At 45.2% G+C, this 115343-nt stretch carries 119 protein-coding genes (2 of these 119 cut by a window edge); 47 read left to right on the top strand and 72 right to left on the bottom strand.

Translation table 11 applies throughout. The features are described 5' to 3' along the window. From ICN29_RS02380 to ICN29_RS02395, 4 genes are all read left to right on the top strand, one after another. Positions 1–1070: the 3' portion of a Coenzyme F420 hydrogenase/dehydrogenase, beta subunit C-terminal domain gene (locus ICN29_RS02380; RefSeq protein WP_216129355.1), read on the top strand. It extends 127 nt beyond the left edge of the window; 1070 of the gene's 1197 nt are visible here — the last part of the coding sequence; its start codon lies beyond the left edge, outside the window; the stop codon is at positions 1068–1070. 25 nt (positions 1071–1095) lie between these two features. Next, on the top strand, positions 1096–1680 hold the full coding sequence (locus tag ICN29_RS02385) for an NnrU family protein (protein ID WP_216129357.1): 585 nt from the start codon (positions 1096–1098) through the stop codon (positions 1678–1680). A gap of 8 nt (positions 1681–1688) precedes the next feature. After that, positions 1689–2060: a hypothetical protein gene (locus ICN29_RS02390; RefSeq protein ID WP_216129359.1), complete on the top strand. Its 372-nt coding sequence runs from the start codon at positions 1689–1691 to the stop codon at positions 2058–2060. Between the two features lie 103 nt (positions 2061–2163). Further along, the gene (locus ICN29_RS02395) at positions 2164–2643 is read left to right on the top strand and encodes a lipocalin family protein (RefSeq protein ID WP_369411620.1); all 480 of its coding nucleotides are present in this window, start codon (positions 2164–2166) and stop codon (positions 2641–2643) included. Positions 2644–2820: 177 nt separating this feature from the next. On the opposite strand, the gene ICN29_RS02400 is transcribed toward ICN29_RS02395, so the two are convergent. Genes ICN29_RS02400 through bchF form a run of 11 tightly spaced genes read right to left on the bottom strand, consistent with a single transcriptional unit; the run spans position 2821 to position 13052 of the window. Further along, positions 2821–4023, bottom strand: a complete 1203-nt coding sequence (locus ICN29_RS02400; protein WP_255538027.1) for a geranylgeranyl diphosphate reductase — start codon at positions 4021–4023, stop codon at positions 2821–2823. A 50-nt stretch (positions 4024–4073) separates the two neighbouring features. Continuing rightward, on the bottom strand, positions 4074–5426 hold the full coding sequence (locus ICN29_RS02405; protein WP_216129363.1) for a BCD family MFS transporter: 1353 nt from the start codon (positions 5424–5426) through the stop codon (positions 4074–4076). A gap of 7 nt (positions 5427–5433) precedes the next feature. Next, positions 5434–6321 (bottom strand): chlorophyll synthase ChlG, encoded by an 888-nt coding sequence (gene chlG / locus ICN29_RS02410; protein WP_216129365.1) that lies wholly within the window; start codon positions 6319–6321, stop codon positions 5434–5436. A gap of 11 nt (positions 6322–6332) precedes the next feature. Then, positions 6333–7085 (bottom strand): putative photosynthetic complex assembly protein PuhE, encoded by a 753-nt coding sequence (gene puhE, locus ICN29_RS02415; RefSeq protein ID WP_216129367.1) that lies wholly within the window; start codon positions 7083–7085, stop codon positions 6333–6335. 4 nt (positions 7086–7089) lie between these two features. Then, the gene (acsF, locus tag ICN29_RS02420; RefSeq protein ID WP_255538028.1) at positions 7090–8184 is read right to left on the bottom strand and encodes a magnesium-protoporphyrin IX monomethyl ester (oxidative) cyclase; all 1095 of its coding nucleotides are present in this window, start codon (positions 8182–8184) and stop codon (positions 7090–7092) included. 19 nt (positions 8185–8203) lie between these two features. Next, positions 8204–8668 carry a photosynthetic complex assembly protein PuhC gene (puhC, locus tag ICN29_RS02425; RefSeq protein WP_255538029.1) on the bottom strand — a complete coding sequence of 155 codons (465 nt, stop codon included), beginning with the start codon at positions 8666–8668 and terminating at the stop codon, positions 8204–8206. Beyond that, positions 8665–9330 (bottom strand): photosynthetic complex putative assembly protein PuhB, encoded by a 666-nt coding sequence (gene puhB, locus ICN29_RS02430; RefSeq protein ID WP_216129369.1) that lies wholly within the window; start codon positions 9328–9330, stop codon positions 8665–8667. The genes puhC and puhB overlap by 4 nt, the downstream gene beginning before the upstream one ends. 31 nt (positions 9331–9361) lie before the next feature. Further along, positions 9362–10132: a photosynthetic reaction center subunit H gene (gene puhA, locus ICN29_RS02435; RefSeq protein ID WP_216129372.1), complete on the bottom strand. Its 771-nt coding sequence runs from the start codon at positions 10130–10132 to the stop codon at positions 9362–9364. Between the two features lie 56 nt (positions 10133–10188). Continuing rightward, on the bottom strand, positions 10189–11637 hold the full coding sequence (locus tag ICN29_RS02440) for a BCD family MFS transporter (protein WP_304609953.1): 1449 nt from the start codon (positions 11635–11637) through the stop codon (positions 10189–10191). 2 nt (positions 11638–11639) lie between these two features. After that, on the bottom strand, positions 11640–12365 hold the full coding sequence (gene bchM, locus ICN29_RS02445; RefSeq protein WP_216129374.1) for a magnesium protoporphyrin IX methyltransferase: 726 nt from the start codon (positions 12363–12365) through the stop codon (positions 11640–11642). Positions 12366–12383: 18 nt separating this feature from the next. Beyond that, a complete protein-coding gene (gene bchF, locus ICN29_RS02455; protein ID WP_255538030.1) occupies positions 12384–13052 on the bottom strand; it encodes a 2-vinyl bacteriochlorophyllide hydratase in 669 nt (222 codons plus the stop codon). A 232-nt stretch (positions 13053–13284) separates the two neighbouring features. Here bchF and ICN29_RS10780 point away from each other — a divergent pair, with 232 nt between their 5' ends. Genes ICN29_RS10780 through ICN29_RS02480 form a run of 5 tightly spaced genes read left to right on the top strand, consistent with a single transcriptional unit; the run spans position 13285 to position 18722 of the window. After that, the gene (locus ICN29_RS10780; protein WP_216129377.1) at positions 13285–14181 is read left to right on the top strand and encodes a cobalamin B12-binding domain-containing protein; all 897 of its coding nucleotides are present in this window, start codon (positions 13285–13287) and stop codon (positions 14179–14181) included. Between the two features lies 1 nt (position 14182). Then, positions 14183–15595 (top strand): transcriptional regulator PpsR, encoded by a 1413-nt coding sequence (gene ppsR, locus ICN29_RS02465; RefSeq protein WP_216129379.1) that lies wholly within the window; start codon positions 14183–14185, stop codon positions 15593–15595. A 10-nt stretch (positions 15596–15605) separates the two neighbouring features. After that, on the top strand, positions 15606–16292 hold the full coding sequence (locus ICN29_RS02470; protein ID WP_216129382.1) for a spheroidene monooxygenase: 687 nt from the start codon (positions 15606–15608) through the stop codon (positions 16290–16292). Further along, positions 16285–17850: a 1-hydroxycarotenoid 3,4-desaturase CrtD gene (gene crtD, locus ICN29_RS02475; protein ID WP_255538031.1), complete on the top strand. Its 1566-nt coding sequence runs from the start codon at positions 16285–16287 to the stop codon at positions 17848–17850. Before ICN29_RS02470 ends, crtD begins: the two co-directional genes overlap by 8 nt. Before the next feature lie 29 nt (positions 17851–17879). Continuing rightward, on the top strand, positions 17880–18722 hold the full coding sequence (locus ICN29_RS02480; RefSeq protein WP_500797029.1) for a carotenoid 1,2-hydratase family protein: 843 nt from the start codon (positions 17880–17882) through the stop codon (positions 18720–18722). A gap of 12 nt (positions 18723–18734) precedes the next feature. On the opposite strand, the gene ICN29_RS02485 is transcribed toward ICN29_RS02480, so the two are convergent. From ICN29_RS02485 to ICN29_RS02555, 15 genes are all read right to left on the bottom strand, one after another. Continuing rightward, positions 18735–19769 carry a phytoene/squalene synthase family protein gene (locus tag ICN29_RS02485; RefSeq protein ID WP_216129386.1) on the bottom strand — a complete coding sequence of 345 codons (1035 nt, stop codon included), beginning with the start codon at positions 19767–19769 and terminating at the stop codon, positions 18735–18737. Next, positions 19766–21283 (bottom strand): phytoene desaturase, encoded by a 1518-nt coding sequence (locus ICN29_RS02490; RefSeq protein WP_216129388.1) that lies wholly within the window; start codon positions 21281–21283, stop codon positions 19766–19768. The genes ICN29_RS02485 and ICN29_RS02490 overlap by 4 nt, the downstream gene beginning before the upstream one ends. Positions 21284–21360: 77 nt before the next feature. Continuing rightward, positions 21361–22431: a photosynthetic reaction center cytochrome PufC gene (gene pufC / locus ICN29_RS02495; protein ID WP_216129390.1), complete on the bottom strand. Its 1071-nt coding sequence runs from the start codon at positions 22429–22431 to the stop codon at positions 21361–21363. Then, positions 22428–23450: a photosynthetic reaction center subunit M gene (gene pufM, locus ICN29_RS02500; protein WP_216129392.1), complete on the bottom strand. Its 1023-nt coding sequence runs from the start codon at positions 23448–23450 to the stop codon at positions 22428–22430. Before pufM ends, pufC begins: the two co-directional genes overlap by 4 nt. An 18-nt stretch (positions 23451–23468) precedes the next feature. Further along, entirely contained in the window at positions 23469–24287 is an 819-nt protein-coding gene (pufL, locus tag ICN29_RS02505) for a photosynthetic reaction center subunit L (RefSeq protein ID WP_255538033.1), read from the bottom strand. A gap of 95 nt (positions 24288–24382) precedes the next feature. After that, entirely contained in the window at positions 24383–24589 is a 207-nt protein-coding gene (gene pufA, locus ICN29_RS02510; RefSeq protein ID WP_216129396.1) for a light-harvesting antenna LH1, alpha subunit, read from the bottom strand. 9 nt (positions 24590–24598) lie between these two features. Continuing rightward, positions 24599–24823, bottom strand: coding sequence for a hypothetical protein (locus ICN29_RS02515; protein WP_255538034.1), 225 nt, complete (start codon positions 24821–24823; stop codon positions 24599–24601). 27 nt (positions 24824–24850) lie between these two features. After that, a complete protein-coding gene (pufB, locus tag ICN29_RS02520) occupies positions 24851–25003 on the bottom strand; it encodes a light-harvesting antenna LH1, beta subunit (RefSeq protein ID WP_216129397.1) in 153 nt (50 codons plus the stop codon). A 142-nt stretch (positions 25004–25145) separates the two neighbouring features. Further along, positions 25146–26603 (bottom strand): chlorophyllide a reductase subunit Z, encoded by a 1458-nt coding sequence (gene bchZ, locus ICN29_RS02525; protein WP_216129399.1) that lies wholly within the window; start codon positions 26601–26603, stop codon positions 25146–25148. Continuing rightward, on the bottom strand, positions 26603–28141 hold the full coding sequence (bchY, locus tag ICN29_RS02530; protein WP_255538035.1) for a chlorophyllide a reductase subunit Y: 1539 nt from the start codon (positions 28139–28141) through the stop codon (positions 26603–26605). Before bchY ends, bchZ begins: the two co-directional genes overlap by 1 nt. Before the next feature lie 24 nt (positions 28142–28165). Further along, positions 28166–29173 (bottom strand): chlorophyllide a reductase iron protein subunit X, encoded by a 1008-nt coding sequence (locus tag ICN29_RS02535; protein WP_216129401.1) that lies wholly within the window; start codon positions 29171–29173, stop codon positions 28166–28168. Next, a complete protein-coding gene (bchC, locus tag ICN29_RS02540; RefSeq protein ID WP_216129403.1) occupies positions 29170–30117 on the bottom strand; it encodes a chlorophyll synthesis pathway protein BchC in 948 nt (315 codons plus the stop codon). Before bchC ends, ICN29_RS02535 begins: the two co-directional genes overlap by 4 nt. A 152-nt stretch (positions 30118–30269) precedes the next feature. Beyond that, positions 30270–31397: a methyltransferase gene (locus ICN29_RS02545; RefSeq protein ID WP_216129405.1), complete on the bottom strand. Its 1128-nt coding sequence runs from the start codon at positions 31395–31397 to the stop codon at positions 30270–30272. Positions 31398–31436: 39 nt separating this feature from the next. Beyond that, entirely contained in the window at positions 31437–32339 is a 903-nt protein-coding gene (locus ICN29_RS02550; protein WP_255538036.1) for a polyprenyl synthetase family protein, read from the bottom strand. Between the two features lie 57 nt (positions 32340–32396). Then, positions 32397–36215: a magnesium chelatase subunit H gene (locus ICN29_RS02555; protein WP_216129409.1), complete on the bottom strand. Its 3819-nt coding sequence runs from the start codon at positions 36213–36215 to the stop codon at positions 32397–32399. 259 nt (positions 36216–36474) lie between these two features. Between ICN29_RS02555 and bchI the strand changes: the two genes are divergently transcribed. Both bchI and ICN29_RS02565 read left to right on the top strand, forming a co-directional pair. Continuing rightward, a complete protein-coding gene (gene bchI / locus ICN29_RS02560; protein ID WP_216129411.1) occupies positions 36475–37521 on the top strand; it encodes a magnesium chelatase ATPase subunit I in 1047 nt (348 codons plus the stop codon). Positions 37522–37573: 52 nt separating this feature from the next. Next, the gene (locus tag ICN29_RS02565; RefSeq protein WP_216129413.1) at positions 37574–39490 is read left to right on the top strand and encodes a magnesium chelatase subunit D; all 1917 of its coding nucleotides are present in this window, start codon (positions 37574–37576) and stop codon (positions 39488–39490) included. A 5-nt stretch (positions 39491–39495) separates the two neighbouring features. On the opposite strand, the gene bchO is transcribed toward ICN29_RS02565, so the two are convergent. Both bchO and ICN29_RS02575 read right to left on the bottom strand, forming a co-directional pair. Further along, the gene (gene bchO / locus ICN29_RS02570) at positions 39496–40350 is read right to left on the bottom strand and encodes an alpha/beta fold hydrolase BchO (RefSeq protein WP_216129415.1); all 855 of its coding nucleotides are present in this window, start codon (positions 40348–40350) and stop codon (positions 39496–39498) included. Between the two features lie 3 nt (positions 40351–40353). Further along, a complete protein-coding gene (locus tag ICN29_RS02575; protein ID WP_216129417.1) occupies positions 40354–41280 on the bottom strand; it encodes an alpha/beta fold hydrolase in 927 nt (308 codons plus the stop codon). Positions 41281–41354: 74 nt separating this feature from the next. Here ICN29_RS02575 and ICN29_RS02580 point away from each other — a divergent pair, with 74 nt between their 5' ends. Then, complete coding sequence (locus ICN29_RS02580) at positions 41355–42338, top strand: protochlorophyllide reductase (RefSeq protein ID WP_216129419.1); 984 nt, start codon at positions 41355–41357, stop codon at positions 42336–42338. Positions 42339–42358: 20 nt separating this feature from the next. On the opposite strand, the gene bchL is transcribed toward ICN29_RS02580, so the two are convergent. The 5 genes from bchL to ICN29_RS02605 all read right to left on the bottom strand — a co-directional run bounded on the left by bchL (position 42359) and on the right by ICN29_RS02605 (position 47794). Further along, complete coding sequence (gene bchL, locus ICN29_RS02585; protein ID WP_216129421.1) at positions 42359–43264, bottom strand: ferredoxin:protochlorophyllide reductase (ATP-dependent) iron-sulfur ATP-binding protein; 906 nt, start codon at positions 43262–43264, stop codon at positions 42359–42361. A gap of 39 nt (positions 43265–43303) precedes the next feature. After that, the gene (gene bchB / locus ICN29_RS02590) at positions 43304–44890 is read right to left on the bottom strand and encodes a ferredoxin:protochlorophyllide reductase (ATP-dependent) subunit B (protein ID WP_216129423.1); all 1587 of its coding nucleotides are present in this window, start codon (positions 44888–44890) and stop codon (positions 43304–43306) included. Continuing rightward, the gene (locus ICN29_RS02595) at positions 44887–46185 is read right to left on the bottom strand and encodes a ferredoxin:protochlorophyllide reductase (ATP-dependent) subunit N (protein WP_216129425.1); all 1299 of its coding nucleotides are present in this window, start codon (positions 46183–46185) and stop codon (positions 44887–44889) included. The genes bchB and ICN29_RS02595 overlap by 4 nt, the downstream gene beginning before the upstream one ends. A gap of 244 nt (positions 46186–46429) precedes the next feature. Further along, positions 46430–46633: a hypothetical protein gene (locus ICN29_RS02600; protein WP_216129427.1), complete on the bottom strand. Its 204-nt coding sequence runs from the start codon at positions 46631–46633 to the stop codon at positions 46430–46432. A gap of 135 nt (positions 46634–46768) precedes the next feature. Then, positions 46769–47794, bottom strand: coding sequence for an NAD-dependent epimerase/dehydratase family protein (locus tag ICN29_RS02605; protein ID WP_216129429.1), 1026 nt, complete (start codon positions 47792–47794; stop codon positions 46769–46771). 279 nt (positions 47795–48073) lie between these two features. Between ICN29_RS02605 and ICN29_RS02610 the strand changes: the two genes are divergently transcribed. The 3 genes from ICN29_RS02610 (at position 48074) to ICN29_RS02620 (ending at position 51438) form a co-directional block, all read left to right on the top strand. After that, complete coding sequence (locus ICN29_RS02610) at positions 48074–49846, top strand: ABC transporter transmembrane domain-containing protein (RefSeq protein WP_216129431.1); 1773 nt, start codon at positions 48074–48076, stop codon at positions 49844–49846. Positions 49847–50148: 302 nt separating this feature from the next. After that, positions 50149–50724, top strand: a complete 576-nt coding sequence (locus ICN29_RS02615; RefSeq protein WP_216129433.1) for a MarR family transcriptional regulator — start codon at positions 50149–50151, stop codon at positions 50722–50724. A gap of 411 nt (positions 50725–51135) precedes the next feature. Beyond that, positions 51136–51438 (top strand): HigA family addiction module antitoxin, encoded by a 303-nt coding sequence (locus ICN29_RS02620; protein ID WP_216861465.1) that lies wholly within the window; start codon positions 51136–51138, stop codon positions 51436–51438. Between the two features lie 19 nt (positions 51439–51457). Here the strand turns inward: ICN29_RS02620 and araD are convergent, their stop codons facing one another. After that, entirely contained in the window at positions 51458–53197 is a 1740-nt protein-coding gene (araD, locus tag ICN29_RS02625; RefSeq protein WP_216129435.1) for an L-arabinonate dehydratase, read from the bottom strand. Between the two features lie 142 nt (positions 53198–53339). On the opposite strand from araD, the gene ICN29_RS02630 reads away from it, so the two are divergent. Beyond that, a complete protein-coding gene (locus ICN29_RS02630) occupies positions 53340–54359 on the top strand; it encodes a Bug family tripartite tricarboxylate transporter substrate binding protein (RefSeq protein WP_216129437.1) in 1020 nt (339 codons plus the stop codon). 17 nt (positions 54360–54376) lie between these two features. Here the strand turns inward: ICN29_RS02630 and ICN29_RS02635 are convergent, their stop codons facing one another. From ICN29_RS02635 to ICN29_RS02655, 5 genes are read right to left on the bottom strand one after another with little or no spacing between them, the layout of a single operon-like run. After that, positions 54377–55342, bottom strand: a complete 966-nt coding sequence (locus ICN29_RS02635) for a Bug family tripartite tricarboxylate transporter substrate binding protein (protein WP_216129439.1) — start codon at positions 55340–55342, stop codon at positions 54377–54379. 40 nt (positions 55343–55382) lie between these two features. Further along, positions 55383–56354, bottom strand: a complete 972-nt coding sequence (locus tag ICN29_RS02640) for a Bug family tripartite tricarboxylate transporter substrate binding protein (RefSeq protein WP_216129441.1) — start codon at positions 56352–56354, stop codon at positions 55383–55385. Position 56355: 1 nt separating this feature from the next. Continuing rightward, on the bottom strand, positions 56356–57081 hold the full coding sequence (locus ICN29_RS02645) for a maleate cis-trans isomerase family protein (protein ID WP_216129443.1): 726 nt from the start codon (positions 57079–57081) through the stop codon (positions 56356–56358). A gap of 3 nt (positions 57082–57084) precedes the next feature. After that, positions 57085–58050: a Bug family tripartite tricarboxylate transporter substrate binding protein gene (locus ICN29_RS02650; RefSeq protein WP_255538038.1), complete on the bottom strand. Its 966-nt coding sequence runs from the start codon at positions 58048–58050 to the stop codon at positions 57085–57087. A 29-nt stretch (positions 58051–58079) separates the two neighbouring features. Beyond that, complete coding sequence (locus ICN29_RS02655) at positions 58080–58940, bottom strand: isocitrate lyase/PEP mutase family protein (RefSeq protein ID WP_216131942.1); 861 nt, start codon at positions 58938–58940, stop codon at positions 58080–58082. Between the two features lie 51 nt (positions 58941–58991). On the opposite strand from ICN29_RS02655, the gene ICN29_RS02660 reads away from it, so the two are divergent. Then, positions 58992–59819: an amidohydrolase family protein gene (locus ICN29_RS02660; protein ID WP_216129445.1), complete on the top strand. Its 828-nt coding sequence runs from the start codon at positions 58992–58994 to the stop codon at positions 59817–59819. A gap of 25 nt (positions 59820–59844) precedes the next feature. After that, a complete protein-coding gene (locus tag ICN29_RS02665; RefSeq protein ID WP_216129447.1) occupies positions 59845–60819 on the top strand; it encodes a tripartite tricarboxylate transporter substrate binding protein in 975 nt (324 codons plus the stop codon). Here the strand turns inward: ICN29_RS02665 and ICN29_RS02670 are convergent. The 4 genes from ICN29_RS02670 to ICN29_RS02685 form a co-directional block, all read right to left on the bottom strand. Beyond that, positions 60802–61146 carry a YkgJ family cysteine cluster protein gene (locus ICN29_RS02670; protein WP_216129448.1) on the bottom strand — a complete coding sequence of 115 codons (345 nt, stop codon included), beginning with the start codon at positions 61144–61146 and terminating at the stop codon, positions 60802–60804. The genes ICN29_RS02665 and ICN29_RS02670 overlap by 18 nt on opposite strands. A 149-nt stretch (positions 61147–61295) precedes the next feature. Then, on the bottom strand, positions 61296–61439 hold the full coding sequence (locus ICN29_RS02675) for a hypothetical protein (RefSeq protein ID WP_216129451.1): 144 nt from the start codon (positions 61437–61439) through the stop codon (positions 61296–61298). 128 nt (positions 61440–61567) lie between these two features. Next, positions 61568–62860: a Y-family DNA polymerase gene (locus ICN29_RS02680; RefSeq protein ID WP_216129453.1), complete on the bottom strand. Its 1293-nt coding sequence runs from the start codon at positions 62858–62860 to the stop codon at positions 61568–61570. Further along, on the bottom strand, positions 62857–63354 hold the full coding sequence (locus ICN29_RS02685) for a LexA family protein (protein WP_216129455.1): 498 nt from the start codon (positions 63352–63354) through the stop codon (positions 62857–62859). The genes ICN29_RS02680 and ICN29_RS02685 overlap by 4 nt, the downstream gene beginning before the upstream one ends. Before the next feature lie 153 nt (positions 63355–63507). Here ICN29_RS02685 and ICN29_RS02690 point away from each other — a divergent pair, with 153 nt between their 5' ends. Both ICN29_RS02690 and ICN29_RS02695 read left to right on the top strand, forming a co-directional pair. Next, complete coding sequence (locus ICN29_RS02690; protein WP_216129457.1) at positions 63508–64575, top strand: tartrate dehydrogenase; 1068 nt, start codon at positions 63508–63510, stop codon at positions 64573–64575. After that, on the top strand, positions 64572–65534 hold the full coding sequence (locus ICN29_RS02695) for a Bug family tripartite tricarboxylate transporter substrate binding protein (RefSeq protein ID WP_216129460.1): 963 nt from the start codon (positions 64572–64574) through the stop codon (positions 65532–65534). Before ICN29_RS02690 ends, ICN29_RS02695 begins: the two co-directional genes overlap by 4 nt. A gap of 239 nt (positions 65535–65773) precedes the next feature. Here ICN29_RS02695 and ICN29_RS02700 read toward each other — a convergent pair whose 3' ends face one another. From ICN29_RS02700 to ICN29_RS02710, 3 genes are all read right to left on the bottom strand, one after another. Then, entirely contained in the window at positions 65774–66589 is an 816-nt protein-coding gene (locus ICN29_RS02700) for a tetratricopeptide repeat protein (RefSeq protein ID WP_216129462.1), read from the bottom strand. Positions 66590–66700: 111 nt separating this feature from the next. Continuing rightward, positions 66701–70219, bottom strand: a complete 3519-nt coding sequence (locus tag ICN29_RS02705) for a UvrD-helicase domain-containing protein (protein ID WP_369411621.1) — start codon at positions 70217–70219, stop codon at positions 66701–66703. After that, positions 70216–73221 carry a PD-(D/E)XK nuclease family protein gene (locus ICN29_RS02710; protein ID WP_216129466.1) on the bottom strand — a complete coding sequence of 1002 codons (3006 nt, stop codon included), beginning with the start codon at positions 73219–73221 and terminating at the stop codon, positions 70216–70218. Before ICN29_RS02710 ends, ICN29_RS02705 begins: the two co-directional genes overlap by 4 nt. Positions 73222–73356: 135 nt before the next feature. Between ICN29_RS02710 and trxA the strand changes: the two genes are divergently transcribed. From trxA to ICN29_RS02735, 5 genes are all read left to right on the top strand, one after another. Then, a complete protein-coding gene (gene trxA, locus ICN29_RS02715; protein ID WP_216129469.1) occupies positions 73357–73683 on the top strand; it encodes a thioredoxin TrxA in 327 nt (108 codons plus the stop codon). A gap of 276 nt (positions 73684–73959) precedes the next feature. After that, on the top strand, positions 73960–75222 hold the full coding sequence (gene rho, locus ICN29_RS02720; RefSeq protein ID WP_088524673.1) for a transcription termination factor Rho: 1263 nt from the start codon (positions 73960–73962) through the stop codon (positions 75220–75222). A 166-nt stretch (positions 75223–75388) separates the two neighbouring features. Beyond that, on the top strand, positions 75389–75739 hold the full coding sequence (locus ICN29_RS02725) for a type B 50S ribosomal protein L31 (RefSeq protein WP_216129471.1): 351 nt from the start codon (positions 75389–75391) through the stop codon (positions 75737–75739). Positions 75740–75839: 100 nt separating this feature from the next. Beyond that, complete coding sequence (locus tag ICN29_RS02730; RefSeq protein WP_216129473.1) at positions 75840–77558, top strand: ArnT family glycosyltransferase; 1719 nt, start codon at positions 75840–75842, stop codon at positions 77556–77558. Between the two features lie 3 nt (positions 77559–77561). Continuing rightward, complete coding sequence (locus tag ICN29_RS02735; RefSeq protein WP_216129475.1) at positions 77562–78953, top strand: MATE family efflux transporter; 1392 nt, start codon at positions 77562–77564, stop codon at positions 78951–78953. A 23-nt stretch (positions 78954–78976) separates the two neighbouring features. Here the strand turns inward: ICN29_RS02735 and ICN29_RS02740 are convergent, their stop codons facing one another. The 7 genes from ICN29_RS02740 to ICN29_RS02770 form a co-directional block, all read right to left on the bottom strand. After that, complete coding sequence (locus ICN29_RS02740) at positions 78977–79438, bottom strand: glycine zipper family protein (protein ID WP_216129477.1); 462 nt, start codon at positions 79436–79438, stop codon at positions 78977–78979. Positions 79439–79467: 29 nt separating this feature from the next. After that, positions 79468–79899: a hypothetical protein gene (locus ICN29_RS02745; RefSeq protein ID WP_216129479.1), complete on the bottom strand. Its 432-nt coding sequence runs from the start codon at positions 79897–79899 to the stop codon at positions 79468–79470. A gap of 112 nt (positions 79900–80011) precedes the next feature. Next, complete coding sequence (locus ICN29_RS02750; RefSeq protein WP_255538041.1) at positions 80012–80983, bottom strand: tripartite tricarboxylate transporter substrate binding protein; 972 nt, start codon at positions 80981–80983, stop codon at positions 80012–80014. Positions 80984–81012: 29 nt separating this feature from the next. Continuing rightward, positions 81013–81576 carry a disulfide bond formation protein B gene (locus tag ICN29_RS02755; protein WP_216129483.1) on the bottom strand — a complete coding sequence of 188 codons (564 nt, stop codon included), beginning with the start codon at positions 81574–81576 and terminating at the stop codon, positions 81013–81015. Further along, complete coding sequence (locus ICN29_RS02760; protein WP_216129485.1) at positions 81573–81731, bottom strand: DUF5993 family protein; 159 nt, start codon at positions 81729–81731, stop codon at positions 81573–81575. The genes ICN29_RS02755 and ICN29_RS02760 overlap by 4 nt, the downstream gene beginning before the upstream one ends. A gap of 58 nt (positions 81732–81789) precedes the next feature. After that, positions 81790–82482 (bottom strand): fumarylacetoacetate hydrolase family protein, encoded by a 693-nt coding sequence (locus ICN29_RS02765; RefSeq protein ID WP_216129486.1) that lies wholly within the window; start codon positions 82480–82482, stop codon positions 81790–81792. Positions 82483–82516: 34 nt separating this feature from the next. Then, the gene (locus ICN29_RS02770) at positions 82517–82798 is read right to left on the bottom strand and encodes a SemiSWEET family sugar transporter (protein WP_216129488.1); all 282 of its coding nucleotides are present in this window, start codon (positions 82796–82798) and stop codon (positions 82517–82519) included. Positions 82799–82904: 106 nt separating this feature from the next. Between ICN29_RS02770 and ICN29_RS02775 the strand changes: the two genes are divergently transcribed. From ICN29_RS02775 to ICN29_RS02795, 5 genes are all read left to right on the top strand, one after another. Beyond that, entirely contained in the window at positions 82905–83903 is a 999-nt protein-coding gene (locus ICN29_RS02775) for a Bug family tripartite tricarboxylate transporter substrate binding protein (protein WP_216129490.1), read from the top strand. Positions 83904–84076: 173 nt separating this feature from the next. Next, a complete protein-coding gene (locus ICN29_RS02780) occupies positions 84077–84562 on the top strand; it encodes a DUF6644 family protein (protein ID WP_216129492.1) in 486 nt (161 codons plus the stop codon). Positions 84563–84578: 16 nt separating this feature from the next. Next, positions 84579–85085, top strand: a complete 507-nt coding sequence (locus ICN29_RS02785) for a DUF6644 family protein (RefSeq protein ID WP_216129495.1) — start codon at positions 84579–84581, stop codon at positions 85083–85085. A gap of 9 nt (positions 85086–85094) precedes the next feature. Beyond that, a complete protein-coding gene (locus ICN29_RS02790; protein WP_216129497.1) occupies positions 85095–85922 on the top strand; it encodes a hypothetical protein in 828 nt (275 codons plus the stop codon). Positions 85923–85955: 33 nt separating this feature from the next. Next, positions 85956–86387, top strand: coding sequence for a DUF6152 family protein (locus ICN29_RS02795; RefSeq protein WP_216129499.1), 432 nt, complete (start codon positions 85956–85958; stop codon positions 86385–86387). A 6-nt stretch (positions 86388–86393) separates the two neighbouring features. Here ICN29_RS02795 and ICN29_RS02800 read toward each other — a convergent pair whose 3' ends face one another. The 3 genes from ICN29_RS02800 to ICN29_RS02810 are packed head-to-tail and all read right to left on the bottom strand — an operon-like array spanning position 86394 to position 88594. After that, positions 86394–86789, bottom strand: coding sequence for a c-type cytochrome (locus tag ICN29_RS02800; RefSeq protein ID WP_216129501.1), 396 nt, complete (start codon positions 86787–86789; stop codon positions 86394–86396). 21 nt (positions 86790–86810) lie between these two features. Continuing rightward, the gene (locus ICN29_RS02805; RefSeq protein ID WP_216129503.1) at positions 86811–87608 is read right to left on the bottom strand and encodes a class II aldolase/adducin family protein; all 798 of its coding nucleotides are present in this window, start codon (positions 87606–87608) and stop codon (positions 86811–86813) included. Next, positions 87608–88594, bottom strand: a complete 987-nt coding sequence (locus ICN29_RS02810) for a Bug family tripartite tricarboxylate transporter substrate binding protein (RefSeq protein ID WP_216129506.1) — start codon at positions 88592–88594, stop codon at positions 87608–87610. Before ICN29_RS02810 ends, ICN29_RS02805 begins: the two co-directional genes overlap by 1 nt. Positions 88595–88706: 112 nt before the next feature. Between ICN29_RS02810 and ICN29_RS02815 the strand changes: the two genes are divergently transcribed. Continuing rightward, on the top strand, positions 88707–89594 hold the full coding sequence (locus tag ICN29_RS02815; protein WP_216129508.1) for a fumarylacetoacetate hydrolase family protein: 888 nt from the start codon (positions 88707–88709) through the stop codon (positions 89592–89594). A gap of 71 nt (positions 89595–89665) precedes the next feature. On the opposite strand, the gene ICN29_RS02820 is transcribed toward ICN29_RS02815, so the two are convergent. The 3 genes from ICN29_RS02820 to ICN29_RS02830 form a co-directional block, all read right to left on the bottom strand. Further along, positions 89666–90709, bottom strand: a complete 1044-nt coding sequence (locus ICN29_RS02820; protein WP_216129510.1) for a fumarylacetoacetate hydrolase family protein — start codon at positions 90707–90709, stop codon at positions 89666–89668. Positions 90710–90806: 97 nt separating this feature from the next. Then, positions 90807–92720 carry a ferrous iron transport protein B gene (feoB, locus tag ICN29_RS02825; protein WP_216129512.1) on the bottom strand — a complete coding sequence of 638 codons (1914 nt, stop codon included), beginning with the start codon at positions 92718–92720 and terminating at the stop codon, positions 90807–90809. After that, entirely contained in the window at positions 92713–92955 is a 243-nt protein-coding gene (locus ICN29_RS02830; RefSeq protein WP_216129514.1) for a FeoA family protein, read from the bottom strand. The genes feoB and ICN29_RS02830 overlap by 8 nt, the downstream gene beginning before the upstream one ends. Positions 92956–93046: 91 nt before the next feature. Here ICN29_RS02830 and ICN29_RS02835 point away from each other — a divergent pair, with 91 nt between their 5' ends. Beyond that, positions 93047–93388: a cupredoxin domain-containing protein gene (locus ICN29_RS02835; RefSeq protein ID WP_216129516.1), complete on the top strand. Its 342-nt coding sequence runs from the start codon at positions 93047–93049 to the stop codon at positions 93386–93388. After that, positions 93385–94149 (top strand): hypothetical protein, encoded by a 765-nt coding sequence (locus tag ICN29_RS02840; protein WP_216129518.1) that lies wholly within the window; start codon positions 93385–93387, stop codon positions 94147–94149. Before ICN29_RS02835 ends, ICN29_RS02840 begins: the two co-directional genes overlap by 4 nt. Positions 94150–94178: 29 nt before the next feature. On the opposite strand, the gene modA is transcribed toward ICN29_RS02840, so the two are convergent. Then, positions 94179–94925: a molybdate ABC transporter substrate-binding protein gene (gene modA / locus ICN29_RS02845; RefSeq protein WP_216129521.1), complete on the bottom strand. Its 747-nt coding sequence runs from the start codon at positions 94923–94925 to the stop codon at positions 94179–94181. A 118-nt stretch (positions 94926–95043) separates the two neighbouring features. On the opposite strand from modA, the gene ICN29_RS02850 reads away from it, so the two are divergent. Beyond that, the gene (locus tag ICN29_RS02850) at positions 95044–95868 is read left to right on the top strand and encodes an ABC transporter substrate-binding protein (RefSeq protein WP_216129523.1); all 825 of its coding nucleotides are present in this window, start codon (positions 95044–95046) and stop codon (positions 95866–95868) included. Positions 95869–95939: 71 nt separating this feature from the next. Here ICN29_RS02850 and ICN29_RS02855 read toward each other — a convergent pair whose 3' ends face one another. Continuing rightward, positions 95940–96521: a hypothetical protein gene (locus ICN29_RS02855; RefSeq protein WP_255538042.1), complete on the bottom strand. Its 582-nt coding sequence runs from the start codon at positions 96519–96521 to the stop codon at positions 95940–95942. Between the two features lie 108 nt (positions 96522–96629). Here ICN29_RS02855 and ICN29_RS02860 point away from each other — a divergent pair, with 108 nt between their 5' ends. The 4 genes from ICN29_RS02860 (at position 96630) to selD (ending at position 100017) form a co-directional block, all read left to right on the top strand. After that, positions 96630–97097, top strand: coding sequence for a GNAT family N-acetyltransferase (locus ICN29_RS02860; RefSeq protein ID WP_216129525.1), 468 nt, complete (start codon positions 96630–96632; stop codon positions 97095–97097). A gap of 13 nt (positions 97098–97110) precedes the next feature. Then, the gene (locus ICN29_RS02865) at positions 97111–97545 is read left to right on the top strand and encodes a YbgC/FadM family acyl-CoA thioesterase (protein WP_216129527.1); all 435 of its coding nucleotides are present in this window, start codon (positions 97111–97113) and stop codon (positions 97543–97545) included. Positions 97546–97651: 106 nt separating this feature from the next. After that, a complete protein-coding gene (locus ICN29_RS02870) occupies positions 97652–98929 on the top strand; it encodes a DEAD/DEAH box helicase (RefSeq protein ID WP_216129529.1) in 1278 nt (425 codons plus the stop codon). Between the two features lie 26 nt (positions 98930–98955). Further along, a complete protein-coding gene (gene selD, locus ICN29_RS02875) occupies positions 98956–100017 on the top strand; it encodes a selenide, water dikinase SelD (protein WP_216129531.1) in 1062 nt (353 codons plus the stop codon). Here selD and ICN29_RS02880 read toward each other — a convergent pair. Both ICN29_RS02880 and ICN29_RS02885 read right to left on the bottom strand, forming a co-directional pair. After that, positions 100003–100272 carry a cupin gene (locus ICN29_RS02880; RefSeq protein ID WP_216129534.1) on the bottom strand — a complete coding sequence of 90 codons (270 nt, stop codon included), beginning with the start codon at positions 100270–100272 and terminating at the stop codon, positions 100003–100005. The genes selD and ICN29_RS02880 overlap by 15 nt on opposite strands. Positions 100273–100345: 73 nt before the next feature. Continuing rightward, positions 100346–100534 (bottom strand): Hc1-related histone H1-like protein, encoded by a 189-nt coding sequence (locus ICN29_RS02885; RefSeq protein WP_087909716.1) that lies wholly within the window; start codon positions 100532–100534, stop codon positions 100346–100348. Positions 100535–100693: 159 nt separating this feature from the next. Between ICN29_RS02885 and ICN29_RS02890 the strand changes: the two genes are divergently transcribed. Next, complete coding sequence (locus tag ICN29_RS02890; protein WP_216129536.1) at positions 100694–101668, top strand: Bug family tripartite tricarboxylate transporter substrate binding protein; 975 nt, start codon at positions 100694–100696, stop codon at positions 101666–101668. Positions 101669–101680: 12 nt separating this feature from the next. After that, positions 101681–103267, top strand: coding sequence for a rhodanese-related sulfurtransferase (locus tag ICN29_RS02895; RefSeq protein WP_216129538.1), 1587 nt, complete (start codon positions 101681–101683; stop codon positions 103265–103267). A gap of 25 nt (positions 103268–103292) precedes the next feature. Here ICN29_RS02895 and ICN29_RS02900 read toward each other — a convergent pair whose 3' ends face one another. After that, positions 103293–104342: a fumarylacetoacetate hydrolase family protein gene (locus tag ICN29_RS02900; RefSeq protein ID WP_216129540.1), complete on the bottom strand. Its 1050-nt coding sequence runs from the start codon at positions 104340–104342 to the stop codon at positions 103293–103295. 126 nt (positions 104343–104468) lie between these two features. Between ICN29_RS02900 and ICN29_RS02905 the strand changes: the two genes are divergently transcribed. Further along, complete coding sequence (locus ICN29_RS02905; RefSeq protein ID WP_216129542.1) at positions 104469–104759, top strand: hypothetical protein; 291 nt, start codon at positions 104469–104471, stop codon at positions 104757–104759. Positions 104760–104763: 4 nt separating this feature from the next. Then, on the top strand, positions 104764–104985 hold the full coding sequence (locus ICN29_RS02910; RefSeq protein ID WP_216129544.1) for a TIGR02450 family Trp-rich protein: 222 nt from the start codon (positions 104764–104766) through the stop codon (positions 104983–104985). Positions 104986–105032: 47 nt separating this feature from the next. Here the strand turns inward: ICN29_RS02910 and ICN29_RS02915 are convergent, their stop codons facing one another. Both ICN29_RS02915 and ICN29_RS02920 read right to left on the bottom strand, forming a co-directional pair. After that, positions 105033–105560, bottom strand: coding sequence for a phasin family protein (locus ICN29_RS02915; RefSeq protein ID WP_216129546.1), 528 nt, complete (start codon positions 105558–105560; stop codon positions 105033–105035). Positions 105561–105695: 135 nt separating this feature from the next. Next, entirely contained in the window at positions 105696–106670 is a 975-nt protein-coding gene (locus ICN29_RS02920) for a Bug family tripartite tricarboxylate transporter substrate binding protein (protein WP_216129548.1), read from the bottom strand. Positions 106671–106735: 65 nt separating this feature from the next. Between ICN29_RS02920 and ICN29_RS02925 the strand changes: the two genes are divergently transcribed. Further along, positions 106736–107494 carry a TerC family protein gene (locus tag ICN29_RS02925; RefSeq protein ID WP_216129550.1) on the top strand — a complete coding sequence of 253 codons (759 nt, stop codon included), beginning with the start codon at positions 106736–106738 and terminating at the stop codon, positions 107492–107494. A 1-nt stretch (position 107495) separates the two neighbouring features. Here ICN29_RS02925 and ICN29_RS02930 read toward each other — a convergent pair whose 3' ends face one another. From ICN29_RS02930 to ICN29_RS02940, 3 genes are read right to left on the bottom strand one after another with little or no spacing between them, the layout of a single operon-like run. Then, positions 107496–108713, bottom strand: a complete 1218-nt coding sequence (locus tag ICN29_RS02930) for a BaiN/RdsA family NAD(P)/FAD-dependent oxidoreductase (RefSeq protein ID WP_216129552.1) — start codon at positions 108711–108713, stop codon at positions 107496–107498. 3 nt (positions 108714–108716) lie between these two features. After that, complete coding sequence (locus tag ICN29_RS02935) at positions 108717–109229, bottom strand: hypothetical protein (RefSeq protein ID WP_216129554.1); 513 nt, start codon at positions 109227–109229, stop codon at positions 108717–108719. Between the two features lie 55 nt (positions 109230–109284). After that, on the bottom strand, positions 109285–110142 hold the full coding sequence (locus tag ICN29_RS02940) for an LOG family protein (protein ID WP_216129556.1): 858 nt from the start codon (positions 110140–110142) through the stop codon (positions 109285–109287). Positions 110143–110339: 197 nt separating this feature from the next. Between ICN29_RS02940 and ICN29_RS02945 the strand changes: the two genes are divergently transcribed. The 3 genes from ICN29_RS02945 to ICN29_RS02955 all read left to right on the top strand — a co-directional run bounded on the left by ICN29_RS02945 (position 110340) and on the right by ICN29_RS02955 (position 112401). Continuing rightward, positions 110340–110543 carry a hypothetical protein gene (locus ICN29_RS02945; protein WP_216129558.1) on the top strand — a complete coding sequence of 68 codons (204 nt, stop codon included), beginning with the start codon at positions 110340–110342 and terminating at the stop codon, positions 110541–110543. 126 nt (positions 110544–110669) lie between these two features. Then, the gene (locus tag ICN29_RS02950; protein WP_216131948.1) at positions 110670–111407 is read left to right on the top strand and encodes an ABC transporter substrate-binding protein; all 738 of its coding nucleotides are present in this window, start codon (positions 110670–110672) and stop codon (positions 111405–111407) included. A gap of 16 nt (positions 111408–111423) precedes the next feature. Beyond that, complete coding sequence (locus tag ICN29_RS02955; protein WP_216129560.1) at positions 111424–112401, top strand: DMT family transporter; 978 nt, start codon at positions 111424–111426, stop codon at positions 112399–112401. Between the two features lie 15 nt (positions 112402–112416). On the opposite strand, the gene ICN29_RS02960 is transcribed toward ICN29_RS02955, so the two are convergent. Beyond that, entirely contained in the window at positions 112417–112677 is a 261-nt protein-coding gene (locus ICN29_RS02960) for a protein tyrosine phosphatase (protein WP_216129562.1), read from the bottom strand. A gap of 81 nt (positions 112678–112758) precedes the next feature. On the opposite strand from ICN29_RS02960, the gene ICN29_RS02965 reads away from it, so the two are divergent. Then, on the top strand, positions 112759–113388 hold the full coding sequence (locus tag ICN29_RS02965; protein ID WP_216129564.1) for an FABP family protein: 630 nt from the start codon (positions 112759–112761) through the stop codon (positions 113386–113388). Positions 113389–113438: 50 nt separating this feature from the next. Here ICN29_RS02965 and ICN29_RS02970 read toward each other — a convergent pair whose 3' ends face one another. Next, positions 113439–114587: an aminotransferase class V-fold PLP-dependent enzyme gene (locus tag ICN29_RS02970; RefSeq protein ID WP_216129566.1), complete on the bottom strand. Its 1149-nt coding sequence runs from the start codon at positions 114585–114587 to the stop codon at positions 113439–113441. 143 nt (positions 114588–114730) lie between these two features. Next, positions 114731–115343: the 3' portion of a tricarballylate utilization 4Fe-4S protein TcuB gene (gene tcuB / locus ICN29_RS02975; RefSeq protein WP_216129568.1), read on the bottom strand. It continues 533 nt past the right edge of the window; only the last 613 of its 1146 coding nucleotides appear in the window; the start codon falls outside the window, past its right edge; the stop codon is at positions 114731–114733.

Here is a 115343-nt window from a genome sequence, read left to right on the forward strand (position 1 = left end):
AGGTACACGGTAGAGCAAGAGATGTAACCCGTCCTGATGAATTGCATTTTGGTCCCTTTATCAAAATGCTCAGAGCAGGACTTAAAAATCCAAGCACCGGTGCACAGTGGACTGGAATTACGACTCGGATTGGCGAGCGTCTCTTAGAAACTGGTGCAGTAGATGCTATTTTGACCATGACTGAGGATCCTAACGATCGCTGGAAGCCATTGCCGATCATTATTGATAAAGCGTCTGATATGGCCAAGTGTCGTGGCATGAGAATGGGCTATGCACCGCTTCTTTCCCTTCTAGAGCCTGCGATTGCCAAAGGCTATAAAAAGATGGCTGTCATTGGCATCCCTTGCCAGGTATATGCCTTAAGGGCTCTAGAGAAAGAGCTGGGCCTAGAAAAGCTTTACGTCATTGGTACACCCTGCTCTGATAACACTACGACCGAGAATTTTCATCACTTTCTATCGCTCGTTAGCTCAGAGCCTGATGAGATTAACTATCTAGAATTTAGAGCCGATTACCACGTTGAAGTGCGCTTTAAGAATGGCAAAAAGAAGGAGATTCCATTTCTGCAATTACCGCTCTCGACTTTGCCAAATGATTTCTTTCCCTTAACCTGCCGCACCTGTGTTGATTACACCAATGTGCTTTCGGACATTACGGTTGGTTATATGGGTGGACAAGGTGAGCAATGGCTCATCGTACGGAATGAGCGTGGTGAAGAGTTGTTAAATCTTTTAGGTGATGAAGTACGCACCTCAGCACCGGGAACCGCTGGTAAGCGTCACTCTGCTGTGGTTGGCTTCATGAAAAACGTTGAGCGCGCTGCTGGTGGTCTCCCTTTGAGAAAAATGCCGAACTGGTTAAGGCCGATTGTGGGCTGGTTAATGCCAAGAGTTGGGCCTCGTGGTCTTGAATTTGCTCGCACACGCGTTGAGATGAAAGCGATTGAAACAGTACTTCACCTACGCAGAGAGCAGCCTGCCAAAATGGCCTCGATGGTTCCCAAGCACATCTGGCCCCTCGTAGAGCCCTATGGCATCAAGCCTAGCGAACAAGAGATTCATAAACCCTAAACCTATTTTTCCTTTGGAGTATTCCATGGCTTTATTTCTGATTGGTCTCATTATTTTTCTTGCTAGCCATTCTTGCCGCATCTTTGCTGAGTCATGGCGCAATCACATGATTGATCGTATCGGTGAAGTGAAGTGGAAAGGTTTGTACACCATCATTTCCTTAATTGGATTTGTCATCATGGTGATTGGTTATGGCCAAGCAAGACAAAATACAATTGTTTTATGGCAACCCAATGCTGCTCTCATCTACATTGCCCTAGCCTTAAATCTGATAGCCTTTATCTTCCTAGCAGGAAGCTCGCCATCGAATAATGCAATTCGCCTCAAACTCAAGCATCCAATGATTTTGGGTGTCAAAGTATGGGCACTAGCGCATCTCATCTCCAATGGCACCCTAGTAGATCTCATTCTCTTTGGCGGGTTTTTAATCTGGGCTGTGTTGGATTTTCGTTCAGCCAGAAAGCGCCCTGTTCATATTCCCGAGCAAGCTCAAGTGAGCACCAAAGCTACAGTGATTGCGATTGCTTCTGGAGTCATTCTCTGGGTAGTCTTTATATTTGGATTACACCAATACCTCATTGGAGTTTCTCCTCTCGCCCAGCTGTCTTGAGCCCTCCTTTGAAATCATCCGGTATGCGCACTCAGGAGCTCTTAATCAGCATCCTCTTGTCGCTAGCTTTATGGGGTTGTGATTCTCAAGCCCCCAAAGTGGAAGCGATTGATAGTCAAAGCAAAGTACTGACATGCTCTCTCAATGGCAGCCCTACTCAGATAGGAATTACTAAAGGATCTCTTGATGCAAACCTACTCTATGAGGGCAAGGAGTTGAAGGTGAACTTGCTAGAGGTAAAAGATTTCTATCAGATATTGATGCGCTTTGACCCGCAAATTGGGCAACTCAAAATCAATAAGATGGGTAATGAATTGACTCAAGTCAAAAGTGGCAATGAACAAGTGAGTACTTGTGTGGCAGAATTAAAAAAATCATAGGGTAAATATCATGAGAAAAAATTACTACATTTTTGGCTTGCTTCTTTTTTGTTGCTCACAAAATTGGGCTATAGCTCAGGGGGCTCAAGCAGAACCAAAGCCGGTGGCGCCGATTAAAACGATTGCTTCATTAGATGTTGCTCGCTATCAGGGCACTTGGTATGAGATTGCTAAGTTTCCGAATTGGTTTCAGAGAAAATGTATTGCTGATACCAATGCTACCTACAAGATCAAAGAAGATGGCAATGTCAGCGTGACTAATCGCTGCTCATTTGAGGGTGGTGAAAAAGGTGAGGCAATTGGTACGGCAAGGCAGATTGGTGACTCCACTTCCCCTACCCTAGAAGTTCGCTTTGCACCGGCTTGGCTGGCTTTTCTGCCCATGGTGTGGGGAGATTATTGGGTGATCGATATCGACCCTGAATATCAGCTGGCGGCCGTGAGCGACCCCGGGAGAAAATATCTCTGGATACTCTCTCGTACCAAGAAAGTGGATCCCAGTAAATACCAGGCGCTGCTTGGTCGCCTAGTGAATGACAACGGCTTCAGCCTTGAGCAGCTGAGCCTGACACCACAAAATTAAACTGAGAACAGGAATTTAATAAAGGTAATCCCGATAATCAAGCCTGAAAATGCAATGATCCCAATCAGGTACATTTTGCCGGTTTTATTTTTTAAGCTTGTTGCGCTGTTATCTCTCATGATTCCACTTCCCTTCAGTTTTGGGATTAATTTAAAACTACTGCTGATTGACTACTTCTTAAACTTTCGCAAAACCCAATAAATGGGCAGTATCTTTTAAGAAGATCTTCAAGTGCGCCATAGGGTCACGGCGAACAAGCTTCTTATTCATATACGATTCAAATGTTAAACGCTGAACGTCTTTATCTTCACACATTTTGACAAAGCGCTCGCGACGTTTATCGTTGCTGTACCAAAAACGCTGCATGATTCCAAGCACCAAAAATACAGTGCCATGCTCTTTCATAAATTTTTTCCGGGCTTTTGCCAAGACTTTTCCGTTACCAGTCACCAGCAGGTCTTCTACCGCTTCTGCAGCCACACGGCCACCATACATGCCGTAATAGATACCCTCACCAGAAGCAGGAGCTACCACTCCAGCAGCATCTCCAGCCAAGATCACATCTCTGCCGTTATCCCATTTCTTTAATGGCTTCATTGGTAGCGGTGCGCCTTCATGCCTGAGCATTTCAGCATTCTCTAGGCCAGTTTGTTTTTTGAGAGTCTCTACTGCACTTCTTAAAGAAAAACCTTTGTCAGCCGTACCTGTACCAATACTCATGGTTGTACCGTGAGGAAAAATCCAGCCATAAAAATCTGGTGATAAAGCGCCTTGATAAAACACATCGCAGCGTGAGCCATCAAAACCCTCTGGTGGGTTTTCAGGAACTTTAACGATCTCGTGATAAGCGAAGACATACTCCACATCTTTAGCACCTGGAATTGCTTGGCGTCCTACACCAGATTTAGCCCCATCAGCACCAATCACTGCCCTAGCGCGAACGGACATGGTTTCATCGGGAGCGCCATGCTTGCCACGCACGACATAGTGCACAACTGAGACTCCATCTGGGTCTCTAGTCAGTTTCTCAAAGACGCCGGTTCTTCTTTCGGCACCATCATTGGCGGCACGGACACGCAAAAATTCATCAAACTTATCGCGATCAACCATTCCTACAAAGCCGCCCTCAATATGCATATCTACAGCCTTATCTGACGGCGCAATCATTCTGGCGCAATTGGCCTTGGCTACTAAAAGCTCATCGGGGATTTCAAAATCTTTAATTAAGCGAGGAGGTATAGCGCCACCGCAAGGCTTAATGCGGCCCATACGATCTAATAAGAGGACTTTTCGACCTTTCTTTGCAAGATCACTTGCAGCTGTGGCTCCAGTAGGACCACCGCCAACCACAACGACTTCAAAAGTTTCTAGGGCACTCATGTTCATCTCCATCATACTCAGTTAATTGATTTAGTTAATTGATTGATTTACTACACACCCACTAAATGACTCGAAATATTGCTTGTTTGTTTTTGCATTCTGGTCTGATAAGACAAGTACGCAGCCACAACAAATAAAACACCTTCTAATAAAAAGACAAAAGCATAGGCTGAAGCGGGATCACCCAAAATGATTCTGGCAATATCGCTTAAACCAGTTCCAATAATTCCACCTAAACCAAAAGCCATCGCTTGCGATGCGCCCCATATCCCCATACGAACACCCTCACGCCGTGCGCTGCCGATACTCGCAAATTGCATCATCGAACCGATGGCAGCAATCGAAAATGCGCCATTAAAGATGCCCAATAAGAAAACGGCCACCTGAAAGAAAATGACATTGGCAATCGGGCCAGATAAAACCAGACCTAACATCGCTAAGGCTGAAGCGAGGCACCCACCAATCGTCCAAGTACTCAATGACGTTAAAGTCTGAGATTTAGCCTGGCTCGTAATAAAGGCTAAAAAGAGCATTCCAATGAGTACGCCACCATTTTGCAAGCCAGATAATGTCGTTGTCTCTGCAGGTGAGAACCCAAAGGCAACTGCAGCAAAAGGTTCTAAGATCAAATCTTGTGAGCTATAAGCGAGCATGGATACAAAGACAAACCAAGTAAACGAACGCACCCTACTTTCTTTCCAGACCTCAGCAAAGGCTTCACGAAAACTCGCTTTACTTGGATTCTCTGACTCCGCTTCATCTACGCCCGGTATTAACTGGACAGTTTTAGCAACGGGTGACTCCATTCCCCAGATTGCCAAGAATGTGACTATCACGGCAATCACCGATACGGTCGATGAAACTATTAATAGACGCTCAAATGAAAATGGTGTGAGGAACTTGCCACTGACGCTAGCTGTAAAAGCAAACCCAAAAATCATCATCAACCAAACGCAAGTGGCAGCGGCAGCCTTCTTTTTAGGCTCGACTCTTTTTGCTAGAAGTACGAGCAATGCAGTGCCACTTGAACTCACACCAATACCGATCATTAAAAAGGCAAGGGTTGCCAGTGCAATGCCCAAAACAACGGAACTGCTTAAAAGAATAGTCGAGGCAGCAGCTAATACGCCGCCACTAGCTAATACCAATATTCCTCCACGAATCCATGGGCTGGCTCTGCGTGTTTGATCGGAACCAAAACCCATTCTTGGTCGTATTAACTGAATAAAATAATGGATTGTCACCAATGCACCAGGCAAAATTGCAGGAAGAGCTAACTCAATCACCATCACCCGATTTAAGAGTGAGGTCGTTAACACCACAATCGATCCCAAAGATGCCTGGACCAAACCTAGTCTGGCAATTTGGGGCCAAGTGAGATAAGTAGTTTCAGGAGTGCTCATAGTTCAATTAATTTACCGAGAAACGTCCTGCCACTGCAAATGCACTGACCATCATTCCTGCAACAAACAATGGCACCCCAAAACCACTCAGAAATAATGCGCGCTTGACTGGATCTTGTAAAAAATAATGCATCATTTTGATTTGTCCGCCGATAAGCAGCAAGATCACGAATGCTTGCCAATAAGCACCCCATACTAATAAGAGTCCAATAACGCCAAACTGTGGCGCTAACATCATGAGGCATGCATTCTCGGCCGCACCAGCGATACCAAGTTGAACTGGTAGTGAAAGCACGCCCATCTTACGGTCGCCTTCAATTGCCTTGAAATCATTTAAGGTCATGATGCCGTGCGCACCAATGCTATACAGAATGGCGAGAAGAATCGATGGAGTGGAAGGTAGCAAGTCACCCATCATCACTGCTGAACCTGTAAACCAGGCCAAGCCTTCATAAGAAATTCCGCAAGCAGCATTACCGTACCAGCCGTTTTGTTTAAAGCGGAGTGGCGGCATGCTGTAAAGCCAAGCTAGTAAGAGCCCTAACAAAGTCGCTGCAAATGCCCAAGGACTAATCAGCCAGCCCAATAAGAGTGATAGGCCAGTCCAAATACAGGCAACATACAGACCCCAAGTACCAGGCATGCGGCCAGAAGGGATTGGACGCTGTGGTTCATTGATGGCATCCACCTCGCGATCAAACCAATCATTGACCGCCTGACTAGCAGCGCACACCATGGGACCAGCAAGAATCACACCAGCAATTAATAAATGCCAACGTCCCTCAAAGGAAACGCCAGTAGCAATCACGCCACAGGCAAAAGCCCACATTGGCGGAAACCAAGTAATGGGCTTGAGTAATTCTAGAATAGCGGATGGCGCGGGGAAACGGCGCACAGTCAATGTATTTATGATCGCATCCCCCACTTCCAAAGACGCTCGCTTGAGAAAGGCACCACCATCAAAATATGCTCTAAGACTGCTAGCGACAAAATAGCGCCAGTCAATGACATGGAGGCAACCTGAAAGTCACTTGAACTAGGATGGACTGCAGAAAGCCACAAAGGAATTGCGCAAAGAACACCGCCGATCACTGATAGCGGGAGCAAAGGGTTCATCGGCTTACACGTGAAATAGGTAAATATGTACTTGAGATGATTTGGCAAGAAACGTTCATTGAGATTTGCAACACCCAAAAATACGTTGAGCTTAGCGCTCTGACGCATCAACCAGAGGATGATAAAAGTCCAGAAGCCCGTTTGGTTAGAACCACCCCAAGTCATTACTGTCACAGCCAATGCCAAGACAACTAAAGCAATTTCATGATGCTGAATTGTCTGGAACGCAAAATACATCTTTTGTAAGCCCCGACAGTTTTCTGGGCATGGCTCTCGACGAGGGCCAGTCACATAACCAAATAAGAAACCGATTTCTTGCCAACCCCAAACTAGTATTGCGCAAGTAAAGCCACAATAAGCGCCCGCTACCGTACTTAAATTAGCGCTGGTTTTTAATCCCACCAAAGCCAAGGCCAAAACCATACCGCTTACCCAAAAGGTATTTTTATAGGTCGAAGGATTGCGCTGGTTTAGTAAGAGAATGATCCCAGTGCTAAACCACCATATAAAAATCGCGTAGAGGATAGGCCAAACAATGCTCATCAAATTACCAGGTAGGAACCATACGAACGTTAGCAGGCAAGGTGTTGTCTTGGACCGGAATAAAGTACAGCTTTACGAACACTAAACCAGCTCTGGCACCCAAAACAGCAGACTTCACTTTATTGATCAGACCACCCTCTTTTTTATAGGCATCCATTTTCTCAAACAGTGCTCTCATCTCTTCAAGATAGCGATAGAAACGAGGATCATCTAGATTCACAGAAATTGGGAACACCTGCTTAATAATTTCGTTAGTGATGAACAATACTTTCTTATCGTAATCCGTTGGAGAAATCTGCATCGCCTTGTAGAGCTCAATACGGGTATGGTCACGAACATACATCGTGGCATATACCGCAAGAATGAAGAAGCGAATCCATAGCTTATTAACGCCTTGGAGTAACTTTGGATTAGCGCGCATGATCAGTGCAAATGATTCACCATGGCGGAACTCGTCATTACACCAGCGCTCAAACCATAAGAAGATCGGATGAAAACGTGTTTCAGGGCGACTTTCAAGTTCCCGGAAAATAGTGATGTAACGGGCATAGCCGATTTTCTCGGAGAGATAAGTAGCGTAAAAAATGAACTTCGGCTTGAAGTAAGTGTATTTCTTAGCTTTCGCTAAAAAGCCTAGATCAATACCAATATTGAAGTCCTTGAGCCACTGGTTAATAAAGCCAGCATGCCGACTTTCATCTCTGGCCATATAACCAAAGAGATTACGCATATCTGGGTTACTAACCTTACGCTTAATCTCGGCATACAAAATGCAACCAGAGAACTCAGAGGTAATCGAGCTGATTAAGAATTCAACAAACTCATCGTATAAGGCGGGATGGAGATTGGAATAATCCTTATCCATGTCCGCAGGACGCTGGAAGTGATCCGCATTATTGTCACCCTCATACTCTGCCATCAATGCATCCCACTCTGGCCGCAAGGAATCAATGTTAATGCGATCCATCTCTTTAAAATCGGTCGTATAAAAGCGCGGGCTTAATACCGCATCTTCCAACGCCATCTTGGTGGACTCATTAACTGATCCCTTTGCAGGGATCTGACTTTGCAACATGCTTTCTGCGCTATCTAAATTCATTTCCAACTCCAATAAATATTTATGACTTATTCACTGCTACAACATTTGACGCATTAAATAACCTAAAAAATGTTCCCGCATTGGTAGGACCAAAAGACTCTAAATCCACCAGGCGGCCCGTTGCGGTATCCGATAAAGTTAGGCGGCCATCGGCGCGATAAATTAACTCAAATGGTGGCCCGCTATCCAAGCCTCTACGTTTTCTTTCTTGCGCAAGGCCACGTAAAGTACCTCTTACAAAACCCGCCTCACCTTGAACAGCCTCAATTTGCTTGCCAGACTTGTAATCGATTACTGCAATTGAGCCATCAGGACGATCCTCAAAACGTAGCTGTAATACTTTTACTGGGGATGCATCGGGCTCACGTACGGTACTCAGGTCACGACTATTAATAAACACTAGCAGCAAAACAATGATGATCACATCAGCGATCAGCATCTTCCCAACAGGAGATAAAAAATCTTTCCCTTGAGTGACGCTCATGCTGTTTGCGCTCCCGCATGATTATCCAAGGCAGAAACTCTTGGATCTACTTTTACCGCAAAGCCACTGGCCTCGCTCCATGCCTGGGTAAGTAAACTCGCAACCTGCTGCGCTTCTGGAACACAGCGCATCATCGGCTCTGGTTTTGCCAAGCGCCATGGGCGTGCATGAGGCCACAAATGAGAGAAGGCAATCTTATCTTCAGTGGCAATTTGCATTGGAATATCACCAGTGCCATCTTTATATAGCTTCAGATCTGCGCTCTTCAGTGATTTATAGGGCAGATTAAAGGTCACTGTAAGAACAATGCCCACCCTCATCACAATACGACGATTTGTTAAGGTATACATAGTGGTGGTGGCTGACCAGTAGGCCAATAGACCTACCAGCAGCAAACCAATGAGCGCTAAAAAAACAGCAAGAGCAACACTACTCCAACCTGCAGCTAACCCGCCTTCACTCCCCGCTACTGAAAAGACCTGCAACACCACAATCACCGCAAAATAGACTGCGAGCCACTGCAGACGAAATACATGCTTAGCCATGGCTATCCAATTTGGAGCGCCTTGCCAAAGAATTTTTTCGCCAGCAGGTAATGGTTCGGGCAACCCTAAGGCTGCCTCGAACTCATGTTCTGCTGATTCATATGGTTTTTGATTCACAAAATACTTTCTACTTTCAATTTATAGCGATTTAAATGAGGGGCTCTTGACGCTCAGGGGTTGCATACAAAGTACCGCCACCGTAGTAAGCCATGATCTTTTCTTCCTCTAGCAGGGTAATTTGATCCTGGCTCTTTAAGCCTGGTACCAAAGCGAATTGATTGCCAAGAATCGATTCCACCTTGATAGAGTTTTTACCAATTCTAGAAAAATTCATTGGCAGCAACACTCTTCTGCCGCCAAACTCTGGCAAGGTTTCAATTTCAAAATAGCGAATCACGACTTCAGCCTGGTCAATCCAGAGTTCTTTAACGGTGCCAGCTACTACACCATCATCACCGACTACCTGCATGCCAACAGGAGTTTTATCTTGCTTGGCAACACTAAATTGACCCAGTAAGCGGCCTGGCAGAATGCGCTTTTGGCCTTCCGATGTCATATCAGGAATATCGGCGCGCTTCGTATATGCGCCTGGCCCCACTCCATCTAACATGGGATTGCCTGTTGGCACTAAAGGGGCTCCATTGAGATAGCTTGAGGGTCTTGCAGCAACTGATTCAAGCGGCTCATCTTTAGGAACAGTCACATCACCCCAAAACTCGGTATGGAAAGTCTTTGGCATCGGCATGCCAGCTATTCCCGCCGCTCGCCTAGTCTCACCGCGAACGTCATACTCTAGCGGAAAGCCTTCACGCTTACTTTCTACAGTAAGGTAATAAACGAGGGCCGCAAAAAATACCCAAAATGCATATAGAACCAATTGTGCAACATCTACATACTCTGTAATTGCTCCGGTTGCCATCTTGCTCTCCCTTTTAACAATAACGCTTATTGAGAAAAAACATACTTTGCTACTACTTAACTTGGTAATTCATCTAAACCAAACTTCTTTGAAACATTCATTACGGCATGCTTATTCATCACCACTAAAGGCCCAATGGCGATCAATGTAGCGAACAGTAAATAAAATTCAATGTGATACACAAAGCTATAACCTGTAGCAGTGGAAATGAGGCCGTCTCCTAAAACACCACTAGTCGCTAGACTAGAAATGACATCCCGTATCACTCCTCCAGCTGCAATCGCAATACCAGATGCAGTAGCATGCACCGCACCCCAAGCACCAAGGACTAAACCATTCATCCCGCCTGACTCAAAACTCATTGCGGCAGTTAAAGTGCTAACCGCAAATAATCCGCCGCCAAAACCAATCAAAAATGCACCGCAACGAAATAGCAAAGGTGAAAGTAATGGTTCGGAAAAAATTACGCAGCTAAATGCCAGAATTCCAAACAAGGCGCCAATGGAAGCAAGACGATAGGGATCAATCGTGCGATTTAAGTAACGTGCAGCTACACCAAATGCAAGTAGCGCACCTAATGAAGTAAGACTGGTTAACACTGTCGTAGCGCTAACTGATAAGCCCAGCACTTCAGCGCCATAAGGCTCCAAAATAATGTCTTGCATGCTAAATGCGGCAGTGCCTAAACCTAAGGCTAGTAAGAAGCGCATTACTTTGCCCTGCTGAGAAAAGGTGGCCCAAGTTTCTTTAAAGCTTGGTGTTGGAATGGAGTGCGCGGTTAAATGAGGTTGGCGAGGTTCTTGTTTCCAGGCGGCAATTAAATTTAGTATCAAAGTGGTTGCTGCGACACCCTGCACTACCCGTATCAACAGAATGGGTGTGATATCAATCAGCAAATAGCCAAAGATGGCGCTACTGACTGCCATACCAACTAAGAGCATCATGTACATCATCGCAACTACTCTCGGTCTAGCTTCTGGCTGGGCAAGGTCTGATGCTAGAGCGAGGCCAGCAGTTTGAGTCGTCTGCATGCCAGCGCCGACCAATAAGAAGGCAAGTCCAGTTGCTCCTTGCGCAAACCAAGCAGGCCAGGTGGTATCGCCAGACAACAGGATCAGTGCAAAGGGCATGATGGCAAAGCCACCGAATTGCAACCAAGAGCCAATCCAGATATAGGGTACCCTGCGCCATCCCAAAAATGACTTATGACTATCACTCTTAAAGCCAACTAGCGCTCTAAAAGGAGCAAACAACAGCGGCAAGGCAACCATAATAGAAACTAAAGCGGCGCTCACTTGCAACTCAATAATCATCACTCGGTTAAGCGTGCCAATCAGCATCACCATTGCCATGCCAACAGAGACCTGAAATAGTGACAGCCTTAAGAGACGACTTAATGGCAAATCTTTGGTGGCGATATCGGCAAAAGGTAAGAACCTTGGACTCACTCTCTTCCAATTTTCAAATAACTCTTTGCCACGCCAGGTCAGAGTAAACATTTTCATGGTTATCGCGCTTTACTCTGATCAGATGGCTTTTTGCTTAAACGCATAGCCTGTGAAAAATAAAATGCGCGTTGCACTTTTTGCGTACTCACTGGTGCCCAATCTACCAAACCATCATGCTTACTAAAGGTCCTTGTGAGGGAGTCAATCGAAATCGGCTGAATAAATGGTGATCGATCGCTTCTCGGAAATACGCTACCGATGGTCAATAAGGTACTCAGTGCTGCATTGTTGGGAGCAAAGGTAAAGGCAATATTGGCTCGGGTACGAGCAGCAAGCTTTGCCATCGCATCAGCAATATCCAAATGGTGATAGTGAATCATCGAATCCATGCAAACTACATGATCAAACTCACCTAGAGAAGGATCTAACATATCGCCAGAGCGAAACTCAATGGAGCCAGAGCCAACATCTTGACCAATTCTCTCGCGAGCCAAATCAACTAAGGTCGGTGATAAATCAATCGCGACGACATGAGCGCCCCGCTTTGCTAAATCGGCTGCTAAGACTCCGGTTCCACAGCCAGCATCCAAAACGCGCTGGCCGGTCAAATCACTCGGTAAATAACTGAGCAACACATGGCGCATCTCTTCGCGCCCAGCACGAACCTTGGCACGAATACCGCTTACCTTAGCAGTGGACGTGAGCTTTGCCCAAGCGTCTACCGCAGTGCGATCGAAATACTCTTGGAGCTGACTGCGCTTTTGGGTGTAAGAATTTTCAAGCATCAAATCATCGCCTATCAATTATTTCAACCATGGGGAATAGATGTAGGCCAATAGATGGGCTATTGCCGCTACGAAGCCAAAAAATTGCGTCCCTTGTACTAGGCTGCGATGCAACTCTTCTGCTTCTGCCGTAGTCAAACCTGTCAAGGTTGTAGCTGAAGCTCGGGCCATTACTGCCTGAACGCTTGCCATTGCAGGATTGAGAGTGGCAGCTGCCAACTTTTTTTTAGCCTCATCCAAACGGGCCATGCGCAACTTCCAAATAAATTGGCTGGCATTAATCACATAGGTCGCATAAGCAGCTAAAGCGAGCAACATGAGTTGGGTTTGATCTAAATACCCTGTTCCTAGGGCTACCAGATATAAGGTATGTAAAAGTAATACCAACATACTGAATACGTCTTCCCAGAAAAATGCTGGGGCAAATAAATAACAATTGAAAACCACTTTTTCCCAAATACAACCGGTAATCATGATGGTATAGAGCGTGAGTGTTTTAACTACTACTGAAATATTTGCTGCTTGCTCACCTTCTCCAGTGAATAAAAAACGCAGAACGAGATAAAGGCTAACTAGGAAAACAACAAACTGAATGGGCGCTAAAATTCCTTGAACTAGAGTCCATTTAGTTGCATCCCTTCTTACCCTCTCTTCTGGGGTATAAAGTGGTCTATAAGTATTTTCCATGCGCAGTCTGCTAAATTTTCTAAAACACCTCTAAAACAATGAAGAGCCCACTTTTAAAGTCTAAAAGTGTCAACCAAAGTTTACGGTATTTGGGAAAATATACCCCTCGGGGTAACCCTATTATTAGTAGTATCCCTATGGCAATTTATGGAAAAAGAATGCCAAATGAAGTTGTTATAAATTTGTTACAAATTAGCCCCCTTAGAGGGCAAAGAACTCATTAATTTTTGCGGTGCAGCATTTAGCATCCATCATTTGTATTAATCACTGCATCCTAAGGAGATGGGTTTTGTCGGACTCGCTGAAAAAAACATACCAGTCTAGTTTAGGCGAATTAGATAGCGCGGAAATGATGCTGTGGCTCAATAAAACCATAGAGTCAGAAATCATTCCCCGCTTACTGATGGGGCAAAAGCTGGAATCAGCCAATCGGCTTGCTGATGCTCAAAGTAGCAACATCGAGGTGAAGCAGGCGGAAATTATCGATTTTTGCCAGACTTTGCTAGATGGCCCCATAGCGGACTGCTTCACTTTTATCGATCAAATGCAAAAATCGGGCCACAGTCTGGTATCGCTCTATATGAATTTGATTCCAGCATCGACTAGGCGCTTGCAACAGCTCTGGGAAACCGATGAAAATAGCTTTACAGAGGTGACTTTGGCGCTAGGCAGAGCCCAGAATCTGATTCATCAGCTCAGCCCTGCCTTTATGAGCCAAGGCAAACTCTCTGAGTACCAAGGAAATGCTCTCCTGATCAATGCTCCAGGATCACAACACACCCTGGGCATCCTGATCATGGGTGAATTTTTCAAATTGAACGGCTGGAATACGACGGTCGAAATTGAAACGACCAGTGCCGGCCTCCAGGATCGAATTCGTACACAAGCTTATGATTTATTAGCAATTTCTATCTCCTGTGAGGATCAATGGAGTACTATGGAAACATTGCTCAATGAAGTAAAAAAGGTCTCAAAAAACAAGGGGATACTGACAATGGCAGGTGGCCCGTTATTCGATTTCAAACCGGAACTCATTCAAGAGTGTTCCGCAGATGTTTGCGAGCTCACAGCTGAAGCGGCCATTAAAAAAGTTTCAGACTTGATAGCACAAAAATCTGCCTTAAATTAATATGCCCATCTCACATCATCCAGACAAACTCTTCGCAGAATTAAGCGGAAAAGAGCTCAGTCAGATAGCGCGAGCATCGGCAGATATCTCCTTTGTTTTGGATGACCTAGGATCGATACAAAGCATCTACTCAGATAATAAAAATTTATCCAAACAAATTTCAGAAGATCTGATTGGGAAAAAATGGTCAGAAGTAGTAGAACCTGATAGTAAAAAGAAGGTTCAAAGCTTGCTAGACGATGCCAGCCCAGACACCATCACTAAGTTTAGACAAATTAATATGATTGGCAATGAGAGAAACGTAGCGTTGCCAATGATGTGCGCTTCCATCAAAACATCGTCGAATCAAAAGATTATCGTTATTGGCAGAGACATCACCGAGGTCTCTCGCTTGCAGCAAAATTTAGTGTCGGCTCAAAAAGAGATTAGTCAAAATTATCTACAAATAAGCCAGATTGAAGAACGGTTTCGATCTATCTTTGAAATTGGTACAGAGTCTATCGTCATCGTTAAAGCAGATGATGCATACCCGATCATCGAGATGAACAGAAATGCCATTAAGCAGCTGCTTCTTGCTAAAAATAATTGCATTGGAAATTCGCTTCTATCGCTCTTCCCTGCTGGTGAGCTAAGTAAGGCTGCGAATTTTCTGGAAGGTGTTCAAGAGACAGATGAGCCTAGTATCCTAAAAACAGTATTGAGCAATGGCGAAGCAACTCAAATTAGTGCAACTTCTTTTATAAACAGTGGAATTCCCTACTTACTGCTGAATCTGAAGCCGCTGGATTTAGCTAAAGCATCTAGCCTATTAGATGCTGACTCGTTAACCGTTAAGGCGATTGAAAATAACGCCTATGGTTTTGTTGTTTGCACCCCAGAGGGTCTGATTCTGAAGACAAATAAAGCCTTCAATAAACTCAGCGCCACCAGGGGTGAGCAAGAACTCATTGGTACCAATATCCGAAATTACTTAGGGCCAGAGAGAACGGATTTTGATCAAATGATGCAATCCTTACAAGGCAAGGCTAGCTCACAATCTTGCGTCTCTTCGATCACTAACGCCACGAGTAGCATTAAGTTAGTGGATATTTCCGCGGTATCCGTAGCGCAACCACGCGCCTGCATTGGCATGATCTTTCGCCAAGTAGATTCGAGGCAAAATAAAGGTGCGCGCATCGACAAAAAACTCGTGCGTAGCTCCCAAGAACTATCAATGCTAGTTGGAAAAGTCCCTTTAAAAGATATTCTCGCTGAAACAACCGACTTAATTGAGCAGCTTTGTATTAAAGCCGCATTAGATCTGACTCAAGATAATCGTGTTTCTGCCTCGGAAATCTTGGGACTATCAAGACAAAGTCTGTACATCAAACTCAGAAAGTACGGTCTCGTAGACCTCAATAAGGATATTGATTAGAAAGTCAGTGATGAGCAGTCAAGTTGCACTGATGGTTCTTGTAGATATCCAGTCATCAGCAAAAATCAGTGGCATTTTAAGGCTCATGTTTGCAAGGCTATGGCTTTGGTCGACGCCAGGTCTTGAGTTTTTCAAACATATGGGCTCAGGAAAAAATGGTGGTTTCTCCATTCATCCAAGTGGAACCCATCAAGCGCTTTTTTGTGTGTTTCAAGATGGCGCGAGTCTCGATGCATTTTGCCAATCCTCTAAGCTCCTACGATGGTACAAAGAGCATGCAGAAGAATTCTTTTCCGTAAAGCTAAAAGCGTATTCACTAAAAGGCCAGTGGTCAGGATTCGTTCCGCAAATTACAGCGCAGGCTCCACAATCAGGCCCAATTGTTTCAATTACCAGAGCTTCAATTAAACCTATCTATTGCATACCATTTTGGCGCAAGCAACCTGCAGCAGAAGTGTCTCTTGAACAATCATCGGGCTGCATCATTGCTGCTGGTGTTGGTGAGGCACCTTTTTTTCGTCAGGCTACTTTCACAATTTGGGAGTCCCAAGCAGCCATGGATGAATATGCCAGGCAGGGAGCGCATCAGCAGGCTATCCGAGCAGCCTTAAGCGGTCATTATTTTTCTGAATCGATGTTCTCTCGCTACCTACCCTTTGATGTGCAAGGTAGCTGGAAGGGTCGTACTCTTGGCTAAAGCTCCCGTCATTATTATTGGTGGTGGCATTGGTGGACTGACTTGCGCCCTTGATCTCGCCTCCTCTGGCGTTGAAGTTATCTTGGTTGAAAAAGAAGCTCAAATTGGCGGCAAGATTCGTCAAATCAATTGCTCTGATGATCCTCTAGCACCTGCGCCCATTGACTCTGGACCTACTGTCTTTACGATGCGCTGGGTCTTTGATGCTCTTTTTGAAAAGGCTGGCACCACTTTAGAGTCTGAGTTAAGTCTGGAGAAACTGAATATTCTGGCGAGGCATGCCTGGAGTAAAGATGAAAGATTGGATTTATTTTCAGATGTAGAGCAGTCAGCTCAAGCGATTGCAGAGTTTTCTTCTCCTGCAGAAGCAAAACGGTTTCTCCAATTTTCTGCCCAGTGCCGCGATCTCTACAAGGCGCTTGAAAAGCCTTACATGCTTTCAGCTAAGCCAAACTTTGGGGGCATGATTGCTGACTTAGGCATTTCTGGATCAAAGGTCTTATATGACATTGGCTCATTTAGCACCCTCTGGAAATCCTTAGGAAATTACTTCCATGATCCTCGATTGCATCAATTGTTTGGTCGTTATGCTACCTATTGTGGTTCATCCCCATATGAAGCGCCTGCCACCCTGATGCTCATTGCTGATGTTGAAACCCAAGGAGTATGGGCGATTGAAGGCGGCATGTATAGCCTCGTTGCGGCCATTCGTAAGTTAGCACAGGATAAAGGTGTGCAGTTAATGACTGGCAAAGCTTGTGAAGAAATCCTTCTCAAGAATGGCAAGGTCAGTGGAGTTCGGCTAGCGGATGGCACCCTGCTCTATTCAGATCATGTTATTTTCAATGGCGATCTTGCTGCCCTTCAAACTGGCCTGCTCAATGCAGAAGGCATCAAAGCATTCAATGCAAAGATGGCTCCGCCATCACCTGCCAAGAGATCGCTTTCTGCCATTACTTGGTCAATGAATGCCAAGGCAGATGGCTTCCCTTTGCTGCGACACAATGTTTTCTTCAATCAAGACTATCAAGCTGAGTTTGACGACATCTTCAATAGGGGCCGCCTCCCCCGTAAACCCACCGTCTATGTCTGTGCCCAAGATCAAGGGGATAGCTACCAAGCCAAACCCGACTTACAAAGACTGCTCTGTCTGGTGAATGCCCCAGCCAAAGGCGATCAATCTGAATTTAATGCCCAGGAAATCGAACAATGCGAACACGAAACCTTTGGTCTTCTGCAACAATGTGGTTTGAACATCGATTTGGACAGCGCAATATGTCACCGTACGACACCCGCTATTTTCAACCGTCTTTTTCCGGCGACGGGCGGAGCCCTCTATGGCCAAGCCAACCATGGATGGATGGAAACTTTTGGGCGAGCTTCAGCGCAGAGTCCAATTCCGGGACTACTACTAGCGGGGGGCAGCGTTCATCCGGGGCCGGGAGTTCCAATGGCAGCCCTATCGGGACGCATGGCGGCCGCAACCCTGATGGGACACCTCGGTTTGACCAAGCTGTCGGGACGAACGCTTATCTCTGGTGGTACATCGACGCTCTGAGTGATGATGGACAACATGGCATTGTCTTAATCGCGTTTGTTGGTAGTGTATTTTCACCCTACTATGCCTGGGCTAGAAGAGGTGGGGCTTCTGTTAACCCTGAAAATCATTGCTCACTCAATGTTGCCATTTACAGCAAAGGCAAAAATCGCTGGGCAATGACTGAGCGTGGTGAAAAACAAGTCACCCGCAGCTCTACTGAATTTGTCATTGGTCCGAGTAATCTTCGCTGGGATGGTAATAAGTTGATCGTTCAAATTGAAGAGCGTGCAGTACCCTTTGGGCAAAAAGTTTCAGGCACGGTTGAGCTCTATCCAAATGCCCTCTTTAACTTTAGTACACCCTTAGATGCAGCAGGCAAACACCGTTGGGGCCCCCTTGCTCCTTCAGCACGCGTCAAAGTGAACTTAAATTCTCCTGATTTGAAATGGGAAGGTAGTGCCTATTTAGACTCCAATGAAGGTGATGAACCTATCAGTAAATCTTTTCATGAATGGGACTGGTCAAGAGCGGAGATGAGTGGCGGCAGAACTTCAGTCATTTATGATGTGCGCGAAAAGAACGCTCAAGAAAAAATCTTAGCGCTGACCTTTAATCCGAATGGCACGATTGATCATTTTGAAGCTCCGCCAAGACAGGCTCTACCAAAAACTATCTGGGGTATTCAAGGGCATATGCGCAATCAAAGCTCAGAGGGCTTAGAAGTCATTCAAATGTTAGAAAATACGCCGTTTTATACGCGCTCTGTTTTAAATTCAGAGCTCTTAGGCGAGAAAGTCATCTCTTTTCATGAGAATTTGAATGTACCGAAGCTGACTTCAGCTGCAACCCAATTCATGCTACCTTGGAGAATGCCTCGTATTACTTGGTAGTTAGCCTATAAGTTACTGTAAGGCCCTACCGCTCTTGCGAGGATTACGACGTCGCTCTTGACGCTCCATCAGATCAACAAACCACAGCAAATGATCATGCGTGGTCCCTTCAAAACGCTTGTCGTGTGGAATCTCAATGACGGCATCTACTAAGTACTGAATCGCTTTATCAGCATCCACCTGATGCTGCCTAGAAAATACTTTAGAGATAGCAGTAAAGGCTTCTGCCAAAAGAACCACTTTTCTTTTCGAGGGTACATATGCCCGAGTAGAGATAGAGTCTAGATTCAGCTTTTCTACTTGGCGACCAATTTCGGCATAAATCAGGCGTGCCGCCTGAATGGCTGGACGGCAATCCCAGGGTAAATCCGAAATACCATTCTCCGCACGAGAATACAAAACATCAGCATGCTTTAAGAGACGTGCAATCACACTAGCAATTTGATCATTGAACTCAGGTTTTTGTAACCAGGCCTGTGGATCCAGTCCCGCCTCTCTGAGCCAATTGAGTGGTAAATAGATCCTGCCATTTGCAGCATCCTCCCCTACATCACGCGCAATGTTGGTGAGTTGCATTGCAAGACCAAGCTCGCAAGCTCTTGCTAAAGTCTCAGGCTCTCTGCGATCCATGATCACACACATCATAGCGCCCACTGTACCCGCGACGCGTGCGCAGTAATCTAGTAAGTCTTCTAAGCTATCGTAAGTTTTAAACTGGGTGTCCCACTCATAGCCCTCAATGAGTGCGAGCGGTAAGCTGATAGGTAAATCAAATTCTTTAACCACAATCGATAAAGCGCGATCAGCAGCAATATCATCTGGCGTACCTTGATAGATTCGATCAAGCCGCTCACGCAATTTTGGTATGGCATCTGGCTCTGCGTCTACTGCATCAGCCACATCATCGGTAATCCGACAGAACGCATAAAGCGCAGTTGCTGGATCTCTGACTCTTTGCGGCAAAATTCTGGAGGCAGCAAAGAAGGACTTAGATCCATCTCGCATCGTTGCGACGCACTCCTGAAGGTCTTTCATATTTTGAGTCATGCTAATGCTTTTCTCGGTTCGGCCACTACTGACATCAATGCCTTTGCAGAAGACAACACTCCAGGAATGCCTGCACCCGGATGGGTTCCAGCTCCCACCATGTATAGACCTTGGACATCTTCGCTACGGTTATGAGGTCTAAACCAAGCGCTCTGAAGTAAGAGTGGTTCAAAGCCGAAGGCAGCACCTTTAACAGACAAAAGGCGATCCTGAAAATCTTGCGGCGTCATGAGAAAGGATGTTTTAAGATGCTTTTCAAAACCAGGCAGAACACTTTCATCTAAGTACTTGGCAATCGTTTGACGATAAGGCTCAGCCTCTTTAGCCCAGTCTGTGCCGCTTGCTAAATTGGGGACTGGGGCCAACACATAAAATGCATCACCTCCAGCTGGCGCCAACGATGGGTCAGTAGCGGTTGGTCTGTGTAAATACAGACTAAAGTCATCTGCTAGTTTATGTTTCTTAAAAATATCCGTGAGCAGTTCTTTATAACGCTTGCCCAATAAGATCATATGGTGGGGAACATCTGGATATTGCTTATCTGTACCAAAGTACCAAACAAATAGACTCATCGAGTACTTGCTCTTATTAACTTTAGCGTCAGTCCACACTTTCCGATGCTCTGGAGCGATGAGCTTTTGATAAGTCCATGCTGCATCTGCATTGGAGACCACAATATCTGCAGGAATAAATTCACCATTGGCTAGCGTGACGCCTTGAGCTTTGCCATTTTCTACTTCGATACGCTTTACTTCTGAGTTCAGACGAATTTGCACTCCTCTGCCCGCTAATAAACCTGCTAAGCCTTTAATTAAAGAGCCTGTGCCACCCATTGCAGAGTGAACGCCATGGCGTCGCTCTAAAGAGTTGATAAGTGCATAGACTGCTGTAACCGAAAAAGGATTGCCGCCGATGAGGAGCGGATGAAAACTCATTACTTGGCGAATTTTGTCGTTCTTTAAGTGACGGGCAACTAATTTATAGATGCTCTCCCAAGCACGCATCTTAATCATTGAAGGAATTGCTCGAATTAAATCCCCAATCGAGTCAAATGCAGTAGAACTTAATTCTTGAAATCCAAGCTTGTAGCATTTTTCTGCTTCTGCTAAAAAGCGCTCGTAACCTGGTAAGTCTTCTGGCGCAAACTTAGCCACTTCAGCGCGCATTCTAGCTGGGTCACCTGTGTAATCAAAATGAGTACCATCGTCAAAACGGATTCGATAAAAGGGATCCATCAAACGCAGATCAACATCATCTGACATCTTCTTGCCACACAATTCCCATAACTCTTCGAGTAAGAATGGTGCAGTAATAATGGTTGGACCGGCATCAAAGGTATAGCCATTACGATGGTGGACATATGCCCTGCCACCTGGAGCATCCAGCTTTTCTAGAACAACGACCTTGTAGCCTTTGCAAGACAAACGAATGGCAGCAGCTAATCCACCAAATCCACTTCCAATCACAATGGCAGTAAATTCTTGGTCTTCCTTAAAGTCAGCTTTCTTTAACATTTCTACAAACCAACTTTTCTACAAAAAAATAGCGTCATATTGTTCCTATGACGCTATTGGTTATCACAAGCTATAGATTACTTCATTGCTACCGATTTCGTTGGTGGAGGAGGAGCATCTTTTGCCTTCAGAGCTGGCTTAGCTGGACCAGTTAAGAAAGGATAGTCTGGCAACATCGATACTCCATAAAGCGGCTTATAAGCACCTTGGTGACAAGTACCACAATTAGCTTTAGCTACATCGCCAGTTGGGCCTAAACGATGCTCTGGGAATAAGCCCTTAATCGGCTCCATGTAATTGTTGTTAATATCCTGCGCCATGCGGATTCCATACCAAGCCCTCGCTCTTTGAGGTGGACTCTCTTCCCATGAAGATAAATTGCGAGTGTTATGACAATACGTGCAATTGACCCCTAATGAGTTTGAGAAATGCATCATCAATGCATAGGTTGATTCAGTTTCATGAATACTATGTTTATTACCAGTTGGTAATGCGGTACCACCCTGCACGCGAATATTGCTCGATTTCGTGAGATAACTAGAGAAATAATCATTTGGCAAGGAAGAATAGCCTGAGGCAGCAACCGGAGTATTTTGCCCATCCTTATCGCCCAAGAGCCCATTACCTGTTTGCTGTTTCGGATCCTTAAACCAAACTTGCTGAGGGATATTGTTGCCGCGGTGACAGGTATAGCAAGTTACGCCAGTCTGAGCAACGTGATCTTGCCATTGAGTATTAACCCGCTGCGTCATCAAAATCATATTGCGTGCAACTTGCTTGGTATAGAGTGAATCATCTGCAAAGTTAGCAGCGTTATGGCAGTAAGTGCAACCCTGCTCTGGCGCAACCCAGCTTGTCATGGAAACCATGAAAGCAGTAAATTGCGCAACGCTTAAATTATTGAGAACTTTGACATTCTTATAAACAGCGCCAGCCTTAGGCCCCTCTGCTGGAGCTGGTCCATATGAGACAGGTACCGCATTTTTCTCTGCTTGTTCAGCCAATATGCGCGGGTTATAAATTAAATCCATCCCCGTGCCACGGAATCCATGCTGGACAGTTTCCATTGGGGGTCTCTCACAGCCAGACAGTATCAGAACGCTTGCCAGTAGAGCCGGCAATATCAGAAATTTTCTCAATTGCTTCATGGCTTAACTCCTGTAATAACAGGTGCAGCAGGTGCAGCAGGTGGGATGAATCCAGAAGTGGCTGGATCAGGTATTGGAACACCAAAGACATCAGGGTAAGAAGGCGCAACATTATGTTTTACTGCCCATAAATACCAGTTATCTACTACTGTGCCGGTGAGCAAAATACCAATGCCACCAACTAAAGGTGTTAACACTGCAAACCACCAAGCCCAACGGTGAATCGATTCCATCGTGGCATTAAAGCCCATGGTCCATCTCCAGAACAAAGCAGCTCTTTCTGAGGCTGTACCACGATCAACGATTTGCTCAATCTCACGTTCGCCTCCAAAGCGACTCACTGCCAAAATGGTTGCGCCATGCATCGCAAATAAGAGTGCTGATCCATAGAGGAAAGCAATCGAGAGCATGTGGAAGGGGTTATAAAATAAATTTCCATATCGAAGAGAAAAAGCCGCAGTCCAATCCAAATGGGAGAAGACTCCAAAAGGAACTGCTTCGCTCCAACTACCCATCATGATCGGACGAATAAATCCGAGCACAAGATATAGCCAGATGGCTGCCAAGAAACCCCAGGCAATATGAGTGCCCATACCCAGAGCGATGGCACGACGATACATTCTTGCCCACCACAACAAAATTGACAAGGTGAGGAAGAAGCCTGCCATCATCCACCAACCACCCTCGTTTAAGGGCATAAACAAGGACAGACCATGCTTAGGTAAAGGTGGATCTAGTGATAACCAAAATAATTGGCGCACAAATTGAATGGGGCTCCAATTGACCGAGGCCAACATATTCCAGCCCATAATCTGAATGGCGATAATGCCGAAAAATAAAGAGGCTAAACCTAAGCGGCCTAAATAAATCGGACCTAGCTGCGCATTACCAAGCCGGCCAAATAAATGGTAAAGCTTAGGCTCTCCAAAACGCTCACGCTCATCATAGGGATCAATAGAGGTTCCATGATGTGGAGGGGCAACTACTTGAACTTGGGTAAAAAGGTTTTGATATTCCATAGTTTTTATAGTCCCTTCTTATCGCCAGATCGGCAGGTTCAACCACCAGCCCCACCATTCTGGCCAACCACGAGACCAAAATGGGCCGCTAATCACAATACACACGGCGCTCCAGAAAACTGCTGCTAAAGCTAAAAACAATCCAAGGCGATGAATTCCTAAAGTACCAATTGAATAACCAATCGCATCTCTAAAGAAAGTATCTTCATGTTCAGGCGTTTTAACAAACTGCCCTTTCTGTGGATTAGTAGATGACAAGACCAAGCCGCCATGTAATACCAAAGCAAAAGTTGTTGCAAAGAATAAAGACACAGCGATCATATGTGCTGGGTTGTAATGAAAATGTAAGTACTGATAGCCCGTATTGGATACCCAATCAAGGTGACTCAAAATGCCGTACGGGAAACCATAGCCCCATGCACCCATGAGAACAGGCCTAATCACTACCAGAGTGAAATAAGCAAAGACTGCCATTAAGTAGGCAAAAGGAACATGTAAGCCCATGCCGAGTTTTCGGCAAATTTCGATTTCGCGTAAGGCCCATGAAAGGAATGCGCCTAAAGCACATACCGTAATCAGCTGCCACAGGCCACCTTTTAATAAGGGGGCAAAACCTAATCCATAACTAATATCCGGTGGCGCAATATTAATCTGCCAGGGGTTCCATGTTGGGCCCTGTGAAGCGCCCCATAAAATCAGTGCGGTGCCTAAAAAAGCAAAGAAGACAGTAGTGACACCAAAAAAACCAACATAAAACGGCCCTACCCAAAAGTCGAATAAGTCCCCACCAACTAAGGTACCGCCTCGTACTCGGTACTTTCTCTCAAAACTGAGCATGGCCATTTTTTATATTCTCCAATGAATGGATAAATAGGGTTGAGCTAAAAAGTTGTTTAGCCTAACCCTATTCACCATTTTTCTTATCAACTCAATTACTTTCCTGCTGGAACAGAGGCTGGTGTTGCAGAACCTGTTTTTGCTTCCATCGCCTTGAACTGGGCTTGGCTTAAACCATCCAACCAGTTGTAACGAACGCTGCTGAGCAAAATCAAGTGAATCATTGCTGCAAGACCAAACAGAAAAATACCTTGAACAACCATTGATCGCAAAGGATCATACAGTTTCCAAATTCTCCACATAATCTTCTCCTAATTTAAGTAAGACATAAAACCATAAACTGCCGACTTCGTACCATCGATAAGCGATTTTTCTTCAGCTCCAGGAAGCCAAGAATTCCACTTATTTGGCAAAATCTGGGTAAACAAAGAAATAACAAAGCACACTAAAAAACACAAAATAAAAATAAGATTGAAAGTAATTGAATCCTCTCTGATCATATTTTTTTCTTTGCTCATAACGTGACTATTTTTCATTTCATCCCCCTAAGATTTAGTCCGATTTCAATGGAACCAAGGACGCCAAGCCCAAACCAAAATATGGGCCACTACAGCAATTGAACTAAAACCAACTAAGCCTTGGATATACAACTGGTGAAACTCCTTGGCTTCGTCATCAGTAAGGCCGGATATTGAACCTGATCTGTGGTCGCTCATAACCAAATACCTCCTTCAAAAATAGCCTTGCGGCCGTTACCGCGCTTAACCCGCGCGACATGGGCTGTAGCGTACGGCATGCCACATTCCGTTTCCAACAAATCGGGCGACTTGTTGTACTCAATGGTTATCAAAGAGGCCATTAAGCTTCAACCTCCTCAATGATTTCTTTGCAAGAAGACTTCACTCTTGCCGCTGTAACTCTTTCTTCGCTAGCTTTTTCTGCCTCTTGCTCTACACGATCACGCATCTCTTTAGCAGCAGAAATCTGAACCAGAACTGGTCTCGTTTTAATATAGTCAGCCACCAATTTCTGCGCATCTTGATCCCAAGGCAGAGAGTTAGAGCGATAAGTGCGGGTTAACGAGGAATCCACCTTATCCATATCAGTGCCCAAAGGCAGGATATAAAAGAGTGCATCGAATAAACCGTTACAAAATTCTTGAATGATGTAGGTAGCGCCGGCATAACCCATAAATGGAGTGCCAGTATGACGTCGAATAATCGCGCCAGGGAATGATGATGGAATATAAGATGCTTTACTACCGTTCTCTGCCAAATACATTCTTTCGTTATAGCTACCAAACATCACAAGTGGAGGCTTCTCTTTTGTGAGCTTGCGCACCTCTTGATTGTTTGTTTTTTCACCAGGCTTTCTGGGAACAGCAAAGCTACAAGGTAAACCCATCTCATCGGATAAGAAATGACGGATACCTCGGGTATAGGTTTCATTCGCAACGACTGCATAACTTGCCGTACTGAAAAAATCCTGGGTAACTGAACGCCATAAGTCCCAGATCGGTTTAATGGTGGTGTGCTTCTCGCGCTCAATAAATGGCTCTGGATCTAAGCCGAGTAGTTCACCGAGCTTGCGCAAGAATTGAGTAGTGCTATGTAAGCCGAGGGGTGCTTGTAAATAAGGACGCTCTAATGCTTCGCACAACATGCGCCCAAACTCACGATACATACAGATATTCACATCTGCATTCACTAGATTCTCCACTTCTGCCAAATGAGATCCTAGCGGAAACACCATATTAATTTCAGCGCCAATCCCTTCAGCTAAGCGGCGAATCTCTGCAAGATCGCTAGGCATATTGAAGGTGCCGTAGCATGGGCCAATAATATTGACACGGGGCTTCTCACCTTCTGCTCTCGGTTTACGTTCTGGAATCTTACGAGTACCGTATTCAGTCCACAACCAATACATCGCACGGTTAGCGCACTGCCATTGATCTTCATCAATGGTTCTTGGCAAGAAGCGAGCAATATTCATTCCCTCAGGAGTAACACCCCCACCAATCATTTCTGCAATGGAACCGGTCACCACCACTGCCGGTAGATCAGGATCTAAAGTAGCATGTGCGCGCTTCATCGCACCTTCGGTACCCTCGCGCCCCAACTGCTCTTCCTCTAAACCAGTCACCACAATCGGTAACTCGTGTGGCGGCAGGGCATCGGTGTAATGCAGCACTGAAGTAACGGGTAAGTTTTCACAGCCCACTGGACCGTCAATGACTACCTGCAAACCTTTGATGGCAGTAAATACATAGACTGCACCCCAATATCCACCTGCGCGATCATGATCGATGACAAACATTACATCATCTCCTCAGCTTTACGCTTCTTCAATTTCTTCTCTAGCTTACGGCGTACTTCAGCCTTAAAGTCTGGAAAATCTTGTGGAATATTTTCCCAAACACCAGATTTATAACCAGATCCAACATCACCAAAGAATGCTTTCATCTCATCAAAGCGGGCTTGATTACCAATCGCGGCGTTAATCACTTGCGCTAATGAGCCAGCACCTGCAGGTCCCATCAATGGTCTTGCTGAAATCAGATTCGTAAAGTACAGCGATGGGATCGAAGCTTGCTTAGCCGCTTGCACTACTGGCGTCGTTCCAATTGCTAAGTCTGGCTTGAACTCTTTCATCGCTGCTAAATCTTGTTCTAAGGAAGCCCGGAATTGAACATGAACGCCTTTTGCCTCTAACCATTCACGATCTTCATTACTCCAAGGAGTACGTGGGCAGGCAGAGCCAACATAACGCACATCTGCACCACTCTCAATTAAGAGGCGCGCAACAATCAGTTCAGAACCTTCATAGCCACTCAAAGTAATCCGCCCTTTAATTGGAGCAGCAGCAAGTACACCCTTAATTGCTGGCAGGATACGATTTTGTGCAGCTGCAATTAAGTCTTGTGGCGTATTGGTTGATTTGCCAATGGCCTCCAACCAACGCGCCGTACCTTCATAGCCTACTGGAGCTGATCCTACGATGTTGCGCCCCGCTGCTTCAAACTCACGAATACAAGAGGTATAGAACGGATGTAATGCGGCAACGGTTGCGCAATCAAGTGCTTGATACATTTCACGCCACTCACGCGTTGGTACTGAAGCACCGACAGCCAAGCCCATCGGCTCAATCATCATGCCAATACCCACTGGGTCAGCTGGGAAAATTTCACCTAACAAAGTAATGGTTGGCTTGCTTGAGCGGCCAGTACGTGGCGCTTGTACCGGGCCAGACATCGCCTCATTACGCGCGTAATTGAGCATGGCACCAGCGAGTACATCTTTTGCTTCAGCATGGGTTGGCACACCAAAGCCTGGCACATCAATACCGATGATGCGCACACCGTTAATTTCTTTTGGTAATAACTGCAGTGGTACACCGCTGGCTGTTGGTACGCATAAATTAATAATCACGATAGCGTCGTATTTTTCTGGGTCAGCTTCTTGATAGACCGCATCGCGAATGTCTTCAAATAACTTACCAGTCACTAATGTCTCTGAATTGAATGGCACATAACCAACACTGCGACGTGCGCCATAAAAATGAGAGGTAAAAGTCAAACCGTATACGCAGCATGCAGAGCCCGAAAGAATCGTGGCAGTTCTGCGCATCCGCAAGCCTACCCGTAATGCTCCAAATGCAGGGCACATACTTTGCGGTTGATCATGCGGCCCCTTTGGATAGTCTTTGGCATATTGCTGCAAAGTCTCCGACTTACCCGCTGCCTTAGCAGCAGCGAGCATCTCTGCTTCACCGGAGTGACAACCCAGACCATCACCTAAAGTAGGATCGGTCTTTAACTTTTCCTCTGGGGTAATCGGAATGATGGTTTTATTCATAACAGCAGATTGCTCTCTATGTCTTTAGGCTTGATCGTAAATAACTTCGAGTGTTTTCTTGATGACTACATCTTTGCCCATCATGTCTTTAACAGTTGCTGGCTTGAGCACAATATCGCGACCAGTCACTTCTGAAGAGAACAAGCCTAATAGCTCATCTTGAGTTAATGGCTTAGGGCGCACTGGCGGAGCTTCTGAAACATTAGTAGCAAGCTCTTCGAATAGCGGAGCCCACTGCGTGCCAGGCTGACCAATAATTTCATAGCTAGCACTCTTACGGCGAATATCTTCGTTCGCAGGAATGGCAGCCAATACTGGAATGCCCGCCTTTTCAGCAAAAGCCTGTGCTTCGCCAGTGAGGTCATCTTTATTGATCACCATGCCTGCTACACCCACGTTGCCGCCTAATTTACGGAAGTACTCTACGGCTGAGCAAACGTTATTAGCAACATAGAGGGATTGCAAATCGTTACTAGCAACCACGATTACCTTTTGGCACATATCACGCGCGATTGGTAAACCAAAGCCACCGCAAACCACGTCGCCTAAGAAGTCAAGAAGTACATAATCAAAGCCCCAATCATGGAAGCCCAGTTTTTCTAAGGTTTCAAAGCCATGAATAATTCCGCGGCCACCGCAACCTCTTCCCACTTCTGGGCCACCTAACTCCATCGCAAATACGCCATCACGAATAAAGCAAACATCACCAATCGAGACTGACTCACCAGCCAATTTTTTCTTCGATGAAGTTTCAATAATGGTTGGGCAAGCTTTGCCTCCAAACAAGAGTGAAGTGGTATCGCTCTTAGGATCGCAACCGATCAACAACACTTTCTTACCTTGTTGAGCCATCATGTAAGACAGGTTGGCGAGCGTAAAGCTCTTGCCAATACCACCTTTGCCATAAATCGCAATGATTTGGGTTTCTTTGGTCACTGGACCTGTGGAAACTGGATCAGGTTCGATAGCAGCTTCTTTTTTGAGGTCCATAAACTGAATTGTTGCTGTTGCTGGGATGCTTGATGAACTCATTGCAGATTTCTCCAATCTAGAACCATTTTTAAACAATCAATATTGTTAAAAGCCGTGTGATAGGCCTCATTTGCATCATTAGGTGAAGAGCGATGTGTAATCAAGCCATCTAAACTTAACTTACCCGACTCCACCAAATCTTTAATTGCCACTAAATCTCCAGGCGCCCACTGTGCTGCGATACGAATGCGTGCTTCCCGCATAAATGCTTGCGGAAATGAAAAAGAAATCGTGTCATAAAAACCAGCCAATACAATTTCGCCGCCAGGAGCAAGGCAGCTGATCAATGTATCTACTAATCTGGCGTCGCCACTCACGTCCACTATTGTTTTATATTTTTTGAGCAGATCATCTTTAGGATCAATGACGTCATAACCTACAGCGCCTTCTCGGCGACCTGCATTGGTCTCCCAAACTACAGGGCGCTTACCTTTGGCAACGGCGATACGTGCAATCAAGCGACCCAATACGCCATGTCCAATAATTAAATCGGGTTGTTCCTGTCCGGGACCAGACGTGACGTGATATCCAGTTGCAGCTAAAGCAAAGAGAATTGCTTCTTCACCCAAATGATCTTGAATCGCAATCACGCGATTACTGTCCACAATCACTCGTGAGGCTGCGCCACCAAACAAACCTTTAATTTCACCGTAGCATTTCGCTCCGGGAACAAATACTCTTTGACCTACTTTGAGTGTGGAGTCTGCGCCTACCTTCACTACTCTGCCTACAGATTCGTAACCGGGAACTAGCGGATAGCCCATTCCAGGAAAGTTAGGCATTTTGCCTGTCCACAATAATTTTTCTGTGCCAGTGCTAATGCCACTCCACTCCATATCAACCAAGATATCAATCGGGGTCATCGGTGTTAATTCAAGATCGGTAAGAGCGACACTTTCTGGCTTTTCCAGAACAATTGCCCTTGTTTGATACTTATCGGTCATGTCTCACTAAGCAGTCTATTTTGATATTCAATGTGTAAAAAAATGTTTACACATTAGTTTTTAAACCTTAATTGCCCACTTGTCATCTAGGGGTTTTCTCTACTAAATTGGGCGTTTTTATAGGTCTGTAGGGCATATTTTTGAAATGCGCTTTATGTACTAAGACCGCTAGGTTTATTGCACCGCAATATTTGAGCATTCAGTGGCATATAAGAATTTAATAATTCGATTCCAGTAAAACCAGCATCGCCTAATAAGCCTCGAATTTCAGCTTCAGTTCGCGGCCTTCCCCTGCCCATTGCCAGTAAATAAAAACCAAAATAGGCATGGCCCATCGCCTCAAAACCTTTGGTCTCAGCCATCGGTTCTGCAAGCAATAAAGTGCCACCTGGTTTGAGGGCATCAAACACATTGGCAAGCAATTGTTTTACGCGGGCATCATCATGATCAAAAATCACCCGCACCAGCGTAGCTAAATCACACCCCTTGGGCAAAGGATCCTGGAAGAAGTTTCCGCCAATTGCTTGAGCGCGCTTTGAGAGCCCAATTTCCTGAAAGTGGGCATTGGACAGCTCCGCTACCCCAGGAATATCAAATAATTTGAACGCTAAGTGTGGGTAGCGCGCAGCCAACCTTTTAATAAAGACTCCCTGACCACCGCCAATATCAAGCACTGTTTGATGCTTGTCCATGGGATAGGCATCCAGAATCTCGTCTGTAACTAAGGATTGGGTGTGCGCCATCAATTTGGAGTAAGCGGCCACCTTTTCAGCGGATAAGTTTTCTGGCGCGGCACCCTGCTCTGGGGTGATATAGGGCCAGTACTCATTCAGAGCCGCAGAACTTCTATCGCCCTGCAACAAAGCAATTGGATCGGAGAGATCACGATAAAAATCAGCATGGTGCTTGACCATATCCAAAATGGCGACATTTCCCACTAGGGGGGCGCTCTTCATGCTTAAGGCATAACGGTCTTCACTCCGCTTAGCGAGTAACTTGATCGCTACTGCAGCATCTAATAAACGCCTTAGACCGGCTGGCTTTAATGGAATTTGTTTTTGCAGCTCATCAAAGCTCAGAGCCCCTTTAGACAAAATATCAAAGAGATTAACTTGGGTGCAGGCAAGCAGGACCTGGGTATACACAAACCCTGCCATCAAATCAAAGATCTCGGATGCTTGCTTTTTAACTATCCAACGGGTGAGTGGAAAACGGGTAGCCCAGCGCTGAAAGCCGGGTGAGGCAATGAGACGATTTCGCCAATCGAAGAAGCTTTCCATGAATGGCAATTCAGAACTTAGACAACAGCGGTATGAAAATTAAGAATGGCTGGTTTGACGAAACAAAATTTTTCTTTTCGCATCCTTAAACCAATCTGAAGGTACTAAACGCTCAGACTCCTGAGTGACTAGAGCACGCAACATCTTCTCGCCTTTGCAATGGGGTATCGAAGCAATCGCCTTTTGTACCAACTCATCAAAGCGTTGCACGGCTCCACTCAAACCCAAATCCTTTGCAGAGCTGGGTCGATCATGGGCTACATCCTGACCAGCAGGCTTGCCTAATTCAGTTTGATCAGCGACAACATCACGAATGTCATCTGCGACTTGATAGGCCTCACCAAGCCATTCACCCAGGGGTCTCCAAGTTGCTGCATCAGCACCTGCAGCTTGAGCTCCAGCAGCAGTAGCCGCCTCAAATAATGAACCCGTTTTCGCGCGTTGATAATCTCGTAATACGACTTTGGGCTCGCACTCCCAGGCCTGACCAGCCACAATGCCATTAGGCGAGCCAACGCTCATCGCAATGATATTCATGAGAGGGCCCAAACGGAAGATGGAACGTGTACCCGAGTTCGCTAGGACCTGGAAAGCTAAAACAATCAAGGCGTCACCTGCGAGCACTGCAATGCGCTCACCATAAGCAGCATGTACTGATGGTCTGCCACGCCTAAGCTGGGCATTATCAAAGCAAGGTAAGTCATCATGTACTAATGAAGCGCAGTGCAACAGCTCAATTGCGCTTGCTGCCGCGTTCGATAGTGCAGGATCATCATCACCGCAAGCTGCAGCTACAGCTAAACATAATTGAGGACGAATCCTGGCGCCACCAGGAAACACTGAGTAGTGCATCGCTTCTTGTAAGAGCTGTGGCCCTTGTTTTGAGTGAGCCAAAATCATGGCTTTTTCAAGGCTTTGATTGATTCGGTCTAAGGTGCTCATAGTCATTTTTGTATTGAAGTGTTGTGTTTAAGGAATAGGTCTAGTTTCTGAAATAGATTAAGCTGCTAAAGAGTTGTTGTCGTAGATACCTTCTAAGCGATCCTCTAGCTCATCATTAGCTTCTTGCATTGCTTTGAGCATTTCTGGTTCAGGCTGCCAATAATTTCTCTGCGAAGCTTCGGTGAGGCGATTGGCTAAACGGGCAGCAGCAGTCGGATTAAGCTTAGCTAAGCGCTCACGCATTTCTGGGTTGAGCATGAAGGTCTCGGTCAGTTGCTTATAGACCCAAGGCTGAACTTGGCCGGTGGTAGCAGACCATCCCATCGTATTGGTAATGTGCACCTCAATTTGGCGCACACCTTCATAACCACTCTCTAACATGCCTTCATACCATTTTGGATTGAGCATGCGAGTACGAGTTTCTAAAGAGACTTGTTCCGAGAGCGTTCTGACTGCGCCCTCACCTTTGGTTTGATCACCAATAAAGACTGGCACATCTACTCCGCCTTTGGCGCGCTTCACAGCCCTGGTGATTCCGCCCAAGGTATCGAAATAGTTATCAATGGTCGTAACGCCCAACTCCATCGAGTCCAGATTTTGATAAGTCATTTGCACATCAGATAAAACGCTCTTCAACAGAGCATTATTCTGAATCGGTATGCCGGCACGGCCAAAAGCAAAACCTTTTCTGCGTGTGTAGGTTTCTGCTAGCTCATCTTCCTCTTCCCACACGCTGTTCTCGACCATATTGCTCACGTTAGAGCCGTAGGCGCCGTCAGCGTTTCCATACACACGCAATGCGGCAGTCTCTAAATCACAGCCGTGCTCTTTTTGATAAGCCAAGGCATGCTTACGAATAAAGTTTTGCTCAAGTGGCTCATCTTCTGCAGAGGCGGCCATAAATGCTGCTTCAGCCAACAACTTAATTTGCAGTGGCAAGAGATCACGGAAGATGCCAGATAAAGTAATCACAACATCTACTCGCGGACGCCCTAATTCACTTAAAGGAATGAGTTGCGCACCAGCCAAGCGACCATAACTATCAAAGCGAGGTTTGGCACCCATCAATGCGAGCGCCTGACCAATTTGACCGCCTTCCGATTTCAAGTTATCACTGCCCCATAAAACCATCGCAATGGATTCTGGAAGTGAGTCGCTATCTTCTTGGTATTTATCGAGAATGCGCTGAGCTTGCTTAGCGCCATCTTTGACAGCGAATACGCTGGGGATTCTGAATGGATCAAAACCATGCAAGTTACGACCTGTTGGTAGCACTTCAGGGTTGCGCATCACATCACCACCTGCTGCCGGGCGAATAAAGCGTCCATCGAGCGCATCTAACATGCCAGCCACTTCAGTCTCTGCAGACATCAGCTCGTTGGACTTGACCATCTTGCCAAATAGCTCTTCTAATATCTCGCGGGTGCCAAGCTCTAGTAACTCTGGATGGGCATCAATGACCTTGCCAAAATCCTCACCATTCATGAGCGCCTCTACTACGGCATCTTCTACCGGATGATCTAAAGCAACATCAGCCATGGCTTTTAATAAACCAAAGCGCTCAGCAAGAGGAGGAGCCGCGCCAACCACATGCAAGCCATGTGGTATTAAGGTGTACTCTAGTTCAAGCAACTCATTAAAGAGATTGCTCACGATATTTTGCAAACCATTCAGATCCGTCTTATCCCATACCGGCTCTGCTTTGCACAAATCAATCTCTGCTGCTTGTGCCTGAATCAGATCTCCTAAATCAATCCGCTCCTGATCTGCATCTTTATCCAAGGATCTAAAGCGCTCAATCGAGGCTTTTAAATCGGCAAGGCCGGCATATAAACCGGCTTGCGTTACTGGAGGAGTTAAATAGCTAATCAGAGTTGCGCCAGAGCGGCGTTTTGCAATCGCGCCCTCTGAAGGATTATTCGATGCATACAAATAAATATTAGGCAGATCATTAATTAAGCGATCAGGCCAACATGCTCCACTCATCCCCGTTTGTTTGCCTGGCATGAACTCCAGAGCGCCATGGGTGCCAAAGTGAATCACTGCTGTAGCAGCAAAGTCTTCACGCAAGTAACGGTAGTAAGCCGAGAAAGCATGGGTTGGTGCAAAGCCACGCTCAAACAGCAAGCGCATGGGGTCACCTTCATAACCAAAGGAAGGTTGAACTGAAATCAGAATATTGCCAAACTGCTTTCCAAGAACAAAGATGGAGCTGCCGTTAGAGAGTTGTTTACCTGGAGCTGGGCCCCACTGCGCTTCAATCTCTTTTAACCAGCGCTCACGACGCACATGGTCATCTACCGGAATCAAGGTATGCACGTTAGCATCGGCGCCATATTGCTGAGCATTGCCTTTGAGAATTGAATCACGCAACTCATCAACCGATTCTGGAACATCGACGGTATAGCCACGCTCTTTCATACCAAGTAACAAGTTCTGTACCGACTGAAATACGCTTAAGTAAGCTGCACTACCAATATTGCCGGCATTTGGTGGGAAGTTAAACAATACGATGCCCACTTTACGCTCTGCGCGCTCTGAGCGACGCAGGTCAACCAATTTACCAACGCGTGCAGCCAACATACCAACGCGCTCGGTACAAGTGAACATGTCTTGTGGGTTATGGTCATCTGTAAATGCGCATTGCTTATGGCAACCAGTACAGGTGGTACCCGATGCGCCAGGACGTCCACCGTAAACCATTGGAATAGTAGAGCCGTCTAACTCAGGTATCGCTACCATGATGGTGCTCTCTACTGGGAGTAAACCGCGCTCGGAACTACCCCACTGCTCTAGATTCTGAAACTCCACTGGGTGAGCAGCGATATAAGGAATATCTAACTTAGCCAATACTTCTTCAGCAGCGTGCGCATCGTTATAAGCAGGGCCGCCTACTAAAGAGAAGCCTGTTAAAGAAATCATGGCATCGATGGTTGGCTTGCCATCTTGAGTGAAGTAATCATCAATTGCGGGACGAGCATCTAGGCCAGCAGAAAATGCAGGAACTACTTGTAGGCCTTGCGCCTCTAATGCCGCAATGACCGGATCATAGTGACCACTGTTACCAGAGACCAAGTAAGAGCGCAGCACTAAGAGCCCCACTCGGCCACGGGCCTTGGCATCTGGCACTACTTTTGGTAAATCACTTAAATTGCTACTCAAGCGATTTTTCATGCGGGGGTGATACACACCAGAGTCTGGATACTCGACTGGATCGAGCGCCTTGGCAGTTTTACGCAAAGCCTCACGCGAGCCAGAGGCATAGCGATTAATCAGGTTGGCCATCATGTTGTACATGTTCTCTTGAGAACCGCCCAACCAATACTGCAAGGATAAGAAATACGCCCTGAGATCCTGAGCAGTACCTGGCACAAAGCGCAACATCTGCGGAATCACGCGCAGCATCTTCATTTGCTTAGCACCTGCGGTCGAGCTCTTGCTCTTACCGTCTTTATCTTTGGCGCTCGGACGTAATTTTTTCAGCATGGCCATCAAACCACTAGCCGGCTTACTCATATCTAACTTACCAATTTTGGTGAGCTTGGTAACGTCTCCTGCAGACATAGCGCAAACCATGGCGTCACAATGATCTCGCCTTGCTTTTAGATCATCCAAGATTGGTAAATAGTGATCTTCGAGGAATAACATCGTGGCAATCACAATGTCAGCGCTAGCAATATCCTCTTTGCACTGCTTTAAATGGGTGGGATTGCCAGAAAACTCGCTAGCCGAATGAATGCTCAGTGTTGCCCCTGGAATTGTCTTCTTCAGATCCTGATAAGCGCGGTTTGCTGCACTATTCAGGTGGGTATCCATCGTAACGAGTACAAGCTTGATCGGCTCATGCAAGTTAGAAGATTTTGTTTTGGTCAACATTGAATAATTTTTATTAAAAAGGCTAAATTTATATAAATTTACTTTTCACTCTTTTTTGTCTTTTTGTCTCGAATTGATTCTTAAAGAATCCTACAATACTGTCAATTAAAATTGACATCTATTTCACTAGAAAGCTATTATTTAAGGGTAAATCCCAATAAAAAATGAATGCCAGTATATTTAGATCGTCATCTTCTAATAGAGCGTTTTGTTGCTCTGCAATAAGTTAGTTTCAGTACAAAAATTTCAAGGAATCTTAATGGCGCGTAATTACCCTTTCTCAGCAATCGTTGGGCAGGAGGATATGAAGTTAGCAATCTTGATTGCAGCTCTCGATTCCAGTGTGGGTGGAGTTTTGGTGATGGGAGATCGCGGGACTGGAAAATCTACTGCCGTTCGTGCACTTGCAGCATTGCTCCCCGAGATGAATACAGTGCAAGAGTGTGTCTACGCTTGCGATCCAAATGCCCCAGCAGGAACCTGCCCTATTTGCGATGAACTACGTACAAAACTCAAAATTGGTGGAAAACTCAAAACAGTCAAAAAACCAGTACCCGTGGTTGACTTGCCCTTAGGCGCTACTGAAGACCGCGTGATTGGCGCATTGGATATTGAAAAAGCGCTGAGCTCTGGGGAAAAAGCTTACGAGCCTGGTTTACTTGCTAAAGCCCATCGTGGCTTTTTGTATATCGATGAGGTTAATCTTTTAGAAGATCACTTGGTAGACTTATTGATTGACGTTGCTGCTTCCGGGGCAAACGTGGTTGAAAGAGAAGGCTTGAGTATTCGTCACCCTGCTAAATTTGTCTTAGTAGGTAGCGGTAACCCTGAAGAGGGCGAGCTGCGCCCTCAACTACTCGATCGCTTTGGTCTTGCTGTGGAAGTGAAGACACCGCAAGAACCTAAAGCCCGTGTAGAAATTATTAAGCGCCGTGATGAGTTTGAGCGCAATCAAGCCAAGTTCATGCAGACCTGGGAAAAAGAAGACGACATCATTCGAGCACAGATCCAAGCTGGCAAAAAGAAATTGCCTAATGTCAAAGTGGATGACGCCATGCTCGAAAAGGTCACTCAGCTTTGTAGTCACTTAGGCACCGATGGTTTACGTGGTGAGCTCACCCTTCTCAGAGCAATGCGTGCTTATGCTGCCTTGTGCGGAAAAAATCATGTGACGATTGAGCATCTAAAAAAGATTGCAGTGCCTGCGCTTCAGCATCGACTCAGACGCAATCCTTTGGATGACTCGAGTTCTGGCGTCAGAGTCAAAAGAGCCTTAGAAGAATTGTTTCCTGAAAAAACGAAGTAAGTAGCTTAATAAGTGCATTTAATAAATAAGCTCAATCAATAAACACTGTCTTTTGGAAAATCCAGAACAAACGCAAGAGATCAGTAAGAGCGCCAAACTAGAAACTTGGTTGCGTGCACTCCAGGTCGCTCAGCTCTTGGTCATTAACCCCCATGGTTTAGGCGGCGTCATCCTGCGAGCACGCTCTGGCCCTGTGCGAGATCGCTGGTTGGCTTATCTCAATACCGTCGCTCAATTAGGCGGTATGCGCCTACCCCTACGCAAGATGCCCCTTGGAATCTCCGATGAAAACCTGATTGGGGGAATCGATCTGGATCAAACACTGCGCACTGGGAAGGCTGTTCTCAGACAAGGCTTACTAGCTCAATGCGATCAGCAGCTATTACTCATGCCAATGGCAGAGAGAGTGGAAGTAGGTGCTGTAGCAAAAGTCGTGAGCGCTTTAGATAATGGGTTTATCTCGATTGAGCGTGATGGTCAAAGCCGCAGAATTGAAAGTCACTTTGGTGTTGTGGCTTTAGATGAGGGCATCGAAGATGATGAGCATCCTAATGAAAAGATTCGGCAAAGAGCAGCCTTTCTATTAAATCTCGATATCCTGGGCTGGAGAGATTTACCAGAAACTGATGATGACTTAGTGCCAGATGCCCAGTTACTTCAAGATGCGCGTGAGAACTTCTCAAACGTCACTGTCAGTGAAGATAGTCTAAATGCCTTAGTAGATGTTGCCGAGCAGTTAGGCGTGATATCAATACGCGCTCTGACTCTAGCAATCAATACTGCAAAATGTTTGGCTGCTTTTGACAGAGAAGATGAAGTCAGTAGCATGCACTTGCAACGGGCGATTGCTTTGGTTCTATCCCCACGTGCTACACGTATGCCACAAAGTGCTCCTCCAGAAGAGGAAGAGCTTCCACCGGAATCTGATGATGAGCCTAAGAATGAACAAGATCCTATAGATCAAGAGCCTCCGCCTCCTCCAGATCCCACTGAAGATCAGAAACAGGAAGATGATAAAGAAGAACAAGAGCAAGAGGATCAAGAACCCGAAAGCAATACAGAAACTCCGCAAGCGCTTGAAGATGAAATTCTAGAAGCAGCTCAAGCAGCAATCCCTGCAGATCTCTTGGCGCGCTTGGCAGATTTAGCGGATCTGAAATCACCTAAAGGTATGGGCGGTAAAACGGGTGCTGTCAAAGTTGGTCGTATGCGTGGTCGTCCCTTGGGTAATATGCCAGGCATGCCTGAAGGCGGTAAGACGCTAAGCATCATTGATACCTTACGCGCTGCGGTTCCTTGGCAAAGGGTTCGTCGCGCAGAAATGCTTGCGGCTGGTAAAACCATTCCTCTTGGAAAAATCATGATCCGCAAAGAAGATTTTCGGATCAAGCGCTATCAAGAGCGTACTCAAACATTAACAATGTTTATCGTTGATGCTTCTGGCTCTTCTGCTATGCATCGCTTGGCAGAAGCCAAGGGTGCTGTAGAGCTGCTACTAGCCGAATGCTATATCCGACGAGATCAAGTAGCAGTAATGTCATTTAGAGGTAGTACTGCCGAACTCATCTTGGCCCCTACCCGCTCTTTAGTAAAAGCCAAACGGGCTTTGAGTGGACTACCCGGTGGCGGTGGCACTCCTTTAGCGCGCGCCATTGATGAATCTTTTGAAGTAGCAAGCACTTCAATGAGAAAAGGATTAACCCCTGCTTTGGTTTTCTTAACTGATGGCCGAGCTAATATTGCTAAAGATGGTTCTCCTGGCAGACCAAAAGCCATGGAAGATGCGCAGCAGTCAGCCAGATCCGCTTCTTTTTACTCATTTAAGTCATTATGGATTGATACTTCACCGCAAGCTAGGGATGAAGGCAAAGCCATGGCAGCCTTACTGGGGTCAATGTACTTGCCTTTGCCAAACGCAGGAGCCAATGAAGTTTCTCAAGCCATCATGCAAGGACTGAAAAAGGCTTAGTTACTCTACTGCGCTAGTCCTGCAAGAACTAGCTGCGCCACCTTGGCAGGTTCTAGCTCATGCATGATATGACCACCCTCCCACTTGAGAACTTCTGCAGCAGGGAAATTTTCTTGAATAATCTTCTCCAAAGGTTTAGCTGGAATCCACGCATCCTGATTACCCAATACACAAATCAATTTACCGCGATACAAATTGGCTTCTGATAACACTTTGTGGATATCTGCTGCTGCCATGAAGTTCATAGAACCACGCACGTGATCTGGACGCTCAAAGAGTGTGCGGTAATAAACTCTGCGAGCTTCGGGCAAAATGGTATTGGTGGAGTCTAGTAGCTTATCTACCATTCCCAGGCTCGGTGATAGTGAAGCAAGCAAGCTAGAAAGGGTTGAAGATCTAGTAATCGGGCCTAAGAGCGGTCCAAAGAAACTGGTATAGACCGGTGGTGGCGGAATAAAGGATGGGTTCAATGCAATCACTAGCTTAGGTTGTTTTGCTGCCGCTACTGCAAAACGAATCGCTAAGGGCGCGCCAGCAGAATGTCCCACTACGATCGATGGGGCTTCGATTCCCAATTGATCAATCAGCAGTTGTAATGAACGCGCTATTTCATCGAGCTTAAGATCTTCTAGATTTGCCCCTAAGGTAAAAGCATGGCCTGGTAAATCCGGTACTAGCACTTGCGCATGGCCTGCTAATAAAGGAATCAGATCAGACCAAGAGTGAGTTGAGCTACCCGTGCCATGTAGGAGCAACACCACTGGGCCTTTACCGGTGAGTTGTACATGCCAATCGATATTGCCTACAGAGACAATGCTGCTGTGTTCTCGATTAGGCCAATCTAGTGGGATTCGTTTCATTGCTTATAAAAACTCTTTAAGTACTGCAAGACCAATGGAAGGCTGCTCTTCTTGCGGTAAGTGGCCAATATTGGGTAAGGATACTCTTTTAGCATTGGGCATCACCTTCAAATAATCATTGGAATTACTAATCGGAATGAAAGCATCTTTTTCACCCCAGATTAATAAGGTAGGAACTTGGATGCTAGATAAGGATGGCACTGGGTCTTGCAGAACTGTTTGCTGCATGCGGCCCAAGATGGCGCCTCGCACTCCAGGGGCTAACATCAGATCGTAGTAACGATTGACCAAAGCATCATTTAAGGTATTTGGGTCAGCGTAAGCAGGCTCTAAGTTCATCGCTAGAAATGTTTTAGAAAAGAAATAGCGATAGAGCTCAGCAATGGCTGGAACTTCTGTTTTTTTACCGTACTCTATTCCGGGGCTCGCATATCCATCTGGAGATATCAGTACCAACTTACTCACCTGATTAGGATATCGGGCTGTAAATTGCCAAGCAAGCTTGCCACCCATAGAATTACCTACCAATACCACCTTGGGAATCTTGAGCTCTTTGAGAAAAGCTTCTAATACTTCTACGCTTCTCTGGTCGGTATAAATACCGCTCGGGTCTTCTCCGGTTAAACCAAATCCTGGTAGGTCAACAGAAATCACACGGTAGTCTTCACTTAAAGCTTGTGCCCAGCTATCCCATGTTTGCAAGCTCGCGCCAAAGCCATGTAAAAACAGAATGGGGATTGGATTTTTAGAGGGGCCACTATCTTGGAAATGGAGATTGACACCCAATGCGGTGACATAGGCGTTTTTAGATGAGCCGTAGGTTTTCTCTAACTCTGCTTTAGACTTATCCGGCGTCCATAAATAGAGCACAGCCAGAAATATCAAGCTTGTGAATACAAGAGCAATGATCTTGAGTGCTTTGAGGAACATCGAGTGCTAGCCTTAAAATGACAACAATGCATCTTTACCTGAATCTTTACCAACACTAAGACTGTAATAGAAAAATGACCTCTACTGCCAATCAACCTCTAGCCATTATTACCGGAGCTTCGTCCGGTGTTGGTTTATATGCTGCAAAAGCCCTACTCGCCAGAAATTGGCGACTGATTCTGGCGGTCCGCGATCCCCAGAAAATGGAGTTGGCTGCCAAGGCGCATCAATTTGATTCTAGCCAATATGAAATCTGGCAATTAGACCTAGGCAATCTAGACAGTGTGCGAGCATTTGTGAAGCACTTTAATGACAGCGGCCAAAAGCTCAATGCCCTGCTATGCAATGCAGCTACCTATCTGCCGCTCTTGAAAGAGCCTGCACGTTCGCCTCAAGGGTTTGAGATCAGTGTTGCCACCAATTATTTTGGCCACTATGTTCTGAGCAGAATGCTGTTAGAAAATTTGATCCAGACTGCTAAAGCACATGAACATGCTCGCCTCATTACCTTAGGTACTGTTACCGCCAACTCAGAAGAGTTTGGTGGCAAGGTACCGATTCCGGCACCTGCAGATATTGGTGCACTAGAAGGTCTAATGGCTGGCTTTAAAACCCCGATTGCCATGATCAACGGCAAGCCTTTTAAACCAGGTAAGGCCTACAAAGACAGTAAGTTATGCAATATGGTCATGAATCGTGAATTACAAAAAAGATATCACGCCAGCACTGGGGTGATCTTTAATACTTTATATCCTGGATGCGTAGCAGAGACAGCGCTCTTTAGAGATACACCGCCACTCTTTCAGAAAATATTCCCTTGGTTTCAGAAGAACATTACTAAAGGGTATGTGACCCAAGAACTTGCGGGTGATCGGGTTGCTCAAGTCGTAGCAGACTCACGCTTTACCCAATCCGGTGTTCATTGGAGCTGGGGCAATCGCAACTCAGCGATTAGAGAGCCTTTCGCTCAAGAGCTTTCGATGAAAGCCAAGAGCGAGAAGCTGAGTAAAGACCTGTGGGAAGTGACTGCCAAGCTGGTTGGCATGCCCAGTGACTAAGTGCTTAGTTAACTGAGTACTTAATCAAATCCGAGTAAATCAAAGATATCCCGATCTTTCATTGGGATTGATGGCAATGGATCTGATCCGAGCCAGAGTGACGCAGCCAAACGCATGTACTCTTGCTGGACTAATTCAAGCTCAGGAGAATATTCCATTTCAAATAAGGTGGATTTTTTCAGACGACTACGACGAATCACATCCAAGTCTGGGAAGTGAGCCATGGTCTTTAATCCGACCTGTTCGTTGAACTTGTCAATTTGATCGGTATCTTTACTGCGATTGGCAATCACACCACCTAATCGCACGTTATAGTTTTTCGCTTTGGCGCCAATGGCCTGAATAATACGATTCATCGCAAAAATAGAATCAAAGTCATTTGCAGTCACAATCAATGCACGGTCAGCATGCTGCAGTGGTGCAGCAAAGCCACCGCATACCACGTCGCCCAAGACGTCAAAGATCACGACATCGGTATCGTCTAGCAAATGATGCTCTTTTAGAAGTTTGACAGTTTGTCCAACCACATAGCCACCGCAACCAGTTCCCGCTGGTGGGCCACCTGCTTCAACGCACATCACACCGTTATAGCCTTCATACACAAAGTCTTCAACGCGCAACTCTTCAGAGTGAAAGTCCACTTTCTCAAGCACATCGATTACGGTTGGCATGAGTTTTTTCGTGAGGGTAAAGGTAGAGTCGTGTTTTGGATCGCAGCCAATCTGGATCACCCGTTTTCCTAATTTAGAAAAGGCGACTGAAAGATTAGATGAGGTGGTGCTCTTACCGATGCCACCTTTGCCATAAATTGCAAAGACCTTAGCTTTACCAATTTTCAAATTTGGATCAAGCTGAACCTGCAGACTGCCCTCACCATCGGGTGGTGCGCTACGAGCATCTGAAATGGGTATGTTGATTGCTTTCATTTTGAATTGCCTTTGCTATTTTTGACCTAATGTCATGATTTAACTTTTAAAGTGCGCCTTTGCATCATACAAAGTTTCTAGGGTAATGCTTAAAAGACCCTGCTCTACTGCATACTTCTCCGTATTTCGTCTGGCTTTACCCCTAACAAAGAAGGGAATCTTATTGAGTTCTTTCTCTGCATCCGTTTCCCAGGCAAGGGTTTGACTGCCCAAATTGAGGTTAGGAGCGGTAATTTGCTCTGCCTCTCCTGATCCTACTTCTACCTTCATCGGGGCTGAGCTATGACCCAGATGGGATGGCATGGCGCCCTCATGAAACTCAAAGTCACCTCTGAACATGCCAATCAAATGTTCCTCTAGACCCATCATCAATGGATGGACCCAAGAGTCAAATAAAACACAGGCACCTTCAAAACCCATTTGTGGGGAATAGCGTGCTGGAAAATCTTGTACGTGCACTGGTGAAGAAATCACTGCACAGGGAATCTGTAGGCGCTTCGCAATATGGCGCTCCATTTGCGTACCCAGAATTAACTCAGGTTGCAGCTCTGTAATCTTTGCCTCAACCTCTAAATAATCATCCGTGATCATGGCTTCAAGACCTAACTCGGCAGCAGCTTCACGCACTTCACGAGCTAATTCGCGGCTATAGGTTCCTAGTCCAACGACTTTGAAGCCCATTTCATGGGCTGCTACTTTAGCAGCAGCAATGGCATGGGTGGCATCACCAAAAATAAAGACTCTTTTGTTAGTAAGGTAAGTTGAGTCCACTGATAAGGCATACCAACGCGCTTTAGAGGATTGACTGAACTTTTGAACATCACATTCAATCCCGGCTAGCTGACAAACTTCAGTGATGAAAGCTTGAGTCCCTTTAAATCCAATCGGGATCGCTTTTGTAGACGGCTGACCAAAACTTCGGGTCATCCAAGTAGCGGCAGTATTGGCTGTCTCAGGATATAAATTGACGTTGAAGTCTGCTTCATGCAAACGGGCAATATCGGCTGGATTAGCGCCAAGCGGCGCAACGACATTAACTTCAATTCCTAGCTCGCGCAATAAGCGGGAGATTTCTTCAACATCATCACGATGACGAAAACCTAAAGCGGTAGGCCCCAAAATATTGCAGCTTGGCTTTACGCCAGCTGCTCGGGCTGGGCGCTGCTGACCAGGAGGTAAAACAAAAGCTTGCCCTAGCAAACGAACCATCTGATAAAAGGTTTCTGCTGCGCCCCAATTTTCTTTCTTTTGATACGCAGGTAATTCCAGCGGCAAGATGGGCACCGGTAAATCGAGAGCGGCAGCTAAACCACCCGGATCATCTTGAATGAGTTCTGCAGTACAAGAAGCGCCCACCATTAATAAGTCCGGCTTAAAACGGGCATACGCTGTTCTGGCAGCATCTTTAAATAATTCTGCAGTATCACTTCCTAAATCGCGCGCCTGAAAAGTCGTATAAGTTACCGGCGGTCTTTTTTTCATCCGCTCAATCATGGTGAAGAGGAGATCAGCATACGTATCTCCTTGGGGTGCATGCAATACGTAATGCACCTTCTCCATGGCAGTAGCAATTCTCATTGCACCAACATGAGGTGGCCCTTCATAAGTCCAGAGGGTTAACTTCATGCCGCCTCCACCATCATGAGCTTATTTTTTCTCGTTAGAGGACGGGCAAACAATTCAGCTAGATCAGCTGCTTGATTAAATCCTTGAATCGGCGTGAAGACCAGTTCAATCGACCACTTGGTTGTAAAGCCTTCAGCCTCTAATGGATTAGCTAAGCCTAAACCACAGACCACCATGTCGGGTTGCTGTTCACGACAACGGTCTAATTGGTTCTCGACGTTTTGGCCTTCAGCCAATTGTGTCTTGGGATCTAACATCGCTAATTCTTCTGCCATATGCTGGCGATGTAAGTAAGGAACACCTACTTCCATAAGCTTCATGCCGAGTTCTCTATTTAAATAGCGCGCTAAGGGGATTTCTAACTGAGAGTCTGGGAAGAAGAAAATCGATTTACCTTTGAGGATTTCACGATGGGGCTCAAGTGACTTATTGGCGCGATCCCTTTGTGGGGCAATCACTTTTTCAAAGGCATCAGCAGAAACACCTAATTCTTTAGCTGCGGCCCAGAACCATTTTTCTGTTCCCTCTACTCCTAACGGGAAAGGTGCAGCAACTCTTTGGGCACCTAGATTTTCTAAGAACCTGGCGGTATCCGTCAGAAATGGCTGAGCGAGTAAGTATTTAGTCTTAGGACCAACCACAATTTTCTGCGTTGACTCTCTGGGTGGGAAAAAGGCAAAGGACTTGAGGCCCAGGTCTTTAAAGATCCGGCTAAATTGGTCTTCCACCACATCAGCTAAGCAGCCCACTACTAATAAATCAAGTTCATCAGATTCGGCTGATTTAGGCAGATCTTGCACTAGCGCTGCTAAGCAAGCATCTTCACCTTGAGTAAAGGTGGTTTCAATACCGCTGCCAGAGTAATTCAGAATACGTACTTTAGGTGCAAAGGTTTTACCGAGGCGCTGCGCTGCTCTAGATAAATCCAACTTAATCACTTCTGAAGGACATGAGCCTACTAAAAATAGGAGTTTGATATCAGGACGACGCTCGAGTAATTGTTTGACTACTTTATCTAACTCATCATTGGCATCTGCCAGACCGGCTAAATCACGATCATCAATAATGGCAGTTGCAAAACGGGGTTCTGCAAAAATCATCACCCCAGCGGCAGACTGAATTAAGTGTGCGCAGGTACGAGAACCCACTACTAGAAAAAAGGCGTCTTGAATTTTGCGATGCAACCAAATGATTCCAGTGAGGCCACAGAAAACCTCTCTCTGACCACGCTCTTTTAAAGGCTGGAAATTAATAGGTTGGGTATCAACCGTCACTTCTTGGGATACAGAATTCAATTCTTACCTCTAGCTTTACTATAAGAAATGAATGGGGGAACATGCAAAAAAGGAGTCATACAATAAAACGTTGATTAATAGATGCCTTAGTAAAAGCCTCTTGGGGGGTTTTAGATATAAGTATTTACACCGATTAAACAGCGATTAATGGGGTCTAGAACAAGGTTTAGCCCAACTTTAGGTCAAAGAAAAAGCCCCAAATACTTCAATATTTCGGGGCTTTTTATGGGTTCAGAATTGGCTTTTATCGCTGGGACTTGAGCAGCGCCTTGAAGGTCAAGACACTGAGTGCTACTGCAATTCCAAACGACACTAGCAGCATGGCAAACTTAGATTGAGTCTGACCAGTAGGGAAGATCAGATAAAAAGCCACGGTAATGCTAATGACCATGCCACAAAATCCAGCAATCTTTGAGATCTGGTCTCTGACATCATGAAATTTCATCATGCTTTGTATCCTTTCAAGGTTTTATCTTTTGTGCATGAGATCTTCATCAGATCTTCAATGCATAGCTACTGTTTTACTGTGAAAACTTTAAACCGCGACATTCCTAGAGTCAAGATGTCTAGGGTAAACCCTTGATTAAATACGATTTTTCTCTATTTCCAGCATGCCCTCTTCCATTCCATAGAGCGGCTCATAAGCCAATTGCTCTTTGGCCTTAGCTATCGAGATAGAAAACGGGTGCGCCATTAAGTGGACCATCTCCCAAATTAAAGGAGGCTCTCCACGCAGCGGTAAGTAGTTCCAACCATTTTCTGTAAAGCGCGCTAATGGCCAGGCTAAGAAACGGGGTATCGATAAAGTAGGCACTTTGTAATGGCCTGCCAACAGTCTTCTACTCATCCATTGCCTAAAGAGTACTGGAGGCCCATCACTAATAAAAAAGCTTTCTCGATTTGATTTAGATAGCAGCGCTTTATTAACTGCTTCGCACAGGTTGTAAATATTGCAAGTGGAAAAGAGATAGTCGCCCTGATCAAACCAACCAAATTGATTGAGGTTGGCAGCTTTGCCTAAGATGCGATCAATCAGATCTCCTTTGCCCCAAATTGATACAGGTCGAAGGCTAATCGTTCGAAGGGTCTCATCTCCAGCCGCCAGAACATACTGCTCTGCTAAGGACTTGCTATGGCTATAAGGAAATTTTTCTAGGGATGGTAAAGCGCGCGATTCACAAACATCTAGATTGGCAATAGATGGATCTTTAGCAACTGATGCATCACTCATATATATGAACTGCGGAACTCCTGATTGTTTGGAAGCCTTCAGAATATTTTTGGTCATGAGCACATTGGTCTCATGTAAGGCTTTTTTTGAGTTCCATAACTTCATCTCTGCTGCGCAATGAATTACGCTATCAATACCCTGCAGTCGCTTAGATAAACTTTGGACATCATTTAAGTCGCCTGACCACACTTGCAGATTGTGTTGAGGTTTGATATTGAGCAACTGTGGTGCGCGATAGTGAGCTACAAGCTCATGCCCTGCTGCTATCAGAGACTGGACCAAGTGACTTCCCACAAAACCACTGGCACCAGTCAAAAAGATTTTCATTGACTGCTCATTTACTAAACCGTTGACCAAGATACATGGCAGATCGTCCATAGTAATAGGCAGTGGCTAGCAATATTTTTGGTGAGAGACAAACAATGGTCAGGAGAAGCAGAATCCAAAAAGACCAATGCTGTGTTGAGCCAAAACTGGCAAAGATGATCAGTCCTAGAAAAATGATCTTGCGAGTTTGACCGCGAGGTAGCCAGGGACTTCTTTTATATAGGGGGTCTTTATTTGTTGCGGAGCTTTCGCCTGCCATCTTCTTGATATCTCTAAAAGTCCAAAGCCAATCTAAGTGAACTATCATAGATAATTATTAGGGATTATTCAATGACCAAGCAGAGCAACAAGACCAATCCCCGTGGGTTTCGTACCCTTGCAGCACTCACCCCTTTTCTAAAGCCCTATAAAAAGCAATTTGTTCTGGCGATCTTTAGTTTGCTTCTGGCTGCCAGTGCAACCTTAGCTGTTCCCTTCTCTTTTAGACAAATCATTGATTTGGGATTTAATGCCAATGATGGCAGCCAAATCAATACGACTTTTTTAACCTTATTTGCTGTGGCTTGTTTAGTCGCATTAGGGACGTCACTACGTTTTTATATGGTGTCTTGGTTAGGCGAAAAGATTACGACGGATATTCGCTCGGCAGTCTATAGCCATGTGATTAAACAAAGCCCTGAGTTCTTTGAATCCACGCACAGCGGTGAAATCCTCTCGCGCCTCAATACTGATACCGTCCTGATTCAGACCTTAATTGGTACTAGCGTCTCGATGGCGATTCGCAATATGCTTTTACTGGCAGGTGGCCTTGTGATGATGTTTATTACTAGCCCAAAATTATCGGTGCTGATTTTTGCTACTTTACTGCTGACCATCATTCCTACCGTGATCATGGGGCGGCGTGTTCGCAAGCTCTCGCGTAATTCACAAGATAAAATTGCCGATGCCTCTGCCCTAGCGAGTGAGAAATTAAACGCGATTCCAACAATTCAGTCTTTTACCAATGAAAAAATTGAAATTAATCGCTTTAACCAATCCATTCAAACTGCACTTGTAGCAGCCATCACCCGAACGCAAGCCAGATCTTTGCTGACCTTTGTGGCAATTCTATTTGGCTTTACCAGCATTATTTTGGTTCTGTGGCTTGGTGCTTATGCCGTCATGGATAACCAAATTACCGCTGGAGAACTCTCTCAATTTATTTTGTATGCCGTGATTGTTGCTGGTGCGATTGCTGGCATCTCTGAAGTGATTGGTGATACCCAAAGAGCGATTGGTGCTAGTGATCGTCTGTTAGAACTTCTGAATGTAAAGTCCTCTATTCAGACGGTAGCGGTAGTGGAATCAATTCCAGAGGTTAATGCTAATGGTATTGGAGTAGCGGTAGACAATCTGTGCTTTCACTATCCTTCTAATCAAAACCCTGTTTTATCGGATGTCTCCTTTGAGATCAGACCTGGTGAACGTATTGCTGTTGTTGGCCCCTCAGGTGCTGGTAAGACTACCCTCTTTCAACTACTGCAACGCTTTTACGATCCCACTAGCGGAAAGATTCTGTTTAATGGCATCAACATTCGAGATCTGGAACTTGAGCAACTTAGAAAAATGATTGGTGTAGTGCCACAGGACATCGTGATTTTTTCTGATAACGCCATGGAAAATATCCGTTTTGGAAAGATGGATGCCACCGATGAGGAAGTGTTCGCTGCTGCTCGCCTGGCAATCGCTGATGAATTTATCTCTAAACTGCCTGAAGGCTACCAAAGCTTCTTAGGTGATCGCGGTATTCGTTTATCGGGTGGGCAAAAGCAGCGTATTGCCATTGCCAGGGTCTTATTAAAAAATCCAGCCCTATTGCTTTTAGACGAAGCAACGAGTGCTCTTGATGCTGAATCAGAATTACTGGTGCAGCGCGCTCTTGAGGCTGCCATGGATCATCGCACTACCATTGTCATTGCCCATCGACTCTCTACAGTCAAGCAAGCCGATAAGATTTTGGTGTTAGAGAACGGACGCATCATCGAAACAGGAACGCATGCGGATTTAATCTTGCGCAGTGGTCTGTATGCCCGTTTGGCTAAATTGCAATTTACGGATCAGTAAGGAATCAAGAAGGTAGTGCAGCCTTAGATTATCCGTAGTATTTTCAGAATTCCCCAGACCATCCAAATAATAGCCAGCACTAGGATAGTTCGTGCATCTAGTGAGACTCGGAATAACTGTAATTGCCTATGAGAACACTCTATAGAAACTCGCAAAGCTGACCTCCTCTATATTGAAGAGTTCAGCGTAGAGAATTGGGATGACGATGAATAGAGATTAGGGATGAATTAGGCGTAGGAAGGGATTGACTATCTTTAATCATTATTTGCTAATTTTTAGCATAATCGTGCTAATATTTAGTTATGTCACTATCAAATGCCCTTTTTACTAGCAGTCAAAGCCAGGTTCTAGGCTGGATCTTTGGTCATCCTGAACGAGAATTCCATCTCAACGAGCTTTTGCGCCTGACTCAATTGAGTAGCGCATCCCTGCAGAGAGAACTCAATCGACTTTCTCAAAGTGGCATTGTGAGTTCTAAAAAAGTTGGTAATTTAAGAATATTCAAAGCCAATCGACAATCTCCTGTTTATATAGAGTTGCATAGTCTTGTTAAAAAGACTCTGGGTATCGATCATGAAATTAGTCTCGCATTAGCCCCACTTCATTTAGAGTTAAAACATGCTTTGATCTACGGCTCAGTTGCAAAAAATACCGATACAGGAAGTAGTGATATTGATCTCATGTTGGTCGGTAAGAATTTACGTCTTAGTAAAATATTGGATCTACTCACCCCAGTTGAATCTAAGTTAGGACGAAAAATTAATCCCACCTGTTACACACCCAAAGAATTTGAAAGTCGACGCGCAGAGCGCTCCTCGTTTATTAATAAAGTTTTAGCCCTTCCTACCATTGCTGTGTATGGTGCTGCAATTGACTAAACCAAACCTAGATAATTTAGTCAAAAATAGATACCTCAAACAAGAACCCTGCGATAAAGAAGAAGTTACACGAATGCTGGGAATTGCCTATAGGCGCTTGCTAGATTGACAAATACAAGAGGTGTCTATAGAAGGTCGATTTACCTCTGCCTACAACGCAGCTCACAATGCTGCCCTAGCTGCATTACGCTGGCATGGCTACAGAAGCGAGAATCGATTCTTGGTATTTCAGTGTCTTGGTGATACGCTAGGATGGCCTGCTAGTAAATGGAGAGTATTTGATTCGGCTCATCAGAAGAGAAACCTCGCAGAATATGAAGGCTATCTTGAAGTTGAAGAATCTACTATCAAAGAGTTAAGAGACTTAACGACCTCATTAATCAAGGATGTAGAGAAGCTAGCAAAAATATCATGCGTAAAAGATCACCTACCCATCCAGGCGCCATCTTGAGAGAAGATGTCTTTCCTTCGCTTGGCATCTCTGTCACCGAGTTTGCTAGGCACCTTGGAATTTCTAGGCAGACACTTCACTCTGTACTAGCCGAAAAGAGTTCAATCACTCCAGAGCTAGCTCTGCGTATAGGAGCATTCTTGGGTAATGGTCCACAACTGTGGATAGAGATGCAGTCTAGATATGATTTGTGGCAAGCAGAGGTCAAACTGAAGAAAGTGCTACCTAAAATTACTCTCTTTAAAGATCTTTTAGCTGCTTAAACCACTACCCGATAGTTCTCTAGTAAATATCAGGCTCTGGCACTGGTTTACCAAAGCTGGTTTCTAGGAAATCAAAGTCACAACCATCTTCTGCTTGCAAGATGTGGCGGCTAAACATCCAACCGTAGCCGCGTTCATATTTTGGTGCTGGCGCAATCCACTTAGCTTTTCTTTGATTGAGCTCTTCATCACTAACCTCCAGATGAATTTTTCTATTGGGGACGTCAACAGTGATCAGGTCACCTGTTTTTACAAGTGCCAATGGTCCACCGATATAGGCTTCTGGCGAGGCATGCAAAATGCAAGCGCCATAGCTTGTGCCGCTCATGCGCGCATCCGATAAACGCAGCATATCGCGTACACCTTGCTTAATGAGCTTTGCCGGAATGGGCAACATGCCCCACTCGGGCATGCCAGGACCGCCTTTAGGACCTGCGTTTCTGAGAACTAAGATGTGATTTACGGTGACGTCGAGATTTTCATCTTCAACGGCTTTTTTCATTTCAGGATAGCTATCAAATACTAAGGCTGGGCCGGTATGTTTTAAGAATTTCTCCGCACAAGCACTTGGCTTAATGACTGCACCACCAGGGGCAATATTGCCTTTGAGTACTGCGAGTGCGCCCTCTTGGTAAATCGCTTTATTAAGAGGCCTGATGACATCTTCGTTATGTACTTCTGCGTTTTTAATATTCTCGCCAATCGTTTTACCAGTAACCGTCATTGCGCTTGGATTGAGATGTGAGCCCATTTGCTTGAGTAGTGCAGGCATTCCTCCGGCGTAATAAAAGTCTTCCATCAAATATTGATCGCCACTTGGACGAATATTGGCAATCACGGGAACTTTTCTGCTGGCCGAATCAAAATCATCTAAGGTTACGGTACAGTCTTTGCCGGCACGCCTTGACATCGCAATCAAATGAATAATGGCGTTCGTACTACAACCCATCGCCATAGCAGCATTGATCGCATTTAAGAAACTCGTTTTATTAAGGATTTTGGCAGGAGTTAAATCTTCCCAGACCATCTCCACAATTCTTCTGCCGCAAGCGGCAGCCATGCGTGGATGACTCGCATCAGCCGCTGGAATACTCGATGCACCTGGTAGCGTGATTCCTAATGCCTCTGCAATGCCCATCATGGTCGCTGCTGTGCCCATGGTCATACAAGTACCGTGACTACGCGCAATGCCTCCTTCTACTTCTAGCCACTGTGCTTCTGAGAGCTTGCCAGCGCGGCGCTCATCCCAATACTTCCAAGCATCAGAGCCTGAACCAAGCACTTTACCCTTCCAATTACCACGCAACATGGGACCAGCAGGTAAATACACAAATGGCAGGCCAGCAGATAAAGCGCCCATGACTAAACCCGGAGTCGTTTTATCGCAGCCACCCATGAGCACTGCACCATCCACTGGATGAGAGCGAATCAGCTCTTCTGTTTCCATCGCGAGCATATTGCGATAGAGCATGGTTGTAGGTTTTACATACGTCTCTGACAGCGAAATTGCTGGTAGCTCCAGCGGAAATCCCCCTGCCTGAAAAATACCGCGCTTGACATCCTCAACCCGTTGCTTGAAATGCGTATGACAAGGATTAACATCTGACCAGGTATTAATAATGGCAATCACTGGCTTACCAGACCAATCCTCGGGACCATAGCCCATTTGCATGGCACGTGAGCGATGTCCAAATGAACGTAAATCATCTGGTGCGAACCAACGGGCACTACGTAGGGATTCTTTAGTCTTTTTTGGCATTGGGGTTTAGCCGTGGATTTAAACACCCCTATATTAATGCCTGCTCTCAAAGAAAGGGTATTCCTGCATTTGTTTTATAGTGGGCTATTAATTACCCTAATTTACAGGCATCAAATGGGTATGGATTAATAAGGATCTATATATGAATCGGAATTCCATTTTCATCAAGGCATTGCTTGTCTGTAGCCTCTTGTGCGCTAGTTCTCTGCCCGCAATTGCGCAATCCGATTACCCCAATAAGCCCGTCAAAATTATTGTGCCCTTTCCTCCTGGTGGCACTACTGATTTAATGGCGCGTATTTCTGCTGAGCAACTCACCAAAATCTTGAAGCAAGCTTTTGTGATTGAGAATATCGGTGGTGGTGGTGGCGTGATTGGCGCCGAGCGCGCTGCGGGTGCCCAGCCTGATGGTTATACCCTCGTGATGACGGGTGTTGGGCAAAACGCGGTTGCTCATGGTCTTGATCCCAACCTCAAATATGACTCATTAAAAGATTTTGCCCATATCACCTTGATTGATTTAGGCCCCAATGTATTGGTGGTGAATCCAGATCGTCCATTTAAAACTCTAAAAGATGTGATCGATTACGCTAGAAAAAATCCAGGTAAGCTTGACTATGGCTATACCTACGCTTCCTCAGGCCATATGGCGATGGAGTTAATGCGCCAAGCTACTGCCACTTGTGTGGATATGAAAAATAAAACCAATTGCAATCCGCTACCCATTGTTGGGATACCGTATCGCGGAGGCGGCCCTCTCATGAATGCCATTTTGGCTAACGAGATACCCATGATTTTTATTAATCAAGATGCAGCCTTGCCCTTTGTAGCGGCAGGTAAGTTACGGCCTATTGCGGTAAGCAGTTTGCAGCGTAACGCGCTGTATCCGAATGTTCCTACCGTAGCAGAAAGTGGTTATCCAGGATTTCAGGCACTCTCTTGGGCTGGCATTAGCGCTCCTAAAGGTACTCCTAAGCCGATTCTAGATAAGTTAGAGGCTGCCATGATTCAATCTTTACAAACGCCTGAAGTGAAACAACGCATTGAGTCAGTCGGTTTTGTCATACCGACCTTAGGATCGACTGCGTACGTCAACTTTTTAAAATCAGAACTTGAGCTATGGACTTCTTTGATTAAGAAGTCTGGGATTAAACCAGAGTAGTTGCCTCCTGCATTGCCTTAGTCAACCGTGATTTTTGCCTTTTCTACTACTTTAGCCCAACGACCTTGCTCAGACTTAATGAATGCTCCAAACTGAGCAGGTGTATCTCCTACTAAGACCGCTCCGTCATCGAGCATCTTTTTAGAATCTTCTTTTGACTTTAAAGATTTTGCGATCTCTTTTTGCAAGCGATCAATCACCGGTTGCGGAGTGCCGGCAGGAACCATAATTCCATACCATTGCGAAGTCTCAAATCCTTTGTAACCAGATTCGGCAATGGTAGGCACATTGGGCAATACTTTTGAGCGCTCTAAGGATCCAACGGCTAATGGGCGCAAAGTGCCACCTTTAATCTGACCCATTAATGAAGGCAGGCCATTAAAGGTTGCCTGAATTTGACCGCCGATTAAATCAGTGAGCATTGGGCCAGACCCTTTATAAGGTACATGCACTAAATCAATTCCGGCTTCTGAAGAAAAGTACTCCATTGCCAAGTGCCCTGCACTACCATTGCCTGCAGAACCATAATTAATTTTTCCGGGGTTCTTTTTGGCATCCGCCACTAAATCCGCTAGGGTCTTGTAATTGCTTTTCTCGCTCACTGCAATCACATTGGGTACTTTTGCTACTAAGGTTACCGGTGCAAAATCTTTATTAGGATCGTAAGGCAGTTTTTTACCAAATAGCGCAGGGTTTACAGCCAAAGTTCCAACGTGACCCAATATCAAAGTGTAGCCGTCTGGATTGGCGCGCTTGACCTCTTCCATGGCGATGTTGCCAGCGCCACCAGGCTTGTTATCCACATAGACAGATTGGCCTAGGCTGGTACTCAGACTACTGGCTACTGAGCGCGCAACGATCTCTGAAGTACCTCCCGTAGCAAATGGCACGACTAAGCGAATCGACTTTTCAGGATAGTCTGCAAATACGAGTGAAGAGCATATGAAAGCTAATACTGTTACAAAAATCTTCAATGCGTACATCCTTCTCTTTTGCTAATCATCAAAATAAGCGGCTAGGCTGTTACTCTACTTTCTCAATTGCAATGCCAGCATCTTTAGCGGTTTTGCCCCAACGCTCATATTCAGTCTGGATGAGTTTATTGGCTTGAGCAATTGATCCAGGGCTTGGCTCAATCCCAATCTTGATTAATGCCTCTTTAGTAGCTTGAGTCTCTAAGGCTTTATTCAGGTTTTTATTCAGGGTTTGCAAAACAGATGGGCTTGTTTTATTTGGCGCGACGATTAAATGCCAACCACTCATGACTACTGGATAGCCCTGCTCCTGAAAAGTCGAAATATCTGGAGCGCTAGCGAAGCGTTGACTAGTCGTAATGCCCAAGATTTTAACTTTGCCACCAGCTGCCTGCGGCAAGGCAACGGAGAGGGGCACCATCATCGCCTGTACCTCATCTGCTGCAATTGCGGTGATCGCTGGTGCAGCACCCTGAAAAGGGATATGGACTAATTCAATACCAGCTACTTGATTAAACTTCTCAAACGTAATTTGGGATGTGCTACCGATACCCCATGAGGAGTAGTTCATTTTTCCAGGCATGCTTTTTGCAAGCGCAACAAACTCTTTAATATTTTTAGCAGGCAATTTTGGATTAACTACCAATGCAAAAGGGAAATTACCGACTAAGCCAACGGCAGTAAGATCTTTGAGCGGATCATAGTTAATCTTTTTATACACATGGGGGTTGATCGCTAGACTCTCGGGTGTTCCCAATAACAAGATATAGCCATCTGGGTTGGCGCGTGCCACAAACTCAGCGCCGATAAGGGTATTGGCCCCGGGTTTGTTATCAACAATCACACTCTGCCCTAATTGCTCAGATAGTCCCTGACTAATTGTGCGCGCAGAATTATCCACATTACCGCCTGCAGTAAATGGAACAATTAAGCGAATGGGTTTATCTGGAAATGGAGCGCCATGGGATAGTGAAGCAATCGTGATTGCTAGTGTGGCTAATAGATATTGGATGAATTTCACTTTAGTGTTTTCCTGAAAGTAAGCTACCAAATTGCTCAATACTGCTATTGACCTTTGCCACTTGAAGTGCATTCCACATCGTAGCGGCAATACTTGAAATTACAGGCTTACCCGTCTCGGCCTCGCCTTGCCCCAGAATATCAATCGTGGGCATTCCCACCCCGCTCACAAATATGGCGTCTGCTACAGGGCTATCGACTTGGCGTACCAGCTCTAGTGCACGCTGCGTGGTTTCATCATAGATATTTTTGACGACTGGCAAATTTCCAAAACTCACGATCTCAAAACCATATGACTCTAATAACTGTTTACAGCGTAAAGTGTTCTGCTCGCTGTACGGCGTTCCAAAGGCAATCTTTTTTACTTTAAGATGATTCAGCGCCTTCACCACACTGCCAAAGGCGGTGATGAATGGCAAAGCGTATTGATCCTCAAGCTTTTGAATCAGCTTGGCCTCACCTTCCTTGCCAAGGGTGTAACTACTGGCGGTATGGGCCATCGCTATCACAGCAGGCTTCACCAACTTGAGAAGCTCAATATTCTCTGGCAAATGATCGATCTGCGTTTGATTGCGCTCGTCTTGCCCATCAAGACTTCCCGTCTCTCCATGTGCGACCATTCTTGTGAAGTGAAGCGAAAATTCTGGCCTAGCCATTTTGATGACTTCGCCTTCGGTATTGGGATTTCCAGGCGGAATCAAAAAACCTAGGCGGGCAATATTTTCCATTAATTACTCATCCTTCATATTGGCGTTCTTGACCACCGGCAAAAGACGCTTTCTTTCTTCTGTTAAAAACTTCATAAAATCCGCTTGAGTTCCCGGGGTGGGTTCAATACCTTGTGGGATGAGCCTTGCTTTCAGTGCGTTAGTATCTAGCGCCGCCTGAATAGCTGAATTCATTTTCGCGATGACTTCAGGTGGCGTACCTTTGGGAGCAAAGATTCCCGACCAGTGGCCAATAAACAAATTTGGGTAGCCTAGCTCTTTAGTGGTTGGCACATTGGGTAAACGGGTAATGCGTTTATTCCAAGTAGAGGCTAGTGGCCTGAGTTTGCCACCTTCTATTTGCGGCAATACGACCACACTTGCTTCTGATGTGGCATCGACTTGTTTAGAAACCACTGCAAACATCCCTTCTGATCCACTCTTATAAGGAATGATTTCATAGATGCCACCACCTGCATAGAGCTTGAGCATCTCTGCTACAAAATGCGGTGTACTCCCTGTTCCTGCAGTAGCAAATGTCACACCAGGTTTGACCTGGGCCTTTGCCAGTAAATCTTTAAAGTTCTGGATTGGTGAATCAGCATTAACCACAATGATGGACGGACTGACTGCCATCATGCCTACAGGCACTAAGTCTTCTTGCTTGTAAGGCATATTGCTACGAAGCATTGGAATAGTGACAATGCCACCAGCAGCGCCCGCATAAAAGGTATATCCGTCTGGCGTAGTCTTAGCAACGTAATCACCGCCTACTACTGATCCTGCTCCAGGCTTATTCTCCACAATAACTGGTTGGCCTAATTGCTTACTAACCCCTTCTGCTACTGCGCGCGCGACTAAGTCATTCGCACCACCTGGGCCAAAACCCACTACAAACTTGATTGGGCGATTTGGCCAAGGGTCTGCAGCCATTGAAGCGGTGCTGACAGCGGCCAGCATGAGAGGCAGCAAAATTTTCGATAGCTTCATATTGATTACAATTGATTTCTATATTTGCTTTAAGAGAATTTTTTCTCTAATGCATCAAAGTCTTCTTTTTTGACGACGCTTTGGCGCTCAGCAAAGGTGGCGACTAATATAGGATCTTCTTTGAGTTCGCCGGTTTTCTTTAAATGATCTAAGGCATTAGTCATACCACGTACAGCGCCCTGCAAAGCTGCATTAGCATAGAGCACGATTCCAAAGCCCATTGCAGATAAGTCTTTTAATGGTAATGATGGAGTTTTTCCACCAATAACAATATTGATTAGTTGTGGGCAATAGGTTTGCGCAGCGATGAGCTTCATTTCTTCTACGCTCTCTGGTGCTTCGATAAAAGTCATATCTGCACCTGCTTGCGCATAGCTTTGCGCTCGATCAAGGGCATCTTCAAAGCCATAGATCGATCTAGCATCAGTTCTAGCGATGATTAAGAAATCATCGTGCAACCTAGCATCAACTGCAGCTTTAATCTTGCCGCACATTTCTTCTTTACTGATGATGGTCTTGCCTGCAAAGTGGCCGCAACGCTTCGGCATCGCTTGATCTTCGATCTGAACCGCATTGGCACCAGCGCGCTCGAGAACTTTAATGGTGTGATGCACATTAACTGCATTACCAAAGCCAACGTCAATATCGACAATTAAGGGAAGTTGGACGACATCTCTAATCGCTGCAGTGTGCGCCGCAACATCATTTAAGCCAATAAAGCCTAGATCTGGAATACCATAGAACTGATTGGTGATTGCTGCGCCACTTAAATAGACTGCCTCAAAGCCCGCATCCTCAATTACGCGTGCCGCTAAAGCATTGCCTGCTCCTGGTACTAGTAAGCCCCGCCTCTCATTAATGAGCTTGCGCAATCGCGTGCCTAAGTGCATGGACATGGTAGTCTCCTTTTTACAGAATTATAAGGATGAATTTGAAGACAGATGCAAGATAAAGGCAAAGTCACGGGAATAGATTGCCACGCCCATATTATGGTGGTGGACTTTCCTTTGGCCCCTGAAATTCACTCTCGCCCTGTCAGAGATGTGAGTGCCAAAGAATACCTAGAAGTCCTGCGTAGCCATGGGATCTCCCATGGGGTTCTAACCGCCCCAAGCTTTTATGGCGCAAATAATACGTTGCTATTTGATGCGCTACGCAACTTTCCAGATCAACTCAGAGGCACAGCGATTATCGATCCTGCTATAGAGATCACTACCCTTGAGCGTCAATTACATTTGATGCGAGAAATTGGTATTGTTGGGATACGTCTCAATTGGAATAAGAAGAAAGTTCTTCCAGATATTAATAGCGCGCAATATAAAAGACTACTCGCTCTAGCAAGAGACTTAGATCTGCATATTGAATTGTTTATAGAAGATCACTTACAAGAACAGGTTGTTCCACCAATTCTGGCAAGTGGCGCCACTTTAGTGCTGGATCACTTTGGCAATCCTGATCCAAAGTTGGGCATCAAGAGTGCATCCTTTCAGAATACTTTGCGCGCTCTTGAAACTGGCCAGGCGTGGGTCAAGCTCTCTGCCCCCTATCGTATAGGCTCTTTAAATGGCGTCAGTATTCAGCCTTATGTTGATGCCCTAGTGGCGGCAAACCCCAAGCAGCTGGTCTGGGCCAGTGATTGGCCTTGGCTGAGCTATGAAAACCAATTTACTTACGCTGATTGCTTAACTTGGATTCAATCAGCAGTTGACGATTTAGCAATTTGGGAAGATATTTTCATTCATAATCCTAAAACGCTTTTTCATTTTTAAACTCAGTTTCTTCTAAGGTTCTGATATGCGCCACTTAATAATCTCACTCATTCAATATCTTGCTAAAGGTTTATTGGGTCTTAGCGCAATGTGTTTATTACACAGTCCCGTGTTTGCACAAACAGTAACGAAATTGATTGTGCCTACTGCGCCTGGTGGTGGTACTGACGCTCTCTTTCGGGTGGTCTCGAAAGATGCACAACGCTTTATTGGTGGGCCGATTAGCATTCAGAACGTCGCTGGTGCTGGCGGCACTATTGGCCTTGCACAAGTGATTAACTCTGCGCCCGATGGCTATACCTTAGCTGGCGTATGGCCTGCGCCAGTGACCGTTGTGCCACAAACTACTAAAGTGCCTTACACGCCAAATGATTATATTCCAGTGATTCAGCTCTCGACTGCCCCTTACATCTTTTGTGTACGTCCTGACTTTCCAGCAAATGATGGCAAATCATTCATGGAGGAGTTGCGTAAGAATCCCAAGAAATATACCTATGGTACTGATGGCTTGGGCGGTCCTGCGCAGCTTGCTGCTGAGCGCATCTTCAAGACCCAAAATATTCAAACCGTCGATGTCCCCTATAAAGGCGCCGGTGAAACCATTGTGGGTTTCTTATCGAATCAGATTGATATTTATGTAGGCTCTATTCCGCCAGTGCTACAACACGCGAATGTGGGTAAGGCTAAATGTTTATTAGTTTCCTCGGTCAACAGAAATGCGCAGTTTCCAAATGCGAGCTCTTTAAAAGATATTGGTCTTGCTAAAGAAGAGACTTTACTGTGGCGTGTCATTCTTGCCCCTAAGGGTACAAACACTGAACGTATCAATCAAATTGTGCAAGCCTATAGCAAGGCGATGAAAGAGCCTGATACTTTGCGCTACTTAGATGAGGCAGGCGAATCTTCTGCTGTGCTCACTGGTAAAGAGTTGCAAGATAAGCTCACTCAAGAGTACGTAGCATTTAGTCAGATCGTAAAGAGTCTAAATTTGGTTAAGTAAGGCTTTTTTCTGTTTGGCTACCTGCTGTAGCTTTTGGCAGTCGGGGTTGGGTGTGCCGTCTTCATTGAGAATATTAAATTCTCGGCAAGGGCTTGGTCGATCTTCATAGATTGAGCAGCGCCAGCCTTCTTCTTTGTTATGGGTAAGAGCTACACAAGGAGCGCCACCTTTTTCGGTGCCTTTCATGCAAGCAAGGTGTTCTGTGAGCTTAGTTGTCAGATCTCCTGGAACCACTCCAGTGCCGTTGCCTGCAATTTCTCCATGGTAAAAACTCACTCGGAAATGCTGACAGCACTGACCACATTCAAAGCAAGGGTTGGGGTTCATTGGTTTTTTGCTTGGTGACTGATGAACTCATTCTAACTGCTTTAAGCCATTCTAAAAGAGCAAGGGAATAAGGAATCCGTGATTTCCTTATTCCCCCCACTTTCACCTGCTGCTGCGGTTTACTACTTATTTACTGCTATTACTGATCTTTACTCGTATCTACGATTAAATACTTGCTTTGTTTCGGTTTCATGACGCTTGGTGTTTTTGAGCACTGCGCAGTAAGACAGAATCATGATGACTGCCAATGAGATGCCGTTAAAGTTGTTCATCAAGTTGCTGATTGTTTCCATTTGTTTCTCCTCTTTCGCTATTGAGTTTGTTGCTACGTATTCAGATTAGTGGGTCAAAAGCTCACAAAATGAGCTTGTAAAAAATAACTGTTTTGCTGTAGTTTTTTCTTCTTTTTTCTTCTCTTTTCTTATCTCGCTACTGGTAACTCATCCCACTGGGTGGTGTAGTTCGGTGACTTATTGCCCGCTTTCATTTGCCACTCTTGTTTTGTACTATTGGTTCCTGCAGCGGCTGATCTGAGTACTGCATTACCAAACCGTGTGTTGATCTGATCCATCGCTTTCATGAGATGTGCAGACTTGCCTTTGGTCTCAATATCTTCAAATAGAGACTGCTGCACAGTGGGCTTATCACTAATGAGATTGAGAATGACGCCTGCTTTCTTATAACGAAAGTTTGGTTTATAAATTTGCTTGAGACCCGCAAGAGCTGCATTGGTTAATGTCAGTGTGTTATCGCTTGGGTCAGGCAATGGAATCGTGATGCTCTGATGATGCTGTGGCTCGTATTGCTTAAATGGGTTGGTCTGAATAAATACGATGAGCGCGCCCGTAGTGCTGTTTTGGGCTCTGAGCTTCTCCGCTGCGCGTGCTGCATGGGTGGCAACTGACTCAGCAAGCTCTGCCTGACTAGTAACGAGTTTTCCAAAGCTGCGCGAGGCAATGATTTGTTGTTTGGCTGGCGCCACTTCTTCAAGCTCTAAGCAAGAGGTCCCGCGCAGTTCATAACAAAGTCGTTCCATCACGACGCCAAACTGTTGGCGCATCGCTTGTGGTGAAGCCTGCAAGAGATCAAACACACTATGAATATTTTGGGCTTTGAGTTTTTTAGCAATTTGCTTACCAACACCCCACACCTCACCTACTTCGGTCTCACTCATCCATTGATAGAGCTCTGGTTTGCTCATAGCATTTATGTCGCACACTCCTGCGAACTGTTTGTGTTTCTTGGCTAAGTGATTGGCTAACTTCGCTAAGGTCTTACTCACGCCAATGCCAACGCAGACTGGCAGACCGGTTGTGTCCTTGACCTGCTGCTTGATTTTGTTTCCTAGCTCGATCGTGTCTTGATATTGTTTTAAGATAGTCTCGATTTGCAAAAAGCTCTCATCGATGCTGTAAACCTCCAGGTTCGGTGTGAAGGCCTTGAGTACTTGTACTACCCGGCTACTCATATCTCCATACAGGGTGTAGTTTGATGAGTAAGCCTGAATGCCATGCTTTCTGGCTAAGTCTTGCATCTGAAACCAAGGCGTGCCCATCTTCACACCCAGCGCTTTGACTTCTGCACTACGCGCTACTGCACAACCGTCGTTATTAGAGAGCACTACCATCGGCACTTCTTCTAACTTAGGCTGAAACACGCGCTCACAAGAAACGTAAAAGTTATTGACATCAACGAGTGCAAAAAGAGGGTTCATGACTTTGCCTCCTTGTTGTATCTGCTGCTCGCATTGCTGTATTTGCGTACTACCCCGACGACTACGCCCCAGATTTGCAACTCGCTACCTTCGTTAAAGGTGATGGCTTGATAGCTTGGGTTTTCTGCTTGGAGTTCAATACGGCCGCGTAATTGATACAGGCGCTTGATGGTGTACTCGCTATCGACTACCGCCACCACGATGTCTTTATGTTTTGGCTTGAGGGCTTTATCAACGACTACCTTGTCGCCATCACAAATACCGGCACCCAGCATGGAATCGCCCTTCACTGTGAACATGAAAGTAGCCGGCTTGTTCTGGACCAGGTAATGATTTAGATCGAGGCCCTCCTCAGCGTAATCTGCTGCTGGACTGGGGAATCCCGCTGAAATTCGGTGACTTAGAAGCCTAGTCTCATAGGTAACAAAATAAGCTCCCAAGGCTTGCGGGCTCTGGGTAAGACTTACTTTGGCGAAGTTCATTTTCTGGGTCATATCCACTAATATACTGTATGTTTATACAGTATATGTAAAAACCGTAAAAATGAGGCTGTTTTTGTTGTTTTGAGGTCTTTAGGGGGCTAGGGATTGCATAATGGGTCAAATAGCTGCCGACGCAGTGATCTATAAAAGAACAGTAGGAGACACATGAAGACGTACAAGATAGCGTCCATTCCGGGTGACGGAATTGGTAAGGAAGTCATTCCTGAATGCGAAAAGGTTCTAAATGCCCTGAGCAAAAAACATCCTGAAATCGCTTTTGAGTTTGAGCACTTTGATTGGGGTGGTGACTACTACCGCAAGCACGGCATCATGATGCCCGACGATGGTCTGGATCCTTTGCGTTCTAAAGATGCCATCTTGTTCGGTTCGGCTGGTGACCCAAAAATTCCCGATCACATTACTTTGTGGGGCTTGCGTCTCAAAATCTGTCAGGGCTTTGATCAGTACGCAAACGTGCGCCCTACTCGCATTCTTCCCGGAATTGAAACACCGCTACGCAATTGCAAACCTGGTCAACTCGATTGGGTGATTGTGCGTGAGAACTCCGAAGGTGAATACTCTGGTGTTGGCGGTAGAGCACACCAAGGTCACCCCATTGAAGTCGCTTCCGATATGAGCATCATGACTCGCGTTGGGGTTGAGCGTGTACAGCGCTTTGCTTTTAAGTTAGCGCAGTCACGTCCTCGCAAACACCTCACCGTCATTACTAAATCGAATGCCCAGCGTCATGGCATGGTGATGTGGGATGAAATCGCTAATATCGTTGCTAAAGATTTTCCGGATGTCACTTGGGATAAAGAGCTGGTTGATGCCGCCACGGCGCGGATGGTCAATCACCCTGAGTCTTTAGATACTATCGTGGCTACCAACTTGCATGCAGATGTGTTGAGTGATTTAGCGGCGGCACTCGCAGGCAGCTTAGGTATTGCACCGACTGCCAACCTAGATCCAGAACGCCGCTATCCATCGATGTTTGAACCTATTCATGGTTCGGCGTTTGACATCATGGGCAAAGGTCTTGCTAATCCCATTGGCACTTTCTGGTCGGCAGTCATGATGCTCGACTTCCTAGGTGAAAAAGCGCTTGGCGCTAAATTAATGGCTGCGATTGAAAAAGTCACGGCTAATCCAAAGTTGCACACTCGTGATCTTGGCGGCAGCGCCATGATGAGTGATGTTACTAATGCAGTGATTGAGGAGATCTCCAAATGAAGCTATTTAAATTACCGGGCTATTTACTAAGTGCTTGCTTGATTTCTTTTGGTTTGCTATCAGGGGCTAGCGCTCAACCGTTTCCAGATCGAACCATTCAGTACATCATTCCCTTTCCTGCTGCGGGTGAGTCTGATTTAGTGGCGCGTTATCAAGCCGATATCTCTGCCAGAAAGTTTAATCAGCCAATGGTGGTAATGAATCGTGCTGGCGCTGGTGGTGCTTTGGTATGGAGCGCTCTGAACACCTATCCTGCTGATGGCACTACTGTGGTGGGTGTCAATATTCCCCACACCATCTTGCAACCTTTACAAGAAGGTATTCAATACAAGACTGAAGACATTAATGCGATTTACTACTACCACTTCACTCCAGATGCCTTGATGGTCTCTGCCGATAGTCCTTATAAGACCTATCAAGAATTTGTTGCTGCTGCTAAAAAAGATCCAGGCAAGATGACTCTGGCTGGCTCATCGCAGTTCTCCGCCAACCACATGGCAGTAGAGCGTTTAAATAAATTGGCCGGCGTCAAAATTACTTACGTGCCCTTTAAAGGTACAGGTGATTTGATTACCGCCTTAATTGGTATGCACGTGGATGGCGCAATGGGCTATCTACCATTAGCGATTCAGCAAAAGGGTAAGGTACGTACGCTTGCCATTGCTACTGAGAAACGTAACCCTGCTCTGCCAGATGTGCCAACCTTTAAAGAGCTTGGTTTGAACTGGGTAGACGGCGCTTATCGTGGTGTTGCTCTACCTAAAGCTACGCCGCTGGTATTGCAGCAAAAGATGTCTGACTACTTTGCCAAACTCAATGCCGACCCTGAAACTAAAAAGAAACTAGAAGACTCCGGGTTTGTGATTGTGGATGTTCCTTTGGCAAAGATGCCGGCCTTCATGAAAGAGAAAATTCCTCAAGCCATGGAAGATGCGAAGAATGCAGGGATGATTAAGTAAGGCTTTCTGAGTTTTTTTATTAATCCTTCTTTTACTTCCAATAAAAAACCACCGCATTCGGTGGTTTTTTATTTAGCAGAACACAAAGGCTAGTATTGCGGGATCATCTAAAAATGCATTGGATAGATAAATGCTAGCGCGGTACAGCCAAGGATGAATAGTCTCAACGATTTCAGAAAAATATTCCATAGAGCTAGTTTAACTGCTGATGCTCTCTAGAATCTACTTTCCAAATGTCATCAGACATCATCCATAAAGCCACCGCCACCACCATCATCCCAAGAACTCCCGCCACCATCATCCCAAGAGCTGGCATCGTTCACACCAAAATTAGGATCTGTAGATGCTGGGCCGCCAACTTGATTCATATTGGGATTGGCATTTGAATGATTGCTATCGTGACCACCCATAAGATTACTCGCTAATGCTTGGCCAGCGTACATCCCAGCACCTAAAGCTGCACCAGTTGCAAGACTACCCATCAAGCCACCGCCCATACCACCGGCTGCTGGTGCTCCAGGATAGCCGGGACCACCAGGATATCCAGCAGGACCGCCTGGAGTACCAGGGTAACCAGCACTTGGTGCGTTATAGACTTGCACCGCCTCAGCCTTACGGCGCCTCATCACGATGATGATGCCCACCACCAAGATCGCAATCAAACCCCAGAAGATAGGATTACTAAAGATTGATGATGTGCTCGCAATAGAATTACCTGCACTATTGGCGAGTTGCACCTGGAGTTTTTGTACAGATTCTGGTTGCGCAAAAGGCAAACCTGGCGCGAGATTTTGTGCCGTCATGAAATGATTGCGCGCTACATCTAACTTACCCTCTTTGAGGTAAAGCTCAGCCGCAACATAGTGCGCCTTTGCACTGTTAGGATGATTTTGCAGAACTTCTTTCATCATGACATCAGCTTTAGCTAACTGCCCAGATTGCACAGCTTTATATACCTCTGGCAAAGTTGCTTCAGCAAATGCTGCATTGCTAGTAAGCAGTAACGCCGCAGCGAATACGCCAACTAATAGATTAAGTGTTTTACGAATGTTCATCAGGACTCCTTGTAGGATATTTCACTGCAATTTTGATTATCGCTAGTTTAGGTATTTTTGCTATTCCCTATTGATATGGGGGCTTTTAGGGGAAATTCAAGGACTAAAAGCCTAGCTAATTTGATGTATCTTACCTTCTGATGAAATCAAGTAAGCCTTATTTGGCTTGTCTTTTCGAATGCGTGTGAGCTCAGTCTGATAGCCCTGTAGCTGCTTGCGGTATTTTTCGTACTTCTCGCTGTTAGGTTCTGGGATGGTGAGCTTGTAATCGATGATGGCTAGATGGTCGTCTAACTCGACCAAGCGGTCCATGCGGTAACTCTTACCCTCTTCGCTAGTGATGTCCAGCTCATTCCAAGCGGCAATCCATTGCCCTGAAGAGAGATAGTGTTTCAATTCTGGCGCTTCTAATACTGCTTTGGTTCGAGCAATCAACCTTTGGGCATGCGCTTGATCTACTCCAAGCCAATTCATCACTTCTTGCTCACTTGGCATAGATGGTTTATCTGGATTATTTGAGTCTGCAGTGAGGAACTCAAGAAGCTTATGAAAGTTTGTACCCTCTTCCAAGATTTCTGGGTCGGGCTCTTCTTTTGCCTGCTCTAAGGACTTTGCTATTAGCTCCTTCGCTAGCGCTCCACTCTCAATCTTCAAAATCGAGTCTTGGTAATCTGTCTTTGCTTGGTCCCATGCGATCTCAAAGTGATCGATCTTAAATGGCATGCTGCCTAACTCTACCTTGATCTCATCCTGTTTTTTGGGAGAATCCTCAAGGCCAAGAGTATGGATATCTAAAATTGGCATCCCCGCAGCTAGGGCTCTGCCATACCAGGAGCGCTCATTAATTCCCGTTTTAGTTCTGCTTTGAACGCCGCTAAGCCATAAGCCCTGTTTAGCTCTGGTCATGGCAACGTATAGTAAGTTCCAATTTTCATTCTGACTAACTTCATTTTCTTTTTTGAAAATGACGCTACGCTCACCAGTCAATGTCTTACCGGTATATAGAGAAAGATGACTTGGGCTAGCATGCTCTGGAGACCAATCTAGTAGGACGCCTCGGTGTGGTGCTCGCCACTCAGTGTTATTGGCATCTAGCATGATGACAAACGGTGACTCTAATCCTTTGGCCCCATGAATTGTCATTAAGCGTACACGCTTATGCCGATCTTCTTCTGACATCTCGGCCTGCTCATCTAGCTCACCAATATCTTCATTGCTATCTGCTTCTGCCTCTACATCACCCTCATCTGGTGTCTCATCATCATCGCCACGACGCATCGCATTCATATCATCAATGAAACGACTCAGACTTGGATAGCGACCACCATCTTGATTTAAGGCAAGCTCTAAGAAGGCATCCAGATTTGCTAAGACTTGCGCACGCGCCAGGTTTTGAGCAGCAATGGCATAACTCACTCGCAGATTACTCTCGTGATAAATCAAATCCAGTAAGTCATGGACGGGCAGTGCCTCACCTAAAGCACGCCAATGCTCTAAATACCTTGCTGCCCTCTGAATTCCAGAGTCTTGGCTCGCTTGTAAGGCGTCCCACCAAGAGCGATAGCCTTCATTGCCAGCAATACTCATGCTCAGCGATTGCATCTGCGCTTCAGCAAAACTAAATATGGGACTACGCAATACCTGAGCCAATGGCAAATCATGTCGTGGCGATACCAAGACTGTCAGCAAGGCAATCAAGTCATCAATCTCTAGAGTATTAAGAAGGCCGCCTAAGCGTGAGCTGTCATAAGCCAGGCCTGCTTCTCGTAAAGCCCTCTCAAATTGCGGTAAATATTGACGGCGCTTGACTAATAAGATGAAATCACTCGCTCTCGCAGGACGCCAATACTCCTTGCCATCTTTTTTATCCATCACTTGTCGTGTCACGATCACATGATGAATCAAGCGACTAACTTGCTTGCCTTCTTCATAGCGCTGTTGCACGTCCATCGTTTGACTCGCATCTTTAATCGCATTATCAAAAGCGGTACCAGTTCGCTCTGGCTGCACCTTCTCAACTCGCTCAATCAACGGTAGCAATTGCGCTTCACCTTTTGTCGCATAGTCTTGTGCTGGAAGGCCTACTAATAGGGGCTTCCAAGCTGTTGTCTGTTCAGAATATTGATAACTCTCAGGCAAAGTACCCGCCAAGAACACAGCATTCACCGCATCATTAATAGCAGGTGCATTGCGTCGTGTCTTATTTTGTGACAAAGGCACAGCATTTAACTTATTTACTAGAAAATCCCTGGCGCTATCAAACAGTCTTGGATCAGCACGGCGAAAACGATAAATTGATTGTTTTGGATCACCCACAATAAAAACGCTTGGCATAGAACCATCATCACCATAGCCATCTAACCAGGAGCGTAATATCTGCCATTGCAATGGATTGGTATCTTGAAACTCATCAATCAGAATATGTTTGTACTTCGCATCGAGACGTGCCTGTAAATACGTAGCATTAGTAGCGCTTGCCATTAATTGACTCACGCCAATTTCTAAATCATCAAAGTCACGTACCCGCATAGACTCTTTGGTTTTTTCCATATGGCTGAGCATCTCTTGGCTCATGGCAAACCAAGCCATATTGAGTTTATGGATAAGGTGCTCGCTTTGCCAGGCAAACAGGGCTTCATAGGCCTGCACCCAATCATTGCGAATAGCAGTAATTTGCGCAGGATCTCCACCCGTTTTATTAAGGTACTTGAGTATTGGAGCAGAAGTTTTTTCAATATCCGCTAATGGTGTTCGGGTTTGCGTCAAAAAATAAGTTTCAAACTTATCGGCAATACCCATAATGGATCTAGCAGCAGCATGATGCGCCATCACTTCCTCAAGGTAAGGAGCTTTGCTGATTTGAGTTGGTGTGCCATTACTAAAGCACTTATAGAGTATTTCTAGATTTTCTTTAGTTTCGGGGCGTTCCCAAAACATTTGCAGTGGGTTTTGCTGGTTTAAGCATGGCAGGACCTGATCTAGATATTGAATTGCTTCGATGCCTTTTGTCTTACAAGCCTCTTGAAAAAATGTCCATGCACCTCTTTGCTTGAAGAGACTGTAATTACCCATCAAGAACTTTTGGGTTTCACTTGCACCAAACTCAGCTAGGAGCATGTCATAGTGTTTTTTAAGATTGTCAGGTAGATCGCCCCACCAGTCTTGCATACACTCTTCTTGTAGGCGCTTGACATCTTCTCGAAGATTAAAGCCTGGCTGAACTTCTGCTGACACAGGTGCTGCGCCCAGCAAACGTCCAAACCAACCGTGGAAGGTATCAATGACAATGGCCTGGGGGCTTGATAAGACTTTGATATACAGAGCCCGTGCTTGAGGCAGCAAGTTCTTGGCCTCATCTTTAGAGAGGCCCCTAATGTACAACTCATGGATGAGCGTATCGTCATCAGCAGTAGAAAATTCTTCTAGCAAACCGTATAGACGATCACGCATTTCTTGCGCAGCTTTACGTGTAAAAGTAAGGGCTAATATTTCTTGTGGTTTTGCACCGACTAACAATAGCCTGATCATACGAGCTACCAATAGCCAAGTTTTGCCACTACCTGCGCAGGCAGAAACAATCACTGATCTTTCAGGATTGCAGGCTAAGGGGTAATCGAACTCTTCGCTCACCACATCCCCTTTCTGCATATGCCTCTAGCTTCGCAGTACTGACAAACGCTATCAGGTGCAAATGCTTGCATAGGTTTACGCGCCCACAAACTATTGAGGTCTTTCTCGATCTGCTCAGAAAATTGAGCCATTGCATTGGGCATATCCTCTACTGTATGCGCCCGGATATTTTTATCCTCGCCTTTATCAATCTCTGCCTTAAGCGAAACCCACTGCGCCTCCCCTACTGTCCGCCCTGGGAGGTGGGCTGCAATCGTATTCTCATTGGCAGCGCGAGCATAGATTAAAAGCTGTGGGTCATCCAAGATATTCTCAGAGCGGTCCACAATTTTTTTCATTTTCTGATTTTTATAGTCAATCACTGCTGCTGCCGTAGTATTAGATTCATGAATATCAAATCGATCAGCGCGCCCCGCAATGCGGATATCTCTTTGCACCCCATCAGGGTCAGTCAAACTTAATGTAAATCCAATCGGTAGCTCGGCATCGTGATAGCGCCATCCTTCATTCTCTCTCTGGATTTGCCAATCAATAAAACTAGGGATTTGTTTTTGCCAATCTCTTAGTGTTCCTAAGACTCTGGCATCACCAGCAATAAGGCGCTCAAACTCTTTTTCTGAACACTTCATTAAGTGATCGATCATCCACAGACGTCTTACCTCGTTACCTTGGTGTATTGGTGAATGCGACTTCTCTTCTTCAGTCTTGAGTGCCTGGAAAAAGGTTTTGAGAAGCGCATGCAATATCTGTCCGGCTAAGGATGCATCAAAACCCTCTTCAAATTCTTTTGCCTTACGTAATCCTAATAAGCTGCTGACGTAATAGCGATAAGGACAATCGCGCAAAGCCTTATAGGCACTAGGTGAAACTGTAATGGGGATAGCTAAGTTCTGATTAGGCATGCTCACTGACATCGAAATTGGCTGAGATTTACCTTCATACAACTCTGGCTTCGCATCAATGACTCGCCAGTCTTTTAATTTAGCTTGTAAGCGCTGAATCCAAGCTGATGGCCTTAACGGTTCTCCACTTTTACTTTTACTCTGCCAAAGCAAATCGACATTCTTACAAGACACTAGCAACTGAGAAAGATCTCTCGCCTGCTGAATGTATTGCGCGGCAATCGTGGATGATTTGAGATATCGATTTAGCGTATCTGAGAAAAATAGGGGTGGCTCAGAAAAAGCAGGAAGTTGCTGCTCATCACACCCCACTAGAACTACGGCATCAAATTGACGTAGTCGTGTTGAGCTGAGAGGCAAAATACTGAGGGTTGCTAGCGCTTCTTTGCCAGCTTCTTCATAAGACGCTTCTTCGATGATTGTCTTTAAAAGGCTTAGCCACTCGGGTAAGCGCATCTTGAGGTCTTTATAAATGCCGCTACTCAAATCAAATCCTTTTAATACCTCCAGGAGTTGTTTGCCTGCAGCATCATTTTCAAGTTTCTGTACCATGCCCGTTTCTTGAAGATTTTTTTGCAAGAGCACATAGGCGCTAGAGCAATCTAGCATTGACTGTTGCCAGCCATTGTGCAAGCGCCTGACAAACTTAATGAGATCAATCAAATGCGCATTAGGTGATCCACCATTGCTTGCAGCGTAACTATTGGCTCGCTCTATGGCCATCGTAAAAGTTTCCCAACCAGACTTTGCCTGGCTAGCGATCAAAATATCTTCAAGTTGAGCAATGAGGCCAACACATACTTCGGGTGATGTATTTAGACTATGCGAAAGATCAAAATACGGGTTTTGTAAAAACTCAAGCAAAGCACTCGCACTGGGGCCTTCCTTAGGAGCGCGGATGATTTCTAGCCAGCTATTAAATGCTGCCGCAGCTCTAGTAGTAGATAACTTCCAACCAGTTTCATCACGAATTCGTAATGCACTACCTAAACGACTCAGTAATGCGCGTGCCCGACGTGCTGCTAAACGATCTTGCGCAACTAAGGCAATATTTTTCTTACCAGCAATCAGATGTGACTCAATCGATTTGGTTGCAGCCCAAGCTAATTCTTCAAAACGTCTTGCTGCCAGTAAGCGCCATTCAGCCTGCCTATGAGATTGAAGGTTGCTCTCGATTTGAGAGTCTTCTGCGCTATTGGCAACTTGGATATGACCCTCTGCATCCAGCCCACATAGCGCCTCGGGCCAAAGGGCAACTGATTGCCAGTCTAGGTCTACACGAACTACCGTTGCAAATTGAGCGTAATCGTTCAGGTAACCATCAATTAACTCTTGATCAATCGGCTTTGGATCAGCAGTCTGCACCCAAATGAATGGGCGTACTGTAGTGGGATTTTTCTCTGCATTGGCTTTGGCTAATTGCATCTGGGCAGCCATCGCTAAATGTTTGCGAATGACTGGATCACCAATGTTTGTTAGGTAACGCCAGAAAGTTAAGAGGACTGCAGACTCTTCATCGACCACATTGCGTGAGAGTCCTACATAGGCTTTAGCAACGGCTTGATCTAAAACGAGCTCTACTTTTTTAAGCCAAGCTTCGGTATCAATCGTATGGGTTTGCAGCAAGTCATTTAACTCGCTTTGTAATTTCGGAACGACCACTTCTGATAATGAGTCACACGCATCAATAACAGCTTGCGCTAAACCCCATGCACCTGCTTCACTCTCTGCCTTAAACCAACTTTGCAACACTTTGTGTTTTCGTAGATTCACAAAGACGGAGAGCCATCTCTCTAAATCCGTTTGTTTCTTTGGAAACTTCCATGCGCCTGGTGCTGCTTCTAGCCAATCAGTAAAACTAATGACTTGCGGCAAGAATGCGATATTGCTTGGCAGATCCTTTGGTCGGTTTTGCTCTAGGGCTGCCCTCACCCCAATCAGTGGTCCAGCAGTACTGAGGACCACTAAGGGACGTTTTTGGGTTTGTTTTGCACAATCCCAAATACCTTTGGCTAATTCAGTAAGCGCCTGACTATTGGGCGTAATGGCCCAAGCTTGTGGCTGCTTTTGCTTTGAAATGGTCGGAAATGGGTTAGGCATTACAGGGGATGGTGGATTGGTCTTGTTTTAGGGCTTATTTGGAAACTTATTGGGGAAATCAGGCACAATCTTTGGCTTATTGCTAATATAAGCTTTGTAACGCCACAATTAAATAAGTCTAAATAAGGAATTTTCATGAGTGCCGGTATTAAATACGTAACTGACGCCTCTTTCGAACAAGACGTCCTCAAGTCTGATAAACCTGTTCTCCTCGACTTCTGGGCCGAATGGTGTGGTCCTTGCAAAATGATTGGCCCAATCCTGGAAGAGCTTTCCGGTGAGTATGGCGACAAGTTGCAAATCGCAAAAATGAACGTGGATGAGAACCAAGGCGTTCCAGCCCAGTTCAATATTCGCGGCATCCCGACCTTGATCCTATTCAAAAATGGTACCGTGGCTGCTCAAAAAGTAGGCGCTTTGGCCAAATCCCAGTTGTCTGCCTTTATTGATAGTCATCTGTAAATAGTCCCACACCACGGGTTCACTAGCTGAGCCTGTGGTTTTTACCTACTTCCCCAGCTTGCCAGAACCGTTTTTTAGTGTAGTATTGCGTTTAACAGTAGTTCAGCGCCTCGCCCTTACAAAGCAAAGTGCTCATTTCCAGCAATTACCCCCCCATCTTTTAAGTAAATCTCCCAAATTCTGTTTTTCTACATCTGCTTGATTTCCATCAGCGCAGCGACACCCCAAAACCAATTGATCTAATCCCTTTTTTCTTTATCAACACCAGAGAACCACATGCAATTAACTGAACTCAAAGTCCTCCACGTATCCGCCCTGCTCGAAATGGCAGCTAGCTTGGAGATTGAAAATACCCAACGGATGCGCAAACAAGAATTGATGTTTGCCATTTTGAAGAAACGCGCTAAAGCCGGTGAAATGGTTTTTGGTGATGGCACTTTAGAGGTGTTGCCAGATGGCTTTGGTTTCTTACGCTCTCCTGAAGCCTCTTACATGGCTTCTCCAGATGATATTTACATCTCCCCCGCACAGATCCGCCGCTTTAACCTACACACAGGAGACAGCGTTGAAGGTGAAGTACGGACACCAAAAGATGGCGAGCGTTACTTTGCTTTAGTGAAAGTCGACAAGATTAACGGTTTGGCTCCAGAAGCCCTCAAGAACCGCATCATGTTTGAGAACTTAACCCCACTACACCCTAACCGTACGATTTTGTTAGAGCGCGATATCAAGGCAGAAGAAAACCTCACAGGTCGCATCATCGATATGATCTCCCCGATCGGCTTTGGCCAACGTGGTTTGATTGTGTCCTCACCTAAATCCGGCAAGACAGTCATGATGCAGCACATCGCGCATGCCATCTCTGCTAATAACCCTGATGCCATCTTGATTGTTCTCTTAGTGGATGAGCGCCCTGAAGAAGTTACCGAGATGCAGCGCTCCGTTCGCGGTGAAGTCGTTGCTTCTACTTTCGATGAGCCAGCAGTACGTCACGTCCAAGTTGCCGAGATGGTGATTGAAAAAGCAAAGCGTTTAGTTGAGATGGGTAAAGATGTCATCATTTTGCTTGACTCCATTACCCGTCTTGCGCGCGCTTACAACACCGTGATTCCTTCTTCTGGAAAAGTACTTTCTGGTGGTGTGGATGCCAATGCCTTACAACGTCCAAAACGCTTCTTCGGCGCGGCCCGTAATATTGAAGAAGGTGGTTCATTAACCATCATTGCTACTGCCCTAATTGAAACGGGTAGCCGTATGGATGACCTCATTTATGAGGAATTCAAAGGCACCGGCAATATGGAAGTCCACCTTGAGCGTCGCTTGGCTGAGCGTCGTGTTTATCCATCGATTAACCTTAATAAGTCTGGCACCCGCCGTGAGGAATTGCTGGTCAAGGCAGAAAATCTCCAGAAAATCTGGGTATTGCGTAAATTGCTGGCCGATATGGACGATATTGAGGCGATGAACTTCATCGTGGATAAGCTCAAATCGACCAAAAACAATGGTGAATTCTTCGACCTCATGCGTCGCGGAGGCTAATTTAGGGGTCCTGAGGGCTGTTTAGGCCCTTTTGAGACCCCAAAAGTGCGCTTTGTTGTTGATTTCATGGCATAATTTCGCCTTTGTTGCACCATTAACTGCTTTTAACTTGGGAAAGTATTTAGGTTCTTTTAACCTAAACGGCTACCCGCTCATAGGACTCAAAATGAAACCTGGCATTCACCCCGAATATCGTGAAATCGTCTTTGTAGACGTTTCTAATAACTTCAGCTTCAAGACTCGCTCCACTATGTCTACTAAAGAGACAATCAAGTGGGAAGATGGCAAGGAATATCCATTGTCCAAGATCGAGACTTCATCTGAATCACACCCTTTCTACACTGGTACCCAAAAAATCATGGATACCGCTGGTCGTGTTGAGAAATTCCGTCAGAAGTTCGGTACCAAAGCGGTTGCTAAGTCTACCGGTGATGGCGCTGCTAAAACAGCTGAGAAAAAAGCTGCTGCTGCAGAAGCTAAAGCTGCTGCAAAGCCAGCTGCTAAGAAGAAGGCTTAATTCACTTCAATTCGTAGGGTATGTGAAATACCTACTCTGCGAGATAATCAAGGCAGCATTTGCTGCCTTTTTTATTTTTGTTTTTGCTTAAATCGAGTTCATGGTCAAACTTACCGCTGCTGCTACTAAATCGATTCCGCGCATCATTATTTTTGCGCTGACATTGGTTTATGGTTTTGTGGGCCTCTTCTTTCGTGATCCTTGGAAAAATGAGGACGCCATTGGCTTTGGTGGCATGTGGACTTTATTTCGCGGCAATTCTGTCGATTGGATTGTTCCTCATATTGCTGGACGCGATGCTTCTTTAGGCGCACCACTACCGTATTGGATGGGCGCTACTCTCATTGAATTATTTGGATCCTGGATCGGCGCTGCTAATGCTGCGCGCTTATATTCTGCCATTTGCTTTTTCTCTGCGGCTTTAGCAATTTGGTATGCCACCTACCTTCTTGGTCGTCGTCGCGAAGTACAGCCAATGGCATTTGCTGTTGGCGGTCAACCCGATTTGAAGAGCTATGGCATGACCTTGGCAGATGGTGCGCTACTCATCTTCTTAGCTTGTGTTGGTCTAGCTCAACGTGCTCATGAAACTACGCCCATGATGGCGCAACTGATGGGCATTAGCATCGTACTTTATGGAACCGTGCGTGGCTTAGACAAACCATGGCAAGGCGGTTTGTGGACTGGTCTTGGTATTGCTATTGTTGCCCTATCTAGTAATCTCACCTTAAGCCTAATCATCGTTAGCTCAACCATCATTGCCGTCCTAGCTAGTAATGCCAAGTTACGTTTCCGCTGGACATTAACGAGTACTGTTTTAGGTTTAATTGGTTTTGCTATTTGGCCGATCATTTGGTATTTAGCTGATCTTCCGGTGCATTTACGCCACCTTGCTGAAGAAGGCTGGCGCAATATTCCAGAAATGCGTGCTACCCCTTCAATTGAATCGCTTGGCTTTTTAAGTGTGAACTTCTGGGCCTATGCATGGCCTGTTTGGCCACTCGCAATCATCTCTTTAGCCCACTGGGGTCGGGTCAAAGATGCTGGCGCTTGGCGCGCTCCCCACCTTTGTATTCCACTCAGCTTATTTATTGGCAGTTTAATTTATGTTTTGTTCCGCTTGGAAGCGAACGAACATGATTTGATGATTCTGATTCCGAGCTTAGCGATCATTGCTGCATTTAGCCTGCCGATCTTAAAACGCAGCATGATTAGCTTCATTGATTGGTTCGCAATGTTTAGCTTCTCCATTATTGCTATTGCCATTTGGATTGTTTGGTTGGCAAAAGTAACCGGCTATCCAGAATCTACTGCTGCAAACTTAGCCCGTCTGCTTCCCGGTTTCACATTCCAATTTAACTTCCTTGCCCTTTTTATAGCAATAGTGGTTACTGGTGCATGGTTTGCAGTTGTACGATGGAGAACCTCTCGTGCCCCCAAGGAAATCTGGCGCTGCCTCATTATCTCTGCATCTGGTACAACTTTGATGTGGGTGTTGTTGATGACGCTATGGTTACCAACGATCAACTATGCAAAAACCTATCGTCAGGTATCTGCACGTCTTTCACAAGTAGTCCCATCTGGTGTTGGCTGTATTAATACTAGCAATATCGGCGCTGCCCAACTTGCCTCTTTTAGCTACTTCACCAAACTCTCTTTGCGCGATGACCCTAATTGTCCGTGGATGTTGACTCATAATCAATCTACAGCTACAGCATACGCAAAGCTCAATGATAAAAAATTGCGTTTAATTTGGGAAGACCGTCGCGCGGCTGACCGTGATGAACGCTTACGTCTTTACGAAGTAATCTCGGAATAAATAGTGCTGCACTTTAAACTATCGCGCCTGCGCGAGGACGTTCCTGCTTTGCTCAAACTTGCTGGCCCACTTCTCATTGGTCAGTTAGCCGTGATTGCGTTTGGCGTGCTAGATACCGCCATGACAGCCCGCTACTCTGCCGAAGACTTAGCCGCATTAGCTATGGCCTCAGCAATCTTCATCAGTATTTATGTTGGCCTCACTGGAGTAGTTTCTGCCCTCGCTCCAATTGCCGGGCAACTCTTTGGTGCTAAACGGTATTCTGAGATTGGCGAAGAAGTAAGGCAAGCTACTTGGCTGGCACTAGGCCTCACTATTCTTGGCTGCTTGATTTTGACGAATGCAGATCATGTGCTAGCTATCTCGCGCGTTAGCCCAGATATTGAAGGTAAAGCAAGGTTGTATCTCAACATTCTGGCGATTGGATTGCCTGCCAGTATGGTGATGCGCGTATTGATGGCTTTGCACAATGCCGTATCTCGTCCTGCCGTGATTACTGTCATTCAGCTTATTGGCTTGGGTTTAAAGCTGCCTCTGAACTTACTCTTTATTTATGGTGGCTTTGGAATTGAAGGTATGGGTGGCCCTGGATGTGCAGTAGCTACCGTAATTATTAACTGGACCTGGATGCTCTTGACTCTAGGATTTGTTCTGTTTGACCGCTTTTATAAACCCTTTGAAATCTTTGTCCGTTTTAGCATGCCAGATTGGCAACGCATCTGGACACTATTAAAGCTGGGCATGCCGATTGGCTTTAGCTATTTGATTGAGGTGACTTCATTTACTTTCATGTCACTCTTTATTGCGCGCCTGGGCACCACTGCATTGGCTGGACATCAAATTGTTGCCAATCTAGGGACTGTAATTTACATGGTGCCGCTCTCCCTCTCGATTGCAACCATGACCTTAGTATCGCAATCTATTGGTGCCAACAAACCAGAACGTGCCGAGGAGATTGGCTGGTCATCAGTACTATTCACAACCGCTACCTGCATCACCATTGGCATTGCCGTCTGGGTCTTCAGAATGCAACTATTAGACTTATATGATCCACCGGCAGAGGTAAAAGCCTTTTCGATTCCACTCTTTTTATTTGTTGCCTTCTATCAAATCTTTGATGCTCTGCAAGTAACAGCCGCATTTATTCTGCGGGCTTATCGCATTGCCTTTTGGCCCATGTTGATCTACGCTGGATCATTGTGGGGTGTAGGTCTTGGTGGTGGCTACCTTATGGGCTTTAATGTTTTTGGCAATGTACCTACCTTCTTGCAGGGTGCCAATGGCTTTTGGGCTGGGAACAGTATCAGCCTTGGATTGGCTGCCTGCTTCTTACTCTACCTCTTTAGAAAAACAGCGGATCGCTATGAAAAAACGCATCCGCCGCTGAAGGTATAGATTAGCGATAAATAACTGGGAGTTTATCGATAGCTTCGACCTGAAATAGGCGCAGAATAACTAGGGACTTGATTGCCCTTAGAGTACATACACTGTTGATAGGCGATGTTGTATTGCGTTTGAGATTGGTTTTCTTTTCCGGATGCATTCATAGCGCCAATTCCTGCGCCACCTAATAAACCAATGCCAGCACCAGTCCCTACATTAGTATGGCTACCACCACCAATCATCGCTCCAGCAGCAGCGCCTAATGCGGCAGCTATAGCGGCGCTAGTAGCAGCGTCCTTTAATGCAACATTACTACTGTCTTTAATAGAATTGGCTGCAAACTCACGGCACTGTTGATCTTCTTGCTGGAATACTTCAAACGGTTTGCCCTCGCGGGGCATGATGGCAACTGTCGGGCCGGTTGGCGCAGATACACATGCAGCTAATGATGCAAGAACAGAAGCAGTCAATACTGTGATGCGGGTAAATCGTTTCATATCAAACCTTAAAATATTCAGAATTATTTTTAACGCATTGGTTGTTTGGGACGAGCGCTACTAGTTGGCGGTGTTGCAGGCTCTGTTTGCCAACCAGTAGGGCAATCTTGTACATATGGGAAATACTGGCCACTGGCTTGGCAGTAATACCAAACTGCGGGCTGGGGTTGTGATACCAAATACATGGGTTGAGGAGGCGGCATATAAGTCACGACTGGTGGGGCATATACCACCGGAGGGGCATAGTAACCTGCATAAGGTCCATAACCGCCATAAGCCCAATTACCTCGCCATCCTGGCCCCCATCCCGGGCCATATGCTGCTGGGCGCCAGCCTCCACCATAACCACCACCTACGGATACATTCCAGCCTACATTGCCTGCTTGGGCAGCCACTGGTAAAGCTAGTAATACAGCGGCTAAGAAAACTCCTAAGATACTGAATTTATTAGTTTGTTTCATAATCGACCTCCTCAATTTGGCCTTGTACTTCTCCGAAACTCTCATTTAATTTTAATTAGCTTCACTATCAATAACGCCTCAAATACAGTTTAGCTGACAAGAAAATCAGAAATTATGGCTCTACTTTAGCGCCAGACTGCTGAACTACTCTACTCCACTTGCGGGACTCTGCAACCATCAATTTAGACAGGTCTTGCGGGCTACCGGGGGCAGGTTCTAGACCGCTTGCCAAGAGTCGATTTTTAACCTCTGGGTTTTCCAAGGCCTGTCTAGTTAACTGGTTAAGACGTCTTTGAATAGCTGGCGGTAAATTTGCTGGCGCCATCAAAGAAAACCATGACACTGCTTCAAATCCAGGCAATCCTTGCTCAGCAAGTGTCGGAATCTCTGGGGCAGCGTATGAACGTTTCAAGGTAGTGACACCTAAAGCCTGTACCTCACCTGCCTTAATCAAAGGCAATGACGAAGATAAGTTATCAAAGAGCATTGAAATACGTCCACTGACTAAATCTGGCAAAGATTGAGCACGCCCCTTGTAAGGGATATGGCGAATATCAATACCTGCCATCTCTTTAAATAATTCACCAGACATATGTAATGAGGTGCCAACGCCTGAAGAGCCAAAAGTCAATTGATTTGGCTTAGCTTTAGCAAGCTCAATCAACTCATGAACATTGGTGACGCCCAACTGTTTATTCACAATCAAGACATTGGGGGTGCTAGCTAAGAAACTAATGGGTGTGAAATCCTTCACCGGATCAAAAGACATCTTTTCATAAAGAGCGCCATTAATCGCATGAATGCCCACGGTACCAATGAGTAATGTGTAGCCATCAGGATCGCTCTTAGCAACTAAATCTGCGCCGATGTTGCCACCATAGCCCGGACGATTCTCAACAAGCACTGCCACACCAAGGGTTTGCTGCCAATTTTCAGCTAAGACTCGCGCTAAGATATCGGGCGCACCACCTGGAGTAAAGGTCACGATGATCCGAATGGCCTGCTTAGGCCAAGGAGTCTTTACTTGCGAGTGTGCGCTAGATACACCAAGCCAAATCAATACCAGCACTAAGAGGCTCTTCATTAGCCTTGAAAATGGCATCATTACTTGAGTTAAAAACCGAAGCGGTTACGTAACCAAAGCCAGCCTTCGTACTTCACAGGATCATCAGCGCATGGGCCGATGCCGCACTCTAGTAGCGTGGATATCAAATTACCCGCCACTAGCAGAACAAAAATGATCACTAAAGCATTAGCAAATATAGAGCGGGAACGCACTTCTCGATTGGGCAACATGAGCAGAATGGCAAAGCCCAGTAATAAACCTAAATAGCCAAGGAAGGCCCAGGTATAAAAATGCAGCTCTAAGAAGGTTGCACCAAATCCCTTATCCCCAGGCAGGATGTGAAGCAGCACTTGACGCAAAGAAACCACTATTCCTACTAAGCCCCCGATGATGCCCCAACCATAGTGTGCTGCGTGAGCGCCACAGCGAATATTCAGAACCAAAGCAAAGCCAATGATGACAAACGCAATACGCTGCATTAAACATAGTGGACAAGGCAATTCACCAAAATACAGTTGATCAACAAAGGCGTATGACAAAACACCAATCACTGCAAGTAATGCCACTTGATTACCAAGGCCAGCCAGAGAAGGAACAGAAATCTTACTCACAGGCTGATATTAAGATGAGTGCTTGCATGCGAGCGGAACCAGACAACTAGGATTCCAACGGTAATGGCTAATACGATTAAGCCTGCAAGACGCTTTTCAAACCAGACCAAAATCAGTCCGATGAATGCTGTCAGAAAAGGCAGAAACATATACATAGGGGAATTCTAGCGCAGGATGTCGCTAAGGCGCTAAATTAAGGGCTTATTTAGGGTGCTAAATAACTTTAGTACTTAAATTAACTAAACCTTCAACACTGCCTTCAAGTACATCACCCTTCTTTACTGGGCCTACACCAGCTGGCGTACCTGAAAAAATTAAGTCGCCCGGCTCTAAAGTAAACAAAGTAGAGAGATAAGCAATAGTGTCGGGTACATTCCAGATTAATTGGTTTAAGTCGCCCTCTTGACGCACTTCACCGTTAACTAAAAGCTTAACTGCACCTTTTGTTGGATGTCCACATTGAGTTGCTGGAGTAATCTCTCCGCAAGGAGCTGCTTGGTCAAATGCCTTTCCTGTATCCCAGGGGCGCCCCATCTTCTTAGCCTCACCTTGCAAATCACGCCTTGTCATATCCAAGCCAACACCATAACCATAAACATGGTCCAGGGCTTTATCAGCCGGGATGTTTGCGCCACCTTTACCAATCGCAACGACCATTTCGATTTCGTGATGGACATCTTTCGATAAATTGGGGTAAGCCATGTCTTTTCCATCAGTCACGATAGAGTTGGCTGGTTTCATAAAAAAGAATGGGGGCTCACGATCTGGGTCATGACCCATTTCACGCGCATGATCTGCATAGTTACGGCCAACACAGTAAATCCGATTGACTGCAAAACGGCGGCTATCCCCAGTGACTGCTAGCGATATCACTGCTGGTGGATCAATCACAAATGCTGAACTCATAAAACCCTTTCTATGAAACCTTGTGGATTAGTATTTATTTTCGATTTTTAGAAGTATGACGCAATTTCAGCAACAAGATACTTAGAGCTAAAGCAAAGGTCAACGCATTGGCAAGTATGAGGGGCCACTTCTCAATAGTGAGGCCATAAATCAGCCAGAGACCTACCCCAGTTGTAAATAGGGCATACATGCCCAGGGATACGCCTGACAAATCCCGAGTTCGCCAAGACTGTATTGCCTGAGGTAAAAAGGCGATCGTGGTCAAGAATGCGGCGCAATACCCAATTATTTCAATCTGGTGGGGCTCAAGGTTCATGAGGCTATTGTAATAAGGAAAATCAATCAATCCTTGATCTAGCGCAGGAAGCCCAATTCTAGCGATAATACAAACTTACTTTACAAACCCATATCTAGAATAAGCCATGAGACAACTACTCCAAAAAACCCTATTGATTGCGCTTGGGGCCATTGCTATTTTAGGCAATGCCTATGCCCAAGGTGATGCAGCTACTAAGAACTATCCAGATAAACAAGTTCGCCTAGTCATTCCCTTCCCTCCTGGAGGTGCAACTGACGTCATTGGCCGCATCATGGCACAAGAGCTATCTAAATCATTGGGACAACAAGTGGTCCCTGATAATCGCTCGGGAGATAGTGGCAATATTGGCGCCGACCAAGTAGCCAAGTCACCAGCCGATGGTTACACACTGCTGATGGGTGCACTCACATCACATGCCATTAATACCAACCTGAATAAGGATAGCATTAAATACAACTTAGAAAAAGATTTCACGGCCGTTGGTGTTGTTGGTGTCGTGCCTCTAGTATTTGTTGTCAATCCTTCTGTCCCTGTAAAGAATATGAAGGAATTTATTGCCTATGCCAAAGCCAATCCTGGCAAACTCACCTTCGCCTCTTCTGGTGCAGGAGCGCCGCAACGCCTAGCTATGGAAATGTTCCGCGCGCAATTGGGTTTAGATCTTTTGCATGTACCTTACAAGGGCAGTGGTCCTGCTATGACGGATCTTGTTGGCGGTCAAGTGCTCACTATGTCTGAAACAGTCCCTGCAGCACTGCAATTTATTCAGGCTGGGCAATTAAGAGCTTTAGCAGTGACTACTGCAAAACGCGTTAGTCAATTACCAGATGTGCCTACGATTACTGAAGCCACCGGCTTGCCAAACTTTGATGTCGTGAGTATGTTCGGAATCTTGGCACCCGCAGGTACGCCAAAAGGAATCATTGACAAACTCAATGCAGATCTCAAGGTGATTTTGCAGCGTCCTGATGTACAAGAGCGTATGCTAGCTGCTGGTGTATATGTGAACTACCTAACGCCTGCTGATTCTGCAAAACGCATTCAAAGAGAATTAAATATGTGGGGCAAGGTTATTAAAGACGCTGGCATTAAGGCAGATTAATTAGCTTGGATGTTGGCTGCATGCGGTGAACTATAGAATGTTGCAGATGCACTTAACAGTCTCAGGCCCCTGTAGGGAGGAGTAAAGTCCTAGCGCTTTTTATCTTAGCAATATTTACATTTATTCAATTAATATAAACTGATCTTCATAATTATTAAATAATCGTTAACACTATGAGTAGTTCTGGATTAATTGATTTTTGCTACTTCCTCGAAAGAACAGAGCTGAACGCGGCAATACAAGCCAATTTCTGGATAGTGCCGACCATGCAAACCCTGCATATCTTAGCGATGGCATCGGTCCTTATAGGAGCTCTTCTAATTAATTTAAGAATCCTGGGCCTGCATGGGAAAAGTGAGCCAATCGCAACCATCATTACACGCTACAAATCCCTAGTATGGTTTCCTCTACCCATACTCCTCATCACTGGCTGCATCATGATTGTTGGCGAACCTGCGCGATCTTTAACAAACCCAGCCTTTCAGATAAAAATGGTCATGCTTTTAGCGGTATTGTTCATCACTTTTTTCCTTCAGAGAAAGTGGCAAAAGGATCACTCTCATGCGCAGACTGATGCGACTAGCTATCTCTTAGCAATACTCTCTCTAGGATTGTGGGTTGGCATTGTGGCTGCTGGCCGTTGGATTGCGTATGCCTAATAAATCGTCATAAAAAATGAATGAAATCTTAATCCTGATCTACGGCAACCCCATTGCCCAAATCATTCGTGAAAATGAATTTCTTTTCCCTTGGGTAGAAGCATTGCATGTATTGGCAATCACACTAGTGATAGGCTCCATTGCCTTAGTTGATCTGAGACTCATTGGAATACGGGGTATCAACCGCCCTATTAGCAACATTAGCAAAGAGCTCTTGCCAGTTACTTGGATAGCATTTCTGATTGCCGCCTTCACAGGGGCCATACTATTCACCTCTAATGCATTGAGTTATAGCCAAAACTTTTACTTTATCTCAAAGATTGCTTTACTTGCTTTAGCTGGCATTAATATGATGTGCTTTCAATTTATCATTGGACGCAATCTTGAAAGCTGGAATCACTACCAGCAGTTGCCAGCTTCAGCACGGATTGCTGGGGCGATCTCACTCACACTTTGGATTAGTATTATTGTCTGCGGTCGCTGGATTGGTTTTACACTAGAGCCGGTGTTAGTAGCTTTATAAGGGGTAGCAATGAAAAGAAAAGTACTTTTTTTACTATTAACCGTTAGTCTCGGTCTAGCACTAGCCAGCGGTGTAAACGCACAATCTACTAAGCCCATCATTAATCCGCCACCTACAGCAAAAGACTGGGCAAACCAAGCTAAGCTTCCGGATTGGAGCGGTGTTTGGAATCCCAAGATTTCAGATCAAGGCAAGCAGGCTAAAACCAATATGCCACCTTGGACTCCTGCTGCCAATGAACTCATTCAATTTCAATTGGCCGAAGAAAAAGCAGGTAGACCCCCTCCACTCTTTGTGAACTGCTTACCAGAAGCGATGCCTGCTTGGATGTTGGTTACCCATAATGCAATGGAAGTCTTATTCACCCCGGGTAGAGTGACCATGCTAGGAGAGTCTGATGGCAATCGCTTGCGCCGAATCTATACGGATGGCCGTCCTCACCCCGAAGATCCAGACCCAACTTTTCATGGGCACTCCATTGGTAAGTGGGAAGGCGATACGCTAGTGATCGATACTATTGGCGTCGTGCCTCAGGCTTATATTGCGATCAGTGAAGCTGCTGGCGTTCCCAATAATGGTGATATGCGCATCATTGAACGTATTCACTTAGTGGGAAAAGATGAATTACATGACGACATTGAAGTGATCGCCCCCAAGGTCTTAACTAAACCCTGGAAAACAACCCGTATTTATTTCCGTCAACGAGCACGTAAATACGACATCGTTGAAGGTGTTTGCCTCGAAGGTTCTTTTGCCCCAGGTAAAGATCAACGTGGTAACGATATATTTCTTCCAGTCCAATATGACGTCGGTGGGAACCGTATTCCACCGCAATAATTTATATTTACCTTATTTGAAGGAGTGTTTATCTTGATAGTAAAAAACTTAAGCAGACTGCTAGTATTTGCAATTACCGTCTCTGCATCAGCACTGGCTTTGGCACACCATGCCACTACCATGTTTGATAGAGACAAAGTGCTAGCTATTACAGGCGTCGTTAAAGAAGTTCAATGGACCAACCCCCATGTCGGTATTTTTGTGACTGGTACCCTCAAAGATGGTGATGCGCCAGCACTCTGGGTTCTGGAGGTATCTAGCCCTGGAAATCTTACTCGCGCAGGTAGCTGGACTAGAAGCTCTGTGAAAGCAGGAGATAAGGTTGTAGTGGATTTCTGGCCGCTGCGAAATGGCAATAAGGGTGGCTACCTGAAGAAGGTAACTTTGACTGATACCGGCAAATTCTATACCGCTGATATTCGCGCTCAGGAGAGCCCAAACCTAGAAGAGCGTGAACAAAAATAATTCTGGTTATTGCTTCTTGTTTAACCCTGCTTTACGGGATTCAACTTCTTTATTAATCGCTGCAATTGTTTGGGCATTAGGTGACTTCCAGTTGCCGCCAGAGTTATTCACCATATAAACTAATGCATCAGAAAATCCTTCAATACTTAAATTGGGGTTACCGCCTTTAGCAGGCATGGCACGAACACCAACATAAGCATGCGCAGTGAGGGTAACTTGCCCCTCGGCAATAAGTGGCGCCCACTTTGCTTTATCGCCAAACTTTGGCGCATTCACAAGGCCAGCCGCATGGCAGCTCATACAAACTTGTTTATAAGTAGCCTCACCAGATTGGGCAAAAGCTACTCCCGAAAATAGTAAGGTCGCAAAGGTAATCAATGAGGCTAGGTTTTTGATGTTCATATGAGTATATTACTGCTAAAGTTATTGTGATTTTTTAACGCGCTCAGTCCAGAGTTGCCATGGACGCCCAATCGTTTTTTCAATGGTTTCCTTAGAGGTAGCAGCCTCTCCAGGGGTTAGATATTGAACTTGGCCCATCTTCATTGCCTCAGCTTGAATGCTGGCATTTTGAATAGCGTAGACCGTTCTAAATACCGCCTTCTTAATGGAGTCAGCTCCAGCAGCATAGCCATGGCCACGCATTAAAACAAAATACTGTAATCCCATAGTCTGAGACAAAGCATCTCCTAGATCTGAATTACTAATAAACATATCTGTATCAGGATTTGGCTTAGCAAAATTACGAATCTCAAATATCGGTGCGCCCTCACCCAAGAACGCACTCATGTGATAAACCGGTTTCAAAGTTACACCTGTTAAACCATAGGAAAGAATTGGAGAGGCATGGCCATGAATGACTGAATTAATATCAGGGCGATTCTTAAGAATGCCGCTATGAATAAATCGTTCACCATAGGCAACACGGGTATCACCATTTAAGGCTTTACCGTCCATGTCAAATTCCATAATGTCTTCGACTTTCACTACTGAAGGCGCGACACTTCTTGCTAAAAAGAAGGTATTGGGGTTGGCTGGATTACGAACACTAATATGACCATAACCATCAACCGCATTTTGATCATACAAAATATGATTTGCGATGACCAACTCTTCAACCGCTAACTTGACGGCAGGGTTTTGCTCCATCTGCTCTTGAACGCTAGCAGCATGAGCTTGAATAGCTACTATAAAAATAACTACCATGAAAAGTCTTTTCATTATTCGACCTTTCCAATCTTTCTGACAACGTCACCCATTTGCGAAGATTCCTTATCCCAATAGACTTTAAATTCAGGAGCATCCATATATTGGATGGGGCTACCAGCGCCATTAATGACAGAACGTACACGCTCATCATTGGCTGCTTGTTTAGCGGCATCACGTAGTTTATTGGTGATGTAATCAGGTGTTGTGCTAGGTACAAATAAACCAGCCCATTGAGAAAATTCAATCTTGATACCCATCTCTTTAAAGCTAGGCACCTCAGGCATGCTCGCCAATCTACCATCCCCCCAGTGCGCTAAAGCTCGGACCTTACCGGCCTTAATCTGCTGAACAATCGATGATGGTCCAGTTGCAATTGCATCAACTTGCCCACCTAGCAGACCTACAATTGCTGGACCAGCTCCTGTATAGGGAATGTGAACCATATAAAACTTTTCTGAGGCCTTAAGCATCTCCATCGGAACGTGCATCGTTCCGTAATTGCCTGATGAGCCAAAATTGTATTTACCTGGATTAGCGCGCATTGCCGCTATAAAAGATTTGTAATCCTTCCATGGGCTATAGGCCCTCACCACCAAAACCGTAGGATCCGCTGTAAATCGAGCAATCGGCTTTAACTGATTTAGTTGAAATGATTGCTCGCGTCCAACCACTTTATCCGCCTCAGGAATAATTGAAATAGAAGATAAAGCCATCAGAATGGTGTAACCATCCGGTTTTGCTTTTGCTACTGATGACATGCCGATACCACCGCCAGCGCCTGGTTTATTTTCAACAATCACGGATTGCCCTAGGCTACGAGATAAGGCTTCAGCTACTGGCCTACCAACGGCATCCGCCACGCCACCCGGAGGGAAAGGTACCACCATCGTAATTGGGCGAGTAGGCCATGCTTCTGGAGTCTGGGCTATTACAAAAGCCGAAAACAAGCAAGCCGCGGCAAAGCTAAGTAGATGGCTCAGTTTGATTATTTGCTTCATTTTTTGTCTCAAATGAGTAATTTAGTTATTATTTATGGTCTTTATCCTACTACAAGATTCATCATAATAAACAGGGGCTAGCATAGATATAGCCCCCACTGGAGATAGCAACATGAAATACGCAGCATTTTCTTTAACAAAAGAGCCAGGTAAGACCCGCGTTGGCACTATTTCTGCCGATGGCAAAACTGTGCAGGAACTTGATCTTGGGGTCGATGTAAGTGAAGATGGCATTGTTGCCATTCTGCGCGCGGATTTAGCCGGCAAAATACCTACATCGATTGCTACCCATGCATTTAGCGATATTCGCTTATTAGCCCCAGTACCAAGACCACGCCGCAATATCTTTTGCGTTGGAAAAAATTACCATGAGCATGCAAAAGAGTTCTCAAATAGTGGTTTTGATGGTAGCGCTAAGCCAGGCGAAGATATTCCTAGTCATGCTATCTTTTTTACTAAACCACCAGAATCTGTCACCGGCCCAAACACTAATGTAATTATCCCAACTGCTGTTTCTACTTGCATTGACTATGAAGCAGAATTGACGATCGTGATCGGCAAAGGTGGCAAAGGTATTAGTGAAGCTGATGCCATGAAGCATGTCTGGGGATACACCGCCATTAATGATGTTACTGCTCGCGACTGGCAACAACGACATAAGCAATGGTTCTTAGGTAAAAGCTTTGATACCTTCTGCCCTATGGGCCCATGGGTAGTTACGGCTGATGAAGTCGACGCAAATGATATCTCAGTGAAGTGCTGGGTAAATGGCGAACTTCGTCAGAACTCCAACACTAAAGATTTAATCTTTGATATTCCCAATATGATTGCTACTGTCTCTGCTGGAATTACGCTATACCCAGGTGATTTGATTGCTACAGGCACTCCAGTGGGAGTTGGTATTGGCTTTAAGCCGCCTAAGTATTTAGTCAACGGTGATGTAGTGGTGGTGGAAATGGGTGGTATCGGCAAACTTGAGAATACCTTCGTAGCCCAGTAAGACAGAGCTAGAGTTATCAAAATATAAAAGCCACCCTAGGGTGGCTTTTATACACGCTGAAGTAAAGTAACTTAACCCAAAGTAAATTTCAACTCACCGAGTTTCTCTACCGAGCTGACAATCTTATCGCCTTTCTTTAGCCACACTTGCTTGTCTTTCGGCATGCCCGCAATCACGCCTTGTGGTGTACCAGTAAAGACAATATCTCCCGGCTCTAGCGCCCAATACATACTGATATAGGACAGCATATTTTGGGTATTGTGGATAAAGTCAGCCGTATTAGAGTTCTGGCGCAATTCGCCATTAACCCAAGTTTTCACCTGAAGACTGTTGGGATCTCCAACTAAATCTGCCGTTACAAAATAAGGTCCAATTGGGGCATATTGGTCTAAGGTCTTGCCAATCATCCACTGCCCACTTGGGCGCTCTAACTGCAAGTCACGAGATGAAAAGTCGTTTGAGGTGCAATAGCCAGCAACATAAGCCAAAGTATCAGAGACTGGGACATTGCGCATCTTCTTGCCAATCACAATTAAGAGCTCAGTTTCATAATCCAATTTATACGAAACTTCTGGCGGAGGAATTTGGAGCAAGCAATTATGTTCCGCTAAGCTATTGTTGAACTTATTAAATAATGGTGGCACCTTTGGATGAGCCATTCCCACTTCATCTGCATGGGCTCGATAGTTCAAGCCAACGCAGACAATCTTTCCGGGGTTCTTAAACAGTCGACCAAAGGTAATATCCGACTCTTTTAAGTAAGGTACGCCAGATTTATCAGCACTAGATACGACCTTATTAAAGCCTCCAGCATTACCCTCTTGCAGCAGTTGGTCTAAGGTTGTTGGGGCGGCGATCTTCATCTTCTTTGCCACAGCACGCACGTCAATCACACCCTTAGGAGTAACAACGCCCAATGTCTCTGTTCCATCGGAATTCATAATGGAGAGAATTTTGCTGTTCTTGACCATTTCACGAGGGCCGTTATAAGCCTCTGTACCCCACACTGAAGTTTGGTGCGCTGAAGCCTCTTGCATTACACCCATAGTAGAAACAGCTACTAGGCCAGCGCCTGCAGCTGAAGCAGTTTTCATAAATTGACGACGAGAACTCATCCGAATCTCCCTGTGTTGTTATTGATTTTTTAGATACAAGGAGAATCTTACTGCACCAATAAATGCCGTGGTGCAGCAAATAGGAAGGCCAATAGAACTAGCCTACTCCAAGGGAAATGGCGATGTGGTATGTAATGAATGAGGCGATATAAGCTAGGCCAAATAAGTAACTCAACATGATGACTGGGATCTTCCAGCCCCCCGTTTCACGCTTAACTGCTGCAATAGTAGATAAGCACTGCGGTGCAAAGACAAACCAAGCCAATAGTGAAAGTGCAGTTGCTAATGACCAGCCAGAAGAAATTAACGGGATCAATGCTTCTGCTGCATCTGCACTTGCGCTCGATAAAGCGTAGACAGTAGCTAAAGAGCTCACTACGACTTCACGTGCCGCCATGCCGGGAACTAAGGCAATGCTGATTTGCCAATTAAATCCAATGGGCGAAAAGATATACGCCAAGGCCTGACCCAGCATGCCGGCAAAACTATATTGAATAGCTGAACCCGTGGCGCCCTCAGGCGGAAGCGGAAAGCTAGATAGCGCCCATAAAGCAATTGTCATAATGAGAATGATGCCACCGACGCGACGCAGAAATATTTCTGCGCGCTGCCATAAGCTAATTGCTAAATTACCAAGGCGCGGCAAATGATAGCTAGGCAACTCCATCATGAGGGCATTCATCCGAAATTGATCGCTGGTGAAATACTTCAAAATCCAAGCAACCCCCATCGCACCCAAAATACCTGCAAGATAAAGCAAGAATAAAACGAGGCCTTGTAAATCAATATTTGCCCAAAGCTTTTTTTCGGGGATAAAAGCTGAGATCAATAATGCATATACCGGTAGACGTGCTGAGCAGGTCATCATTGGAGCAATCAAAATCGTTACTAGGCGATCTCGTGAATTTGAAATACTTCTAGTGGCCATGATTCCTGGAATAGCGCAGGCAAAACTCGACAGAAGCGGAATAAATGATCTACCAGAGAGCCCAACTGAGCCCATGACACGATCCAGTAAATAGGCTGCTCTGGGGAGGTAGCCAGATTCCTCTAGTAACAGGATGAAGAAAAACAGAATCAGAATTTGCGGCAGGAAGATCACAACCCCACCTAGCCCCGCCAAAATACCGTTAATCAATAAACTACGTATCCAGTTATTTGGCAGTATCTCAGTGATCTGCGCTCCCAGAAACTCAATGGCAGTCTTGATCAAATCCATTGGCAATACCGCCCAACTAAATACCGCCTGAAAGATCAAAAATAAGAGCGTAATCAAAATCAAAGGACCAAACACCGGATGGAGTAAGACAGCATCAAAACGATCACTTAAATGATCTGGAATGATTTGATCTAACTTCAAATTTTGTAAAATTTTCTGGACCAAAATATTGTCAGACTCTGCATGAGCAATATGAGAAGCTACATTTTCTAGTGTTGCATCACTCGTACCAGTTTGTAATACGCTTAAATTACGCCAGTCTAGGCCTGATAAGAAAGACTTGAGGTTATCAGCGCCATTTGCTTGAATGCCGATACTAGTTAATACCGGTAGCCCTAGTTCATTAGAAAGTGCCGCTGTATCAATTTGCAAGCCTTGACGCTGGGCAATGTCGAGCATGTTGAGCACAACCAGACACGGCAGACCCAGACGTTTAGCTGCTAAGACCAAGCGTAGATTCCGACGTAAATTGCTTGCACTTAGAATACAAATCACTAAATCAGGACGCTTCTCACCTTGGGCCCTACCCAATAGCACATTACAAGTCACCCGCTCATCAAGTGATCTTGGATAAAGACTATATGCCCCTGGCAAATCCAAAATACGAATATTCTTGCCTGACTCGAGCGTCAACCGCCCCTCTTTGCGCTCTACTGTGACACCAGAATAGTTTGCAACTTTCTGCCGACTACCCGTGAGTAAATTAAATAAGGCCGTTTTTCCACAGTTAGGATTACCTAGTAATGCAACGACAGGTTCGCTAGAGAAAAAATGAACTTGGGATTCAGGCATGTACCAACTCAACTTCAATCATGCAGGCCTCTGACTGGCGCAAAGCAAATGTAGACGCGCCAATACGAACCATATAAGGGCCTTTACCAAGCAATCCTTTTCTCAAAAGAGTTACTTGCTCGCCAGGCAAAAAGCCAATATCTTCCAACTGCCCTTTGATTTGCGGAGCACCTTGAGGAGCATTTACTTCACTTACACGGTAAGCAACATCTAGATCGACCTGGCCCAAATTCATGAGGGATTGCCACTTTTATCAATTAATAGGAACGATTCTCATTATATACCTTATAATTGCGAATAGTTCTCATTTATAAATAGGTACTAATATGAATAAAGTCCTTTTAAAACAATTAGTTATAAGACTTTTTGGATTGCTATTTTTAGTAAATTCTGCATATGCAGATAGCAATGTCATCAATATTCAAATCCAAAAAGGTCGTTTTTCCCCTTCCGAAATTAATATTGCTGCCGATACCAAGGTGCAACTGATCATTGAAAACCTAGATGACACCCCGGAAGAATTTGAGAGCTATGACTTAAATCGAGAAGTCTTTATTAACCCAAATAGCAAGGCCTCTTTTTACATTGGCCCATTAAGTCCGGGTGTATATAAATTTGAAGGTGAATTTAGTCCACAGACTGCTCAGGGTGTTGTGAGAGTGAAATGATTAAAGGCATACATTTATTAGCACGACTTTTTTTGATCAGCCTTCTCTGCTTGATCAACTACGTACACGCTGGAGAATATTTAAGTGGGCCGGCAGATTACATCTATTCTCCAATCGTCGAAGAAGGCGAGCGAGAGATTGACACTAAATTCGGGACACAAACTCCACGAAGTGGTGAAGATAATAGGCAGTCAGGTGCCTCAATCGGATTTGGCTATGGTGTGAACTCCTGGTGGTTCACAGAGGTATATGGAAAGGTGATCTGGGATGGCAATAATTCTCAATTTGATGCAGTTGAATGGGAGAATAAATTTCAGCTTACCGAAAGAGGCAAATACCCTGTAGATGTTGGGTTCTTGATTGAGGTAGAGCGCCCTCAAAATCGTAATGAAGGCTATGAATCCAAGTATGGATTCTTGCTTCAGAAAGAGTGGAAAAAGTGGGTTGCCAACCTGAACATCTTGATGCAAGGCCACTACACAGGCACAGAAAACCAAGGGACCTATTTTGGCTACCAGGGTCAGATTAAATACCGTCTTCAGCCTCAGTTTGAACTTGGCGCTCAGATCTTTTCATGGTTGGGGCAAGTGGATAACTGGAACACAAACCAACAACAGCAAACTAGCGCTGGTCCAGCCATCTTTGGAAAAACTAAGCTAGGGCCAAAGCAAGCTCTCAAATACAACCTTGCCTACCTATGGGGGACAACAACGGCATCCCCCAAAAATACTGTGAGAATGCAGGTCGAATATGAATTTTAGGAATGCAAAGGAATCAGATAGATAAAAAATTATGGTGTGCTATAGCCATACTGCTGGAGAATCAATTTAGCTTGAGAGCTTTGCATAAACTGATAAAGGGCTACCACCTCTCGTGGGGCGCCCTTGATTAGAACCATTCTCTGCTTAATCGGCTCATAGAGTTTGCTATTGACTAAAATGAAGTTTGTCTCTTTAGCAACATCTGCAGACTTAGCCAAAGAGAGCGCAGTAAAACCTAAATCAGCCGCCCCTGTGACTACATACATCGTTGCAATGCCAATATTATCTCCATAGATCAATTTGTCTTTTGCAATATCCCAAAGCCCCTGTGCTTTCAAATACTCAATAGCTGCCTTGCCATAAGGGGCCAACTCAGGTTTAGCAATCGCAATCTTGTTAGCTTTTTTTATAACTCTGACAAGCCCACCCTTTTCATCTGTCAAATTCATTCCAGTAGAGGATTTTGAGATGATTGCTAACTTACCAGAAGCGTACACAATACCGTCATCAATCGCCTTACCTTGTTGATAAAGCTCAATTGGAAAACGCTCATCAGCAGAAATAAATAAGTTAAATGGCGCACCATTCATGATCTGCGCGGTAAGGTTTCCAGAAGATCCGTACACCACTCTAATATCTGGATTGCCTGCAGCTTTGAATGCTGCATTGATCTTGCTAAAGGCATCTTTCATGTTGGCAGCAACGGCGACAGTGGGCTGCTGAGCATAAACACTCAGCGATAAGAGCAACAGGAAGGATAAAAGAAATTGACGCAATTAGATTTCACAAAAAAGTATTGAGATACCAGTTTATATCAAGCTAAGTAGCGCTAAACTAGGCAGCTGATAGTCTGAAGCATGCTTAATCTTTATCAAAACAGCCTGAAAGTATTCAATGAGATTTCGATCTACTCGCCTGCTAGTGATTGCCTTAACCAATATAGTCTTTTTGGCATCACCTGCCACAGCCCAAGAAAAAAGTATTGTGGTCTCCTCCACCACTTCTACTGAACAATCTGGCTTATTTGAATTTATGCTCCCTATCTTCAAGATGAAGACCGGAATTAATGTCAAAGTAGTTGCCGTTGGAACTGGTCAGGCACTCGATATTGGACGTCGGGGTGATGCTGATGTTGTATTTGTTCATGACAAGCCAGCTGAAGAAAAATTTGTTGAGGAAGGCTTTTCTACCAAACGCAATGAAGTGATGTACAACGACTTTGTACTAATCGGACCTCAGTCAGATCCTGCAAGAATTGGTGGTGGCAAAGATATTCAAGCAGCCTTGCAGAAAATTGCTACTGCACAAGCTCCCTTTATCTCTCGTGGCGACAAGAGTGGTACACATGCCGCAGAACTGCGTTATTGGAAAAGTGCGGGGATCACCGTTTTACCAACTCAAACTTGGTACAAAGAAACTGGCTCCGGTATGGGCCCTGCTCTAAATACTGCGTCTGCTATGAATGGCTACATTCTGGCAGATCGTGCAACCTGGCTAAGTTTCAAGAACCGTGGTGATTTAGTCATCCTGGTTCAAGGCGATCCTAAACTCTTTAATCAATACGGTGTGATGCTCGTCAATCCAGCCAAGTTCCCTCATGTGAAAAAAACTGAAGGGCAAACCTTCATTGACTGGCTAATCTCCAAGAATGGACAGGATGTGATTGCCAGCTACCAAATTGGTGGTGAGCAGCTCTTCTTTCCGAATGCTAAGAAGTAGTAGATAAAGAAAAAGCCCGCGTCTGCGGGCTTTTTACTGGCTACTGGCACTTGGCCAGAGCAGTTTAAGGCTTACTTCTTAGGTGTTACGAAACCAATTGCGGTGTCGTCCACAAACTCAACCATGACATCATCACCAGCTTTAAATTTCTCAAGACCAAGAACAGCTGGGTCAACCTTAACCTTTTGCTTCTCGCCACTTGGTAATGTGAAAGTCACAATACGTGTTTTTGCATCAATTGTTGTGATTTTTACAGTCGCATAAATAGTATCAGTAGTTTCTTCAAACGGCTTAGCAGAACCCTTGCCAGCTACTGTTACAGAACGAACACCAGAAACGCCTGGCTTAGCCCCTTTAACTACTCCTGTTAAACCAACAGCAATCGCTTGGGCATGCTCAACTACAAATACATCACCCTTTTTCACTTTATCCAAATCATTGACTGCTTTAGAAACATTCATTTGTGCCAAATTACCATTGGCATCTTTCAATACAACAATCCGATTTTTCAGATCGACGGAATCAACCGTAGCAGTAATGACAACCACTTCAGCAGCTAATGGCAACATTTTTGCAGGTGCCTGAGCAAAAGCAACGCTTGCAAAAGCGAGGCCAACTGCAGCAAACAAACCAGTCAGTAAAGATTTTTTCAAAATAACTCCTAAGCAAGTAAAAGGGATGGGGTGAGTCCATAACCGGACCACAAATCATTGTAACCATGGCCTTTGTTGGGTTTGCTACTTATTTGGTAAATTAAGCCCATGCCCCAGTCAAACAACCTAAATACCTTTGATATTGCGATCAAATCCTGGCAGGAGGCCTCGGAGGAGGCTTACTTGATACGAGAGAAGGTATTCATCAAAGAGCAAGGGGTGCCGGTGGATATGGAGCTAGATGCGTTTGACCCTACTTCCAAGCATGCCTTAGCTTATGAGAGTCATCTATGCGTGGGCACCGGACGACTAGTTCACTTAGACAATCATCATGCACAAATTGGCCGCATGGCTGTCTTAAGCGCATTCCGTAACCGGGGTATCGGCAAAGCAATCTTGAGCAGCTTAATCACTCTAGCTAAAGCAGAAGGAGTTTTAACCCTGATACTGCATTCTCAAGTATCTGTAATTCCTTTTTATGCAAAGTTGGGATTTATAGTAGAGGGGCCTATTTATGATGAAGCAGGGATTTCTCATCGTAATATGATTCTCTTGTTACCAAACGCTATTCAATAAGTACATATCACTTATGAGCACCACCTATTCTTCCTTCCCCTACATCCATCGCGTGTGTTACTCCGATACCGATGCTGCTGGCCTTGTATACCATGCACGCTATTTAGATATTTTTGAGCGTAGTCGCGCAGAATGGTTGGCTCAGTTTGACTTAAGTCCAACTAAGCTCATTAACGACTTTGGGATCTTGCTGCCTGTTCGAGATCTGCAGATGGATTTTCATAAGCCTGCCTACTTAGATGATCTCCTGCAGATTGATCAGGTCATAGAGCGTCGAAGTAGAGCTCAAGTCAGCGTGAGGCAGACAGCCAAAAGGAAATCTCAGGATAGCAGTGCAACTGAAATGGAACTCATCGTGAGCGCTTTAATTAATATCGTTTGCGTAGATACCACCACTCTCAAGCCCAAAGCGCTGCCTGACTGGCTCTTTTTAGCCCAATCACTTTAATGACTTAAAATAGAGGCTCTTACTGCAAACGCTCTAGCGTGGCAGCTCACCCCATTGGCCGGGATAGTCGTTTAATTGAATACGGGTCAATACTTTATTGGCCCCTATGTTATTTACAGATCTTGGTTTATCAGAGCCCATTCTTCGTGCTATTGCTGAAGAAGGCTATACCAGCCCCACCCCGATTCAAGCTAAATCGATTCCCGCAGTACTTCAAGGCGGCGACCTTCTAGCAGCAGCTCAAACTGGTACAGGTAAAACGGCAGGCTTTACGCTCCCCATTTTGCAACGCCTCAGCTCCACAAAAGCGAGCACTGGCAAACGTCTCTTGCGTGTACTCATTCTGACTCCTACTCGTGAGCTAGCAGCCCAAGTTCAAGAGTCTGTTGTGACTTATGGCAAATACACCGGGCTCAAATCCACTGTGATCTTTGGTGGCGTAGGTGCCAATCCGCAAATTAAAGCGATTGCTGGTGGCTTAGATATTTTGGTTGCCACGCCAGGGCGTTTACTCGACTTGATGTCGCAAAAATGTGTGTCACTCAGTCATATTGAAATTCTGGTGTTAGATGAAGCTGATCGTATGCTTGATATGGGCTTCTTGCGCGATATCAAAAAGATCTTAGCTGCCTTGCCTAAACAACGACAAAATCTCTTGTTCTCAGCAACCTTCTCTACTGAGATTAAAGCATTGGCAGATAGCTTATTAAATTCTCCAGCCTTGATTGAAGTCGCTCGTAGTAATAGTGCGAATGAAGCGATTGCCCAGCTAATTCATCCTGTTGATAGAACCAAGAAACATCCTTTGCTTGCGCATTTGATTCAAACGAATAACTGGAAGCAAGTATTGGTCTTCACCCGCACCAAGCATGGTGCCAATAAGCTTGTCACCCAATTAGAAAAAGATGGCATTACTAGTATGGCCATCCATGGTAATAAGAGTCAAACAGCTAGAACAAAGGCTTTGGCAGATTTCAAGGCAGGTAAGCTGACTGCACTAGTAGCAACCGATATTGCTGCTCGCGGTATCGATATTGACCAACTACCCCATGTAGTGAACTACGACTTACCAAACGTATCTGAAGATTATGTACATCGGATTGGACGCACTGGTCGTGCAGGCTCCAATGGTGTTGCTGTCTCTCTGGTTTGCGTTGATGAGCATCAGATGCTCAGGGATATTGAAAAAGTCATTAAACAAAAAATACCTCAAGAAGTCATTGCGGGATTTGAGCCAGACCCTCATGCTGTGGCACAACCGATTCAGCTACGCAGCCAACAACATCAGCAATCGAGAAAGCCTAAGGCTGCAGGCAATAGTGGTGGAGCTGGTCGCGCTCCAGCTAAGCGTAGTAGCCCTCCCAAGCGCAGCTTTAATCGCTAAAATTCCTTCAGATATAAAATATTTTCATGACCCAAGATATACAAACCACTGAACCCCGCCTGACCTCCCTATCACATGGTGGTGGCTGCGGTTGCAAGATTGCCCCAGGTGTTCTTTCTGAAATCCTCAAGAATGTTCCACAACTACCTTTTCCAAAAGAATTACTCATTGGCATTGAGACTTCTGATGATGCGGCTGTTTATCAAATCAATGAATCTCAAGCAATCGTGGCAACGACTGATTTTTTCATGCCCATCGTGGATGATCCATTTGATTTTGGGAAGATCGCTGCAACTAATGCCATCAGTGATATCTATGCCATGGGCGGCACACCGATATTTGCACTGGCCTTAGTAGGTATGCCGATTAAGGTTCTATCTAATAAGACGATTGCCCGAATTCTAGAAGGCGGTGCTGAAGCCTGCCGAACTGCTGGCATTCCAATTGCAGGTGGCCACACCATTGATTCAGTTGAGCCGATCTATGGATTGGTTGCTATTGGACTAGTAGATCCTAAGAGGGTCAAGAGTAATGCCAGCGCAAAGCCTGGCGATGTGTTGATATTAGGTAAGCCACTTGGAGTAGGCATTCTGTCGGCAGCTCTGAAAAAGGATTTGCTAGGGCCGGATGGATATCGGGAGATGATTTCCAATACTACTAAGCTCAATGCTGCAGGGCCAGACTTAGCAAAGCTAGCAGGTGTCCATGCCTTAACGGATGTCACTGGATTTGGATTGGCTGGCCATACCCTTGAATTGGCGAGAGGTTCTCACTGCACTGCCCATATTGATTGGAGCCAGGTTCCACTACTCTCTAATGTGCAGACATTAGCGGATAACGGAGTAATCACTGGCGCTTCTGATCGTAATTGGGAAAGTTATGGCTCTGATGTCAGCATTCCTGCCAACTTCACTCCAGCACAACTGGCTTTATTGACTGATCCACAAACGAGCGGTGGCTTACTGGTTTCTTGTGCTCCGGAATCTGTACAAGAAGTCCTAGACATCTTTAATCAACATCAATTCTTAGGTGCACGCGTCATCGGCCAAATGGGTAAACGACAAGAAAAACCTTTAGTGGTTTCTTGAAGCTAAATAGATCACTCCATTAGGGCCATAAGTCTCTGAGTGGAGCTCTTCAAACCCAAGCTGAAAAACATCTCCAACGGAGTATGTCCTTCGATTTCCCTGAATTAAGATATCGATACTTCCATCGATCACTAAAGCTTTCACTGCAAATGAATGGGTGTGATCATTTAAAAAACCATTTGGGGCTTGCCTTACTTCAATGGGTTCAGGATAGCCCTCTTGCTGCAACATCTGCATAAACTGGCTTGCATTCATAACAGGCTAGCAATAGATCAATAAAAAAGCCTAGCTGATGAAGGCTAGGCTTAGAGGCGAATGTGCTTGAGAATTACTTCTTAGCTTCCATCGCCTCTTTTGTAGCGGTAATTTCTTTGCGGCGCTCTTTGCATGCGCCAGCAATTTCTTGCAAGGCCTTACGAGCACGTGCTGCAGAAGCCTTAATACCTTTTTCAATGAATTTTTCGTTTTCAGCTTTATATGTTTCAAAAGCAGCTAACAATGTATCGTGTTGTGACATCTCGTCTCCCGTTATCAAATAAGTATTCATAGCAACAACGGAGTCAGTATATCCCCATAAAAACAGTGAGAAATAGCCTTTTTTATCAGGGATAACGCCTAGAAACTACATTTAAGCCAAAATGTTTTAATAGCAGAAAACCCGATGGAGATACCCAAAATGCTCAGAAATATCCTGTTTTTATTGATTGCCAGCACCCTCTCCCTCTCGGTGGGCGCCCAGACCAGCGCCTGGCCGTCCCCTAATAAGCCCATAACCTTTATTAACCCCTTCCCCCCTGGCGGGGCTGTGGATGCTTTTGGGCGTCCTCTGGCTAAGCAGCTTTCTACCCAATTAAATGACTCTATCGTGGTCGATAATCGCGGCGGTGCAGGTGGGACCCTTGGCGCTGCAGTTGCAGCAAAAATGGCGCCCGATGGTTACACCTGGCTTCTTGGTGCAGTGCATCACTCTATTGCCCCAAGTATGTATGTCAATCTACCCTACGACATCACCAAAGACTTTGAACCCATTGCCATTATTGGTAGTGTTCCCCACGTCATCGTGGTGAACCCAGCAAAGTTTCCTAAAAATGATTTGAAGTCCATCATGGAAGAGATTCGCAAGAACCCAGGAAAATATAACTACGCATCAACTGGTAATGGCACATCACAGCATTTAGCGGGTGAGCTCTTTAAGATGCAAAACAAATTATTTATTACTCATATTCCTTATCGCGGTACAGGTCCTGCATTGCAAGACTTAGTTGCAGGTCAAGTCGATATGATGTTCGATACCTTAGCAGGTGCAGCACCTTTCATTAAGAGTGGCCAACTCATCGCAGTTGCTGTCGCCAGTAATAAACGTAGCGAGGCCTTTCCGAATGTACCAACTGCTCAAGAGCTAGGTATCAGCAACTTCGTAGTGTCTAGCTGGTACGCTATGTGGGCCATTAAAGGCACCCCTAAAGATATCGTTGAAAAAATGAGTAATGAAGTTCAAATTGCTCTAGCTTCCCCTGAGATCAAAGAGCGTTGGGCAGGCCTAGGTGCAAGCGTTCCTAAAATGACTCGCCCCGAACTGGCAAATTACATCAGCCAGGAAATTGTGCGCTGGAGTGAAGTAGTTAAAAAATCTGGTGCCAAGTTAGACTAAACAAGAAAGTATATGAGTATTTCAACTAAAAATTATGCGTTTGTTCGCAATCAACTTCTGAATAAAGAAGAGATTGCCTTTTTGGATGTACGGGAAGAAGATCCGCATGCGCAAGAGCATCCTTTATTTGCGGCGAATGTGCCGCTCTCTCGCATTGAGATAGATGCCTATAGCAAACTCCCCAGAAAAAATGTTCCGATCGTGACACTGGATGATGGCGAGGGTGATGCTGAACTAGCAGCACAGCGATTCATCAGTCTTGGCTATACCGATGTCTCTGTATTTGAAGGTGGGATCCAAGCTTGGAAAGCAGCTGGCGGTGAGTTATTTCGTGATGTCAATGTTCCTAGCAAGTCTTTTGGCGAGCTCGTTGAATCTCAGCGTCACACCCCTTCTCTATCGGCCCAAGAGGTGAAGAAGCTGCTCGATGATAAAGAAGATGTAGTGGTGCTTGATGTGCGCCGCTTTGATGAATACAACACCATGAGCATCCCAAGTGGTATTAGTGTTCCAGGTGCTGAACTGGTATTGCGCGTCTCTGAATTGGCGCCCAATCCAAAAACCAAAGTGATTGTGAATTGCGCGGGCAGAACGCGGAGCATCATTGGCACACAATCTTTGATCAATGCCGGCATTCCGAATGAAGTCAATGCATTACGTAATGGCACTATTGGCTGGACTCTTGCTGGGCAAGAACTAGACAAAGGTCAGAGTCGTAAATTTAAAGCAGTGAGCGAAAACACGGCAAGCGAAGCTTCGGCTCGCGCTCGCAGTGTTGCCGATAGAGCGCATGTTAAACGCACTACTCTTGGTGAAATTGCGAAATGGAAATCTCAAGCAGAGCGAACTACCTATTTCTTTGATACCCGCACACCTGAAGAATATGAGGCTGGCCATCTTCCAGGCTTTCGTTCTGTACCAGGCGGCCAGCTGGTTCAAGAAACAGAGATGGTCGCACCTGTGCGTGGCGCCCGCATCGTCTTAGCCGATCCCAGTAGCAGCGTGAGAGCCAATATGCCGGCCTCCTGGTTAGCGCAGATGGCCTGGGATGTATATGTAGTTGATGGCCTGAAGACATCTGACCTCAGTGAAATAGGTGTTTGGAAAGCTCCCTTACCAACTCTTCCTCAAGTTCAATTCGTGGATGCTGCTACGGTCTCGCATTGGCTCAAGGCGGATAGCAATACACTTATGGTAGATTTTAGTACTCACGCCAATTATGTGAAGGGCCACATCCCTGGAAGTTGGTATGCCTTGCGCTCGCAATTAGCTGATGCAATCAAAAAAATTCCTCAAGTAGATCGCTATGTGCTCACTAGCACCCCACCCCAATTAAGCATGTTTGTTGCGCAAGAGTTTCAAGCTCTTACTCAGTCTGAAGTATTGGTCTTGGACGGTGGCAATGGAGCCTGGGCTACTGCAGGTCTTGAACTGGAAAAGGGGCCTAGTCGTTTAGCCTCCCCGCCATTGGACCGCTATAAACGTCCTTACGAGGGTACTAGCGTAGATCCCGCTGCAATGCAGGCCTACCTAGACTGGGAGTTTGGTTTAGTAGCACAACTGGGCAAGGATGGAACCCATCACTTCTGGGTTCTCTAGTCCTTATTCTGCATTGCAAGAGTGCTTAAGCGATTTTGTTACGAATGATGCCAACGCCAGTGATTTCAGTTTCCATCATATCGCCTGGCCTTAAGAACTCAGGCGGCTTTCTGCTAAAGCCCACCCCTGAAGGTGTTCCTGTAGCAATGATGTCGCCTGGCAATAAAGTCAAACTACGTGACAACTCAGAAATAATGACCGGAATCTTGAAGTACATTTGCTTGTAACTTGCATTTTGTTTTTGCACGCCATTCACTTTGCAAATAATCCTAGTGTCATCCAGATTCACGCCACCTGCAGTGACAATCCATGGCCCCATGGGCCCATGTCCATCTAGACTCTTGCCTTTGAACCATTGACCTGAGTGACGCTTTTGCTGAACATCACGTGCCGTCGTGTCGTTATATGCCGAATAACCAAAGACATAGTCCATCGCATTCTCTTCGGAAATATTTTTACCCTTTTTACCAATCACAAGAGCTAACTCAGCCTCCCAATCAATCGCAGTGGAATAGCTAGCATCATAAGGAATGGAATCAAAAGGCCCATTCATGGTTTGCGTACCTTTAGTAAAGAGTACTGGGACTTTTGGATATTCTTTAACGGATTTATCTTCGCGAGTTTGCATACCCTCTTCAAAGTGATCCAAATAGTTCCAGCCCACACAATAGATATTGCTCTGTGGCTTGGGAATTGGTGATAGCAAGACCACATTGTTCACGCTCACCAAATTTGATCCGCGATTCTTAAAAATAGTGGCAAGCTCTACTAGAGCCCGATTACCAGAAGCGGCTAAAGAAATCATCGAAGTTGGATCAAAGGAAAGCTCAATCTTCTGGCGCTTAGCTTCTGCCGGAATATCCACCATGAGCCCATCATTAGTTACGAGGCCCAATCTGGATGTTGCGCCCATCTGTGGTAAATAATTAGCAATGCGAAGACCCGCTTTGCCAGTCATTGGCTGAACCGAAATAGTCTGCTGGTCGCCAGGAGCAGCCATGGCGCTTGAAATAAACATCCCGCTGACTGCTGCGCTTGCTCCTAACTTAAGGGCGTCTCTCCGATTTGTGTCCACAAGGTCTCCTGTAATGAATTTTTCTGACTTAAATAGTAATCCCAAATTAAAAGTCTAGTGTAATTTTGAGATGCTTGAGCAGACTATCCAAATATTGACTATGCTAAGCCCATGTATCTACCCTTAATGCGACTAAGCATCCTGACTCTGAGCCTCCTTGGATTAATAGCCTGTGAGCGAGAAACTTACACTAGCTGGAACTGTAACTCGCCAGCAGAGATCAAGGTTTCCATGGTTCTCAGAAAAGCGCGCATGGAATTTAAGGAACTCAAGCTAGACTATTGCGGCAGTCTGGGCAATCAAAGCTACTTTGACCAAAAATGTCCTATGCTCATCCAAGAGTCTGCCTATACATTTACCCCATCCTCTGGTCTGCTCATTAGCAAAGACCAGGAGTATCAGTGCAGCGCGCTATAAGTAGATGAACCCGCTCAGCCCCAAGAAACTTTTACTAAGCAAATGGACGGCAGTTCAACCAATTGCTAAACAGAAACATTTTTTAGTCAGCAAAGTGATTCTACCTGAGCCACCCAACGAAAAAATTGAGTTTGTAGAAATTGAAGCGGTATTAACGAAAAAGGTTTCACTGATTGCCTGGCGTGATTTGACCAATAGTGAGTTATGGGTACAGGGTTGGCAATAAAAAACCGCCTCAGATTCGAGACGGTTTTTTAACTACCTCTGATGTACTTACTCAGACTTCTTTTTTGATCCTGAAGATTTCTTGACCATCTCATCAATATTTTTTTCTGCAGCATCAGCAACTTCGTTCACAATGCGGCGGCCTTCTTTAAACATGTTCTGCCCAGTGGTAGACATTTCATGAACTACTTTTGATAACTTATCGGCATGTGAGGGCATTTTATTTTCAGCATCTTCCAGCCAAGTTACCAATGAAGCGCGCACCTTCTCAAGATGCTTCTCTGTTTCATCGGCAGCGCTGTCACCAAGATCTTTGAGAACGGATTTCACTTTTTTCTGATAGGCAGCTGCACGTTTAGAAGCCTCTTTAGCAGCCTCTTCTTGTAAATCCTTTAACTTAGCAAAATCATTTTTAGCGGCAGACTTTGCACTATCTAAGGCATTTTTCATACCCCACTCCATCTCAGCCATGTGATGTTCGCCGAGTTTCTTAGCAGCCTCTAATAGCGTATGCGAATAATCAAACAATTCTTTCGCTTTTTCACGCTGCCATTTTTGTAATTCTTTTGCATCCATTTTTAAGCTCCTATCAATAAAGGGTCCATGAAAATCTTCAATTCCACTCTAAACCTAAATTGGCAAACTGCCAATTTCCCCTACTTTAAGACATTAATATGACAATCTCAGGGGGTTAAATGAGGGGTCAATGGGCTAATCGAGCTTTGCTCCAGCCTGATTTACTACCTTCGCCCAACGGGGCATTTCTATAGTCAGAAATTTTGTAAATTGATCCGCATTCAGGAAGGCTGGATCAGCTCCTTGTTCAATCATTCTTTTCTGAATATCAGGCGACTCTAGAGTCTCTTTAAAGGCTTGGCTTAATTTATTGGTCACATCAGGTGGTGTGCCTTTAGGGGCCAGAATTCCATAAAAGCCAACCACCTCAAGATTGGCCACCCCAGTTTCGATCACAGTAGGTGTATTTGGTAATGCAGAATTGCGCTTTGCGCTAGTGACTGCCAATGCCTTCACCTTGCCCTGCTTGGCATAGTTTGCAGCCTGGGGAACCGACTCCGCCATAAATTGGACATGACCTGCAATTAAATCTGTGAATGCTGGTGCGCTTCCTTTGAATGGGATGTGAACCATAAAAATACCAGTCTCGCTTTTCAGCATCTCAGGAACCAAATGTGAGATACCTCCATTACCGGCAGAACCGTAATTCAACTTACCTGGATTCGCTTTAGCATAGGCAACCAACTCTTTTAAAGAATTGACAGGCACGTCTTTATTCACAATCAATGCTAGAGGCTGTTGAGCAGTTCTTGCGATGGGTTGAAAATCTCTGAGGGTGTCGTAAGGGGCTTTGGTATAGATGGCGGGGTTAATCACCATCGTGCCAGTATTTGCTAAAAGGAGGGTATATCCATCCGGTGGAGACTGCGCTACAAACTGAGCACCAACAGCCCCGCCAGCACCTGCTTTGTAATCTACGATCACTGTCTGCCCAAGAGCAGATTGCAGCTTATCAATCAAAAGACGTATATGCGCATCTAGAGGGCCTCCTGCAGGGAAGCCAATAATAATTTTGATTGATTTATCAGGGTAAGCGGCTTGCACATGGAAAGGTATTGCCAGCATGATGCTCAGCAGTAATGTCCTGACAATTTGTGTGGGCTTAAGCATAGAAATCAGACATTGAATGTACTTAGATACACTTTACCTTAAGCCCACTTTAGAAATAGAAATTAATGGATAGTCTTATACAACTGATGAGTGATCCCAATGCTTGGGTAGCATTTTTAACACTTTCCGCCCTAGAAATCATTCTAGGGATAGATAACATCATATTTATTAGTGTCATTGCCAACAGGCTCCCTTTAGAGATTCGAGAAAAGGTGCGGCGCTTTGGCCTTATTTTTGCATTAGTAACCCGCATCTTATTGCTGCTTAGTCTATCTTGGGTCATGAGCCTTACCAACCCGCTCTTTAGCATGAACGATCATGCCATTAGCGGTAGAGATCTGATTTTATTGCTAGGCGGCTTCTTCTTAATTTGGAAAGCCTCAAAAGAAATCTATGTCGAAGTTGAAGTTGGCGAAGATGATGATGAACAAGGAGATGCTAGTAAGGCAACCGTTAATAAGTCCATGCTTTCTCTATTTGTTGGTTCCGTATTACAAATTGGTATATTGGACATCATCTTCTCGCTGGACAGCGTCATTACTGCTGTAGGTATGGTTGATGACATCAGTATCATGATTGCTGCAGTATTAGCATCTGTGATGATCATGTTGATTGCTGCTAAACCCATTGGTGATTTTGTCCATCGCCACCCTTCGATTAAAGTGTTGGCCCTATCCTTTTTAACTGTTGTAGGCGTAGTGCTGATTGCTGAAGGTATGGGCGTTCATATTCCTAAGGGTTATGTCTATGTTGCGATGGCTTTCTCACTCGCTGTTGAGCTACTCAATATTCGCTCTCGGCAAAAGAAGAAAAAGTTAAAGTAAGTTAAAGAGCTTGGGCACAAACAAAACCACTTGCCCAGGCCCATTGGAAGTTATGACCACCTAAGTGACCTGTGACATCTACACACTCACCGATAAAAAATAACCCCGCATGCGTGCGTGACATCATCGTTTGACCATCTAAGCCCTTAGTGTCTACGCCACCTAACATGACCTCAGCCTTTTTCCAGCCTAAGGTGCCAGCAGGCTTTACAGACCAATTGGTGAGCAACTCCTTAAGCAACTGACGGTCTTTTTTTGACACCTCGGCCCACTTACGACCAATGAGGTTTTTTTGTTCGGCAAACGCTTTGGCTAAGCGCAGCGGCAAAACAGAAGACAATATGGTCTCAGCAAGCTTCAAACGATTGTCCTCATCGTTAAATAAGGTATCGCAATTAAATCCACCCGCTACTTCAATAGCGCCAAGCCAATCAATATGAATCGGCTCACCCTCACCCCAATAGCTGCTTGCTTGAAGAACCGCTGGTCCTGATAAGCCTTTATGGGTTAGGAGCAAGTCTTCGTTAAATCTGCACGCGCCATAACGATGTCCTTTTGTACCAGATGCAATTCTGACGGGAACGCTAAGACCCGCTAGATCATTCAGGTTTCCAAATGTATCCGCTGTAAATGACAGTGGTACCAATGCGGGTCTTGGATCTACTACTGGGAGTCCAAATTGTTTTGCGATATCCAAAGAGTAAGCAGTAGCGCCAATTGCTGGAACTGGTAAGCCTCCTGTTGCCATGACTACAGTCTTGGTTTTTTCAGTGCCTGTATTGGTATGTACTAGCCAGCCCGATTCTTCTTGGGTAATCGCTTCAACAGCAACCGGATTACGAATAGTGACCTTACCCTTGGCACACTCCGACATCAGCATATCGATAATCTGCTTGGCGGAGTCGTCGCAAAAGAGTTGGCCTTGATGCTTCTCGTGATAAGCAATTCCATATGAGTCAACTAGCTTGATAAATTCTTTTGATGGATATTTAGCAAGTGCGCTTTTGACAAAATGGGGATTGAGTGAAAGAAAGTTGGCTGGGCTGCTATACGAATTAGTAAAGTTACAACGCCCACCACCACTAATGCGGATCTTCTCACCCAAGACGGAAGCATGATCTAAGACTAAAACTTTTTTCCCTAACTGACCGGCAACTCCAGCACAAAATAAACCAGCTGCACCACCGCCAACAATCACGGCATCCCATGTCTTAGTCATATCCTATTTAAAACGGTCAATAATTTCAGAAGAAATATTGAGTTTTTCCATATGACTCTTGGTGTAGGCTTGCCGAAAATTTTTCGTCATGGAGATCATGACTGATGCAGTCCAAGCAAAAGCAAACATACCGGAGAAGGCAATGATCACTGCCAGCATTTTCCAGCCATCCGGCAAGATATCATCCATGAACCCCATTGCTGTGTAAGTACTGCCGCTAAATAAAATACTCTGGCCTAAAACTGGCAGCAACTTAAGAGCATAAAGTGCAATGCCCCAGAGGATAATTTCAGCAATATGGGTTAAAAATAAACAGAAAATACTGATATAAAAACAGAGTGCCACTTCTGAATATTTCTTTTCACCCAGATATAAGAAAGATTTGACCTCGTAACGCTTAGAAATTTGCAATAAGGCTAGGCCATGGAAAATCATCACCAGTAATAGCATGATGGTACCCATGAGGTAGCCAGGTAAGTCTAAAGAGGTGGAGATAGTGGTGTCTTGTGGGGTCATGGTGAGGTTTTACCTTATTTTACAGGCGAAGCAATTTGCGCAATAAGAACTTTCATCAGGTCAACTGGTAGTGATTTTTAATAATTACCCAGGCCTCTTTAGCAGTCTCTGCAAAATGAATCGCTTGCATATCGATCTCATCAATCACGCCAAACTCAACCATCTGCTCAAACTTCACCATTCCAGTCCAAAACTCTTTCCCCACAAGGATGATAGGAAAGGGTGTAACTTTTTTAGTCTGCATCAAAGTGAGCACTTCAAAGAACTCATCAAATGAGCCAAAGCCGCCTGGAAACACGACGATTGCCCTGGCCCGCAACATGAAGTGTATCTTGCGTAAGGCGAAATAGTGAAAACGAAAACTAAGGCCAGGACTAATGTATGGATTGGGAAGCTGCTCTCTTGGTAGGCTAATATTAAAGCCGATAGTTTGATCACCTGCTTCAAATGCACCACGATTGGCTGCCTCCATAATGCCGGGACCGCCACCAGTACAAATATGTAACTTGTTAGAGCTCTCCTCTTGGGTAGCGTTGTAGCGAGCAACTATAGTGCCAAACTCCCTTGCAGACTCATAATAATGACTATGCAGTAATGCTTTATTTGCTTTAGCCTTCTCATCTGCGGTTTGTGCGCTCCTTTCCATCTCTAGAGCATTTTCATGACTGACAAAGCGCGTTGAGCCAAAGACTGTGATGGTATGGTCAATCCCGTGTTCGTTGAGCAAAATTTCTGGTTTTAAGAGCTCTAATTCAAAACGAATCCCAATCGTTTCTCTGCGAGCCAAAAAAGCTTCATCATCAAATGCAAACTTATAGGACTCCTCTGAACTTTCTTCAGAAATTTGATGCGGCTCGAGACCTAAATAATCGGTAATGGTCTGGGCATTATTTGTGGGAAGCTTTGGACTCATATTCTTGCCTTTGCTATCGGTTTCATACCATCTTACGCTTTACGGTTTTAAGAGATTAGGCACCATGAGTGCCCCTAAAACTGAGTATTAATACCTAAATAAGCCGCATCAAGTGGTACATAGGGATACTTTGGATTTACCCCGATCCCAACAAAGGTTAATATTGGCCTAATTTCAACCAATCTGAAGGAAGAGCAATGAGTAATCGTTCAATCATCATCATGGTACTGGTATTAGTTGGTGCCACCGCCTATTTACTCATCAAAGGCGACGGTAATATTGATATGGGCGGCGAAAAGCATGGTGCTGAAGCTACTCATGTTGAAGAAGCTAAAAAAGATGCTTCTACAGCAGCTCCAGTTGCACCAGCAGCCGCTCCAGCAGCAGACGCTAAGAAATAATTTTCTTTGGCTAAAGCAAACCGCGGTCCGCCGCGGTTTTTTTATCCCATCTTGAATATGAAATTCTTACTCTGTCTTACTTTCTTCTGTTTTTCACAACTGACATTTAGCCAGTCATCCCAAGTCATGAAATCGATCGACCCTACTACTCTCAAATCATTTGCACCAAGTGGAACCTTACGGGTTGGAATCAACCTAGGGAACCCAGTGCTAGCGAGCGAAGATGCGGCCACTAAAAAACTGAGTGGTATTAGTGTTGATATCGCTGATGAAATTGGTAAACGTATCAATCTACCGATACAACTCATTCCATTTAAATCTGCTAGCGCAACGGTTGATGGCATTAAAAATGGTGAGCTTGATATGGTATTTGTGGCTATTGACCCCGTCCGTGGCGCTGATATTAGCTATACCCCAGCTTATATTCAAATTGAAGGTGCTTATATGGTTAAAGCATCCTCTCCCCTAAAGAACAACGTTGAGGTAGATGTCGCTGGTACTGAAATCGTCGTTGGTAAAGGTAGCGCTTACGATCTTTACCTCACACGAGAAATAAAGAATGCGACTCTTCTACGTGCTGCTAGTTCACAGGCAGTAATCGATGACTTTATGTCTGGCAAAGGCAATGTTGCAGCTGGCGTAAAACAGCAATTAGAAAGTGATGCTAAGCGCTATGAAGGCTTGCGCATGCTGCCGGGACGATTCATGGTAATTAATCAATCTATTGGCATCCCCAAGGCAAGGCCTGATTTTGAAAAAACTACTGCATACTTAAGCGAAGTGATTACACAACTCAAACAATCTGGCTTTGTAGCCAACTCTATGCAACGCCATCATATCCAAGGTGCGAAAGTAGCGGAGTAAACTGTTATAAAGCCCTATGCAATCAATAAGTACAGCAGAACATCAGCGTCGATACATCTACGGCATCCTTATGGCCGGAGTTGGCTCGATACTCTTTTCTGGTAAGGGCGTTCTTATCAAACTTTCCTTTAGCTATGGGACTGATTCAGAAACTCTTTTAGCTTTACGTATGCTCATGGCGCTCCCGCTGTTCTGGGTTATCTATTGGTGGGAGTCTCGTAGAAAAGCGATGAACCCACTTAGTTGGCCTGATCTACTGAAAATATTTTTCTTGGGCTTCTTGGGTTATTTTTTTTCAAGCTATTTAAATTTTCTAGGATTGCAATATATCTCCGTTGGGCTCGAGCGAATTGTGCAATACCTCACTCCAACAATCGTGCTCTTCATCTCATACTTTGTTTTGAAAAAAGCTATTTCTCGATTGCAATGGTACGCAATGGTTGTAGGCTACATTGGGGTGATGATTGTATTTATTCAGGATGCCAGCTCTACTGGTATCAACGCATGGCTTGGCATGGTCTTGGTATTCGGTAGCGCCTGCTCCTACGCAATCTACCTCATTAGCTCAGGGGAAATGGTTCAGCGCGTTGGTAGCGTCAGACTCGTGGTCTATGCAAGCACTATCTCTGCGCTCTTAAGTTTAATTCAGTCTACCTTTTACAATCCCAGCGCTATCTTCGAGCAAGCCCAAGCGATTTATTGGTTCAGCCTCCTGAATGCAGGCTTATGCACTGTCGTTCCAATGCTCCTCATCATGATTGCCATTAATCGTATTGGCTCACCACTAGTTGCACAAGCTTCAATTCTTGGGCCTGTATCTACCGTCTTTTTAGGTTATTTTATTTTGTCCGAACCCATTACCTGGATTCAAATCAGCGGAATGAGTTTGGTTATTGCTGCGATGTGGTTATTAGTACGTAATGACGGCATAAGAAAAAAGTCACCGAACTCTAGTGAGTCAGATGACTTTAATAAAACTGAATCCCTCAATTGATTGAGGGAAAAATGATTACTGAGTAGCTGCGCCTGAAGTAGTCTTAGCTTTCTTCTTAGAAGTCTTTTTTGATTTTTTATCAGCTTTCTTAGCTTTCTTGTCTGTTTTCTTTGCTTTCTTATCCGCAGCTTTGTCTGTTGGGGCTGCTGCAGGAGCAGGCGCTGCAGCCGGCGGAGTTGCAGGAGTTGGATCAGCAGCCATGACTGAAATTGGAGAAATCCCAATGGCTGCGGAAATCAGAGTGGCTAAACCTAAACGAGCGATACGAGAAATCATGGAATTCTCCAAGATGGTTTGTAGATAATTGAATAATACTCATAAATTTGCTATTAATGCATCATTTTGAAAAGGTCTGCAATGAAGGATTTTCCTAAAGATATCTTTACTGAACCCCAAGGCTATTCAGTCAATACTCTAGAGAATTTGGGGGCCTTCACTGGCATGGCTGGTATTTGGGAAGGCATTCGAGGCATGGACCTCAAACCCAAGGCAGATGGTCCGAGAGAGCAAGCCTATGTTGAGCATATAGAACTTCAGCCAATTGATCCCCAAACTAATGGGCCGCAATTATTTTATGGCTTGCGATACCACTCTCACATCACAAAGCCAGAACAAATCAAAACCTATCATGATCAAGTCGGCTATTGGCTATGGGAGCCTGCGACTAGTAGCATCATTCACACACTCACCATTCCTCGTGGGATGACTACTATGGCCTGCGGTAAGGCCATGGTGAATGATAGGCAATTTGCGTTACACGCCAAAGAGGGAGATCCATGTGCCGGGATTTCTTCTAGCCCATTTCTGGATTACGCTTTCAAAACGGTGGAGTTTCATATTCAAGTAAACATCAATGCAGATGGCACTTGGTCTTACGAACAAGATACGGTCTTAAAAATTAAAGGCCAAGAAAAACTGTTTCACCATATCGATAAAAATACGCTCTATAAGATTGGTGAGGCAAGCCCTAATCCACTTGCACGGTAAAAAAGAAAAAGGCCATCATCAGATGGCCTTTGTATTCTCTAGAGCAAGCGTTACGCAGGTTGAGCTTCTGCCTCAGTAATTTTTTCCAAGGCTGCAGCCAATTGACCAACAGTACGGTCAACATGAGTTAATTTTTCTAGACCAAATAAACCAATACGGAATGTACGGAAGTCTGGTCTTTCATCGCACTGCAAAGGAACACCAGCAGCTGTTTGCAAACCCAGTGCAATGAACTTTTTGCCAGATTGAATATCAGGATCTTTGGTATAGCTCACCACTACGCCAGGAGCCTGAAAGCCCTTCGCAGAAACAGAGTGATAACCTTTAGATACCAATAATTCACGAACCTTATTGCCTAACTCGACTTGCTTTGCCTTGAGTGCTGCAAAACCAAGCGATTGTGTTTCTTTCATCACACTGCGTAAGATCTTAAGAGCATCTGTAGGCATCGTTGTGTGATACACGTGACCACCCTTTTCATAGGCTTCCATGATCTGCAGCCACTTTTTAAGATCCATGGAGAAGCTAGTACTCTGAGTTGCATCAATCTTCTCGCGTGCTCGCTCGCCTAAGGCGATCAATGCGCAGCATGGAGAGCTGCTCCAGCCCTTTTGTGGCGCAGTGATCACTACATCCACATTGCAGGCTTTCATATCCACCCACATTGCGCCTGAGGCGATGCAATCTAATACAAATAGGCCATTGACAGAGCGCACAGCCTCACCTACTGCTTTGAGATAGTCGTCTGGCAGGATGATGCCTGCTGAAGTTTCAACGTGCGGTGCGAAAACGACTGCTGGCTTTTCTTTTTTAATTAAGGCTACTACTTCTTCAATCGGAGCTGGTGCAAATACGCCTTGGGTAGTTGGCTCCAACTGACGACCTTTGATAACGGTAACGTCATTCGTAATATTGGCTAAATCAAAAATTTGTGTCCAGCGATAGCTAAACCAGCCATTGCGCAACACTAAACATTTTTGATTGTTAGAAAATTGACGTGCCACAGCTTCCATGCCGAAAGTGCCGCTACCAGGAACGATGACTGCGGAGCTGGCGTTGTAGGCGTCCTTTAGTACGCTGGAAATATCGACCATGACACGCTTAAACTCTTCAGACATGTGATTTAAGGAGCGGTCGGTATAAACAACCGAGAACTCTAATAAACCGTCTGGATCAACATTGGGGAGTAAACCTGGCATGGCAATTTCCTAAGAATTTCTGTGATTAGAGCTAAATGATACTGATTTAGCAGTTTACTGCACTGCAACCTTATTTTCTTTGAGCAATTTAGGCTGTTTTGACCAGTCTAAGGGCAGAAATGCAGGAAATCCACTCAGTCCGATCAATCAGCGCCTAATTGCAAATGGCTTTTCTGACGCTTTTCGATGGAATTCTTTAACAAAGCCGCCACTCTATATAAGCCATGGGCAAATTTGCCATAAGGCATAGTCAAAAAGAAGCCCATGACAAAACCTAAATGAATCGCTAGCAGGGAAGCCATTGCGGCAGAATCTCGATAAGCCAGCAAGAGTAGGCCTGAAGCACTAATTAAAAATAAGAGCACGATAAATGCCCTATCCATTGGTTTTTGACTCGCGTCTCCATGCGCAGAATTTCTTTGCAAATTTAAATACAACAAACCTACGGGGCCAATAAGTAAACCAATGCCGCCAAGTGTTCCTAAAATTACTGGCAGGCTACTCAAAGCGTAAGGCGCATGCCAATCAAAGAAGTAGTGATAAATCGTTGCAACGCTAGTGGAAGCTAAGCACAGCATGAAGCCATAAAAAGTGAAGTGGTGGAAGCGTTTTCTCCAGAGAGAAAAAGCATCATCTTCATTATTGCAACCATCGCCATGCCCTCCTCCAAGATATTTCAGAGTCAGGGCGTCATGAGTGGCCTCTGCCGCAGCGCTAGCAGTGATTGTTCCAGCAGAAATACCTCTCCAAAAATCA

Source organism: Polynucleobacter nymphae (genome assembly GCF_018882155.1).
Classification (GTDB): Bacteria; Pseudomonadota; Gammaproteobacteria; order Burkholderiales; family Burkholderiaceae; genus Polynucleobacter; species Polynucleobacter nymphae.

Excerpts from the sequence above, each read along its gene's own strand:
- ICN29_RS02885 (WP_087909716.1), bottom strand. The coding sequence starts at position 100,534 with ATGTCACAACACGATACATTGTTAGCTGCTTTTGAAACATATAAAGCT.
- ICN29_RS02940 (WP_216129556.1), bottom strand. The coding sequence starts at position 110,142 with ATGAGTCCAAAGCTTCCCACAAATAATGCCCAGACCATTACCGATTAT.
- ICN29_RS02580 (WP_216129419.1), top strand. The coding sequence starts at position 41,355 with ATGACCTCTACTGCCAATCAACCTCTAGCCATTATTACCGGAGCTTCG.
- ICN29_RS02690 (WP_216129457.1), top strand. The coding sequence starts at position 63,508 with ATGAAGACGTACAAGATAGCGTCCATTCCGGGTGACGGAATTGGTAAG.
- ICN29_RS02550 (WP_255538036.1), bottom strand. The coding sequence starts at position 32,339 with ATGAGCACCTTAGACCGAATCAATCAAAGCCTTGAAAAAGCCATGATT.
- ICN29_RS02710 (WP_216129466.1), bottom strand. The coding sequence starts at position 73,221 with ATGCCTAACCCATTTCCGACCATTTCAAAGCAAAAGCAGCCACAAGCT.
- ICN29_RS02945 (WP_216129558.1), top strand. The coding sequence starts at position 110,340 with ATGAGTAATCGTTCAATCATCATCATGGTACTGGTATTAGTTGGTGCC.
- selD (WP_216129531.1), top strand. The coding sequence starts at position 98,956 with ATGACCCAAGATATACAAACCACTGAACCCCGCCTGACCTCCCTATCA.
- pufC (WP_216129390.1), bottom strand. The coding sequence starts at position 22,431 with ATGAAGCAATTGAGAAAATTTCTGATATTGCCGGCTCTACTGGCAAGC.
- ICN29_RS02950 (WP_216131948.1), top strand. The coding sequence starts at position 110,670 with ATGAAATCGATCGACCCTACTACTCTCAAATCATTTGCACCAAGTGGA.
- ICN29_RS02615 (WP_216129433.1), top strand. The coding sequence starts at position 50,149 with ATGTCACTATCAAATGCCCTTTTTACTAGCAGTCAAAGCCAGGTTCTA.
- ICN29_RS02695 (WP_216129460.1), top strand. The coding sequence starts at position 64,572 with ATGAAGCTATTTAAATTACCGGGCTATTTACTAAGTGCTTGCTTGATT.
- ppsR (WP_216129379.1), top strand. The coding sequence starts at position 14,183 with ATGCCCATCTCACATCATCCAGACAAACTCTTCGCAGAATTAAGCGGA.
- ICN29_RS02655 (WP_216131942.1), bottom strand. The coding sequence starts at position 58,940 with ATGCACTTAGGCACGCGATTGCGCAAGCTCATTAATGAGAGGCGGGGC.
- ICN29_RS02810 (WP_216129506.1), bottom strand. The coding sequence starts at position 88,594 with ATGAAGCAAATAATCAAACTGAGCCATCTACTTAGCTTTGCCGCGGCT.
- ICN29_RS02730 (WP_216129473.1), top strand. The coding sequence starts at position 75,840 with ATGGTCAAACTTACCGCTGCTGCTACTAAATCGATTCCGCGCATCATT.
- ICN29_RS02815 (WP_216129508.1), top strand. The coding sequence starts at position 88,707 with ATGAAATACGCAGCATTTTCTTTAACAAAAGAGCCAGGTAAGACCCGC.
- ICN29_RS02485 (WP_216129386.1), bottom strand. The coding sequence starts at position 19,769 with ATGACTCAAAATATGAAAGACCTTCAGGAGTGCGTCGCAACGATGCGA.
- bchB (WP_216129423.1), bottom strand. The coding sequence starts at position 44,890 with ATGAAGTTAACCCTCTGGACTTATGAAGGGCCACCTCATGTTGGTGCA.
- puhC (WP_255538029.1), bottom strand. The coding sequence starts at position 8,668 with ATGAGCGTCACTCAAGGGAAAGATTTTTTATCTCCTGTTGGGAAGATG.
- ICN29_RS02620 (WP_216861465.1), top strand. The coding sequence starts at position 51,136 with ATGCGTAAAAGATCACCTACCCATCCAGGCGCCATCTTGAGAGAAGAT.
- ICN29_RS02545 (WP_216129405.1), bottom strand. The coding sequence starts at position 31,397 with ATGGAAAGCTTCTTCGATTGGCGAAATCGTCTCATTGCCTCACCCGGC.
- ICN29_RS02745 (WP_216129479.1), bottom strand. The coding sequence starts at position 79,899 with ATGAAACAAACTAATAAATTCAGTATCTTAGGAGTTTTCTTAGCCGCT.
- ICN29_RS02775 (WP_216129490.1), top strand. The coding sequence starts at position 82,905 with ATGAGACAACTACTCCAAAAAACCCTATTGATTGCGCTTGGGGCCATT.
- ICN29_RS02670 (WP_216129448.1), bottom strand. The coding sequence starts at position 61,146 with ATGAACCCCAACCCTTGCTTTGAATGTGGTCAGTGCTGTCAGCATTTC.
- ICN29_RS02860 (WP_216129525.1), top strand. The coding sequence starts at position 96,630 with ATGCCCCAGTCAAACAACCTAAATACCTTTGATATTGCGATCAAATCC.
- ICN29_RS02685 (WP_216129455.1), bottom strand. The coding sequence starts at position 63,354 with ATGACCCAGAAAATGAACTTCGCCAAAGTAAGTCTTACCCAGAGCCCG.
- bchM (WP_216129374.1), bottom strand. The coding sequence starts at position 12,365 with ATGCTTGAAAATTCTTACACCCAAAAGCGCAGTCAGCTCCAAGAGTAT.
- ICN29_RS02920 (WP_216129548.1), bottom strand. The coding sequence starts at position 106,670 with ATGCTTAAGCCCACACAAATTGTCAGGACATTACTGCTGAGCATCATG.
- ICN29_RS02955 (WP_216129560.1), top strand. The coding sequence starts at position 111,424 with ATGCAATCAATAAGTACAGCAGAACATCAGCGTCGATACATCTACGGC.
- ICN29_RS02870 (WP_216129529.1), top strand. The coding sequence starts at position 97,652 with ATGTTATTTACAGATCTTGGTTTATCAGAGCCCATTCTTCGTGCTATT.
- ICN29_RS02650 (WP_255538038.1), bottom strand. The coding sequence starts at position 58,050 with ATGAAGCTATCGAAAATTTTGCTGCCTCTCATGCTGGCCGCTGTCAGC.
- puhE (WP_216129367.1), bottom strand. The coding sequence starts at position 7,085 with ATGAGCATTGTTTGGCCTATCCTCTACGCGATTTTTATATGGTGGTTT.
- ICN29_RS02905 (WP_216129542.1), top strand. The coding sequence starts at position 104,469 with ATGCGACTAAGCATCCTGACTCTGAGCCTCCTTGGATTAATAGCCTGT.
- araD (WP_216129435.1), bottom strand. The coding sequence starts at position 53,197 with ATGCCAAAAAAGACTAAAGAATCCCTACGTAGTGCCCGTTGGTTCGCA.
- ICN29_RS02385 (WP_216129357.1), top strand. The coding sequence starts at position 1,096 with ATGGCTTTATTTCTGATTGGTCTCATTATTTTTCTTGCTAGCCATTCT.
- pufB (WP_216129397.1), bottom strand. The coding sequence starts at position 25,003 with ATGAGCGACCACAGATCAGGTTCAATATCCGGCCTTACTGATGACGAA.
- ICN29_RS02630 (WP_216129437.1), top strand. The coding sequence starts at position 53,340 with ATGAATCGGAATTCCATTTTCATCAAGGCATTGCTTGTCTGTAGCCTC.
- ICN29_RS02925 (WP_216129550.1), top strand. The coding sequence starts at position 106,736 with ATGGATAGTCTTATACAACTGATGAGTGATCCCAATGCTTGGGTAGCA.
- ICN29_RS02785 (WP_216129495.1), top strand. The coding sequence starts at position 84,579 with ATGAATGAAATCTTAATCCTGATCTACGGCAACCCCATTGCCCAAATC.
- pufA (WP_216129396.1), bottom strand. The coding sequence starts at position 24,589 with ATGTGGAGAATTTGGAAACTGTATGATCCTTTGCGATCAATGGTTGTT.
- puhA (WP_216129372.1), bottom strand. The coding sequence starts at position 10,132 with ATGGCAACCGGAGCAATTACAGAGTATGTAGATGTTGCACAATTGGTT.
- bchL (WP_216129421.1), bottom strand. The coding sequence starts at position 43,264 with ATGAAAGCAATCAACATACCCATTTCAGATGCTCGTAGCGCACCACCC.
- bchI (WP_216129411.1), top strand. The coding sequence starts at position 36,475 with ATGGCGCGTAATTACCCTTTCTCAGCAATCGTTGGGCAGGAGGATATG.
- ICN29_RS02490 (WP_216129388.1), bottom strand. The coding sequence starts at position 21,283 with ATGTTAAAGAAAGCTGACTTTAAGGAAGACCAAGAATTTACTGCCATT.
- ICN29_RS02770 (WP_216129488.1), bottom strand. The coding sequence starts at position 82,798 with ATGAACCTTGAGCCCCACCAGATTGAAATAATTGGGTATTGCGCCGCA.
- ICN29_RS02440 (WP_304609953.1), bottom strand. The coding sequence starts at position 11,637 with ATGAAAATGTTTACTCTGACCTGGCGTGGCAAAGAGTTATTTGAAAAT.
- ICN29_RS02515 (WP_255538034.1), bottom strand. The coding sequence starts at position 24,823 with ATGAAAAATAGTCACGTTATGAGCAAAGAAAAAAATATGATCAGAGAG.
- trxA (WP_216129469.1), top strand. The coding sequence starts at position 73,357 with ATGAGTGCCGGTATTAAATACGTAACTGACGCCTCTTTCGAACAAGAC.
- rho (WP_088524673.1), top strand. The coding sequence starts at position 73,960 with ATGCAATTAACTGAACTCAAAGTCCTCCACGTATCCGCCCTGCTCGAA.
- ICN29_RS02750 (WP_255538041.1), bottom strand. The coding sequence starts at position 80,983 with ATGAAGAGCCTCTTAGTGCTGGTATTGATTTGGCTTGGTGTATCTAGC.
- ICN29_RS02780 (WP_216129492.1), top strand. The coding sequence starts at position 84,077 with ATGAGTAGTTCTGGATTAATTGATTTTTGCTACTTCCTCGAAAGAACA.
- ICN29_RS02400 (WP_255538027.1), bottom strand. The coding sequence starts at position 4,023 with ATGAGTGCCCTAGAAACTTTTGAAGTCGTTGTGGTTGGCGGTGGTCCT.
- ICN29_RS02965 (WP_216129564.1), top strand. The coding sequence starts at position 112,759 with ATGAAGGATTTTCCTAAAGATATCTTTACTGAACCCCAAGGCTATTCA.
- bchZ (WP_216129399.1), bottom strand. The coding sequence starts at position 26,603 with ATGTTTGTCATCGATCATGATCGCGCAGGTGGATATTGGGGTGCAGTC.
- bchF (WP_255538030.1), bottom strand. The coding sequence starts at position 13,052 with ATGGAAAATACTTATAGACCACTTTATACCCCAGAAGAGAGGGTAAGA.
- ICN29_RS02805 (WP_216129503.1), bottom strand. The coding sequence starts at position 87,608 with ATGAAAAGACTTTTCATGGTAGTTATTTTTATAGTAGCTATTCAAGCT.
- ICN29_RS02765 (WP_216129486.1), bottom strand. The coding sequence starts at position 82,482 with ATGAGTTCAGCATTTGTGATTGATCCACCAGCAGTGATATCGCTAGCA.
- ICN29_RS02675 (WP_216129451.1), bottom strand. The coding sequence starts at position 61,439 with ATGGAAACAATCAGCAACTTGATGAACAACTTTAACGGCATCTCATTG.
- ICN29_RS02850 (WP_216129523.1), top strand. The coding sequence starts at position 95,044 with ATGAGATTTCGATCTACTCGCCTGCTAGTGATTGCCTTAACCAATATA.
- ICN29_RS02575 (WP_216129417.1), bottom strand. The coding sequence starts at position 41,280 with ATGTTCCTCAAAGCACTCAAGATCATTGCTCTTGTATTCACAAGCTTG.
- ICN29_RS02840 (WP_216129518.1), top strand. The coding sequence starts at position 93,385 with ATGATTAAAGGCATACATTTATTAGCACGACTTTTTTTGATCAGCCTT.
- ICN29_RS02470 (WP_216129382.1), top strand. The coding sequence starts at position 15,606 with ATGAGCAGTCAAGTTGCACTGATGGTTCTTGTAGATATCCAGTCATCA.
- feoB (WP_216129512.1), bottom strand. The coding sequence starts at position 92,720 with ATGCCTGAATCCCAAGTTCATTTTTTCTCTAGCGAACCTGTCGTTGCA.
- ICN29_RS02725 (WP_216129471.1), top strand. The coding sequence starts at position 75,389 with ATGAAACCTGGCATTCACCCCGAATATCGTGAAATCGTCTTTGTAGAC.
- pufM (WP_216129392.1), bottom strand. The coding sequence starts at position 23,450 with ATGGAATATCAAAACCTTTTTACCCAAGTTCAAGTAGTTGCCCCTCCA.
- ICN29_RS02535 (WP_216129401.1), bottom strand. The coding sequence starts at position 29,173 with ATGAGTTCATCAAGCATCCCAGCAACAGCAACAATTCAGTTTATGGAC.
- ICN29_RS02740 (WP_216129477.1), bottom strand. The coding sequence starts at position 79,438 with ATGAAACGATTTACCCGCATCACAGTATTGACTGCTTCTGTTCTTGCA.
- ICN29_RS02910 (WP_216129544.1), top strand. The coding sequence starts at position 104,764 with ATGAACCCGCTCAGCCCCAAGAAACTTTTACTAAGCAAATGGACGGCA.
- ICN29_RS02665 (WP_216129447.1), top strand. The coding sequence starts at position 59,845 with ATGCGCCACTTAATAATCTCACTCATTCAATATCTTGCTAAAGGTTTA.
- acsF (WP_255538028.1), bottom strand. The coding sequence starts at position 8,184 with ATGAATTTAGATAGCGCAGAAAGCATGTTGCAAAGTCAGATCCCTGCA.
- ICN29_RS02605 (WP_216129429.1), bottom strand. The coding sequence starts at position 47,794 with ATGGACGATCTGCCATGTATCTTGGTCAACGGTTTAGTAAATGAGCAG.
- ICN29_RS02645 (WP_216129443.1), bottom strand. The coding sequence starts at position 57,081 with ATGGAAAATATTGCCCGCCTAGGTTTTTTGATTCCGCCTGGAAATCCC.
- ICN29_RS02600 (WP_216129427.1), bottom strand. The coding sequence starts at position 46,633 with ATGATGAAATTTCATGATGTCAGAGACCAGATCTCAAAGATTGCTGGA.
- ICN29_RS02880 (WP_216129534.1), bottom strand. The coding sequence starts at position 100,272 with ATGAATGCAAGCCAGTTTATGCAGATGTTGCAGCAAGAGGGCTATCCT.
- ICN29_RS02820 (WP_216129510.1), bottom strand. The coding sequence starts at position 90,709 with ATGAGTTCTCGTCGTCAATTTATGAAAACTGCTTCAGCTGCAGGCGCT.
- ICN29_RS02555 (WP_216129409.1), bottom strand. The coding sequence starts at position 36,215 with ATGTTGACCAAAACAAAATCTTCTAACTTGCATGAGCCGATCAAGCTT.
- bchO (WP_216129415.1), bottom strand. The coding sequence starts at position 40,350 with ATGAAACGAATCCCACTAGATTGGCCTAATCGAGAACACAGCAGCATT.
- ICN29_RS02895 (WP_216129538.1), top strand. The coding sequence starts at position 101,681 with ATGAGTATTTCAACTAAAAATTATGCGTTTGTTCGCAATCAACTTCTG.
- bchY (WP_255538035.1), bottom strand. The coding sequence starts at position 28,141 with ATGAATAAAACCATCATTCCGATTACCCCAGAGGAAAAGTTAAAGACC.
- ICN29_RS02930 (WP_216129552.1), bottom strand. The coding sequence starts at position 108,713 with ATGACTAAGACATGGGATGCCGTGATTGTTGGCGGTGGTGCAGCTGGT.
- ICN29_RS02960 (WP_216129562.1), bottom strand. The coding sequence starts at position 112,677 with ATGATTTCTCGTATCGCTCGTTTAGGTTTAGCCACTCTGATTTCCGCA.
- ICN29_RS02635 (WP_216129439.1), bottom strand. The coding sequence starts at position 55,342 with ATGTACGCATTGAAGATTTTTGTAACAGTATTAGCTTTCATATGCTCT.
- ICN29_RS02760 (WP_216129485.1), bottom strand. The coding sequence starts at position 81,731 with ATGTATATGTTTCTGCCTTTTCTGACAGCATTCATCGGACTGATTTTG.
- ICN29_RS02790 (WP_216129497.1), top strand. The coding sequence starts at position 85,095 with ATGAAAAGAAAAGTACTTTTTTTACTATTAACCGTTAGTCTCGGTCTA.
- ICN29_RS02405 (WP_216129363.1), bottom strand. The coding sequence starts at position 5,426 with ATGAGCACTCCTGAAACTACTTATCTCACTTGGCCCCAAATTGCCAGA.
- ICN29_RS02610 (WP_216129431.1), top strand. The coding sequence starts at position 48,074 with ATGACCAAGCAGAGCAACAAGACCAATCCCCGTGGGTTTCGTACCCTT.
- ICN29_RS02835 (WP_216129516.1), top strand. The coding sequence starts at position 93,047 with ATGAATAAAGTCCTTTTAAAACAATTAGTTATAAGACTTTTTGGATTG.
- ICN29_RS02830 (WP_216129514.1), bottom strand. The coding sequence starts at position 92,955 with ATGAATTTGGGCCAGGTCGATCTAGATGTTGCTTACCGTGTAAGTGAA.
- ICN29_RS02700 (WP_216129462.1), bottom strand. The coding sequence starts at position 66,589 with ATGAACATTCGTAAAACACTTAATCTATTAGTTGGCGTATTCGCTGCG.
- ICN29_RS02680 (WP_216129453.1), bottom strand. The coding sequence starts at position 62,860 with ATGAACCCTCTTTTTGCACTCGTTGATGTCAATAACTTTTACGTTTCT.
- pufL (WP_255538033.1), bottom strand. The coding sequence starts at position 24,287 with ATGCTCAGTTTTGAGAGAAAGTACCGAGTACGAGGCGGTACCTTAGTT.
- ICN29_RS02915 (WP_216129546.1), bottom strand. The coding sequence starts at position 105,560 with ATGGATGCAAAAGAATTACAAAAATGGCAGCGTGAAAAAGCGAAAGAA.
- ICN29_RS02970 (WP_216129566.1), bottom strand. The coding sequence starts at position 114,587 with ATGCCAGGTTTACTCCCCAATGTTGATCCAGACGGTTTATTAGAGTTC.
- ICN29_RS02935 (WP_216129554.1), bottom strand. The coding sequence starts at position 109,229 with ATGACCCCACAAGACACCACTATCTCCACCTCTTTAGACTTACCTGGC.
- ICN29_RS02865 (WP_216129527.1), top strand. The coding sequence starts at position 97,111 with ATGAGCACCACCTATTCTTCCTTCCCCTACATCCATCGCGTGTGTTAC.
- ICN29_RS02800 (WP_216129501.1), bottom strand. The coding sequence starts at position 86,789 with ATGAACATCAAAAACCTAGCCTCATTGATTACCTTTGCGACCTTACTA.
- bchC (WP_216129403.1), bottom strand. The coding sequence starts at position 30,117 with ATGACCGATAAGTATCAAACAAGGGCAATTGTTCTGGAAAAGCCAGAA.
- ICN29_RS02660 (WP_216129445.1), top strand. The coding sequence starts at position 58,992 with ATGCAAGATAAAGGCAAAGTCACGGGAATAGATTGCCACGCCCATATT.
- ICN29_RS02890 (WP_216129536.1), top strand. The coding sequence starts at position 100,694 with ATGCTCAGAAATATCCTGTTTTTATTGATTGCCAGCACCCTCTCCCTC.